The sequence below is a fragment of the Parageobacillus sp. NEAU-HV-2 genome, assembly GCF_059115485.1.
Genome location: NZ_JBXUJJ010000001.1, coordinates 397989 through 513331 on the forward strand (window position 1 = coordinate 397989; position 115343 = coordinate 513331).

123 protein-coding genes, 1 pseudogene and 1 other annotated feature (2 of these 125 cut by a window edge) are annotated in these 115343 nt (G+C 45.6%); of the genes and pseudogenes, 107 read left to right on the forward strand and 17 right to left on the reverse strand.

Annotation, left to right across the window (positions count from 1 at the left end; all coding sequences use genetic code 11):
• The 6 genes and pseudogenes from fadH to cbpB form a co-directional block, all read left to right on the forward strand.
• Positions 1-339, forward strand: partial view of a 2,4-dienoyl-CoA reductase gene (fadH, locus tag AC1WMD_RS02180; RefSeq protein WP_043903953.1) — the end only. The gene continues 426 nt to the left of window position 1, outside the view; the window shows 339 of its 765 coding nt (coding positions 427-765); its start codon lies off the left edge, out of view; the stop codon is at positions 337-339.
• Between the two features lie 330 nt (positions 340-669).
• Positions 670-2239, forward strand: a pseudogene (locus AC1WMD_RS02185) (SSO2105 N-terminal domain-containing protein).
• 267 nt (positions 2240-2506) lie between these two features.
• Positions 2507-3724 (forward strand): EAL domain-containing protein, encoded by a 1218-nt coding sequence (locus AC1WMD_RS02190; RefSeq protein WP_043903955.1) that lies wholly within the window; start codon positions 2507-2509, stop codon positions 3722-3724.
• Between the two features lie 54 nt (positions 3725-3778).
• Positions 3779-4021 (forward strand): hypothetical protein, encoded by a 243-nt coding sequence (locus tag AC1WMD_RS02195; protein WP_043903956.1) that lies wholly within the window; start codon positions 3779-3781, stop codon positions 4019-4021.
• A 194-nt stretch (positions 4022-4215) separates the two neighbouring features.
• A complete protein-coding gene (abbA, locus tag AC1WMD_RS02200; RefSeq protein ID WP_494255875.1) occupies positions 4216-4410 on the forward strand; it encodes an antirepressor AbbA in 195 nt (64 codons plus the stop codon).
• 115 nt (positions 4411-4525) lie between these two features.
• Positions 4526-4981, forward strand: coding sequence for a cyclic-di-AMP-binding protein CbpB (cbpB, locus tag AC1WMD_RS02205; RefSeq protein ID WP_043903958.1), 456 nt, complete (start codon positions 4526-4528; stop codon positions 4979-4981).
• On the opposite strand, the gene AC1WMD_RS02210 is transcribed toward cbpB, so the two are convergent.
• The gene (locus AC1WMD_RS02210) at positions 4959-5699 is read right to left on the reverse strand and encodes a sulfite exporter TauE/SafE family protein (protein ID WP_494255876.1); all 741 of its coding nucleotides are present in this window, start codon (positions 5697-5699) and stop codon (positions 4959-4961) included. The two genes, cbpB and AC1WMD_RS02210, sit on opposite strands and share 23 nt — an antisense overlap.
• Before the next feature lie 117 nt (positions 5700-5816).
• On the opposite strand from AC1WMD_RS02210, the gene ccpC reads away from it, so the two are divergent.
• From ccpC to AC1WMD_RS02240, 6 genes are all read left to right on the forward strand, one after another.
• Positions 5817-6689, forward strand: coding sequence for a transcriptional regulator CcpC (gene ccpC / locus AC1WMD_RS02215; RefSeq protein ID WP_494255877.1), 873 nt, complete (start codon positions 5817-5819; stop codon positions 6687-6689).
• Positions 6690-6762: 73 nt separating this feature from the next.
• Entirely contained in the window at positions 6763-7473 is a 711-nt protein-coding gene (gene dapD, locus AC1WMD_RS02220; protein WP_494255878.1) for a 2,3,4,5-tetrahydropyridine-2,6-dicarboxylate N-acetyltransferase, read from the forward strand.
• 67 nt (positions 7474-7540) lie between these two features.
• A complete protein-coding gene (locus AC1WMD_RS02225) occupies positions 7541-8674 on the forward strand; it encodes an N-acetyldiaminopimelate deacetylase (protein ID WP_494255879.1) in 1134 nt (377 codons plus the stop codon).
• Between the two features lie 55 nt (positions 8675-8729).
• Positions 8730-8972, forward strand: a complete 243-nt coding sequence (locus tag AC1WMD_RS02230) for a YkuS family protein (protein WP_043903963.1) — start codon at positions 8730-8732, stop codon at positions 8970-8972.
• A gap of 302 nt (positions 8973-9274) precedes the next feature.
• A complete protein-coding gene (locus tag AC1WMD_RS02235; RefSeq protein ID WP_043903964.1) occupies positions 9275-9823 on the forward strand; it encodes a peroxiredoxin in 549 nt (182 codons plus the stop codon).
• Positions 9824-9885: 62 nt separating this feature from the next.
• Complete coding sequence (locus AC1WMD_RS02240) at positions 9886-10347, forward strand: TlpA family protein disulfide reductase (RefSeq protein WP_043903965.1); 462 nt, start codon at positions 9886-9888, stop codon at positions 10345-10347.
• Positions 10348-10448: 101 nt separating this feature from the next.
• Here AC1WMD_RS02240 and rnjA read toward each other — a convergent pair whose 3' ends face one another.
• The 3 genes from rnjA to AC1WMD_RS02255 all read right to left on the reverse strand — a co-directional run bounded on the left by rnjA (position 10449) and on the right by AC1WMD_RS02255 (position 12627).
• Positions 10449-12113, reverse strand: coding sequence for a ribonuclease J1 (gene rnjA, locus AC1WMD_RS02245; RefSeq protein WP_043903966.1), 1665 nt, complete (start codon positions 12111-12113; stop codon positions 10449-10451).
• Positions 12114-12115: 2 nt separating this feature from the next.
• Positions 12116-12325 (reverse strand): DNA-directed RNA polymerase subunit epsilon, encoded by a 210-nt coding sequence (gene rpoY / locus AC1WMD_RS02250; protein WP_043903967.1) that lies wholly within the window; start codon positions 12323-12325, stop codon positions 12116-12118.
• A 167-nt stretch (positions 12326-12492) separates the two neighbouring features.
• A complete protein-coding gene (locus AC1WMD_RS02255; RefSeq protein WP_260676115.1) occupies positions 12493-12627 on the reverse strand; it encodes a hypothetical protein in 135 nt (44 codons plus the stop codon).
• 188 nt (positions 12628-12815) lie between these two features.
• On the opposite strand from AC1WMD_RS02255, the gene AC1WMD_RS02260 reads away from it, so the two are divergent.
• Positions 12816-13592 (forward strand): Cof-type HAD-IIB family hydrolase, encoded by a 777-nt coding sequence (locus AC1WMD_RS02260; protein ID WP_043903968.1) that lies wholly within the window; start codon positions 12816-12818, stop codon positions 13590-13592.
• Between the two features lie 43 nt (positions 13593-13635).
• Here AC1WMD_RS02260 and def (AC1WMD_RS02265) read toward each other — a convergent pair whose 3' ends face one another.
• Complete coding sequence (def, locus tag AC1WMD_RS02265) at positions 13636-14190, reverse strand: peptide deformylase (RefSeq protein ID WP_043906497.1); 555 nt, start codon at positions 14188-14190, stop codon at positions 13636-13638.
• Between the two features lie 117 nt (positions 14191-14307).
• Here def (AC1WMD_RS02265) and AC1WMD_RS02270 point away from each other — a divergent pair, with 117 nt between their 5' ends.
• The 6 genes from AC1WMD_RS02270 (at position 14308) to AC1WMD_RS02295 (ending at position 20621) form a co-directional block, all read left to right on the forward strand.
• Positions 14308-14937 (forward strand): YkyA family protein, encoded by a 630-nt coding sequence (locus tag AC1WMD_RS02270; RefSeq protein ID WP_494255968.1) that lies wholly within the window; start codon positions 14308-14310, stop codon positions 14935-14937.
• Positions 14938-15351: 414 nt separating this feature from the next.
• Entirely contained in the window at positions 15352-16461 is a 1110-nt protein-coding gene (gene pdhA / locus AC1WMD_RS02275) for a pyruvate dehydrogenase (acetyl-transferring) E1 component subunit alpha (RefSeq protein ID WP_043903969.1), read from the forward strand.
• A 3-nt stretch (positions 16462-16464) separates the two neighbouring features.
• Complete coding sequence (gene pdhB, locus AC1WMD_RS02280) at positions 16465-17442, forward strand: pyruvate dehydrogenase complex E1 component subunit beta (protein WP_043903970.1); 978 nt, start codon at positions 16465-16467, stop codon at positions 17440-17442.
• Between the two features lie 77 nt (positions 17443-17519).
• Positions 17520-18827 carry a dihydrolipoamide acetyltransferase family protein gene (locus tag AC1WMD_RS02285; protein ID WP_043903971.1) on the forward strand — a complete coding sequence of 436 codons (1308 nt, stop codon included), beginning with the start codon at positions 17520-17522 and terminating at the stop codon, positions 18825-18827.
• Positions 18828-18831: 4 nt separating this feature from the next.
• Positions 18832-20244, forward strand: a complete 1413-nt coding sequence (gene lpdA, locus AC1WMD_RS02290) for a dihydrolipoyl dehydrogenase (RefSeq protein WP_043903972.1) — start codon at positions 18832-18834, stop codon at positions 20242-20244.
• A gap of 134 nt (positions 20245-20378) precedes the next feature.
• A complete protein-coding gene (locus AC1WMD_RS02295) occupies positions 20379-20621 on the forward strand; it encodes a hypothetical protein (RefSeq protein WP_043903973.1) in 243 nt (80 codons plus the stop codon).
• Positions 20622-20644: 23 nt separating this feature from the next.
• Here the strand turns inward: AC1WMD_RS02295 and AC1WMD_RS02300 are convergent, their stop codons facing one another.
• Positions 20645-21067, reverse strand: a complete 423-nt coding sequence (locus tag AC1WMD_RS02300) for a DUF1885 family protein (RefSeq protein ID WP_043903974.1) — start codon at positions 21065-21067, stop codon at positions 20645-20647.
• Positions 21068-21195: 128 nt separating this feature from the next.
• Between AC1WMD_RS02300 and AC1WMD_RS02305 the strand changes: the two genes are divergently transcribed.
• Positions 21196-21498, forward strand: a complete 303-nt coding sequence (locus AC1WMD_RS02305) for a DUF3055 domain-containing protein (protein WP_043903975.1) — start codon at positions 21196-21198, stop codon at positions 21496-21498.
• Positions 21499-21634: 136 nt separating this feature from the next.
• Positions 21635-21760, forward strand: a complete 126-nt coding sequence (locus AC1WMD_RS02310; protein WP_043903976.1) for a GapA-binding peptide SR1P — start codon at positions 21635-21637, stop codon at positions 21758-21760.
• A 117-nt stretch (positions 21761-21877) separates the two neighbouring features.
• Here AC1WMD_RS02310 and AC1WMD_RS02315 read toward each other — a convergent pair whose 3' ends face one another.
• Positions 21878-23350 (reverse strand): aminotransferase class I/II-fold pyridoxal phosphate-dependent enzyme, encoded by a 1473-nt coding sequence (locus AC1WMD_RS02315; protein ID WP_043903977.1) that lies wholly within the window; start codon positions 23348-23350, stop codon positions 21878-21880.
• Positions 23351-23528: 178 nt separating this feature from the next.
• Between AC1WMD_RS02315 and AC1WMD_RS02320 the strand changes: the two genes are divergently transcribed.
• From AC1WMD_RS02320 to AC1WMD_RS02335, 4 genes are all read left to right on the forward strand, one after another.
• The gene (locus tag AC1WMD_RS02320; RefSeq protein WP_043903978.1) at positions 23529-24488 is read left to right on the forward strand and encodes an NAD(P)H-dependent flavin oxidoreductase; all 960 of its coding nucleotides are present in this window, start codon (positions 23529-23531) and stop codon (positions 24486-24488) included.
• Between the two features lie 17 nt (positions 24489-24505).
• Positions 24506-24778, forward strand: coding sequence for a UPF0223 family protein (locus tag AC1WMD_RS02325; protein ID WP_043903979.1), 273 nt, complete (start codon positions 24506-24508; stop codon positions 24776-24778).
• Positions 24779-24940: 162 nt separating this feature from the next.
• Complete coding sequence (locus tag AC1WMD_RS02330) at positions 24941-25129, forward strand: YkzI domain-containing protein (RefSeq protein WP_017434648.1); 189 nt, start codon at positions 24941-24943, stop codon at positions 25127-25129.
• A gap of 121 nt (positions 25130-25250) precedes the next feature.
• Positions 25251-26051, forward strand: coding sequence for an inositol monophosphatase family protein (locus tag AC1WMD_RS02335; RefSeq protein WP_043903980.1), 801 nt, complete (start codon positions 25251-25253; stop codon positions 26049-26051).
• Positions 26052-26082: 31 nt separating this feature from the next.
• On the opposite strand, the gene AC1WMD_RS02340 is transcribed toward AC1WMD_RS02335, so the two are convergent.
• Positions 26083-26268 carry a DUF5325 family protein gene (locus AC1WMD_RS02340; RefSeq protein ID WP_043903981.1) on the reverse strand — a complete coding sequence of 62 codons (186 nt, stop codon included), beginning with the start codon at positions 26266-26268 and terminating at the stop codon, positions 26083-26085.
• A gap of 129 nt (positions 26269-26397) precedes the next feature.
• On the opposite strand from AC1WMD_RS02340, the gene typA reads away from it, so the two are divergent.
• Genes typA through AC1WMD_RS02355 form a run of 3 tightly spaced genes read left to right on the forward strand, consistent with a single transcriptional unit; the run spans position 26398 to position 28879 of the window.
• On the forward strand, positions 26398-28242 hold the full coding sequence (gene typA / locus AC1WMD_RS02345; protein WP_494255880.1) for a translational GTPase TypA: 1845 nt from the start codon (positions 26398-26400) through the stop codon (positions 28240-28242).
• A 13-nt stretch (positions 28243-28255) separates the two neighbouring features.
• Entirely contained in the window at positions 28256-28573 is a 318-nt protein-coding gene (locus AC1WMD_RS02350; protein WP_043903983.1) for a YlaH-like family protein, read from the forward strand.
• Between the two features lie 12 nt (positions 28574-28585).
• On the forward strand, positions 28586-28879 hold the full coding sequence (locus AC1WMD_RS02355; protein ID WP_043903984.1) for a hypothetical protein: 294 nt from the start codon (positions 28586-28588) through the stop codon (positions 28877-28879).
• 87 nt (positions 28880-28966) lie between these two features.
• Here the strand turns inward: AC1WMD_RS02355 and AC1WMD_RS02360 are convergent, their stop codons facing one another.
• Complete coding sequence (locus tag AC1WMD_RS02360; protein ID WP_043903985.1) at positions 28967-29167, reverse strand: YlaI family protein; 201 nt, start codon at positions 29165-29167, stop codon at positions 28967-28969.
• A gap of 175 nt (positions 29168-29342) precedes the next feature.
• Positions 29343-29942 carry a YhcN/YlaJ family sporulation lipoprotein gene (locus tag AC1WMD_RS02365; protein WP_043903986.1) on the reverse strand — a complete coding sequence of 200 codons (600 nt, stop codon included), beginning with the start codon at positions 29940-29942 and terminating at the stop codon, positions 29343-29345.
• A gap of 135 nt (positions 29943-30077) precedes the next feature.
• On the opposite strand from AC1WMD_RS02365, the gene AC1WMD_RS02370 reads away from it, so the two are divergent.
• Positions 30078-31409, forward strand: a complete 1332-nt coding sequence (locus AC1WMD_RS02370) for a PhoH family protein (RefSeq protein WP_052351418.1) — start codon at positions 30078-30080, stop codon at positions 31407-31409.
• A 36-nt stretch (positions 31410-31445) separates the two neighbouring features.
• Here the strand turns inward: AC1WMD_RS02370 and AC1WMD_RS02375 are convergent, their stop codons facing one another.
• Complete coding sequence (locus AC1WMD_RS02375; RefSeq protein ID WP_043903988.1) at positions 31446-31955, reverse strand: hypothetical protein; 510 nt, start codon at positions 31953-31955, stop codon at positions 31446-31448.
• Positions 31956-32184: 229 nt separating this feature from the next.
• Here AC1WMD_RS02375 and AC1WMD_RS02380 point away from each other — a divergent pair, with 229 nt between their 5' ends.
• From AC1WMD_RS02380 to pyc, 3 genes are all read left to right on the forward strand, one after another.
• Complete coding sequence (locus AC1WMD_RS02380) at positions 32185-32478, forward strand: Fpa/YlaN family protein (protein ID WP_409994235.1); 294 nt, start codon at positions 32185-32187, stop codon at positions 32476-32478.
• 126 nt (positions 32479-32604) lie between these two features.
• Positions 32605-33813, forward strand: a complete 1209-nt coding sequence (locus tag AC1WMD_RS02385; RefSeq protein WP_043903990.1) for an FtsW/RodA/SpoVE family cell cycle protein — start codon at positions 32605-32607, stop codon at positions 33811-33813.
• Between the two features lie 64 nt (positions 33814-33877).
• Positions 33878-37321 (forward strand): pyruvate carboxylase, encoded by a 3444-nt coding sequence (pyc, locus tag AC1WMD_RS02390; RefSeq protein ID WP_494255881.1) that lies wholly within the window; start codon positions 33878-33880, stop codon positions 37319-37321.
• A 32-nt stretch (positions 37322-37353) separates the two neighbouring features.
• On the opposite strand, the gene AC1WMD_RS02395 is transcribed toward pyc, so the two are convergent.
• Complete coding sequence (locus AC1WMD_RS02395) at positions 37354-38313, reverse strand: COX15/CtaA family protein (RefSeq protein WP_494255882.1); 960 nt, start codon at positions 38311-38313, stop codon at positions 37354-37356.
• 461 nt (positions 38314-38774) lie between these two features.
• Between AC1WMD_RS02395 and cyoE the strand changes: the two genes are divergently transcribed.
• The 8 genes from cyoE to AC1WMD_RS02435 all read left to right on the forward strand — a co-directional run bounded on the left by cyoE (position 38775) and on the right by AC1WMD_RS02435 (position 45761).
• Positions 38775-39704, forward strand: coding sequence for a heme o synthase (gene cyoE / locus AC1WMD_RS02400; protein WP_494255883.1), 930 nt, complete (start codon positions 38775-38777; stop codon positions 39702-39704).
• A gap of 92 nt (positions 39705-39796) precedes the next feature.
• Positions 39797-40867, forward strand: coding sequence for a cytochrome c oxidase subunit II (gene coxB, locus AC1WMD_RS02405; protein ID WP_043903993.1), 1071 nt, complete (start codon positions 39797-39799; stop codon positions 40865-40867).
• 35 nt (positions 40868-40902) lie between these two features.
• Complete coding sequence (gene ctaD, locus AC1WMD_RS02410; RefSeq protein ID WP_043903994.1) at positions 40903-42762, forward strand: cytochrome c oxidase subunit I; 1860 nt, start codon at positions 40903-40905, stop codon at positions 42760-42762.
• Complete coding sequence (locus AC1WMD_RS02415) at positions 42762-43382, forward strand: cytochrome (ubi)quinol oxidase subunit III (protein WP_494255884.1); 621 nt, start codon at positions 42762-42764, stop codon at positions 43380-43382. Before ctaD ends, AC1WMD_RS02415 begins: the two co-directional genes overlap by 1 nt.
• 4 nt (positions 43383-43386) lie before the next feature.
• Positions 43387-43719: a cytochrome c oxidase subunit IVB gene (ctaF, locus tag AC1WMD_RS02420; RefSeq protein WP_043903996.1), complete on the forward strand. Its 333-nt coding sequence runs from the start codon at positions 43387-43389 to the stop codon at positions 43717-43719.
• 167 nt (positions 43720-43886) lie between these two features.
• On the forward strand, positions 43887-44789 hold the full coding sequence (gene ctaG, locus AC1WMD_RS02425; protein ID WP_043903997.1) for a cytochrome c oxidase assembly factor CtaG: 903 nt from the start codon (positions 43887-43889) through the stop codon (positions 44787-44789).
• An 89-nt stretch (positions 44790-44878) separates the two neighbouring features.
• A complete protein-coding gene (locus AC1WMD_RS02430; protein ID WP_494255885.1) occupies positions 44879-45346 on the forward strand; it encodes a DUF420 domain-containing protein in 468 nt (155 codons plus the stop codon).
• 118 nt (positions 45347-45464) lie between these two features.
• On the forward strand, positions 45465-45761 hold the full coding sequence (locus AC1WMD_RS02435) for an Asp23/Gls24 family envelope stress response protein (RefSeq protein WP_043903999.1): 297 nt from the start codon (positions 45465-45467) through the stop codon (positions 45759-45761).
• 87 nt (positions 45762-45848) lie between these two features.
• Here AC1WMD_RS02435 and AC1WMD_RS02440 read toward each other — a convergent pair whose 3' ends face one another.
• Positions 45849-46208, reverse strand: a complete 360-nt coding sequence (locus AC1WMD_RS02440) for a YugN family protein (RefSeq protein WP_043904000.1) — start codon at positions 46206-46208, stop codon at positions 45849-45851.
• A gap of 259 nt (positions 46209-46467) precedes the next feature.
• Between AC1WMD_RS02440 and safA the strand changes: the two genes are divergently transcribed.
• The 8 genes from safA (at position 46468) to AC1WMD_RS02480 (ending at position 50668) form a co-directional block, all read left to right on the forward strand.
• On the forward strand, positions 46468-47037 hold the full coding sequence (gene safA / locus AC1WMD_RS02445; RefSeq protein WP_409994236.1) for a SafA/ExsA family spore coat assembly protein: 570 nt from the start codon (positions 46468-46470) through the stop codon (positions 47035-47037).
• A gap of 24 nt (positions 47038-47061) precedes the next feature.
• The gene (locus tag AC1WMD_RS02450; RefSeq protein ID WP_043904002.1) at positions 47062-47487 is read left to right on the forward strand and encodes a CBS domain-containing protein; all 426 of its coding nucleotides are present in this window, start codon (positions 47062-47064) and stop codon (positions 47485-47487) included.
• A 129-nt stretch (positions 47488-47616) separates the two neighbouring features.
• Positions 47617-48624: a CAP domain-containing protein gene (locus AC1WMD_RS02455; RefSeq protein WP_494255886.1), complete on the forward strand. Its 1008-nt coding sequence runs from the start codon at positions 47617-47619 to the stop codon at positions 48622-48624.
• A 104-nt stretch (positions 48625-48728) separates the two neighbouring features.
• Entirely contained in the window at positions 48729-49118 is a 390-nt protein-coding gene (locus tag AC1WMD_RS02460) for a YlbD family protein (RefSeq protein ID WP_043904004.1), read from the forward strand.
• A 12-nt stretch (positions 49119-49130) separates the two neighbouring features.
• Positions 49131-49364 carry a YlbE-like family protein gene (locus AC1WMD_RS02465; protein WP_043904005.1) on the forward strand — a complete coding sequence of 78 codons (234 nt, stop codon included), beginning with the start codon at positions 49131-49133 and terminating at the stop codon, positions 49362-49364.
• A gap of 42 nt (positions 49365-49406) precedes the next feature.
• A complete protein-coding gene (locus AC1WMD_RS02470) occupies positions 49407-49796 on the forward strand; it encodes a hypothetical protein (RefSeq protein ID WP_043904006.1) in 390 nt (129 codons plus the stop codon).
• Positions 49797-49912: 116 nt separating this feature from the next.
• Positions 49913-50359: a YlbF/YmcA family competence regulator gene (locus AC1WMD_RS02475; RefSeq protein WP_043904007.1), complete on the forward strand. Its 447-nt coding sequence runs from the start codon at positions 49913-49915 to the stop codon at positions 50357-50359.
• A 21-nt stretch (positions 50360-50380) separates the two neighbouring features.
• On the forward strand, positions 50381-50668 hold the full coding sequence (locus AC1WMD_RS02480; protein ID WP_043904008.1) for a YlbG family protein: 288 nt from the start codon (positions 50381-50383) through the stop codon (positions 50666-50668).
• 35 nt (positions 50669-50703) lie between these two features.
• Here AC1WMD_RS02480 and AC1WMD_RS02485 read toward each other — a convergent pair whose 3' ends face one another.
• On the reverse strand, positions 50704-51093 hold the full coding sequence (locus tag AC1WMD_RS02485) for a DUF7147 family protein (protein WP_043904009.1): 390 nt from the start codon (positions 51091-51093) through the stop codon (positions 50704-50706).
• A 167-nt stretch (positions 51094-51260) separates the two neighbouring features.
• Between AC1WMD_RS02485 and AC1WMD_RS02490 the strand changes: the two genes are divergently transcribed.
• From AC1WMD_RS02490 to coaD, 3 genes are read left to right on the forward strand one after another with little or no spacing between them, the layout of a single operon-like run.
• Positions 51261-51431: a hypothetical protein gene (locus AC1WMD_RS02490; RefSeq protein ID WP_186003914.1), complete on the forward strand. Its 171-nt coding sequence runs from the start codon at positions 51261-51263 to the stop codon at positions 51429-51431.
• A 60-nt stretch (positions 51432-51491) separates the two neighbouring features.
• A complete protein-coding gene (rsmD, locus tag AC1WMD_RS02495; protein ID WP_043904011.1) occupies positions 51492-52061 on the forward strand; it encodes a 16S rRNA (guanine(966)-N(2))-methyltransferase RsmD in 570 nt (189 codons plus the stop codon).
• A 4-nt stretch (positions 52062-52065) separates the two neighbouring features.
• The gene (coaD, locus tag AC1WMD_RS02500; protein WP_043904012.1) at positions 52066-52572 is read left to right on the forward strand and encodes a pantetheine-phosphate adenylyltransferase; all 507 of its coding nucleotides are present in this window, start codon (positions 52066-52068) and stop codon (positions 52570-52572) included.
• Positions 52573-52680: 108 nt separating this feature from the next.
• Here coaD and spoVV read toward each other — a convergent pair whose 3' ends face one another.
• Positions 52681-53898 (reverse strand): dipicolinic acid transporter SpoVV, encoded by a 1218-nt coding sequence (gene spoVV / locus AC1WMD_RS02505; RefSeq protein WP_043906499.1) that lies wholly within the window; start codon positions 53896-53898, stop codon positions 52681-52683.
• Between the two features lie 152 nt (positions 53899-54050).
• Here spoVV and AC1WMD_RS02510 point away from each other — a divergent pair, with 152 nt between their 5' ends.
• Together AC1WMD_RS02510 and AC1WMD_RS02515 are read left to right on the forward strand one after the other, a co-directional pair.
• Positions 54051-54836, forward strand: a complete 786-nt coding sequence (locus tag AC1WMD_RS02510) for a patatin-like phospholipase family protein (RefSeq protein ID WP_043904013.1) — start codon at positions 54051-54053, stop codon at positions 54834-54836.
• Entirely contained in the window at positions 54836-55849 is a 1014-nt protein-coding gene (locus AC1WMD_RS02515; RefSeq protein ID WP_494255887.1) for a SepM family pheromone-processing serine protease, read from the forward strand. The genes AC1WMD_RS02510 and AC1WMD_RS02515 overlap by 1 nt, the downstream gene beginning before the upstream one ends.
• Positions 55850-55871: 22 nt before the next feature.
• Here the strand turns inward: AC1WMD_RS02515 and AC1WMD_RS02520 are convergent, their stop codons facing one another.
• A complete protein-coding gene (locus AC1WMD_RS02520) occupies positions 55872-57077 on the reverse strand; it encodes a nucleotidyltransferase (protein WP_494255888.1) in 1206 nt (401 codons plus the stop codon).
• A gap of 140 nt (positions 57078-57217) precedes the next feature.
• Between AC1WMD_RS02520 and AC1WMD_RS02525 the strand changes: the two genes are divergently transcribed.
• The 46 genes from AC1WMD_RS02525 (at position 57218) to pyrE (ending at position 104733) form a co-directional block, all read left to right on the forward strand.
• Entirely contained in the window at positions 57218-57763 is a 546-nt protein-coding gene (locus AC1WMD_RS02525) for a YceD family protein (RefSeq protein ID WP_494255889.1), read from the forward strand.
• Between the two features lie 67 nt (positions 57764-57830).
• Entirely contained in the window at positions 57831-58004 is a 174-nt protein-coding gene (gene rpmF, locus AC1WMD_RS02530) for a 50S ribosomal protein L32 (protein WP_003251950.1), read from the forward strand.
• Between the two features lie 116 nt (positions 58005-58120).
• Positions 58121-58882 carry an enoyl-CoA hydratase/isomerase family protein gene (locus AC1WMD_RS02535; protein ID WP_494255890.1) on the forward strand — a complete coding sequence of 254 codons (762 nt, stop codon included), beginning with the start codon at positions 58121-58123 and terminating at the stop codon, positions 58880-58882.
• A 69-nt stretch (positions 58883-58951) separates the two neighbouring features.
• Positions 58952-59548 (forward strand): RsfA family transcriptional regulator, encoded by a 597-nt coding sequence (locus AC1WMD_RS02540; RefSeq protein ID WP_043904018.1) that lies wholly within the window; start codon positions 58952-58954, stop codon positions 59546-59548.
• A gap of 101 nt (positions 59549-59649) precedes the next feature.
• Positions 59650-60540 (forward strand): 2-dehydropantoate 2-reductase, encoded by an 891-nt coding sequence (locus AC1WMD_RS02545; RefSeq protein ID WP_043904019.1) that lies wholly within the window; start codon positions 59650-59652, stop codon positions 60538-60540.
• 1 nt (position 60541) lies between these two features.
• Complete coding sequence (locus AC1WMD_RS02550; protein ID WP_043904020.1) at positions 60542-60928, forward strand: DUF3397 domain-containing protein; 387 nt, start codon at positions 60542-60544, stop codon at positions 60926-60928.
• Between the two features lie 98 nt (positions 60929-61026).
• The gene (bshC, locus tag AC1WMD_RS02555) at positions 61027-62655 is read left to right on the forward strand and encodes a bacillithiol biosynthesis cysteine-adding enzyme BshC (RefSeq protein WP_043904021.1); all 1629 of its coding nucleotides are present in this window, start codon (positions 61027-61029) and stop codon (positions 62653-62655) included.
• 321 nt (positions 62656-62976) lie between these two features.
• Entirely contained in the window at positions 62977-63909 is a 933-nt protein-coding gene (gene rsmH / locus AC1WMD_RS02560) for a 16S rRNA (cytosine(1402)-N(4))-methyltransferase RsmH (RefSeq protein WP_043904022.1), read from the forward strand.
• 74 nt (positions 63910-63983) lie between these two features.
• Positions 63984-64337 (forward strand): cell division protein FtsL, encoded by a 354-nt coding sequence (gene ftsL, locus AC1WMD_RS02565; RefSeq protein ID WP_043904023.1) that lies wholly within the window; start codon positions 63984-63986, stop codon positions 64335-64337.
• 6 nt (positions 64338-64343) lie between these two features.
• The gene (locus AC1WMD_RS02570) at positions 64344-66554 is read left to right on the forward strand and encodes a penicillin-binding protein (RefSeq protein WP_494255891.1); all 2211 of its coding nucleotides are present in this window, start codon (positions 64344-64346) and stop codon (positions 66552-66554) included.
• 71 nt (positions 66555-66625) lie between these two features.
• Complete coding sequence (locus AC1WMD_RS02575) at positions 66626-68569, forward strand: stage V sporulation protein D (RefSeq protein WP_043904025.1); 1944 nt, start codon at positions 66626-66628, stop codon at positions 68567-68569.
• A gap of 104 nt (positions 68570-68673) precedes the next feature.
• Positions 68674-70146, forward strand: coding sequence for a UDP-N-acetylmuramoyl-L-alanyl-D-glutamate--2,6-diaminopimelate ligase (locus AC1WMD_RS02580; protein ID WP_043904026.1), 1473 nt, complete (start codon positions 68674-68676; stop codon positions 70144-70146).
• A complete protein-coding gene (locus AC1WMD_RS02585) occupies positions 70140-70595 on the forward strand; it encodes an HAD family hydrolase (protein ID WP_043904027.1) in 456 nt (151 codons plus the stop codon). The genes AC1WMD_RS02580 and AC1WMD_RS02585 overlap by 7 nt, the downstream gene beginning before the upstream one ends.
• The gene (gene mraY / locus AC1WMD_RS02590) at positions 70589-71563 is read left to right on the forward strand and encodes a phospho-N-acetylmuramoyl-pentapeptide-transferase (RefSeq protein ID WP_043904028.1); all 975 of its coding nucleotides are present in this window, start codon (positions 70589-70591) and stop codon (positions 71561-71563) included. Before AC1WMD_RS02585 ends, mraY begins: the two co-directional genes overlap by 7 nt.
• Positions 71564-72919, forward strand: coding sequence for a UDP-N-acetylmuramoyl-L-alanine--D-glutamate ligase (gene murD, locus AC1WMD_RS02595; protein ID WP_043904029.1), 1356 nt, complete (start codon positions 71564-71566; stop codon positions 72917-72919). It abuts the gene before it with no gap.
• Between the two features lie 52 nt (positions 72920-72971).
• Positions 72972-74072: a stage V sporulation protein E gene (gene spoVE, locus AC1WMD_RS02600; RefSeq protein WP_043904030.1), complete on the forward strand. Its 1101-nt coding sequence runs from the start codon at positions 72972-72974 to the stop codon at positions 74070-74072.
• 167 nt (positions 74073-74239) lie between these two features.
• A complete protein-coding gene (gene murB, locus AC1WMD_RS02605; RefSeq protein ID WP_494255892.1) occupies positions 74240-75151 on the forward strand; it encodes a UDP-N-acetylmuramate dehydrogenase in 912 nt (303 codons plus the stop codon).
• A gap of 139 nt (positions 75152-75290) precedes the next feature.
• A complete protein-coding gene (locus AC1WMD_RS02610) occupies positions 75291-76076 on the forward strand; it encodes a cell division protein FtsQ/DivIB (RefSeq protein WP_494255893.1) in 786 nt (261 codons plus the stop codon).
• Positions 76057-76764, forward strand: a complete 708-nt coding sequence (locus AC1WMD_RS02615) for a DUF881 domain-containing protein (RefSeq protein ID WP_043904033.1) — start codon at positions 76057-76059, stop codon at positions 76762-76764. Before AC1WMD_RS02610 ends, AC1WMD_RS02615 begins: the two co-directional genes overlap by 20 nt.
• Positions 76765-76795: 31 nt before the next feature.
• On the forward strand, positions 76796-77515 hold the full coding sequence (locus tag AC1WMD_RS02620) for a DUF881 domain-containing protein (RefSeq protein ID WP_494255894.1): 720 nt from the start codon (positions 76796-76798) through the stop codon (positions 77513-77515).
• A gap of 1 nt (position 77516) precedes the next feature.
• Positions 77517-77879, forward strand: a complete 363-nt coding sequence (locus AC1WMD_RS02625; RefSeq protein WP_043904035.1) for a small basic family protein — start codon at positions 77517-77519, stop codon at positions 77877-77879.
• Between the two features lie 267 nt (positions 77880-78146).
• Positions 78147-79418: a cell division protein FtsA gene (ftsA, locus tag AC1WMD_RS02630; protein WP_043904036.1), complete on the forward strand. Its 1272-nt coding sequence runs from the start codon at positions 78147-78149 to the stop codon at positions 79416-79418.
• Between the two features lie 26 nt (positions 79419-79444).
• The gene (ftsZ, locus tag AC1WMD_RS02635; protein WP_494255895.1) at positions 79445-80578 is read left to right on the forward strand and encodes a cell division protein FtsZ; all 1134 of its coding nucleotides are present in this window, start codon (positions 79445-79447) and stop codon (positions 80576-80578) included.
• Between the two features lie 731 nt (positions 80579-81309).
• Entirely contained in the window at positions 81310-82236 is a 927-nt protein-coding gene (gene spoIIGA, locus AC1WMD_RS02640) for a sigma-E processing peptidase SpoIIGA (protein WP_043904038.1), read from the forward strand.
• Positions 82237-82287: 51 nt separating this feature from the next.
• Positions 82288-83007 carry an RNA polymerase sporulation sigma factor SigE gene (sigE, locus tag AC1WMD_RS02645; protein WP_043904039.1) on the forward strand — a complete coding sequence of 240 codons (720 nt, stop codon included), beginning with the start codon at positions 82288-82290 and terminating at the stop codon, positions 83005-83007.
• Between the two features lie 118 nt (positions 83008-83125).
• A complete protein-coding gene (gene sigG / locus AC1WMD_RS02650; RefSeq protein ID WP_043904040.1) occupies positions 83126-83905 on the forward strand; it encodes an RNA polymerase sporulation sigma factor SigG in 780 nt (259 codons plus the stop codon).
• A gap of 90 nt (positions 83906-83995) precedes the next feature.
• Complete coding sequence (locus AC1WMD_RS02655) at positions 83996-84238, forward strand: YlmC/YmxH family sporulation protein (RefSeq protein ID WP_043904041.1); 243 nt, start codon at positions 83996-83998, stop codon at positions 84236-84238.
• A 104-nt stretch (positions 84239-84342) separates the two neighbouring features.
• Positions 84343-85167, forward strand: coding sequence for a peptidoglycan editing factor PgeF (gene pgeF, locus AC1WMD_RS02660; RefSeq protein WP_043904042.1), 825 nt, complete (start codon positions 84343-84345; stop codon positions 85165-85167).
• Positions 85167-85844 carry a YggS family pyridoxal phosphate-dependent enzyme gene (locus tag AC1WMD_RS02665; protein WP_043904043.1) on the forward strand — a complete coding sequence of 226 codons (678 nt, stop codon included), beginning with the start codon at positions 85167-85169 and terminating at the stop codon, positions 85842-85844. Before pgeF ends, AC1WMD_RS02665 begins: the two co-directional genes overlap by 1 nt.
• A gap of 12 nt (positions 85845-85856) precedes the next feature.
• Positions 85857-86294, forward strand: a complete 438-nt coding sequence (locus AC1WMD_RS02670) for a cell division protein SepF (RefSeq protein WP_043904044.1) — start codon at positions 85857-85859, stop codon at positions 86292-86294.
• A 6-nt stretch (positions 86295-86300) separates the two neighbouring features.
• Positions 86301-86570, forward strand: a complete 270-nt coding sequence (locus AC1WMD_RS02675; protein WP_043904045.1) for a YggT family protein — start codon at positions 86301-86303, stop codon at positions 86568-86570.
• A gap of 49 nt (positions 86571-86619) precedes the next feature.
• Positions 86620-87393 (forward strand): YlmH family RNA-binding protein, encoded by a 774-nt coding sequence (locus tag AC1WMD_RS02680; protein WP_043904046.1) that lies wholly within the window; start codon positions 86620-86622, stop codon positions 87391-87393.
• 76 nt (positions 87394-87469) lie between these two features.
• Complete coding sequence (locus AC1WMD_RS02685; RefSeq protein WP_186003915.1) at positions 87470-87982, forward strand: DivIVA domain-containing protein; 513 nt, start codon at positions 87470-87472, stop codon at positions 87980-87982.
• Between the two features lie 296 nt (positions 87983-88278).
• Positions 88279-88497: a binding site (T-box leader), on the forward strand.
• A 143-nt stretch (positions 88498-88640) separates the two neighbouring features.
• Complete coding sequence (gene ileS, locus AC1WMD_RS02690) at positions 88641-91412, forward strand: isoleucine--tRNA ligase (protein WP_043904048.1); 2772 nt, start codon at positions 88641-88643, stop codon at positions 91410-91412.
• A gap of 119 nt (positions 91413-91531) precedes the next feature.
• A complete protein-coding gene (gene lspA, locus AC1WMD_RS02695; RefSeq protein WP_186003916.1) occupies positions 91532-91999 on the forward strand; it encodes a signal peptidase II in 468 nt (155 codons plus the stop codon).
• Positions 92000-92914, forward strand: a complete 915-nt coding sequence (locus tag AC1WMD_RS02700) for an RluA family pseudouridine synthase (RefSeq protein ID WP_043904049.1) — start codon at positions 92000-92002, stop codon at positions 92912-92914.
• A 182-nt stretch (positions 92915-93096) separates the two neighbouring features.
• Positions 93097-93636, forward strand: coding sequence for a bifunctional pyr operon transcriptional regulator/uracil phosphoribosyltransferase PyrR (pyrR, locus tag AC1WMD_RS02705; protein ID WP_043904050.1), 540 nt, complete (start codon positions 93097-93099; stop codon positions 93634-93636).
• A gap of 135 nt (positions 93637-93771) precedes the next feature.
• Positions 93772-95079 carry a solute carrier family 23 protein gene (locus AC1WMD_RS02710; protein WP_043904051.1) on the forward strand — a complete coding sequence of 436 codons (1308 nt, stop codon included), beginning with the start codon at positions 93772-93774 and terminating at the stop codon, positions 95077-95079.
• A gap of 177 nt (positions 95080-95256) precedes the next feature.
• Entirely contained in the window at positions 95257-96183 is a 927-nt protein-coding gene (locus tag AC1WMD_RS02715; protein WP_043904052.1) for an aspartate carbamoyltransferase catalytic subunit, read from the forward strand.
• The gene (gene pyrC / locus AC1WMD_RS02720) at positions 96146-97429 is read left to right on the forward strand and encodes a dihydroorotase (protein WP_043904053.1); all 1284 of its coding nucleotides are present in this window, start codon (positions 96146-96148) and stop codon (positions 97427-97429) included. The genes AC1WMD_RS02715 and pyrC overlap by 38 nt, the downstream gene beginning before the upstream one ends.
• On the forward strand, positions 97430-98524 hold the full coding sequence (locus AC1WMD_RS02725) for a carbamoyl phosphate synthase small subunit (RefSeq protein ID WP_043904054.1): 1095 nt from the start codon (positions 97430-97432) through the stop codon (positions 98522-98524).
• A complete protein-coding gene (gene carB / locus AC1WMD_RS02730) occupies positions 98517-101714 on the forward strand; it encodes a carbamoyl-phosphate synthase large subunit (protein WP_043904055.1) in 3198 nt (1065 codons plus the stop codon). The genes AC1WMD_RS02725 and carB overlap by 8 nt, the downstream gene beginning before the upstream one ends.
• Positions 101711-102484 carry a dihydroorotate dehydrogenase electron transfer subunit gene (locus AC1WMD_RS02735; protein WP_494255896.1) on the forward strand — a complete coding sequence of 258 codons (774 nt, stop codon included), beginning with the start codon at positions 101711-101713 and terminating at the stop codon, positions 102482-102484. Before carB ends, AC1WMD_RS02735 begins: the two co-directional genes overlap by 4 nt.
• Entirely contained in the window at positions 102481-103422 is a 942-nt protein-coding gene (locus AC1WMD_RS02740) for a dihydroorotate dehydrogenase (RefSeq protein WP_043904057.1), read from the forward strand. Before AC1WMD_RS02735 ends, AC1WMD_RS02740 begins: the two co-directional genes overlap by 4 nt.
• Entirely contained in the window at positions 103394-104113 is a 720-nt protein-coding gene (pyrF, locus tag AC1WMD_RS02745) for an orotidine-5'-phosphate decarboxylase (RefSeq protein ID WP_494255897.1), read from the forward strand. Before AC1WMD_RS02740 ends, pyrF begins: the two co-directional genes overlap by 29 nt.
• Entirely contained in the window at positions 104110-104733 is a 624-nt protein-coding gene (pyrE, locus tag AC1WMD_RS02750; RefSeq protein WP_494255898.1) for an orotate phosphoribosyltransferase, read from the forward strand. The genes pyrF and pyrE overlap by 4 nt, the downstream gene beginning before the upstream one ends.
• Positions 104734-105024: 291 nt before the next feature.
• On the opposite strand, the gene AC1WMD_RS02755 is transcribed toward pyrE, so the two are convergent.
• A complete protein-coding gene (locus AC1WMD_RS02755) occupies positions 105025-106737 on the reverse strand; it encodes an Rqc2 family fibronectin-binding protein (protein ID WP_043904060.1) in 1713 nt (570 codons plus the stop codon).
• A gap of 112 nt (positions 106738-106849) precedes the next feature.
• Here AC1WMD_RS02755 and AC1WMD_RS02760 point away from each other — a divergent pair, with 112 nt between their 5' ends.
• From AC1WMD_RS02760 to def (AC1WMD_RS02795), 8 genes are all read left to right on the forward strand, one after another.
• Positions 106850-109522, forward strand: coding sequence for a cation-translocating P-type ATPase (locus AC1WMD_RS02760; protein ID WP_043904061.1), 2673 nt, complete (start codon positions 106850-106852; stop codon positions 109520-109522).
• Positions 109523-109610: 88 nt separating this feature from the next.
• Positions 109611-110486, forward strand: a complete 876-nt coding sequence (locus AC1WMD_RS02765; RefSeq protein ID WP_043904062.1) for a YicC/YloC family endoribonuclease — start codon at positions 109611-109613, stop codon at positions 110484-110486.
• A gap of 56 nt (positions 110487-110542) precedes the next feature.
• Positions 110543-110806, forward strand: coding sequence for an extracellular matrix/biofilm regulator RemA (remA, locus tag AC1WMD_RS02770; protein WP_015863391.1), 264 nt, complete (start codon positions 110543-110545; stop codon positions 110804-110806).
• A 14-nt stretch (positions 110807-110820) separates the two neighbouring features.
• A complete protein-coding gene (gene gmk / locus AC1WMD_RS02775; RefSeq protein ID WP_043904063.1) occupies positions 110821-111435 on the forward strand; it encodes a guanylate kinase in 615 nt (204 codons plus the stop codon).
• Between the two features lie 3 nt (positions 111436-111438).
• Positions 111439-111639 (forward strand): DNA-directed RNA polymerase subunit omega, encoded by a 201-nt coding sequence (gene rpoZ, locus AC1WMD_RS02780; RefSeq protein ID WP_043904064.1) that lies wholly within the window; start codon positions 111439-111441, stop codon positions 111637-111639.
• Between the two features lie 57 nt (positions 111640-111696).
• Positions 111697-112902, forward strand: a complete 1206-nt coding sequence (coaBC, locus tag AC1WMD_RS02785; protein WP_043904065.1) for a bifunctional phosphopantothenoylcysteine decarboxylase/phosphopantothenate--cysteine ligase CoaBC — start codon at positions 111697-111699, stop codon at positions 112900-112902.
• Positions 112899-115313, forward strand: coding sequence for a primosomal protein N' (gene priA / locus AC1WMD_RS02790; protein WP_494255899.1), 2415 nt, complete (start codon positions 112899-112901; stop codon positions 115311-115313). The genes coaBC and priA overlap by 4 nt, the downstream gene beginning before the upstream one ends.
• A gap of 15 nt (positions 115314-115328) precedes the next feature.
• Positions 115329-115343, forward strand: partial view of a peptide deformylase gene (gene def, locus AC1WMD_RS02795; RefSeq protein WP_494255900.1) — the start only. It continues 459 nt past the right edge of the window; the window shows 15 of its 474 coding nt (coding positions 1-15); it begins with the start codon at positions 115329-115331; its stop codon lies beyond the right edge, outside the window.

A 115343-nucleotide genomic window follows, 5' to 3' on the forward strand; every position in this document is an offset into this window, starting at 1 on the left:
GCTTGGCACGCCGGCGCAGGGGTGATTCATTCCGCGAGTGCGAAAGCGGGAGTATTGGCGATGACAAGAACGCTTGCTGTCGAATGGGGGAAAAAATACGGATTCCGCGTCAATGCCATTGCCCCTGGACCGATTGAGCGGACGGGAGGAGCAGAGAAGCTGTGGGAATCAGAGGAAGCGGAAAGGTTGACGATTGAAAGCGTTCCGTTAGGACGCCTTGGCACACCGGAAGAAGTCGCTGCTCTTGCCGCTTTTCTGCTCTCAGATGATGCAGCTTATATCAATGGGGAATGCATTACCATCGATGGAGGACAATGGCTCAATCGGCGCCCGTTTTAAATGATAAGCGGTTTCCTAAGGTCAGGAAGCCGCTTTTTGTTTTGGCAACATGTACGGATGTTTATTTCACGCAAACATTTTTTAGATAGGATAGTCTTCACGATGCAGTTATCGGAGGTATAAGCAGTTTGTTAAACATCTATAAAAATGTATAAAATCATGTAAATATCTCCTGTTATTGGACGTAAAGAGGCGGATGTTCTCCATCTTTTCCATCGTCTCCTGTCTGATGATAAAAAATCATCTCCCCCTTCCTCATGGAAAAAGGAAAGGAAGAAAAGTTAGCGAATATATGTTCTTGAGAATCCAAACAAGGGGGAAGGCAAGGGGATGAAAACGGTTCGGGGGATGAAAATCGTTTCTCATGATGAATCGCAACTTCGTTCATTAGATAAGTTGATGCGCGTCTTTGGTTCCGCGAAGCGATATGCGCTTAATCGTTTGCTGGAGGGAAGGAACGCAAAAGACATCATCCAGCACCTTCCGCACCAATTTCAGCTCAACAAACGGTTTGCCGAAGATGCGGTCTTGCTTGTTCAATCACTGATTTCTTCTCAACGTGAGTTACTACCGATGAGGCTGGAGGATGTGCAGGCGAAAATCGAAAAAACCGAAAAGAAAATCGATGACTACCAACCATGGAAGAAAAACACCAAAAAAAGTCGATCTTCCAACATGTCTAGATGGATTGCACCAACGGTTAGAAAAGCTCAAAGCGAAAGAAGCCGAGCTAAAGCACCATCTCGACCAAAGGACAATTCCACGTGTGATTTTTGGTGGAAAACAAAACTTTTATAAGCGCTTGAAAGGAAACATCACGAACGAAGAATGGAAAGATTTACGCTCGAATCAGTTGTATGCCAGAGGAGATAAAAGCAAAAAAGGAAATTTGAATATTCGCCTCACCTATGACGACAAGACGTACCAATGTTATGTAGAAATCGCCAATCCACTTGGGCAACAAGAAGGAAAACACGCTCCCCGCTTGAGGCTGCCTGTGTCTGTACCTGAAAAATATGAAGAGGAAATCATTGATCACATCATGGGAGAACCAGTCGGAGTGAATGAAAAGGGCAAGCCGATCATCGAATATCAACCATATACCGTCGAAATCAAACGCAAAAACGGGGAATATTATGTCCATCTCATCTATGAGGAAGAAGTGTATGGCAGAGAACTTACCGATGATGAACCGATTCAAGCGGAACGAATCGCTGGAATTGACATCAATATGGACCGCATTGCCGTAAGCATCATTTCGAAACAGGGAAACTTCATCCAATCGAAAGTGTTTTACTGTCATGAACTCGAATATGTGAAAGCGAATAAACGAAACAACATCGTGGGAGAAACCGTACGAGACGTGTATGACTGGCTGCTTCAAGAGAATGTGGGGGCAGTGGTCATCGAAAACATCCAACTAAGACAGCGGCACGATACGGACAAACGATTCAACCGCTTGACACACCATTTCAAAAAGAAAAAACTGACGGAAACGATTCTTCGTCAGGGGATGCGGCTTGGGTTTCGCATCAAAAAAGTGAACCCTGCCTATACCAGCGTCATCGGACGTTTCAAGTATATGAAAAAGTATGGGTTATCCGTCCATGAAAGCGCCGCTTTGGTGATTGGCAGACGGGGATTAGGGTATCAGGAACAATTGCCAAAAGAACTCATTCACCTCATAAAAACGAAAGTGAAACGCCATTTGATTGCGGTGTTAGGGTCGATGGAAGAATCCTACAAGCAATCGAAAAGCGGCAAGAAACAACGCCAATATATCGCGATGATGTTACGTAAAATCGAGAATTTCAAACAAGAGCATGAATGGTCATTATGGAACATATTGCACCAATTCTGCTGGCTGAACCAGTATCAAATTCAACTGAAGGAGGTGTAGCCTGGTTACTAAAATCGTTGTCGTGTACTGACCGATGGAAGGAATGGTGCGCGACAGGTGCCGTCGCTGACAGCGATCCACGGGTTGTCTTTCACAGCAGGTGAATGACAAGGGAAATTCCCTTCCTGATGGAACTCGGTGAGAATCCGAGCGGCAAGCAGTTTGGCTGGTTCCATCGCGATGAGTCGATTTTTATAGATTTTAGTAACCAGGTGGACGTATGATATAATGAAGACAAAGAGGGTGTATGCAAAAGAGGTGAGCAAGGTGGACGCGTTAGATGTAATGGCGAATTTGCAGCAAGTTTTTCCATACTATCAGGCTATTTTTAGCGCCGATGAACATTGTGTCATTGGCTATGAAGTATTAGGAAGATATCAGTCTGAAACAGGGGTTGTCAGTTTAGGTCCGTTTTTCCACGATGAGACAATACCGGAAGAATTCCGTTTAGAAGTAGATGAAGTGGTAACCAAAAAAGCGCTTGATTATTTTCTCTCCCTCGATGATTACACACCGCTTATTTTTTTAAATCGTGATGCGAATTTATTGATGCTTGACCGTGCCGATTCGTTTTTGCAGCTGCTTCTTCAATATGAAACAAGAGGATTGTCGTTAGAACGCATTGTGCTCGAAATTAATGAGCAGTATTTTAAAGGAGATTTAGATCAGTTAAGCCATTTATTGACCTATATCCGTACGTATGGAATAAAAATTGCGGTAGACAATATTGGGGAGCATAGCAGCAACTTAGAAAGAATCGGCGTGCTGTCGCCAGATATTTTGAAAATTGATTTGCGTCAATTGCGGAAGACTTCCGTTCATCAAGCGTATCAAGACGTTCTATATTCTATTTCGCTGCTAGCCCGCAAAATCGGCGCCACGCTTTTATACGAAGATATCGAAACATCTTTTCAATTGCAATACGCGTGGCGAAACGGCGGACGCTATTACCAAGGGTACTATTTGGCGGAACCTTCTCCGGAATTGGTGCCGCGCGATATGCTAAAGGAACGTCTGCGTCAGGAATGCCATCATTTTATTCAGCAGGAAAAGAAAAAGCTAGAAACGCTTTATCATATTTCCGAACAGTTTCAGCAGCGGCTGACAGCGCTTTTGGCCAAATATAAGAAAGTCACGGATTTTAATGAACTGATTTCTCTGTTGGCGAATGAGCTGAATGATGTTTGTTTCCGCATTTATGTTTGCGACGAGGATGGCTTCCAGCAGTCTGCCAATATGTTTAAACGCGGTGACCGCTGGGAGCTTGAGCCGCAATATTATATGAAAAATTGGAGCTGGCGTCCGTATTTTTTAGAAAATATTATTCGCATGCGCTCCCGCAAACGGGGAATTTTATCCGATTTATACGCCGACATCGAAACCGGGGAAACGATCCGCACGTATTCGTACCCGATTGACGACCGGCACTACTTGTTTATTGATTTATCGTATAATTATTTATTCGAACACGACGCCCATTATTAAAGAAGGGTATAAAATTTTCTCCTCGTGGCAAAGTAAGCATGAGGTGAAAAAACAATGGCACAACTGATGTTTGTATTGTCTATCCTTGTCGTTCTTATTGCCGTTATCGGATTTGTCTACACGTACCGTCTCGGCCGCCAGCAAAAATGGCAGGAAGAGCTCGATGGCCCGATCCCAAAGGGCGTGCAGCAGCATATCTTTTTGCGTAATCCTGTTTTCTTAGCGTATTTGCTTCCTATTTTACTGGCGGTGATTGTCATTTCTTATTTGGCGATACGCTATGGATATGGCAAATAAGCAATGGAGCAGTCCTATTAAGGAGTGCTCTTTTTTTGTTTTATCGTCATATAAACGGCTATGTGTGGGTGAATAGAACAAAATGTGCTTGGACGGCGGGCAATAAAAGCTTTTACGGGCAAGGAAGGATTTTTTTTTCATAAATTTTTTCCGTTTGTGCTGAATATATATAGTTTGCAAAGGGGGAATGAAAAATGGGGAAGCTGGTGCTTGAAACATTATCGCATGAAGAGCAGCGCTTGCTTTTGGATCTTTTGTTTACCCAACAATATGCATTAGAGCTTGTTCGCTGTGAGATTGCTGACATTGAAAATGGGGATAAGCAGGTAGATGCAAGGCGTTATCAACAGCTTTTGCATTTGTATGACCGTCTTCTTCAGGAAACATAGTATTTTACATAGGACTATCGCTTGCTAGTAAGCGATAGTATTTTTTTATGGGAAGCAATAAAATATGATAAACTGAAGAGGGGAAAACGCTAAAAGAGAAAGGCGGAAGACAGGAATGACAGTTTTGGAAAACAAAGAATTTGCCAAGATGACGGTGGCGCAGTTTCTTATTCCTTCAGATAAAGTAGCGCACGTCCAACTGGGGAATTATTTGGATCACGCGTTATTAGTATTAACAAGAACCGGTTACTCCGCTATTCCTGTATTAGACACTTCCTATAAACTTCACGGATTAATTAGCATGACGATGATTATGGATGCGATTTTAGGATTGGAACGCATTGAGTTTGAGCGGCTGGAAACGATGAAAGTCGAAGAAGTGATGAATAAAGATATTCCGCGCCTTTTATTGGATGATGATATCGTTAAAGGAATTGGACTGATTGTCAATCACCCGTTTGTCTGTGTAGAAAATAAAGACGGCTATTTTGAAGGAATTTTTACACGACGAGAAATACTTAAACGATTGAATAAACAGCTGCGAAAGCTTAATTATCATAAACCATATTAAAAATAAGCTGAACGATGAGCAGAAAGGTAATGGTGTGCAATAAAAAGCGCAGCTGTTTTTGCTTTAGTTTTTTCGCTACTCGTACCGATAATTGTGCGCCGATGAATGATCCAATCGCTAAGAAAGGAGCGATATGCCAGTTGACATGCCCGTTGTATAAGTAGGATGTCAGTGCTCCGAAGCAGCTAATAAAAGTTTGAAATCTTGTAAACGCGATGGCGGATAAGTAATCCATGCCGGTGCGCAAATAAGCATACATGAGCATTGTTGCTTGGCCTGGCCCAAACATTCCGTCATAGACGCTAATGCCGTAAAGAATAGGATATAAGGTTTTCGGGAGAGTAGGAGCCGATGCTGCTTGCTCAGGCCGTTTTTTGAAAAGTTGCAAACATAATGCGAACATTAACAAAATAACGGCAATGATGGTCATTGTTCGTTCAGACAGCAGCGAGGCGATGGCTCCTCCTGTTGCTCCCCCACCGAGACTAATAGGGATGATCAGCAACAACTGTTTCCAACGAATGCTTTGCTGGTGAAATAGGACGAAGAAGCTGGAAAACGAGCTGATTGTATTGGAAAACTTAGCGGCGGAAATGGCCTGATGGATAGGAACACCAATCATAAGCAAAACGGGCATGCCAATGAGGCCACCGCCGCCAGCTAATGTACCAACGAATGAAGTAGCAAACCCAACGAGGACAAACAGTACCCAGTCCATGCAAGGCAACCCCTTTCCCTAAACATTCTACAGCTATTGTATTCATTTTATAGCAATAAGAAAATATTGAAATAATGTACGTGAATGATAAGAAAAACTTATTAAAAGGGTGATAGCTTGAATATTTCAGAATATGAAATACTTACCGTTTTGGCGGAAGAATTAAATATGAGAAAAGCGGCAGCCCGACTCTATGTTACTCAGTCCGCATTGTCCCAACGACTACAGACGATCGAAGCGAGCTGGAATGTGAAAATCTTTGTCCGGACTCAGAGAGGTTTACTGTTAACACCGGAGGGAGAAAAAATTGTCCAGCTTGCGAAAGAAATAGTGCAGAAAACGAACAAAGTAAAAGAAGAGATCGAACAACTGGCCGGACAAATAAGTGGAACATTAACACTAGCCGTTGTTTCCATTGTTGCGCAGCATTGGCTTCCCGCAGTTTTAAAAACGTTTATGATGTTATACCCAAATGTAAATGTGGCGTTGACAACGGGATGGACAAGCGAAGTCTTAAGCGGTATGTATGAAAACCGGTTTCAACTCGGAATTGTTCGCGGAAAACCAAATTGGAGCGGGATTGCGACACGTTTATTTACGGATCAGTTATATTTAGTAGATCAAGAAATTCAATCTTTGGAGCAGTTGCGCCATACCGACCGGCCGTTTATTCAATTTAAAAGCGATTCGACGTATTCGCTGCACATTCAACAATGGTGGCATGAGCAATTTCAAGCACTGCCGCCGCGAACGGTCATCGTCGACCAAATCGAAACATGCAAACAGCTTGCTTATCACGGAGTTGGCTATGCCATTTTACCGGAAATTGCTTTAGATGACCGAGAGCAACATCTTGTTCATATGATTCCACTAAAAGATAAGCATGGCGAACGAATGACGAGAGACACATGGCTTATCAGCACGGAAGCAGCATGGCAACTTCCGCAGGTACAAGCCTTCCAGAAGGTGTTGCAAAATTTTGTTCCATGAATTTATGCTTGTCACGATTATCTCTGTTTTGCTAAAGTAAAAAAGAATAGAGATGTAAAGGAGGATATCGCCCATGAAGATGATGGATGCAAATGAAATCATTTCGTTTATTCAAAACAGCAAAAAATCAACGCCTGTTAAAGTATACATAAAAGGAAACCTGGAAGGAATCGATTTTGGCGCAAGCGCGAAAACGTTTATTACAGGGAATGCCGGCGTTGTTTTCGGTGAATGGCAAGAAATTGAAGCAGCGTTGGAAGCCAATAAAGACAAGATCGAAGATTATGTCATTGAAAATGACCGCCGCAATTCGGCGATTCCGCTTCTTGACTTAAAGGGAGTCAAAGCGCGCATTGAGCCTGGCGCGATCATTCGCGATCAAGTCGAAATTGGCGATAATGCAGTTATTATGATGGGGGCGGTCATTAACATCGGCGCCGTTGTCGGCGAAGGAACGATGATTGATATGAACGCGGTGCTCGGCGGCCGTGCGACGGTCGGAAAGAACTGCCATATTGGCGCCGGTGCCGTTTTAGCAGGAGTCATTGAGCCGCCTTCCGCTAAGCCGGTTGTTGTTGAGGACAACGTCCTTATTGGTGCAAACGCCGTTATTTTAGAAGGCGTCACGGTCGGCAAAGGCGCGGTCGTGGCCGCTGGCGCTGTCGTCGTTGAAGATGTGCCGCCATATACGGTGGTGGCTGGGGTGCCGGCGCGCGTGATTAAGCAAATTGATGAAAAAACACGGGCAAAAACGGAAATTAAACAAGAACTTCGTCAGTTATAAACATAGCCAATACGAAAGCTGTCCCAATCTTTGGGTCAGCTCTTTTTGCAAATGGAGGGAGATTATTATGTCATCCATTAGTCCTTTTGTCGCGATTCGCCGCGATCTGCATAAAATTCCGGAGCTAGGTTTTCAAGAATTTAAGACGCAGCAATATTTATTACAATACATTCATACGTTGCCACAGAAACGATTGGAAATCAAAACGTGGAAAACGGGAATTTTTGTGAAAGTAAAGGGAACAGCGCCGCGAAAAATGATTGGCTACCGCACCGATATCGACGGCCTGCCGATTAAAGAGGAAACGGGGTTGCCATACAGCTCGGAGCACGAAGGAAATATGCATGCGTGCGGACATGATATGCATATGAGCATTGCGCTCGGGGTGCTCACCTATTTCGCAAACCATCCGATCGAAGATGACCTATTATTTATTTTCCAGCCGGCAGAGGAAGGGCCGGGCGGGGCAAAACCGATGCTCGAAAGCGACATCATGCAAACATGGAAACCGGACATGATTATCGCGCTGCATATTGCCCCGGAATATCCGGTCGGCACGATTGCGACGAAGGAAGGATTGCTGTTTGCCAATACATCGGAGCTATTTATTGATTTAAAAGGGAAAGGCGGACATGCCGCGTTTCCGCACTTAGCGAACGATATGGTCGTGGCCGCCTGCGCGCTTGTCATGCAGCTTCAATCTATCGTCTCCCGGAATGTCGATCCGCTTGATAGTGCAGTGATTACGATAGGCAAAATTTCCGGCGGGACGGTGCAAAATGTGATTGCCGAGCGCGCCCGTTTAGAAGGAACGATCCGCACCTTGTCGACCGATGCGATGAAAAAAGTGAAAGAACGGATCGAAGCGATAGTAAACGGCATCCAACTGGCGTATCAATGCGAGACGGAAATTGACTATGGTGCGATGTACCATCAAGTGTATAACGATCCGCAGTTAACGAGGGAATTTATCCAGTTTGCCGAAAGTGATCCAAAGATGCAGGTAGTCCGCTGCAAAGAAGCAATGACGGGTGAAGATTTTGGCTATATGCTTGCGGAAATCCCGGGGTTTATGTTTTGGCTCGGTGTCGATTCGCCTTATGGGCTGCATCATGCGAAACTGGCGCCAAATGAAGCAGCAATCGATCGGGCCATTGCTTTTTTAACATCGTATATTTCGTGGAAAGGAAACAACGGTTAATGGTATAGTTCCACCTCCATTAAGGCACATTATGTATATGAGGAGGTGGAGTGTGATGGCGAAAATTGGGGTAGAGCATTCGCTAACGGATGTGCAGGAAGCGTTAAAAGCGAGAGGATATGAAATCGTTCCGCTTCGCGGGGAAAATGATGCGAAGGGCTGCGACTGCTGCGTCATTACAGGCCAAGATGCCAATGTAATGGGAATTCAAAACGCGATGACTGCTGGTCCTGTTATCGAAGCAAGCGGCCTGACAGCAGAAGAAATTTGTCAAAAAGTTGAAGAAAAATTACGTTAACCGTTGACGGGCTGTCCGCATCAACAGCCCGTTTTTTATGAATTGTCAATGCACACGCTCCAACGAGCAAATAATTTTGTTTTATCGGCCCAGGATACTATACTAAAAGTAAAGCGAAGATATGAGCATTACAAAAGTGGAATCCATATACAAAGCATGGAACATAAGGTAATAAAAAATAACTTTCTTTTTAAATTAATTATCATTTAATATTGACTAAAATTATCAATATCATTATAATATTATTTGTCAGAGTAGTATTAACGAAAGCATCATCAAATAAAGAAAATGGAGGGATACATATGGCAGAACGCATGGTAGGAAAACAAGCACCTCGTTTCGAACTGCAAGCAGTATTGCCAAACGGCGACTTCGGACGTGTCAGCCTTGAAGAAAACATGAAAAATGGCAAATGGACTGTGCTTTTCTTCTATCCATTGGATTTCACGTTCGTATGCCCGACAGAAATCACTGCAATTTCTGACCGCTACGATGAATTTGAAGATTTAGATGCCGTTGTGATCGGCGTTTCGACAGACTCTGTATATTCGCATAAAGCATGGATGAAAGTGCCTCGCGAAGAAAACGGCATCGGCGAAATTAAATATCCGTTAGCAGCTGATCCTACTCATCAAGTTTCCCGCGATTATGGTGTTCTTATTGAAGAAGAAGGCGTTGCGCTTCGCGGCCTATTTATCATCGATCCAGAAGGCGAATTAAAATACGCTGTCGTTCATCATAATAACATCGGCCGCGATGTCGATGAAGTATTGCGCGTGCTTCAAGCGCTACAAACCGGAGGTCTTTGCCCAGCAAACTGGAAACCAGGCCAAGCAACATTGACAGTGTAATAACGAAAAAGAAGAAAGGTCTAACATGACGTTAGACCTTTCTTTGCAATGGAGGGATGAATATGAAACTGCGTGAACCAATGCCGCAATTAACAGGTGCTACCGCAACGCTCAATGGTGAAGTAACAAGAGAACAATTGGTTGGAGAAAAACCAACATTAATTCACTTTTGGTCGGTAAGCTGCCATCTTTGCAAAGAAGCGATGCCGCAAGTAAACGAGTTCCGTGACCGCTATAAGGATAAGCTGAACGTCGTTTCTGTTCATATGCCGCGTTCAGAAAAAGACCTAGATATCGAATTGGTCAAAAAAGTTGCCGAAGAACACGGCATTACGCAGCCGATTTTAGTGGATAACGAACATAAAATCACAGACGCCTTTGAAAATCAATACGTGCCTGCTTACTACGTGTTTGATGCGGAAGGCAAATTACGTCATTTCCAAGCAGGCGGAAGCGGCATGAAAATGCTGGAAAAACGAGTAAACCGCGTCTTGGAAGAAACGGAAAAGGCGCAGCAACAATAACGAAAGGTGAGGGGAACGAAGAAGCGATGGTTTCGTTCCTCTTTTATTTTAAAAAGTAGCAAGCAAATAAAACAGCTGTTCCTAAGGAACAGCTGTTTTATTTATACTTCCATAATAATCGGTAAAATCATCGGTCTCCGTTTTGTTTTTTCATACAGGAACGGAGCAAGGGTTTCTGTAATTTCGTTTTTAATTTCCGACCATTGATTCGTTTTGCGCTCAAGCACTTTTTCAAGATGTTTTGTAATGAGGGCCTGCGCTTCATTAATTAAATCGCTCGATTCGCGCATATACACGAACCCGCGCGAAATAATGTCCGGTCCGGCTGCGATTTTAAACTCTTTCATGTTAATGCTGACAACGACGATGACAAGGCCTTCTTCCGATAGAATGCGGCGGTCGCGCAAGACGATATTCCCGATATCGCCGACTCCGCTGCCGTCAATGTAGACGGAGCCGGATGGAATTTTACCGACGATGCGTGCGTCATTTTCGCTTAGCCCAAGCACTTCACCGTTATCCATAATGAAACAGTGTTCTTCCGGCACTCCACAATCGACTGCAAGCTTGGCATGCATTTTTTGCATGCGGTATTCACCGTGAATCGGCATAAAATATTTCGGCTTCATTAAACGGATCATTAACTTTTGCTCTTCTTGCCCGCCGTGTCCAGAGGTATGAATATCGTTCAGCGGCCCGTGGATGACTTCGGCCCCGGCGCGGTACAGCATGTTAATCGTTCGATTGACACTTACCGTATTGCCCGGAATTGGCGAAGACGAGAAAACAACCGTATCGCCAGGCATAATTTGGATTTGCCGATGGGTGCCATTGGCGATGCGCGACAGCGCCGCCATTGGTTCCCCTTGGCTGCCAGTACATAAAATCGTTACCCGATTAGCAGGAAGACGGTTGATCTCATTGGCATCGACAAATGTGTCTTTTGGACATTTAATGTATCCAAGCTCTTGTCCAATTTCAATCGCAGCTTCCATGCTTCTTCCGAACACGGCAATTTTTCGATTATTCATTACGGCTGCTTCCGTTACTTGCTGCAGCCGATGAATGTTAGAGGCAAAGGTCGCAAAAATAATGCGTCCTTGCACTTTCCGGAAAATATCGTGAATGCTTTCTCCGACGCGGCGTTCTGACATCGTGAAATGCGGAATTTCACTGTTCGTGCTGTCAGAAAGCAAGCAAAGAACCCCTTCTTTTCCTATTTCGGCCATTTTTGTTAAGTTTGCCGGTTCACCGACCGGGGTAAAGTCAAACTTAAAGTCTCCCGTATGAACGATTTGGCCGACCGGAGTTTTGACGACAATCCCGTAGCTGTCAGGAATGCTGTGCGTCGTCCGGAAAAATGTCACTGCTGTTTTTCGAAAGCGAATGACATCATCTTCGCGAATTTCAATGAGTTTCGCTTGTCTGAGAAGCCCGTGTTCTTCAAGTTTGTTGCGGATTAACCCGAGTGCTAATTTTCCGCCGTAAATTGGAATATTCACTTGCTTAAGCAAGTATGGAATTCCGCCGATATGGTCTTCATGCCCGTGAGTAATAAACAGTCCTTTTACTTTTTCTGCGTTTTTTACTAAATACGTGTAATCGGGAATGACATAGTCGATTCCGAGTAGTTCATCTTCAGGAAATTTAATTCCTGCGTCAATGACAATAATTTCATCTTGAAATTGTACGCCATATGTATTTTTCCCGATTTCTCCTAATCCGCCGAGGGCAAATACGCCGACTTGTTGATCATTTAATTTCATATTCAAATCTCCAATACTTTAAAATCAGGGTTTTTCTTTTCATATTCTAGGTGTGCTCCCTCTAACGGTTGAATATATTCAATATTTATCGTGCGTCCTTGCAGTTTTTGGCGTACTTCCCGTTCCGACTCCGCTTCAATATAGAGCGTTTTTGTTTTTTCTCTCACAGGCACTTCATCAGGATTTTCCTGGTAAAACACTTTAAAAATCATTGCAAAATCTCTCCTTATTGAACGATTATTCCTTTAACTTTTTTATTATATATAAAGTAAGGATGGTTTTCATGTTTTTTCGCTATTATATACGATAAAGAAAATGGGAAAAAGAAAGGATAGGGGAAAAACATGACATGTACCATCTTTGACGAATTTTTATGTTTTCATTCGCTTTTTAGAAAGAAGCCCTTCTTAGGGGAAGGGCTGTTATCGTAAACGGTTAGGCGATCGATTTTTTCCGGAGCAAATCTTTCCATTGTTGAAGCAGCTTTTTTTTCAGCTTTTTCAACATTTTTCATCACTCCTTACTTCCTATTGTACTCATTTCTTGGTGAAAGTAAATGTCCTTCTACAATATATTATATGTGAAGAAAGGCTTGTTTTTCATGGATAAAAGTGGAACGAGGCTTTTGCCTGCGGTTTGACATTTTCGGCTTTTTTCAGTACGGTAAAGAATGAAGAAATTAAGCGTTAAGGGGAAGAGACTGTGAAGCGAAAAATCGTATTTTTTGACATTGATGGAACGCTGCTTGATGACGAAAAACAGCTCCCGCCGTCGACGATAAAGGCGGTTCAAGAATTGAAAAAGGCGAATGTGTACGTGGCGATTGCCACAGGTAGGGCGCCATTTATGTTTGCCAACTTGCGAAAACAGTTAGGAATTGATTCTTTCGTCAGTTTCAACGGACAATATGTAGTATTTGAAGGAAACGTTATTTATAAGCATCCGCTTGAGCGGCAAAAATTGCATGAACTAAAAGAAGAGGCGCATCAAAACGGCCATCCGCTCATTTTTATGAATGCGAATGAGATGAGAGCGAGCATGGAAAATCATCCATATATTCATGTCAGTATGGGGAGCCTGAAATTCCCTCACCCTCCGTTTGACCCGCTTTATTATGAAAATGAAGACATTTATCAAGCGCTTTTATTTTGCAAGGCAGAAGAAGAACAAACTTATATAAAAACATATCCGGAATTTCGCTTTGTCCGCTGGCATAATGTCTCTACCGACGTATTGCCGACAGGAGGATCGAAAGCGGAGGGAATTCGGAAAATGATTGAGAAACTCGGCATTGCCAAAGAGGATGTGTACGCGTTCGGCGACGGATTGAATGATATCGAAATGTTAAAATTCGTCGGAACTGGCGTTGCGATGGGCAACGCGCGGGAGGAAGTAAAAAAAGCGGCCGATTTCATTACGAAACCGGTTGGGGAAGAAGGAATATTATACGGGTTAAAGCAGCTCGAATTAATTCCGTAAAAAGGGCATATATCCAGATGAAGGGATATAGCCCTTTTTACGTTTAACGTTCGATGGGAATGGCATTATCCGGTACTTTAAAAGGATTTTGTGGATCGATATAGTCATAAAACATAATGCCGTTTAAATGATCGATCTCATGTTGAAAGACGATGGCAGGCAATCCTTTTAAGCGTAATGTTACTTCTTCGCCATCAATCGTCGTTCCGGTCACAGTAATGCGGGCATAGCGCGGCACATATCCCGGAACGTCGCGGTCGACCGATAGACACCCTTCTCCGCTCGTTAAGTAACATTGTTGAACAGAATGGCTGACGATTTTTGGATTAAATAACGCATAGCTATATAATGTGCCTTTCTCGTCGGTGACATGGACGGCAATCATTCGCTTCGATACATTGATTTGCGGCGCGGCTAGCCCAATTCCGGGACGCAATCCATATTTTTCGGCAAGCTCCGGGTTTTGGCTCATTTTTACATAATCAAGAAGGCTTTGTAAAATTCGTTTATCTTCTTCCGATGGAGGAAGAGAAACAGGTTCGGCTACTTTCCGCAGCGTCGGGTGTCCTTCTTTAATAATATCTTTCATCGTAATCATCATGTCCTCACTCCCTGTATGACGTTGATGTCTGAATTAAGTCTAACAAAAATATATTTTGGACGTAAACTAAAATGAAACAGATGCATGGGAAAGGAAGAGAAAACGTTGCAAAAGGTGATGCAAAGGTGGATTGGATGTATTGTCGTTTTACTGCTGCTTGCCAGCTGCAGTCATCTTATTGACAAGCAAGAGGTTCTTTCGGCCTTTCAGAAAATGACTGCCTATGAAAAGGACGCAATAGAAGAGCAGAAAAAACTAACGGAATTTGAACAAAAACAAAACGCAATATATGCCCACATGATGTCGTACGGTTTTAAACATTTTACAAAAGTGGCGCAGTTAGCAAAGGAAGCATTAATGAACATAGAGGAGCGAGAGAAATATGTTGCCAGGGAATATAAGGCAATGCACTCGGCAAAACGACAGTTAAACATGGCCAAAAGAAAAACGAGCGGGCTTCACGATGAACAGGTAAAACAGCAGATCAACCAATTCATTGAAGTTGCGGAACAACGCTATGAAACGTATGACAAGCTGTATGCCGAGTATAAAGAGATGCTGGCATTGGAAAAAGAGCTTTATATTTTATTGCAAAATAAAGATGTAACCGCTGAACGGTTTCAGCGGCAAATCGACCGAATTAATGAACGGTATCAAAACATAATGGATATAAACGAACAATTTAATGTCTATACAAAAGAGTATAATAGGGAAAAGAAGCAGTTATTTCATATGTGGAAATAACATATTTGGCGAGACGGGGGCTATATACCCCCCTTTTTTATATTTTGCAAAAATATAAAACAGAATTAATACAGGCTTCTGTGTTGTACTATAACAGATTATAGAAAGATATCTTTCAATTCCAATTAAAAAGCAGTCAAATCATAAAAAGTCATGATAAATCAAAGTGATTGACGATTGGTAAAATAAAGTGTAAACTTAAAAATGCGGGCAAAATTGTACTAATTACACTAATGAAAATTATTAATACAGGTATTTTTCAGCAGTGTTCGCCCTTTACGCCGTGGAACAAAAGCATCTGCTTTTATTTTTTATTTGTCCATGATTTTGGGTAAATTAATGCTATATGAAACAACGTTGTCGTTGCAATGAATTTTTAATTTTTTAAATTTACGAAAGGTAGAGGTGAACAGAATGGGTGTAAAAGCATCCCAATTCAACTTTACGGAGCAGCTTGAAAAGATTGCTGAACAATTTCCGACATTTCAAATTTTAAACGAAGAAGGGGAAGTAGTAAACGAGGCGGCAATGCCCGATTTAAGCGACGACCAGCTTAAAGAATTAATGCGCCGCATGGTGTACACCCGCATTCTTGACCAGCGTTCGATTTCGTTAAACCGCCAAGGTCGTTTAGGTTTCTATGCGCCAACAGCAGGACAAGAAGCGAGCCAAATTGCGAGCCATTTTGCGTTAGAAAAAGAAGATTTTATTTTGCCTGGATACCGTGATGTTCCGCAAATTATTTGGCACGGTCTTCCGCTTTATCAAGCGTTTTTGTTCTCACGCGGCCACTTCCACGGCAACCAAATTCCAGAAGGAGTAAACGTACTGCCGCCGCAAATTATTATCGGTGCGCAATATATTCAAGCAGCAGGCGTAGCCCTAGGACTGAAAAAACGCGGCAAAAAAGCGGTAGCGATTACATATACAGGTGACGGCGGTACATCGCAAGGGGATTTCTATGAAGGGATCAACTTTGCGGGGGCATTTAAAGCACCAGCGATTTTCGTCGTGCAAAACAACCGCTTTGCTATTTCCACTCCAGTAGAAAAACAAACAATAGCAAAAACACTTGCGCAAAAAGCGGTGGCAGCAGGAATTCCTGGCATTCAAGTCGACGGCATGGACCCATTAGCCGTATATGCGGCTGTACGTGCTGCTCGCGAGCGCGCGATCAATGGGGAAGGCCCGACACTCATTGAAACTTTATGCTTCCGTTATGGACCGCATACGATGTCAGGAGACGACCCAACCCGCTATCGTACAAAAGAATTGGAAAGCGAATGGGAGAAAAAAGATCCGCTTGTCCGCTTCCGCAAGTTTTTGGAAAACAAAGGTTTATGGAGCGAGGAAGAAGAAAACAAGGTAATTGAACAAGCGAAAGAAGAAATTAAAGAAGCAATTAAAAAAGCGGATGAAACGCCAAAACAAAAAGTAACGGATTTAATTAGCATTATGTACGAAGAACTGCCATTCAATCTAAAAGAGCAGTATGAAATTTATAAAGAGAAGGAGTCGAAGTAAGCCATGGCGCAAATGACAATGATTCAAGCGATCACGGATGCGTTGCGCATCGAATTAAAAAACGATCCGAACGTGTTAATATTTGGGGAAGACGTTGGGGTCAACGGCGGCGTATTCCGGGCGACGGAAGGATTGCAGGCAGAGTTTGGCGAAGACCGGGTATTTGACACTCCTCTTGCTGAATCGGGAATCGGCGGGCTTGCGATCGGACTAGCTCTGCAAGGATTCCGCCCGGTTCCGGAAATTCAATTCTTCGGATTTGTTTATGAGGCAATGGACGCGATTTGCGGACAAATGGCGCGCATCCGCTATCGTTCCGGCGGTCGCTACAACATGCCGATTACCATTCGTTCTCCGTTTGGCGGCGGCGTCCATACACCGGAACTGCACTCTGATAGTTTGGAAGGATTAGTCGCGCAACAGCCTGGATTAAAAGTAGTGATTCCATCTACTCCATACGATGCGAAAGGATTGCTGATTTCTGCCATCCGCGACAATGACCCGGTTATTTTCTTGGAACACTTAAAATTGTATCGTTCGTTCCGTCAGGAAGTGCCAGAAGGAGAATACACGATTCCAATCGGCAAAGCGGACATTAAACGCGAAGGAAAAGATATTACGATCATTGCTTATGGTGCAATGGTGCATGAGTCGTTAAAAGCGGCGGCAGAATTAGAAAAAGAAGGCATTTCTGCCGAAGTGGTCGACTTGCGCACCGTTCAGCCGTTAGATATTGAAACGATTATCGGTTCTGTCGAAAAAACCGGACGGGCGATCGTAGTGCAAGAAGCGCAACGACAAGCGGGAATCGCAGCCAATGTGGTGGCAGAAATTAATGAACGGGCGATTTTAAGCCTCGAGGCTCCTGTGTTGCGTGTGGCGGCGCCGGATACGGTCTATCCGTTCTCGCAAGCAGAATCGGTATGGCTGCCTAATTTCAAAGATGTGATTGAAACGGCGAAAAAAGTCATTAACTTCTAAGAGTAACAATTAGGAAGAAGCAATGCGCTTCTTCCTTCCCTCATACTTTTCGGAAAACAATAGGAGGTCGACAAACAGTGGCATTTGAATTTAAGCTGCCGGATATCGGCGAAGGCATTCATGAAGGAGAAATCGTCAAATGGTTTGTCAAACCTGGCGATGAAGTCAATGAAGACGATGTTTTATGCGAAGTGCAAAACGATAAAGCGGTCGTGGAAATTCCATCCCCGGTAAAAGGGAAAGTATTGGAGATTTTAGTAGAAGAAGGAACAGTGGCAACCGTTGGTCAAACATTAATTACGTTTGATGCGCCTGGGTATGAAAATATGACATTTAAAGGTCAAGAACAAGATGAGCCGAAACAGCAGGAAAAACCTCAAGAAATGTCGAAAGAAGAAAAGAGCGAAGCGGCAGCTCCACAAGCAGAACCTTCTAAACAGCCGGAAGTCGATCCGAACCGCCGCGTCATCGCAATGCCTTCTGTGCGTAAATATGCGCGTGAAAAAGGTGTCGATATTCGCCTTGTGCAAGGAACCGGAAAAAATGGCCGCGTGTTAAAAAGCGATATTGACGCATTCCTAGCCGGCGGTGCAGAAACGGCGCAAAAACAAGAAACACCAGCGGCAAAAGAAGAAAAAGCAGCGGCTGCAGCAGCCCAACAACCGGTTGTGCTAGAAGGCGAGTTCCCAGAAACTCGCGAGAAAATGAGCGGCATCCGCCGTGCGATTGCCAAAGCGATGGTCAATTCGAAACATACGGCGCCACATGTCACTTTAATGGACGAGGTGGATGTGACAAAACTGGTCGCACACCGCAAAAAATTCAAAGAAGCTGCAGCGGAAAAAGGTATCAAGCTCACTTTCTTGCCATATGTGGTGAAAGCATTGACATCGGCGCTGCGTGAGTTCCCGGTTTTAAATACATCTATTGACGACGAAACGGAAGAAATCATTCATAAACATTACTACAACATCGGCATTGCTGCCGATACGGACCGCGGATTGCTCGTTCCGGTCATCAAACATGCGGACCGCAAACCAATTTTTGCTCTTGCAAAAGAAATTAATGAACTTGCGACAAAAGCACGTGAAGGAAAACTAGCACCAAACGAAATGAAAGGTGCTTCCTGCACGATCACCAATATCGGTTCGGCCGGCGGTCAATGGTTTACTCCAGTTATTAACCATCCGGAAGTGGCTATCCTTGGCATCGGACGCATTGCCGAAAAACCGATTGTCCGTGACGGCGAAATCGTGGTTGCTCCGGTATTGGCGCTGTCGTTAAGCTTTGACCATCGCATGATTGATGGTGCCACAGCGCAAAAAGCGTTGAATCACATTAAACGTCTATTAAATGATCCTGAATTATTATTAATGGAGGCGTAAAACAATGGTAGTTGGCGATTTTGCAATTGAAACAGAAACGCTCGTTGTCGGTGCAGGTCCTGGCGGTTATGTGGCTGCGATTCGTGCAGCCCAGCTAGGCCAAAAAGTAACAATTGTCGAAAAAGGTAACCTTGGTGGAGTATGCTTAAACGTTGGATGCATCCCGTCTAAAGCACTTATTTCTGCAAGCCATCGCTATGAAGAAGCGAAACATTCCGAAGAGATCGGAATTAAAGCGGAAAATGTGACCGTCGATTTTTCGAAGGTGCAACAATGGAAAGCGAGTGTCGTGAAAAAATTAACAAGCGGCGTCGAAGGCTTGCTGAAAGGAAATAAAGTAGAAATTGTACAAGGCGAAGCGTATTTTGTCGACGCCAATACGGTGCGTGTCGTTAATGGGGACAAAGCGCAAACATATACATTTAAAAACGCTATTATTGCGACGGGTTCCCGCCCGATCGAGCTTCCAAGCTTTAAGTTTTCGAATCGTGTGCTTGATTCCACAGGTGCGCTCAACCTGCAGGAAATTCCAAAATCGCTTGTCGTCATCGGCGGCGGGTATATCGGCGTAGAATTAGGCACAGCGTATGCGAACTTTGGAACAAAAGTAACCATCGTCGAAGGAGCAGATGAAATTTTATCCGGTTTTGAAAAACAAATGACAGCCATTGTGAAACGCCGCTTAAAGAAAAAAGGCGTCGAAATCTTCACCAATGCGCTTGCTAAAGGTGTAGAAGAGCGGGAAGACGGCGTAACGGTTACCTTTGAAGTAAAAGGGGAAACGAAAACGATTGACGCAGACTATGTGCTCGTAACAGTGGGACGCCGTCCGAATACCGACGAGCTCGGTTTAGAACAAATCGGTATCAAAATGACGGATCGCGGCTTAATTGAAGTGGATAAACAATGTCGGACAAGCGTTCCGAATATTTTCGCCATCGGCGACATCGTTCCGGGACCGGCGCTTGCCCATAAGGCGTCCTATGAAGGAAAAATCGCTGCCGAAGCGATCGCTGGAAAACCGTCTGAAGTGGATTACATCGCAATTCCAGCCGTTGTGTTCTCTGATCCGGAATGCGCTTCTGTCGGCTATTTTGAACAGCAAGCAAAAGACGAAGGAATTGATGTCGTGACGGCAAAATTCCCGTTTGCTGCAAACGGCCGCGCGCTTTCTTTGAACGATACAGACGGATTTGTGAAGCTCGTCGCCCGGAAAGAAGACGGTGTCATCATTGGTGCGCAAATTATCGGTCCGAACGCTTCCGATATGATCGCCGAACTCGGGCTTGCCATCGAAGCGGGAATGACGGCGGAAGATATCGCATTGACGATTCACGCTCACCCAACGTTAGGCGAAATTGCAATGGAAGCAGCAGAAGCTGTTCTTGGCACTCCAATTCATATTATCACTAAATAAGTGGACAAATGGGTTTCAGACAAATGTCTGAAACCCATTTTGTTCTATAAAATGACCTTTCTTGTCCACTGATCAATAATATTTTCCCTTGCTTGTTCATATCGTTATGGTAGAGAAAATGTGGGGGATGACTAATGAAAGAATATGTGGCATTTTTACTGCAAATGATGATTTGGAGCAGCTTTTCACTCATTGAATGGCTGTCAGGGCGGGATCGGCCATTTTTTAAAGGGATGATGCTTTGCGTGTTTTTATATATTGCCTTTTTGTTAGCGCGAAAACTGGGCTTGCGCACCCGAAAAGCGTTTTGGACAACAACATTGACGGCCGTTGTGTACTTTACTTGTCAGCATTTTGTTTGGGAGACGTTTCGGTAAGGAAAAAAACGATAACGGAACCACTATCGCTTGCAGAAGTACATCACTTTTCCATTAAACAGATGAAGCTCTCCTTCTAGTTTTTTGGCGAGAAACTTGCAAAACTCATTCGCTTTCCCTTTATCGCCGTATGTCGCCTCATTAGGTAGTGTAATTTGAATAAATGATTGTTCACTTTCTCCGTTTGTTTCCGCATGCGTCCCAACGCCGACGATGATCGCTCGATACCGGTGGCCGTCCCCTTTTAAGTAAAACCATTTTCCCTTTCCTTCGTCCGTTTCCACCAGCTGATAAGGAAAGGCGGCTTGTTCGTACCTCCAACCAAGCTGCTCCCCCGTTTTGCTTAAAATATCCCGGTAATACTGAAACAATTGTTTCACTTCTTCTAATGTAATCGTTTTCTGTTTCGATGCAGGAACGAGCTTTATGTAAGCATGCGTCGCCATATACGAATCACCTCTATCATTAACGTCCCATATTTTTATTGTAGCATGTTTACGTAAGGGAGAGCTATTGATTTTAACATATTTTAGAATTATAATAATATTCAATACATTTATAAGGGAGGGAGCTTATGAATTTATTTGAAAAGCTATATGATGAATATGAAAAGGTGAAAGTTCGATTTGTTGGTTTTATAGCGAAGGATACTCGCTACGATTTTGGAATTGTGTATACGAATATGTTCTTTGGAAAACCTCTTGTTATTTGCATGCAAACAGGCCGCTCTATCCTCCTCGATCCAAAAGACGTAGAAAATCATAAATATTTGCAACAAATTTTCCGCATCGATACGGAAGAGCAAGCTGCTGATTTAGCGGAGTTCTTCTCTGTTGTCCTTCCATTCACATCCGTTCATCCCGAATATGAATATTAAAAAGCGAGTATTTTTACTCGCTTTTTTTGATGAGTAAAGAATAAATGTGACATACAAATTGGGGGTTGACAACATAAATGTGATATATTATTATTGAATTAGCTAATGAATATATCATCATAAAGGAGTTTTTGGGATGGGCACAATCGTATGTCAAACATGTGATGCGACGATTGCACACTTTGAAGACGAAAAAGTGACAACGCTTTACGGAAAATGCTGCAAATGCGATCGTGACGGGGATGCAGAAGAGAAAGAATAAAGAAGTGGTCAAACGATGGGGGAAGGTTTGCATATAGCGCGCATGTGAAAGGGGCACATGCGCGCCTTTTATTTTATGAAAAAGAAAAAACGCAAGCCAGTATTGGCTTGCGTTTTTCTAACGGATTGGCTTATGTTCTTTAATCACCCGCAATGTTTGCAGCGTGTCGTCTTCCGGCCCTTGCACCGGCAGACCGACTTCTAAATTCTTTTTGATATAGTTTAAATTTTCTTGGGTAATAATTTCTCCAGGAATAAAAATCGGAATTCCTGGCGGATAAACCATGATAAATTCAGCAATAATCCGGCCTGCCGATTCTTCAAATGGCACGACTTCCGTTTCCGCGTAAAACGCGTCGCGCGGAGTTAAGGCAAGAGTAGGGATGTCCGGCAATAATACTTTCGGCTTTACTCCTTCCGCCGCCTGGTGGCGGAATTGTTCAGATAAATGGCGAAGGGCATTCACAAGCGCGTTTGCTTCCCGCTCCGTATCTCCAGGCGTAATAATGCATAAAATGTTGTACAAATCGGATAACTCTACTTCAATGTTGTACATTTCCCGCAGCCATTTCTCGACGTCGTATCCTGTTAAACCTAGTTCTTTGACAGAGATGGTAAGCTTGGTTGGATCGTAATGATATGTTGCTTCCGTTCCTAAAATTTCTTTTCCTACACAATAAAGATAAGGGATTTCGTTTATTTGTCGCCGGGTCTTTTCTGCAAGCTGAATAGCTTTTTCAATATGTTCCCGTCCTTGTGTAGCAAGCCATTTGCGTGCAACATCTAAAGAGGCTAGCAACAAATAAGAAGTAGATGTTGTCGTTAGCATGCTTAAAATAGCTTGTACGTGTTTTGCGGATACGAGTCCTTCACGTACGTTTAAAATAGAACTTTGCGTCAAAGAACCGCCTAATTTATGAACGCTTGTTGCTGCCATATCCGCCCCAGCTTGCATAGCGGAAAGCGGAAGATCTTCATGAAAATGAATATGGACACCATGTGCTTCATCAACGAGAACAGGAACGTGATAGGAATGAGCGATTTCAACAATTTTCTTTAAATCCCCGGCGATGCCGAAATAGGTTGGGTTAATCACGAGTACTCCTTTGGCGTCCGGGTGTTGCTTGAGCGCTTTTTCGACTGCTTCTGGTGTGATGCCGTGGGAAATGCCAAGCTCTTTATCAATTTCCGGATGAATGAAAATCGGTGTTGCACCAGAAAAGACAATAGCAGACATGACCGATTTATGCACGTTGCGCGGAACGATGATTTTGTCGCCGGGACTAGCAACGGACATCACCATGGCCATAATGGCACCGCTTGTCCCTTGGACAGAAAAAAATGTATAATCGGCCCCGAATGCTTCTGCTGCTAGCTCTTGAGCGTGCTTGATAATGCCTTTTGGGTGATGAAGATCATCGAGAGGACCGATATTAATCAAATCCATAGCTAACGCATTTTCTCCAATAAAATCACGAAACTCAGGATCCATCCCTGCCCCTTTTTTATGGCCAGGAATATGGAATTGGATAGGATTTTTTCTGATATGTTCTAATAATCCTGTGAACAATGGTGTTTCAAACTGCGACAATGTTTTTTCACACCTCTTTTTGCATAAAAATAAAACAAGTGCATTATAGCATTTATTTTTTTATTTGCAAAGCATGAATTGCTTGTAAAATTTTCTATCACATAAATTAAGGATATAAAGAGGAAAATAGCCATATCAACGAGAAACATAGTATACTTAATAAGAAGGAGGGAAAAGCATGATTTGGAAAACGAGAGTAACAGAGTTGCTTGGCATTACATATCCGATTATTCAAGGAGGGCTTGCCTATTTAGCGTATGCCGATTTGGCGGCCGCGGTCTCTAACGCCGGAGGCTTAGGACAAATTACGGCAATGTCGCTAGAAAGCCCGGAACGATTGCGTGAGGAAATTCGCAAAGTAAAAGACAAAACCGATCGTCCATTTGGCGTCAATTTTGCGATCGGACAGCACGGCCGTCCGTTTCAGCATATGCTCGAAGCCGCATTGGAAGAAGGTGTGCCTGTAGTTTCCGTCACGGGAGGAAATCCGGCCCCGTTTTTTGAACAACTAAAAGGGACAAACGTGAAAAAACTCGTATTGGTTGCCGCTGTTCGCCAAGCGGTTAAAGCAGAAGAGCTTGGCGCCGATGCAGTGATGGTGGTCGGCCAAGAAGGGGGCGGCCATTTAGGAAAATATGATACAGGGACGTTTGTTCTGATTCCGAAAGTAGTCGATTCGGTGTCGATTCCGGTGATTGCTTCAGGCGGCATCGGCGACGGGCGCGGCTTGATGGCGGCGTTGGCGCTTGGGGCGGAAGGTATTGAAATGGGAACAAGATTTATTGCGACAAAGGAATGCGTCCATGCTCATCCGATCTATAAAGAAATGCTGGTGAAAGGATCGGAGAATGATACGGTCGTCATTAAACGGACGTTAGGAGCGCCAGGCCGTGCGATTGCCAATGAGTGGACGCAAAAAATATTAGAAATCGAGGACAAGGGCGGCACCTACGAGCAGCTGAAAGAATATATCAGCGGCGAAGCGAACCGACGCTTTATTTACGATGGAAAAATAAACGAAGGGTTTGCCTGGGCCGGGCAAGTGATGGGATTAATTAAAGACATCCCAACGGTAGCAGAATTGTTTGCGCGCATGATTAGTGAAGCGGAGCAAATCCGGCGCAGATGGGCAAACTAGCGTTGGAGGTGTAGGCGATGAATTATTCCTACCCGTTTTCCTATGACTGGTCAACGCAAGAAATTATTGATGTCATCAAATTTTTTGAAGCGATTGAAACCGTCTATGAAAAAGGAATGGAACGGGAAAAACTAATGCACACATACCGCCGTTTTAAAGAAATTGTCCCAAGCAAAAGCGAAGAAAAAAAATTATGCGATGAATTTGAACAGGCAAGCGGCTATTCATCCTATCAAGTAATGAAAAAAGCGAAAGCAGCAAAAAACGGCGATTGGATTCACATGGCATGAATGAGCCGCATAGATGGCACAGCGCGAAAAGTAGGTGAATACACAAATTTGTTGCATACCCCCTTTTTTTCACATAATATATATAAAACAAAATAACTATCAGAAAATTTTGTATTTATCCAAAGGCTTTTCGGGATCATAGCGAAAGGGGTGCTTATGCACATGAAAAAAACAATGAATTCGGTGAAGCGTACGGACGGAGAGAAGCGCATGGCGGTATTGCGGCTAGAATTAGATTATGAGTTAGCGACGCTGTATGAAGCGATGATGGAAAACGATGAAGAAAAGAAAAAAGAATGCAAACGAAGATTGGAAAAACTGCGTCAAGAATTAATGCGCCTTCAAGTATGACAGCACATTTAAGGCGAACCACCTTCAGCGGTTCGTTTTTTTCTTGAAACGTGCCGGCGCCTCTTTCGCTAATGAAACATTTTTTATGCGTACATACTTCGCGGAAAGCAGGAGGTAGAATATGCAAAAAACAAAAACATGGGAAGAAATCGATCGTTATGCCCGACAATGGATAAAGGAAGCAGGAGCAAGAATCCGTGCTACATTTGCACAAAAGCTGACGGTGGAAACAAAATCGCACCGCAACGATCTCGTCACCAATGTCGATCGCGAAACAGAGCGCTTTTTTATTGAAAACATAAAAAAAACATTCCCCCACCATCACGTGCTAGGGGAAGAGGGGTTTGGCGATAACATCACCACCCTCGAAGGCATTGTCTGGATTATTGATCCGATCGATGGAACGATGAATTTTGTTCATCAGCAGCGAAACTTTGCGATTTCTATCGGCGTGTTTGAAAATGGAGTCGGAATGTTAGGATATGTGTACGATGTCGTGCAGGATGAACTGTATGCCGCGCGCAAAGGCGAAGGAGCGTTTTTGAACGATAAGCCGCTTCCCCCTTTAGAACCGGTATCTGTTTCCGAAGCGATCATCTCGTTAAATGCTACATGGGTAACAGAAAATAAACGAATCGATCCGAGCGTATTGGCTCCGCTCGTCAAAGATGTGAGAGGAACGCGTTCATACGGATCCGCGGCGCTCGAAATGGCATATGTCGCCGCAGGCTTCTTGGACGCCTATATTACGATGCGCCTGTCGCCGTGGGATTTCGCCGGTGGGCTTGTGCTTGTACAGGAAGTCGGCGGCATTGTGACAAATTTGTATGGTGAGCCGCTTCGTCTCCTGGAAAGAAACTCCGTATTTGTGTCAAAGCCGGGATTGCATGAAGAAATTTTACAAAAATACATTCATCATTAGAACGGGACAAACTAGGAAGTTGTCCCATTTTCTATAGCATTCCTTTTTCGCGCATTCGTTTTTTGCGGGCAAATCCGATGCCGACAATAACCAATAAAACGATGACGGATAAAATAACGCCGATAATGCTTTGTTCCGCGATAAAAATGCCGATGGCCATAATGGCGATGACCGCGAATATCGCCAATAAAAGCGGAATCGGTTGAATCTGTTTCATTTGTTTATTATTCTCCTTTCCTGTTGAGCGGTAAAATTTTGCGTTTTTCTTTAGTGTACAGGAAAATATGCCGCTTTTCTATCTTTATGATATAATAAACGAGCAGTTTACACATAGGAGTGACACACCTTGACAAAAAGAAGAGAAGATCTCCGCAATATTGCAATTATCGCACACGTAGACCATGGCAAAACAACGTTAGTGGATCAATTGCTGCGGCAGTCGGGAACGTTCCGTGAAAACGAACATGTAGAAGAACGTGCTTTGGACCGGAACGATTTGGAAAGAGAACGTGGGATTACCATTTTAGCCAAAAATACTGCCGTTCAGTATAAAGGGACGCGCATTAATATTTTAGATACGCCTGGCCATGCTGATTTCGGCGGGGAAGTAGAACGGATCATGCGGCTTGTCGATGGCGTTTTATTGGTTGTAGACGCCTATGAAGGCTGCATGCCGCAGACGCGCTTTGTGCTGAAAAAGGCGCTTGAGCAGCAGCTGACGCCTATTGTTGTCGTCAATAAAATTGACCGTGAGTTCGCGCGACCGGAGGAAGTCGTCGACGAAGTGATTGACTTATTTATTGAATTAGGAGCATCGGAAGATCAGCTCGAGTTTCCGGTTGTCTATACTTCGGCGCTGCACGGAACGGCGAGCTTGGATCCTCACGAGCAAGAGAAAGATATGAGCGTATTATTTGAAACGATTATCGATCATATTCCAGCGCCGTTGGATAATCGGGAGGAACCGCTACAATTTCAAGTGGCGCTGCTTGATTACAACGAGTACGTTGGGCGTATCGGTATCGGCCGTATCTTTCGCGGCACAATGAAAGTCGGACAGCAAGTGGCGCTAATGAAATTGGATGGTTCAGTGAAAACGTTCCGCGTCACCAAATTGTTTGGGTTTATCGGCTTAAAACGGATAGAAATTACCGAGGCAGAAGCAGGAGATATTGTCGCGGTGGCGGGAATGGAAGATATTAACGTCGGGGAAACGGTATGCCCGTTTGATCATCAAGAAGCATTGCCACCGCTTCGCATTGATGAACCGACTTTGAAAATGACGTTTTTAGTGAACAATAGCCCATTTGCCGGACGCGAAGGCAAATATGTTACGGCAAGAAAGCTAGAGGAACGCCTGCGTACCCAGCTCGAGACGGATGTCAGCCTGCGCGTGGAAAATACGGATTCTCCTGATGCGTGGATCGTTTCCGGGCGCGGCGAGCTTCATTTATCGATTTTGATTGAAAACATGCGTCGCGAGGGATATGAGTTGCAAGTGTCCAAGCCGGAAGTGATTATGAAAGAAATCGATGGCGTGCTTTGCGAGCCGGTGGAACGGGTCATCATTGATATTCCAGAAGAATATACCGGGGCAATTATGGAATCAATCGGGGCCCGCAAAGGCGAGCTGGTGGATATGGTCCATAATGAAAATGGACAAGTGCGCCTCGTCTTTATGGTGCCTTCGCGCGGATTGATTGGTTATCGAACGGAGTTTATGTCATTGACACGCGGATATGGAATTTTAAACCATTCGTTTGACCATTATGCACCGGCACAAAGTGGACAAGTAGGGGGTCGCCGCCAAGGAGTGCTCATTTCTATGGAAACCGGTAAAGCAACGGCGTATGGCATTATGCAGCTAGAAGACCGTGGAACGATTTTTGTCGAGCCGGGGACGGAGGTATATGAAGGAATGATTGTCGGTGAGCACAATCGCGAAAACGATTTGGTCGTCAATATTTGCCGGGAAAAACATATGACGAACATCCGCTCGTCGACAAAAGAGCAAACGGTCACCATGAAAAAGCCGCGTTTAATGACGCTTGAAGAAGCGCTTGAATACTTAAATGACGATGAGTATTGCGAAGTAACACCAAAGTCGATTCGCCTGCGCAAAAAAATACTAAATAAAAGCGAGCGCGAAAAGCTGGAGAAGAAAAAGAAAGCAGCACAGCAGGCGAAATAAGGGAGGGGATTTGGTGAATGTTTTAGAACGCCTCACATTTTTTGCGTCGTTATATAAAGTGGACGCAAATCCGGAGAAAGGGATGTGGCTGCTTTACATTACGATTTTCCTCTTGGCTGCCGTTGTGTACCGTCTCGGTTTTGCCAAGAAGCTTCCTTTGCTGAAAAACGTCATCATCTATGCGCTGTTGGCGTTAGGCTGCACGATTTTAACCTTTTTTGCCGTATTTTTGCCGATTGCGGAAGGATTGGTAATCGCCGCTCTCGTATTAATTATTTATAAAGTCCGCCTATACCAATCCAAAAAACACGAGATGAAAGAAGAAAAGTAAGGCGGTGAAACGGTGAAATCGTTGCAAGATGCCCTCTATAATTGGCTGACGATCTATGTGGTGGCCCAGGCGCGTCCAGACGATATGGCAGCGCAAGAGACAGCTTTCTTTTTTTACGAAATACTAAGGAACGATTTTCAAATTACTGGTCTAGAAGTAAACAAAGATGAAGCCGGGGAAATGTATATCGTTCACTACGAGCGGAACGGAGAAAAACAAGCGGCGCGGTTTCCAGTGGAGCTAATTGATGTGATGCTGAAGCAAATAGAAAACAATCCAGAAAAATATCGCAACTATCTTTCCTAAAAAGCCGGGTTTCCCCGGCTTTTTTAGTGTAAAACTCAAGATGATGCCGCCAGCAAGTCCTGAAAAAAGGCCGGCTAGATTGATCATTTACCATTCATCATCGGACAATGTGGAACGATATATACGAAATTTTCCAGTTGCTAGCCGTGCTTTCGTTTTTTCGGCGATGCGATCGTAACACTCCTTGCACATATAGGTGTGAATAGGGCGGTTGCGCAGCCGTTTTGCCAGCAGCGATTCATCAGCAATCGTATCAATTCGGTCGCAAAGAACGCATTTCACTCTCATTGTCCACCTCGTTGGTTCATGCAAATTTGTATCAGAAAATAAGGAAACTCCCACTTCAACCAATGGATTAGCAGATAGTGAGTTGACTTCATTATTATATCATGAATCCAAACATAGATGATACATATGCGGCAACGCGATGCCAAATAAAACGAGCCTAGCAAAGCTAGGCTCGTTATTTATTTAAGTATTCATTCGATTGTTTTTCTTGACGGTGATGGAGCTGTTGCTCTTCTTTCTTGTTTAGTTGCGAATCATTTTCATCGGTTGGCTCAGGTGGTGTCGTTTCCAATAAGTCGCTAGGCACTTCCGGCATGACCCGTCCGACGATGTCGGCAATTTCGTTCATAAATGCCTGAACAGGACGGCCGTTATCCACTTGGCTTGCGATGTTTTTCAAGCGGGCATACAGGTCAGGGTCAGCAATGATAATGGCGTTAGCTCCATAAGGATCTTTTTGCAGCGCTTCGGCAACGGAATATTTAATCGTTCCCACCCGCGAAGCATCCATATTTGCATCGATATCAATGCCAACAATGGCGTATTTTCCGACCACAAGCACGGTTGCATCGTTTACGTTTGGTACGCGGTCGGCTAAATTAGCGAGGCGGTGGGCAATGTTTTGGCCTGTCTTGTTCGTTATTTTTTCATTTGTCGAGTTTTTGACACGGACAAGCGAGCGTTCCGTGTCCTTGGCACGCTCATCATTTCCTATATTACATCCGCCCAATAGGCAAATGCATAAGGCAACCAACAAACACCGGATCCAGTTCATCATTTGCACACCTCTATCTCATTTTTTTACTTTATTTTGCAAACATTCTTCTATCTTTATGCATTTTTTCATATCTTATATAACAACCATTCCCGTCCAGGAAAGTAAAAAATGAAAAATGGGGAGAGTGGTAATTTGGGAAAAAAAATATATGTATTAGATACAAATGTGCTGCTGCAAGATCCATATTCCATCTTTTCATTTGAAGATAATGAGGTGGTCATTCCGGCGGTCGTGCTCGAGGAAGTCGATTCGAAAAAAAGGTACATGGATGAAGTTGGCAGAAACGCCCGGCAAGTATCGAAGCTGATCGACCGTCTGCGCGAAAACGGAAAGCTGCATGAAAAAATTCCGCTCGAAAACGGCGGAGTGCTGCGCATTGAATTAAATCATCGTTCTTTTCAGCAACTGCAGGAAATTTTTGTAGAAAAAACAAATGACAACCGCATTTTAGCGGTAGCAAAAAACTTATCTCTCGAGGAACAAGCAAAAGAAAATGGCCGTTCTGTTATTTTAGTCAGCAAGGATGCGCTTGTGCGCGTGAAGGCAGATGCAATTGGATTGCAGGCAGAAGATTTTTTAAGCGACCGTGTTGTCGATGTCGACCATATTTATACTGGTTTTCTCGAGTTATACATAGGGACAGAGCACCTGCAGCGGTTTTATGAAAAAGGAGAACTCGTTTTAGCCGACATTGCCAATCATCCTTTTTACCCAAACCAATTTATCATTATGAAAGATGCATTTGGCGGTTCCGCCTCTGCCATAGGCATTGTCGATCACAGCGGCAAAAAAGTGAAAAAGCTTGTGTTTCACTATGAACATATATGGGGGATTCGTCCGCGCAACGTGCAGCAAACGATGGCGTTTGAACTGCTTATGCGCGATGACATCCAGCTTGTCACCTTGATTGGCAAAGCGGGAACGGGAAAAACGCTGCTTGCTCTTGCGGCGGGATTGATGCAGACGGAAGATTTACGCACGTATAAAAAGCTGCTTGTCGCTAGGCCAATCGTCCCCATGGGAAAAGATATCGGCTTTTTGCCGGGGGAAAAAGAAGAAAAGCTGCGTCCATGGATGCAGCCGATTTTCGATAATTTAGAATACTTATTTAACACAAAAAAACCAGGGGAATTAGATGCGATTTTGGCGGGAATGGGTTCGATTGAAGTAGAAGCGCTCACCTATATACGCGGTCGCAGTCTGCCGGAGCAGTTTATTATTATTGATGAGGCACAAAATTTAACGAAACACGAAATAAAAACGATTTTAACGCGTGTCGGCGAGAAAAGTAAAATTGTTTTGATGGGCGATCCGGAGCAAATTGATCACCCATATTTGGATGAATACAACAATGGTCTCACGTACGTCGTGGAGAAATTTAAAGACCAGAAAATCGCCGGGCACGTCCGTCTGATCAAAGGAGAGCGCTCGGCATTGGCGCAGCTTGCTGCGGATATATTGTAAAAAAGTTGGATGTCCCGCATCGCGGGACATCCAGCCTTAACGGACAACAAAGCGGCGGACATGGGTAATTGGCGCTTCGCGGTTGGAACCGTCGCCAAAATAAAAATGTACGGGCCCGTCTTCTCGCAGCGGTTTTCCCTCTTTGGAAAAGCCGAGAATCGCTTCATAAGCTTGTTCAAGCGAAATCGTTATTTCGCCATGCTCGGTTACGATTGTCAGCTCTTTTGCATCCGGTAGCGGCTCCGCATTGCGCAAAAAGGGAGCGAGCGGCATTGCAAACGTCCCTGTAATGATTTTTTCCTTCAAAAAGCGTTTTTCTGTGTTTAACGTTGGCGGAAAAACGGCACCTTCCTGGATTTCTCGGTCCCAAAAAGCAGATAACTTTTTGATTTCCTCTTCTTCTTCCTGTTGTTCATGTTGCTGCCCATGGGAAGGGTTTAAAAAGTATGTGTCTAAATCTATTTTACGGTCATCAAAAATCCATACTCCCGGATCCAACGTAATGGTAAACTTTACATTTCCTGTTATAAGAATAATATCGTTCATTTTCGATCCTCTCCTCTACATCAGCTGCTGTTTTTTAGTATAATGGTAAATGGATAGTTTGTCATGTGCAAGGTATGTTCATATTTTTTCCTATCTATGAGGAGAAGGTTTACGATTGACGCTCAAGGCAGTTCATTCGCTTCGATAATCACAATTGACAAGTGTTTCAACTTGCAAAATTGCCCGTTTCACGTTAAGATTTAAAGAAGGATTAGGGGAGAACGGAGGGATCGATGTGGCAGACGAGGCCATTAACTATCGTGAAAAAGCGTACGCGCTCCTGCAAGCGGATGCCGATAAAATTGTAAAGTTAATTCAAGTGCAAATGGATAATTTGACAATGCCGCAATGTCCACTCTATGAAGAAGTGCTGGATACGCAAATGTTCGGTTTATCACGGGAAATTGATTTTGCCGTTCGCCTCGGTCTGGTGGACGAGAAGGAAGGCAAAGCGCTGCTTGACCGGCTCGAACGCGAGCTTTCCGCATTGCATGAGGCGGTAACAAAAAAGCGCGTACGATAAAAATAAATCATTAACTCAAACGGTTGGCAAACACAATCGTTTGAGTTTTTCTGTTTTTAAGAAGGAAAACAACGGGCAATTACGAATGATTTTAATGTACATACTAGCAAATAAGGAAGAGGAATGATGGATAAGGAACTCATTAAAAAGGTGCTAAAATGTTACGACTATCCGCTGATTATCGCAGTTGTGATGCTGTCGCTGTTCGGTTTGATCATGGTCTATAGTTCGAGCATGATCGCTGCGGTCATTCGCTTTGAAGTGCCGAGCGACTATTTTTACGAGCGGCAAAAGCTATGGCTTGTTATAGCATTTATCGGATTTTTCATCACACTGCTTGTTCCTTATAAAGTATGGGCGAAGGAAAAATTAGTGAAATGGATCTTTTTTGTCTCCCCGCTCCTGTTAATCGCGGTGGCGTTTCTTGGACATACGGCGAACAACGCGACAAGCTGGTTTCGGGTCGGCATGTTAAGCATACAGCCAGCCGAACTGGTGAAGCTCGGGCTGATCGTTTACTTAGCGTCAGCATTTGCCAATAAACAAAAAAGATTATCCCAGCCTGTAAAAAGCAATTTATTTCCGATTTACTATACGTTGTTTATCTGTTTTTTAATTGCGATTCAGCCCGATTTTGGCACAGCGCTGATTGTATTGGCGATCGCTTCATGTTTAATTTTGTCATCAGGGCTGCGGCTTCGTTTGTTGTTTAAGCAGCTGCTGTTCTTTACGCTTATATTCATTGTCATGTCCCCAATTATTATCCCAGTCCTTGGTGATAAAATTTTTTCTAAGGAGCGGATGTCACGGATTTATAGTTTTTTAGATCCGTTTAAATATGCCAATGACGAGGGGTTCCAACTCGTTAATTCGTATTTGGCAATTGGATTAGGAGGAATAAAAGGATTAGGACTAGGAAAAAGCATTCAAAAATACGGATATTTGCCTGAGTCGCATACCGATTTCATTATGTCGATTATCTCGGAAGAATTAGGTCTTTTTGGTGTAGTGTTTACCTTGGGGATTTTAGCATTTATCGTATTGCGGGGATTATGGATTGCACGAAAATGCAACGATGCGTTCGGCAGTCTGCTTGCGATTGGTATTTCGGTGATGATCGGGATTCAAACGTTTATTAATGTTGGCGGTGTAGTCGGAGTCATTCCGATTACCGGGGTTCCGCTGCCGCTCGTTAGTTATGGCGGTTCTTCGCTGATTTTGTTTATGACTTCGCTTGGAATGCTTGTCAATATCTCGATGTTTACGAAATACGAAGATTATAAAAGAAAGGCAAAGACAGTGCAAAAATTGCAAAAAAAAGGTCTGACTTTTTAGAGAACATATTTACAAAAAGCGAAAACCGTTATAGTTTTATTAGAAAGGAGGAGAGGAGAAACATATGAAAATGCGTCGAATTAACAAAGTACTTGTCGCCAATCGTGGAGAAATTGCGATTCGTGTCTTCCGTGCCTGCACGGAGCTTGGCATTCGTACCGTGGCGATTTACTCGAAGGAAGACACTGGTTCTTATCATCGTTATAAAGCGGATGAAGCGTATTTAGTCGGCGAAGGGAAAAAACCGATTGAAGCCTATCTAGATATCGAGGGCATTATTGAAATTGCTAAAGCCCACGATGTCGATGCAATTCATCCAGGCTACGGATTTCTTTCGGAAAATATTCAATTCGCCAAACGATGCCGAGAAGAAGGGATTATTTTTATCGGCCCGAATGAAGAGCATTTAGATATGTTCGGCGATAAAGTAAAAGCCCGCCATCAGGCGGAATTAGCTGGGATTCCGGTCATTCCGGGAAGCGACGGGCCGGTGCATAGTTTGGAAGAGGTCGTGCGCTTTGCGGAAACGTATGGCTATCCGATCATTATTAAAGCGGCCTTAGGCGGCGGCGGCCGCGGCATGCGCATCGTCCGGTCGAAATCGGAAGTAAAAGAAGCGTTCGAGCGCGCCAAATCGGAAGCGAAAGCGGCGTTTGGCAGCGATGATGTATACGTGGAAAAATTGATTGAAAAACCGAAACATATTGAAGTGCAAATTTTAGGAGATTACGAAGGAAATATCGTCCACCTTTATGAACGGGACTGCTCCGTGCAGCGCCGTCATCAAAAAGTGGTAGAAGTGGCGCCGAGCGTCTCGCTATCGGATGAATTGCGGCAAAGAATATGTGAAGCTGCGGTCAAGCTTATGAAAAATGTAGGCTACGTGAACGCGGGAACGGTAGAGTTTCTCGTATCCGGCAACGATTTTTATTTCATCGAAGTCAATCCGCGCATTCAAGTGGAACATACGATTACGGAAATGATCACCGGAATCGATATCGTCCAATCGCAAATTTTGATTGCCGCAGGATATTCGCTTCATAGCAAAGAGGTTGGCATTCCAAAGCAAGAAGATATTCGCATTAACGGATATGCGATTCAGTCGCGCGTAACGACGGAAGATCCGCTTAACAATTTTATGCCGGATACCGGAAAAATTATGGCATACCGTTCTGGCGGCGGCTTTGGCGTACGCTTAGACGCGGGCAACGGTTTCCAAGGAGCAGTGATTACGCCGTATTACGATTCTTTGCTTGTGAAATTATCCACATGGGCGCTCACGTTTGAGCAAGCAGCAAGAAAAATGTTGCGAAACTTGCGGGAGTTCCGAATCCGTGGAATTAAAACAAATATTCCATTTTTAGAAAATGTCGTGCAGCATCCAAAATTTTTATCGGGAGAATATGATACGTCGTTTATTGATACGACGCCGGAACTGTTCGTCTTCCCACGCCGGAAAGACCGCGGCACGAAGATGTTGACGTATATCGGAACCGTTACGGTAAACGGCTTTCCTGGAATCGGGAAAAAGAAAAAACCGGTATTTGATAAACCGCGCATCCCGAAAGTCAGTTATGCTGAACCGGTTTCGGGCGGGACGAAGAAAATTTTAGAGGAAAAGGGGCCAGAAGGGCTCGTACAATGGATAAAAGAGCAGGACCGCGTATTGCTGACGGATACGACATTCCGCGACGCCCATCAATCGTTGCTGGCGACGCGCGTGCGTACGGTCGATTTGGCTCGCATCGCCGAACCGACGGCGCACCTGTTGCCAAATTTGTTCTCACTTGAAATGTGGGGCGGGGCGACGTTTGACGTTGCGTACCGCTTCTTAAAAGAAGATCCGTGGGACCGCTTGTTAAAATTGCGGGAACGAATTCCAAATATTTTATTCCAAATGCTGCTGCGCTCTGCCAACGCTGTCGGTTACAAAAACTATCCAGATAATGTCATTCGCGAATTTGTCGAAAAATCAGCACAAGCGGGCATTGACGTATTCCGCATTTTTGACAGCTTAAACTGGGTAAAAGGAATGACGGTGGCCATTGACGCCGTTCGGCAAACCGGCAAAATTGCCGAAGCGGCCGTTTGCTATACAGGAGATATTTTAGATCCGGGCCGTCCGAAGTATAATCTCGATTACTATAAAACGATCGCCAAAGAGTTGGAGCAAGCGGGAGCGCATATTTTGGCAATTAAAGATATGGCTGGCTTATTGAAGCCGGAGGCGGCTTATGTGCTTATTTCCGCGTTGAAAGAAACGGTGGATATTCCAATTCATCTTCATACGCATGATACGAGCGGCAACGGTATTTATATGTATGCCAAAGCGATTGAAGCGGGCGTCGATATTGTCGATGTCGCCGTCAGCTCGATGGCGGGCTTGACGTCGCAACCGAGCGCCAATACGCTTTATTACGCATTAGAAGGCACAGAGCGCGCGCCACAGATTAATATCCAGGGACTAGAACAGCTTTCCCGTTATTGGGAAGATGTGCGGAAGTTTTATCAAGAATTTGAAAGCGGCATGAATTCTCCACATACGGAAGTGTATATGCATGAAATGCCGGGCGGACAATACAGTAACCTGCAGCAGCAGGCTAAAGCGGTTGGGCTTGGTGACCGCTGGGATGAAGTGAAAGAAATGTACCGCCGTGTCAATGACTTGTTCGGCGATATCGTTAAAGTAACGCCATCATCTAAAGTCGTCGGCGATATGGCGCTTTATATGGTGCAAAATAATTTGACGGAACAAGATATTTTCGAGCGCGGCGAAACGCTTGACTTCCCGGATTCGGTTGTGGAGTTCTTTGAAGGATATTTAGGACAGCCGCACGGCGGATTCCCGAAAGAATTGCAGCGCATTATTTTAAAAGGGCGCGAGCCGATTACCGTTCGGCCTGGGGAATTGCTAGAGCCAGTAGATTTTGACCATTTAAGAGAAGAATTATACCATACTCTTGACCGCGAAGTGACCGATTTTGATGTGCTGGCCTATGCCCTTTACCCGAAAGTATTTTTAGAATATGCGGAAACAGTTAAAAAATATGGCGATATTTCGGTGTTGGACACACCGACTTTCCTATATGGAATGCGCCTTGGCGAAGAAATCGAAGTAGAAATCGAAAAAGGGAAAACGCTCATTGTCAAGCTCGTTTCGATCGGGCAGCCGCAGGCGGACGGAACGCGGGTCGTCTACTTTGAATTAAACGGACAGCCGCGCGAAGTGATTATCCGCGATGAAAGCATTAAATCGGCAGTCGTCGAACGCATTAAAGCAGACCGTGCCAATCCGAATCATATTGCGGCGACGATGCCGGGAACGGTCGTGAAAGTGCTCGTTGAAAAAGGCGAAAAAGTGAACAAAGGCGACCATTTAATGATTACGGAAGCGATGAAGATGGAAACGACGGTGCAGGCGCCATTCTCGGGCATTGTCAAAGACATTTATGTAAAAAATGGTGATGCTATTCAAGCGGGAGATTTATTAATTGAATTGACGAAATAAAATAAAAGCGCTTGGGTTTGCCCCAAGCGCTTTTATTTTAGCAATATCGATGGACCGTATTGTTTTTGCTGGGGTGTTTCCCCCACTTTTAGCTTATGATGTTTGCTTCGTAAAGCAAGCATCATTAAATAGCTAAGCACTCCGAACAAGCAGGAAATGAAAAAGGCGTGTGCCAAAGCAATATACAAATTTAACTGCGTAAATACGATGAGCGCTCCCGTTGTCATTTGTGCTAAAGCAAGGACGAGGGAAACCATCCAGCCATAATAAATGACACGTTGGTGTCTATAATGTTTTACCGCACGGATGGTTGCAATCGCAATCCAGATAATAATAAGCGCTGCAGCAAGGCGGTGTCCCATTTGCACCCATTCATGAAGCTGCACAGGAATGATGCGTGTTTTGGAGCAAAGCGGCCAGCTTGGACATGCTAAATTTGCCTTCATGTGGCGGACCAATGCGCCGGTATAAACAACGATATAAGAATAAGTGGTGACGCCGTAAATATGAAATTTCATTGTTCGATCCAATACGAGCGACTCGGCATCAAATTTTTTGTCGATTTCAAAAATAAGCAGCGTTAGCAAAAAAACGGCTGCGAACGAAATGAGGGAGATGCCGAAATGCAGCGCAAGGACGAAATCAGATTGCCCCCAGACGACGGCGGCGGCGCCGATTAATCCTTGCAACACGAGAAAGACAAAGGAAACGATCGCTAAAAACTTTGTTTCGCGAATATGCCCGATCGCCCGCCATACCCAGACAGATAGGACAAGCACCATTATTCCAGCTAAACCAGATACGAGCCGATGGCTTAATTCGATAACGAGTTCAGGGGTAATTTGCGAAGGGATTAACTGGCCATGGCAAAGCGGCCATGATCGTCCGCACCCCATGCCGGATTCGGTTTTTGTTACGAGTGCTCCGCCGATGAGGACAAATAGCATTGCCAATGTCGTAGTCGATGCAAACCACTTTAAAGAACGCTGCAAAATCTTCACCTTCTTGTATTGTGAAATCATTATCTTGTCAATAATTTTAGAAGTATACATTTATCTTACAATAAAAACGGCAATTTAGCTAAATACAATTTTACATGATGATGCGCAGAAAAACAAAATGTCGTTTACATATTGAATATGTTGAATAAGTTTGTTAGAAATATTAATGGGATAAGTGGTAAAAGTGTTTTCTGCAGATAGAGTGAATCGTGCGGTTTTTGTAATTCGAAAATTTGACACAAATTATTCAAAAAAAGTTCACATTATGTCATGAAAATGTGATTTAATATAAAGAGAAAATAGGATTTTTCGTTCTAATGAAAGAAATACTTTCCTGCGAAGATAATTTGCCAATGCGTTATGATATGATAGAAATGAAGAAAAAATTTTTTCATATGGCGCCGTTCATTGAGCGTATGAAAGCTGGCGGTACGATGAGGAGGAACAGGAGAATGGCAAATTTAAAAACAATGTCTGAACATGCTGACCACGCGGAAGATCGTTCGCGTGTAAATATAGGGATTATTTGGAAAGAACTTTCCTCCGTCATTAAAATAGGAATCGTCAACTCGAATTTAATCACCACTTTTACCGGACTATGGTTGGCGCTCTATTTTACGGGGGAAGGTTTTTTGGAAAATCTTCATATTGTATTTTTTGCGTTGTTTGGTGCTGCACTCGTTATAGCAGGTTCGTGCAGCATTAATAACTTTATTGACCGCGATATCGACCGGTTTATGGAACGGACAAAAGCGCGGCCGACCGTAACGGGAACGATGGAACCAAAGCGGGTGCTTTGGCTTGGGATCGCTCTAGTAACGGTAGGAACGATTAGCCTGCTAATGACGACGGTTACCGCTGCTGTCGTCGGGCTAATCGGAATGGTTACTTACGTATTTTTGTACACGATGTGGTCAAAGCGAAATTATACGCTTAACACCGTTATCGGCAGCATCTCCGGTGCCGTGCCGCCGGTCATTGGATGGACAGCGGTAGATCCAAGCTTCCATGTTGTTCCGATCATTTTATTTTTAATTATGTTTCTATGGCAGCCGCCGCACTTTTTGGCACTAGCAATGAAACGGTGCGAAGAGTACCGCGCCGCAGGCATCCCGATGCTTCCGGTTGTGCACGGCTTTGCGATCACAAAGCGGCAGATCGTTGTATGGGTTGCATGCTTATTGCCACTGCCATTTTATCTGTTCTCATTAGGCGTGCCGTTTTTAACTATTGCTACGTTATTAAACGTGGGGTGGCTTGCATTAGGGCTTTATGGGTTTAAAATGAAAGATGATTTGAAGTGGGCAAAGTGGATGTTTATTTATTCGCTTAATCATTTGACGATTTTATTTGTGGCGATGGTCATCGCTACCCTTTGGTAAACAAAAGAGGTTTAAAATTCTTTCCATTATGAGAAAGAATTCATATAAATTATTTTTATTTCATCAAGTAGAAAGAGGGGTTTGATTAGGCTATGAAAAAATGGCTACGTAACTGGCGCTTATTTTCTCTTTTTAGTGTAATGGCGCTTCTGTTAGCCGGCTGTGGAAAGCCGTTTTTATCGACGCTTCAGCCGGCAGGTGAAGCAGCAGACATGGAATATTCACTCATGCTGCTTAGCACGGCCATTATGGTGCTCGTTGTTGTTGTGGTAACGATTATCTTTGTATACGTTGTCCTTCGTTTCCGGCAACGTAAAGGCGAGGAAAACAAAATTCCAAAACAGGTGGAAGGAAACCATAAGCTCGAAATTATTTGGACTGTTATTCCGATTATTCTCTTGCTTATTTTGGCAGTTCCAACGGTTTATGCAACCTTTAAACTTGCGGACGTCAAACCGATGAACAAAGAAAAACGCGATAAACATACCGTTGTTGTTAACGTCCGCGCTAATCTTTATTGGTGGGAATTTGAATATCCAGACTATGGAGTTATTACAAGCCAAGATTTAGTGGTTCCAACAAATGAGCGAGTGTATTTCAATTTAAAATCTTCTGATGTCAAACACTCGTTCTGGATTCCTGCGGTCGGTGGAAAAATGGATACAAACATAGAAACGAAAAACCAATTTTGGCTTGAATTTGACCAAAAAGCGGCCGACAAAGCAGGAGGCATTTTCTACGGAAAATGTGCGGAGCTTTGCGGTCCGTCCCATGCATTAATGGACTTTAAAGTTAGAGCGCTTCCACGCAATGAGTTTGACGCTTGGATCAAAAAGATGCAAAATGCGAAAAAGCCGGTTGTCACAGATCCGGTTGCCAAACAAGGGGAAGCAATTTTCAATAAAAGCTGTATTGGCTGCCATGCAGTTACACCGTTGGACAAACGCCCAGAGCAGGCACGTACGGCGCCAAACTTGGCAAACTTCGGCGATCGCACGCGCATTGCCGGTGTTTTAGCACATAATGAGGAAAACCTAAAGAAATGGCTAAAAGATCCTGAAAGTGTGAAGCCTGGAAATAAAATGGCAGGCACATATGGCAACTTAACGGATGAGCAAATTAATGCTTTAACAAAATACTTAATGAGTCTAAAGGTTGAATAACAAGCAGTTTTTCTATAAAAAGGAGGTTTAAATCCGTGAGTACAGTAGCTCGCAAAAAGAGCATAATATGGGACTACCTTACAACGGTCGACCATAAAAAAATCGCTCATCTTTATTTAATTGCTGGTGGCATTTTCTTCTTAATGGGTGGCGTTGAAGCGCTGCTCATCCGTATCCAGCTTATAAAGCCGAATAATGATTTCATCGTCGGCGGACTGTATAACCAAGTTTTGACGATGCACGGTACAACAATGATTTTCTTGGCAGCGATGCCGTTATTATTCGCATTGATGAATGCGGCTGTACCAATTCAAATCGGCGCGCGTGACGTTGCGTTTCCGTTCTTAAACGCATTAGGTTTTTGGTTGTTCTTTTTCGGGGGGCTTTTCCTAAACTGTTCATGGCTTTTAGGCGGAGCTCCTGATGCGGGTTGGACGTCTTATGCTTCGCTGTCATTGGAATCACCAGGATACGGAATTGACTTTTACTTATTAGGTTTGCAAGTTTCCGGTTTCGGTACATTAATTAGTGGTATTAACTTCCTAGTAACAATCATTAATATGCGCGCTCCAGGCATGACGTTCATGCGTATGCCAATGCTTACTTGGGCAACATTCGTTGCTTCTGCGTTAATCTTATTTGCGTTCCCGCCATTAACGATTGGTTATCTTTTATTGATATTGGACCGCTTATTTGGCGGTAACTTCTTCAATGCGGCGTTAGGCGGCAATACCATTATTTATGAACACTTATTCTGGATTTTCGGGCACCCAGAAGTATATATCTTAGTATTGCCGGCATTCGGTATTTTCTCTGAAATTATCGCGACTTTCTCTAAAAAACGTTTATTCGGATACTCTTCCATGGTATTTGCGATTGTATTAATCGGCTTTTTAGGATTCATGGTGTGGGCGCACCACATGTTTACAGTTGGTATGGGACCAGTTGCGAACGCAATTTTTGCAGTTGCGACAATGGCCATTGCTGTTCCAACAGGTATTAAAATCTTTAACTGGTTATTCACGATGTGGGGCGGAAGCATCCGCTTTACAACACCAATGTTATATGCTGTTGCGTTTATTCCGTCTTTCGTTATCGGTGGAGTAACTGGGGTTATGCAAGCGGCAGCACCGGCTGACTATCAATATCATGACAGCTACTTCATCGTTGCTCACTTCCACTATGTCATTGTTGGCGGAGTAGTATTCGGTATCTTAGCTGGCACACATTATTGGTGGCCAAAAATGTTTGGGCGAATGTTAAATGAAACGCTTGGCAAAATTACATTCTGGCTATTCTTTATCGGCTTCCATTTAACGTTCTTTATTCAACATTTCCTTGGATTAATGGGAATGCCGCGCCGCGTATTTACCTACTTGCCAGGTCAAGGTTTGGAAACTGGAAACTTAATTAGTTCAATTGGTGCATTTTTCATGGCAGCAGGTGTTATCGTTCTTTTAATCAACATTGTGGTTACGGCGATCAATGGTAAAAAAGCGGAAGCAGATGCTTGGGGAGTCGGACGTACGCTTGAATGGGCGGTTTCCTCGCCAGCACCTGAATACAACTTTGCGCAAACTCCGCTTGTTCGCGGTGTAGATGCTTACTGGCTAGAGAAAATGGAAGGGAAAAAAGGCTTGACTCCGGCAGAACCGCTTGGCGACATCCATATGCCGAACCCTTCATTCCTGCCGTTTGTCATTTCGCTTGGGCTGTTTATCGCTTCATTTGGTATCATGTATCATAACGATCGCGCTTGGGGCTTACCGGTAGCAATTTTTGGATTGTTGATTACTTTTGGTGCTATGTTCTTACGTTCTGTCATTGACGACCATGGTTTCCACATTCATAAAGATGAGATTATCGAAGCAGAGAAAAAGGGGGTTAAGGCATAATGCACGCAGAGGAAAAATTAACGGCGGAAACATTCCCGGCAGCGCCTGAAAGAGCCACCCTCGAAGGGAAAAATAAATTTTTAGGATTTTGGTTTTTCTTAGGGGGAGAGACTGTTCTTTTCGCCTCCCTCTTTGGCACTTTCATAGCGCTTAGAGACAAGACGGCTCAGGGACCGACATCACATGAATTGTTTGAATTGCCGCTCGTGTTTGTTGCGACAATGCTCTTATTGACAAGTAGCTTAACGAGCGTTTACGCTATATATCACATGAAAAACTTTGATTTTAAGAAAATGCAGCTTTGGTTTGGCGTTACTGTATTGTTAGGTCTAGGCTTTCTGGGATTGGAAATTTATGAGTTCAATCATTATGTGCATGAAGGCTTAAAATATTCAACAAGCGCATTTTCATCTGCTTTTTATACGCTAGTCGGTCTGCACGGAAGCCACGTTGCCTTTGGTTTATCGTGGATTTTAACCCTTATGATCCGCAACGCAAAGCGTGGTTTGAACCTTTACAATGCGCCAAAGTTTTATGTGGCGAGCCTTTACTGGCATTTTATTGACGTCGTATGGGTATTCATTTTTACCGTCGTATACCTAATGGGAATGGTGGGGTGAATATATGGTGAATCAAACAAATTCCGGAAACGAGCGCGTTGATTTAGAATATCGTCGCAGAAAAAATGCGGAGGAAATGAAGCATCAAGTCATTTCCTTTGTATTAATGATTTTGCTAACATTAATTGCGTTTGCTGCGGTCGGTTATGACAAATTTTCGCATTGGTTTTCCGTCCCATTTATTTTTCTTCTTGCTGTGGTGCAAGTGATGTTCCAATTGTATTATTTTATGCACATGAGCCATAAAGGACATGAAATGCCATCGTTGTTCCTGTATGCTGGCGTATTTGTTGCTTTCTTGACGATTTGGGCGCTTGCGACCATTGTTTGGTGGTAACCAAAAAAGGAAATCAGCTTTCGCTGATTTCCTTTTTTCATAAGTGTTGATTCACTGATCATACCGACACACGTCTGTCTTTTTTTGTCTGATTGACAGCGCTTCACAATAGACAAATGATAGGGGTGTAGTATAATGAAAAGAGAACGAACTGAGGTGAGATGAAAATGGCATCATTAAGCATGTTTGGTTTTGTTGCGTTATGGAGTCCCTATTTCCTTGCATTTCTGACGTTGATTACATGTCTTTATTTTATGATTGTCGGGCCGTGGAGAACCCGCTTTACAAAGGAAGGACCGCCGACACGCAAGCAGAAAGCATATTTTGTCGCGGGGATCGTGTTGCTTTATATTTGTGTAGGTTCGCCGATTGATTTGCTCGGGCATTTGATATTTAGCGCTCATATGATACAAATGGCGATATTAAGTTTTATGGTTCCACAATTGCTTATTTTAGGAATACCAAATTGGCTGTTTGAGCGTGTTTTCCAAATTCGCCCATTAAAGGCAGCAGTAACGTTTTTGACAAAGCCGCTTATTGCGATAGTTTTATTTAATGGCTTGTTCTCGTTTTATCACGTCCCATTTATTTTTGACTTAGCGAACAGCCATGCGCTTTATCATTCGGTAATTACCACGATGATTTTTATCGCTGCATGGATGATGTGGTGGCCTCTCCTTAATAAAATGCCGGGCTGGCAGTCTCTTAGTGGTCTCAAGAAGATAGGCTATATTTTTGCGGACGGCGTTTTATTGACTCCGGCGTGTGCCTTAATTATTTTCGCCAGTAAGCCGCTATATGCGACTTATTACGATCCGCAAATGTGGATGAAGTCGCTTGCTCTTTGCGTTCCCACCGGGACATTAGCTTCCCTTAATTTAACAGGACCAGAGATGTTCTTTGCGTTTCCACTTCTTGAAGACCAGCAGCTTGGCGGAGTGCTAATGAAAATCATTCAAGAAATTGTTTATGGTACAGTGCTCTTTTTCGTCTTTAAGGAATGGTACCGAAAAGAGCAGGAAAAGGAAAAGTTGGAAACTGCCGTATTGCCACAACCTTCTGAATCATAATGTTTTTATCGAAACGTTTTAACAGTAAATGTTGGATAATCAGTACTCAATGAATACAGTTAATAAGATGGCACGGAGAGGGAGAGGATATGGAATATTCATTGCCGATTTTACCAACTATTAGTACGAGCTGTATTGTCATTAGTGCAGCATTAGTAGCGTATGGATGGTATTTAATACGGAGGAGAAACATTGATGCCCATAAAAAGGTAATGTTAACTGCAGCGGTGTTCGCTTTATTGTTTTTTCTTATTTACTTATCGCGAACGATTTTTATTGGGAACACGAGTTTTGGCGGTCCTGACAGTGTGAAAGTGTATTATACGATCTTTCTTGTGTTTCATATTGTTTTGGCGACCGCTGGCGCTGTTTTTGGCATTGTCACCATTTGGACCGGCCTAAAAGATATCCGTGTCCGTCATAAGCGGCTCGGGCCGATTACAAGCGTTGTATGGTTTTTTACAGCCGCAACCGGTGTCATTGTTTATTTGCTTCTTTACGTATTTTATAAGGGCGGGGAAACGACGTCGATGATTAAAGCGATTTTAGGTTTTTAAACCCGGCAGCTATTTTGTCGGGTTTTTTCTTCATAGTGGCAGCTTGGGAAAAAACGGCATATATTTATAAAACATCCTATGATTGTTGTGAGGCAAGGAAGTAGGAGGGGACATAGGGATGAAAACGGTTGCCACCCGCCTCCGCAAGTGGAGTGCCGCACAAGCTACACTGCACACGATTGTGATGATGTGTCTGCAAGGTCGAAATGAAATCGTTGCTGATGATTGTGAAGTTCATGTCGTTGTTACCGATGATGGCCGCTGCACGGTTACAGTATCGTTAGTCATGAAGCAGGAAGCATCGCTTCTTTTATTGTGCCAGCAAATACAAAAGCATATCGCAGAGGAAATTGCGTTCATGACTCCTTTTACGGTGGATGCAGTGCATATAGTAGTGGAGAGACTGGCTATATAAAAAACGCATGAGGGAAAAACACTCATGCGTTTTTTATATTGACATAGGCTAATTTCGCGGCAATGGTTTTTTCTAAAAACTAACCGCTTAGTTTTGGATTTTGCCAAGCTCTTCTTTTACTTGCGCTAAAATCGTTTGGCATTGATTGACAAGGGAAGAAGGGAAATTTTCGTCCTCCCCGTATTCGACGCCGTGCGGATAATAATGTTTTCCTAAAATAGGCGCAAGCAATTTGATCAAGGCGTAGCGGGAATCGACGTCTCCCTCGACTGCATATCCTTGTACGCGCAGATAAAAAGTATCTCCCTTGATTTGGAATTTGCGGTCGTATGTAACTCTTTCATAGTCCCATTGGCCGGCTCTGACGAACCCAAACCGTTCCATTATGTCATCTAAGCGGGAAAGCTCGATGGTTTGATTTTCAATTCCAGTATTTTCAAATTTCATCTTTATTCCTCCTAACAACACAATATGCTAGTACGCGGAAAAGAAAATATTCCTTCATTTATAATAGTATGAAAGTGGTTCGATTTTCAATGAATTGTTTGCTATTTTGCGTCATTTTGCCATTTGAAATAAATTTTTTTGTTTTCTATTTGTTATTTTTTTTTAATTTGGTGAGACTAAAAGCGGAAAGGGGGCAGCATAAGCAATGAAAAAATTCATGCTTGTTTTATTATTGATTGCAGGAATATGGGGAGCTGGCATGCCAAATATCGCCCATGGCCAAGGAACAACTACGTATATTGTTCAACCGGGCGATACGCTGTGGAAAATTTCTGTCCGCTATCAAGTCGGATTGTCGGAAATTATCGAGGCCAATCCGCAATTTCCTAATCCTAACTTAATTTATCCAGGACAAAAAGTATACGTCCCTATTTTAGACAATGTAAAACGAATCGAAAATGAAGTTGTCCGTCTTACAAATGAACAGCGGGCAAAATATGGTCTCCCGCCGCTGAAAATTGATTGGCAGCTCGCGCGGGTAGCACGTTACAAATCGGCTGACATGCGCGATAAAAACTATTTCCAACATAATTCGCCAACATATGGATCTCCATTTACAATGATGAGAAATTTTGGAATACAATACCGGACAGCCGGCGAAAACATTGCAGCTGGCCAGCGAACTCCGCAAGAAGTAGTCAACGCATGGATGAATAGCCCGGGGCATCGTGCCAATATTTTAAACAAAAACTTTACTCATATTGGAGTAGGGTATGCCAAGGGCGGTTCTTATGGCCATTATTGGACGCAAATGTTTATTGGAAAATAGCCAAATATGAAGGAGAGAAGGATCATGCAAACAGTGCGCGATGTCATGTCAACAAACGTCGAATATTGCACGCCTGTTGATAATGTCTACGAAGTAGCCATAAAAATGCGTGATTTAAACGTTGGAGCGATTCCGGTCGTTGATCATGGACGATTGATTGGAATGATTACAGACCGCGATCTAGTCGTGCGCGGAATCGCTGAAAAACGCCCAGGTTCTACTCAAGTAACGGAAATCATGAGTGACCAATTAGTTACGGTAACCCCGGATACTTCCGTACAGGAAGCAGCGGAGCAAATGGCACGGCATCAAATCCGCCGCCTTCCTGTTGTGGAAAACGGCCGGCTCGTAGGAATCGTTTCCCTTGGCGACCTTGCCACAAACCGTTATTCCGACGAAAGTGCCGGTCGGGCATTAACCGAAATTTCCGAACGTGATTTTCTTCATTAAAATGAAATTAGTTTGTATATGCGAATTCCCCTGTGAAAGAGGGGAATTCGTTTTTTCACGTTTTTTTGCAACGGAAAAAAGGCTATAATGGCAAATAGGATAACTTTTTCGGAAAGCGAGAGTTGCCATGTGAAGTGGTTTTTCCTTGTTTTGTTATTATTGATCGGATTTTATTATTTTGCCCCGATTACCCCTCCACTTAGCCCACCGCAAGAAGAAGAATTGAACAAACATATTGTAAAAGAGCCGAAAGTCGAAAGCGGTATTGTTTCGATGATTGGAAAAACAGAAAAAGATATAAAAAAGAAATTCGGTACGCCAGCTCGAATTGACGCTTCTGCCTATGACTACGAATGGTGGATTTATAATCGGAAGGCGAGCGAATACTTGCAAATCGGGATTATGGACGGAAAGGTTGTTACGGCATTTATATGCGGAGAACATGTAAATGCAAAACCGTTTTACATTGGACAACCACTTCAAGAAGTATTTAAGATGATGCCTGTTTTGTCCAATGTGGAAATAAAATTAAGCACGGGAACGTACCGCTTCGAGTTATCGGAACAAGATTATGCCTCTCGGCCGATTGTCAAAATCGGCGATGTTTATGCTCAATTATATGTGGATCGTTTTACGGGAAAGGTTTCAAGCATTCGTTTAATGACAGGGGAAATATTTGTAAAAATGCGGCCGTATGAGCTTGTCTACCGCGGCAGCTTGCCCACTCCCGCTCCTTTATCCGCAAAAAAGCAGCGGGAAGTCGAATTGGCGAATGCAAGACAAATTTTTGATATTACGAACGTCATTCGCCAGCGCCACCGCCTAAATCCGGTCCGCTGGCATGAGAAAGCGGCAATCGTCGCCTACATGCATAGCAAAGATATGCAAGATCACGGTTTTTTCTCTCATGAATCGCCAAAACACGGGGGGCTGCAAGATCGACTATTGACGGCAAACATAAAATTTCAAATGGCTGGGGAAAATATTGCCGCGCATCAAGTGGACGGCATTGAAGCAGTAGAAGGGTGGCTGAACAGCAAAAGTCATCGCGAAACACTATTGAACGAGCAATTTACTGATCTTGGTGTTGGCGTTTCCAGTGATTATTATACGCAAGACTTTTTAAAACCATGGTAACAAAATAAATACCATCGTGGCAGAAAAATGGGCGCACGTCAACTCAATATATACGATAGTATATGGTAGGTAGGCAGGAGTGGATAAGGAGGAGTAGATAATCAATGGAAAAACCTCTGCATCCTTCAGTAGAAAAGTTTAAGCAGTTTGTAAAAAAACACCCGAAAATCATTCAGGAAGTACGCAGCGGAAAAAAGACGTGGAAAGAATTTTACGAAGACTGGTATTTATTTGGCGAGGACGATGAAATATGGGAACCGTATAAACAAGAGCCATCATCGGCGAAGCCAACGGAGAAAGGAAGCAACAAATGGCTTGAAAAAATTTCTAATATATTACAAAATCTTGACTCGGATGAAGTGCAAAAGCATTTAGCGAGCGTGCAGCAAGCGATTGCTGCCATCCAAAATATTATTACTCAATTTCAAGGGTCGGAAATGCAGCATATGCGGACGGCGAAAGATCAACATCCATTTTCATTTCGCAAAGATTAAGAGGGGGCGCCGATGAGAAAAGAAGTAATGCAATATATTCGCACGAAAAAAATGCTGCAATCGTTTATTCGCGAACAGCCGCGGTGGTATCGCCTTCTCTCCCGCTACCCGCACAAGCTGCCGTCGTTTGAACTGGAAGCGATGCATTACTATGAGCAGACCATTCCGCACAAAGTAGAGAAAATTGCTCATTCTTTGCAGATGGCTTCATTGATGCTCCATATGTTTCAAACGCTGCGTGACTAATTTTTTTTGGCAAAAAGGCAAAGACTATTTTTCAAAGGAGTGATGTCTTTGCCAAAACGAATAATGATGTTATGTTTGTTTTTCGTTGTTTTGTTAGGCGCGTGCGGAAATGATAAGCCGGCGCCGCAAACAAACATCCGCAACGTCGTGCACGCGATGACAAGCGACAGCAAATCGTTCCAGGTTAAACATCATGTAAAAGGGAAAGACGTATTGATTGAGTGTGTTGCCGCCAATTTTCCGTTCCAAAAAGGGAAAAATGGCGGGCATATTAACGTCTATTTAAACGACCAAAAAATCAATGAGGTATATACTGCAGCATTTATGTTGCGCGGATTGCCGACGGGAAAACATGTCGTCCGGCTTGAGCTTGTTTATAATGATGGAAAAATCACCGGAATGTTGCATGAATTTACCGTAACGATCCCGTAAGAAGAGGTCTGACAGAGAAGTCAGACTTTTTTTATGTTAACCGTTCGATCAACCGGTCTCCTCACTTCTCATTTTCCCCCTTCCCATGGTATCATTACAATGGAGGTGTCAATTACGTGATTATTGCAACTCTCGAGCGCATCGAGATTTTAGATAAAGCAGAAGCATTAGCGAAAATGATTGTACAATCGGAAGTGGTGGAAGAATACCGCCGCTGTTTGCAACGGCTGAAGCAAGACCGCGCTGCTCAAAATATTATCGTTCGTTTTGCGAAAGCGAAGGAGCGTTACGAAGAGGTGCAGCGCTTTGGAAAATATCATCCTGATTATCATCAAGTGATGAAAGAAGTACGTGAAGCAAAGCGTCAACTCGATTTTCACGAGACGATTGCCGCTTTTAAAAAAGCGGAAAATGCGGTTCAGGAGTTGTTGGACGAGATTAGTGTCTTAATTGGCAAGGCGGTATCCGAGCAAATAAAAGTCCCAACGGGAAATCCGTACTTTTTGTCTGCAAGTTGTTCCGGCGGCTGCGGAGCGGGAGGAAGCTGCGGTTGCCGCACATAGCATAAAAAGGGGAATGGTGATATGTTTCCAAAACGACAAGGGATTATCGTTTGGCTTCATTCATTAAAGCATAGTAGACATTTGCGGAAATTCGGCAACATTCATTATATTTCGAAGCGGTTAAAATATGTCGTTTTATATTGCGATATGGAGCAAGTAGATGAAATGATAAAAAAGCTTGCTTCCTTGCCGTTTGTTAAACGGGTTGAACCATCTTACCGCCCGTTTTTAAAGTTGGAGTTTGAATCGAAAACGGAAAAAGAAAAGGAAAAAGACTCCTCTTATCCGTTAGGATATTCGACCGACTAAAAGAGGCTGACTCAAGTCAGCCTCTCTTCTTTTCCCTATTGAAGGGGAGGGATAAAGCGGTTCATTCGCATAATGCCGATTAAATGCTGGTAATATAGATCCAATTCTGCGAAAAAGGTGGAAGGTTTTACTTCCAAATGAATAATCTCCGTTCCTAGCTCCTTTGCCAGCTGGGCAAAGAGCTCATAGCGCTTGTTCGGTTTTACAGATGGATTAGGAATCCCTTCGCGGCAGATGTAAAGCGGCTGAAAATCACCCGGATCGGTCGGATGCAGGACGACGACGCAGGACGTTACCGGTTTTCCGTTTTTCACTGTATGAAAAGCAAAAAGCCCGGATAAACGATGGCGATTGGCACGGGCAAGCTCTATTAATTCATATATATCCGAATAGCCTTCACCTAGCTCGATAAAACGCTGAATCATGGATATCCCCCTTATGATATGGTCCATACATAACTTTAATCTTTGTTTAGCAAAATTTCAAATAAAATTTTGCGTTCGTTTCCAAAACAAAAAAAAAAGCCCTGCAGCACTTTGTCTGCAGGGGTCCTTTACATTTGCTTTCCCCCGCGCATCGGAAGGGCAAGCAAATGAAAGGAAAAGAAAAGGGAGAGGAGAAACCGGAGGAAGAACTTATGGGGAAACGTAAGTCTTCTCCGTGGTTGGCAACAACATCCGCGTGGATGTTGTCATTACTCATTATGGACAGTTTGCCGATTTCTATACATGCCACTATGAAAAATTCGCCTGTTTTACTATAATAAAGTTTATGATACGATTAACGTTGAAAAAGCACCAAAGTCAAAACGTGGTGAAAAGCGATGAGAGTCATTTCAGGAAAATGTAAAGGTAGACACCTGCAAGCGGTTCCAGGAATGTCGACAAGACCAACGACGGATAAAGTGAAAGAAGCGATATTTAATATGGTCGGTCCGTATTTTTCCGGCGGCGTTGGCCTTGACTTATTCGGCGGCAGCGGCGGTCTAGGAATTGAAGCATTAAGCCGCGGGCTCGACCTCGTTATTTTTGTCGATTATGACGCCAAAGCGGTGCAAACGATCAAAAAAAACGTAGCGGCATGCGGACTGCAAGATCAAGCCGAAATATATCGCAATGATGCCGAGCGGGCGTTAAGGGCGATTGTCAAACGCGGGCTTTGTTTTGATGTGATTTTTCTTGATCCGCCATACAAAGAGCAAAAGTTGCCGACGCTTCTTTCCTTTATTGATACGCATCATCTTTTGGAAAAAGGCGGTGTTGTCGTTGCCGAACATGCAGCGGAAATACACCTTCCTGAACGGGTAGGGGGCCTGTGCAAATGGAAACAGGAAACGTATGGGATTACCGCGGTTTCGATTTACCGGTATATGGATGAGGAGAAAGGGGAATAGGAAAATGGCGAGCATTGCAGTTTGCCCAGGAAGCTTTGACCCAGTTACATATGGCCATTTAGATATTATTAAAAGGGGCGCAAAAGTATTTGATCAAGTGTATGTGGCGGTATTGAACAACTCTTCCAAGAAACCGCTGTTTTCTGTAGAAGAGCGGATGGAGCTATTGCGGGAGGTCACGCGTCCGTTCCCTAATGTATATGTAGAGTCGTTCCACGGCCTGCTTGTCGACTATGCGCGCAGCAAAAACGCTAATGCCATTTTGCGTGGATTGCGGGCTGTTTCTGACTTTGAATATGAAATGCAAATCACGTCGATGAATCGCGTCCTTGACGAAAACATCGAAACGTTTTTTATGATGACAAACAGCCAGTACGCTTTTTTAAGTTCGAGCATTGTGAAAGAAGTGGCAAAATATAATGGCGACATTTCCGATTTAGTGCCGCCTGTCGTCGAGGAAGCGCTGAAAAGAAAATTCGCTGCTATCGCTTCTAACGAGGATGGCAATTAAACTGTATGAACTGCTGACTTAAAAGGAAGCTCTCTTTTTAAGTCAGTCATTTTATCATAACCGAGCGTGAAATCCCCCACCTCAACCAAAGGGAAGCGGGGGAGAAGGTCAACTGCTATGTTTTGGCATTGCTTTGGAAGTAAGCCAAATATAGAGGCACAAAAAGGAAATAGTGACGATTGGTCCGAACTGTTGCATTAGCTGCCAGTAATGGTTCATCCAGTCCGGAGTGTAGGCGGCAAAAAACGTCGGAATGACGCTTGCGTTTTTGTCGACTGAACGGGTGTAGAGTGGTTCCCACAATACATATGTAAAACAAGCGGCAAAGCATCCGTGCATGATTCGTGCAATAAAAAACGGTTTGAAGCGAATGTTCGCTTCGGCGAGAATGCTTGCGACTTGCGCCTGTACGGAAAATCCGCCAAAGGCAAGAATAAAGCTTGTTACAATTGCTTTTTGCAGCAACTCGGCTTCATCGGTTTGGCTGACCATTTGACTGCCGAGCGTAATTTCGAATAGGCCAGAAATCATTGGAATGCTAAGTTCTTTCGGCAGTTGAAACAAGTGAAGGACGTACTGAAAAATAAGAGCGATATGTTCCGTAATATGCATCATGTAAAGCAGTTTATTAACAACAGAAAAAAGAATAATAAATCCGCCGATCATTAATAATGTTTGGACGGAGGATCGTACAGCGTCTCCTAATAATTTTCCAAGCGGTTGTTCGTTTTTCAGGCGCGTTTCATGAAGGACACGGAAAGCGTAAGGAAGGGAAAACGCGTGACGCGGCCGTTTTGGTTTTCCTTTTTCTTCTGTTTTTCCGTGAAACCTCATGATCATGCCTACACAGATGTTTCCAATATAGTGGGAAGCGGCTAAAATAAGACCGAGATTCGGATTATTGAAAAATCCGACTGACACCGCACCGAAAATAAATAGTGGATTGGACGAATTGGTGAATGAAGCGAGCCGCTCTGCTTCGATCGCAGAAATTTGTTTTTCTTGATAGAGACGAGCAGTTAATTTTGCTCCCGATGGATATCCTGATGCCATTCCCATCGCCCAGGCGAAGCCGCCGACGCCGGGAACGCGAAAAAGCGGACGCATGAGCGGCTCTAGTAAAACGCCAAGCAAACTCACTACGCCGAAGCTGATTAATAATTCGGAAATAATAAAAAAGGGTAATAATGATGGAAATACAACTTCCCACCACATATTTAAACCACGGATCGACGCTTCTAATGATTGCTGCGGATAAAAAATTAAGGAAAAGGCGAATAAAGTGGCGGCTGAAGCGAGAAAGACGGTTTTTCCTTTTTGTTTTATGTTTGTTCTGCCTCCGGTCGAAGACACTTTCTCTCCCCCTTTTGAATGTCTTATTGCGATGTACAACCTCATATAATCTAATATACGAGTGTAGGGGGAGGTTTTAGACCATAAGCTGGGAACAAGAACGCCATACGGAAGGGGGAGGCAGAGTGTTTCCGAAAATTGGATTAGCGTTAGGTTCGGGAGGAGCAAGAGGTTTTGCCCATCTTGGCGTGCTAAAAGTATTGGAAGAGGAAGGCATTCCAATTTCTTATATAGCAGGAAGCAGCATCGGGGCGCTTGTCGCTGCCCTGTATGCCAGCGGCCTCGGCCTTGATCGTTTATATAAGCTCGCAAAGTCGTTTCGCCGCAATGATTTTATCGACTTGACGATTCCGAAAATGGGATTAATTTCTGGAAAACGAATTACTGAGTTTATCCGGCTTCTCACGAAGGGAAAACAAATACAGGAACTAGAGATTCCGATAGCAATTGTCGCCACCGACTTGCAGACAGGGAAAAAGGTAGTGTTTCGTCAAGGTGATGTCGCCCGTGCGGTACGGGCCAGCATTTCCATTCCCGGTATTTTTGTTCCTGCAGAGATCGATGGGCGACTGCTTGTAGATGGAGGGGTAGTCGACCGTGTCCCTGTTTCCGTTGTTCGTGAAATGGGAGCGGATATGGTCATTGCCATTGATGTGTCACCATTGAATAGAAACGGAGAAATTACTTCCATATTTGATGTCATTTTACAAAGTCTTGATATTTTGCAGGACGAAATCGTCTCTCATCGGCGGCTTTCCTCGGATGTGATGATTCGTCCGCGCCTAGAGCAATATAGTTCACGCGCGTTTACCGATGTGGAAGAGATTATCGCGGCCGGAGAACAGGAAGCAAGAAAAGATTTAGCAAAAATTCGCCGAGCAATTGAAAAGTGGAAGGAGCATTCGCACTAATGAAGAAACGAACGTATGTGGTGGCGTTTTTCTTTGGCGTCATCATAGCATTGCTAGCTATTTTTATTAAGCTTCCCTACTATGTAACGATGCCTGGAAGCGCACAAGATTTAAAACCGCTCGTTCATGTGGAGCGCGGCGATGAGGACGAGGGGACGTTTATGTTAACGACCGTGAGAATGGGAAGAGCAAATGCCATCTCCTATCTTCTTGCCCATGTTCGTTCGTTTTATGAACTTTATCCGCTTGAGGAAATTAAACAAGAAGGGGAAACGGATGAAGAATACACGATGCGCCAGCTTCAGCTAATGGAGCAGTCAAAGGAAGCGGCAATCGCTGTTGCCTATAAAAAAGCCGGCAAGCCCGTTTCCTATAAAGCAAAAGGGATATATGTGATGAGCGTGCTGCCGCATATGCCGGCGGACGGATATTTAAAAGTTGGCGACCGCATTGTGGCTATCGACGGAAAAAAGATGAATACATCGGAACAGATGGTGGAATATATCCGTACGAAGAAAAAAGGTGACAAAGTCCATATTTCGTTTGTCCGCGATAAAAAACAAAAAGAAACAACGATTGCATTAATGCCATTCCCACATGAACCAACACAAATCGGCATCGGGGTTTCGCTTGCAACCGATTATGACATCGTTACAAATCCGCCTGTCCGCGTTGACTCTGAGCAAATTGGCGGACCATCGGCCGGATTAATGTTTTCGCTAGAAATTTATAACCAATTAGTGGAGGAAGATATTACGAAAGGACATAAAATTGCCGGCACTGGCACGATTAATATGAAAGGGGAAGTTGGTCCAATTGGCGGCATCTCGCAAAAAGTTGTCGCCGCCGACCGCGAAGGAGCGGAAATTTTCTTTGCCCCTAATGAGCATGGCGCGGCCGATTCAAACTATCGCGAAGCAGTGAAAACAGCGAAAAAAATTGGGACAACGATGAAAATTGTCCCGGTTGATACGTTTGATGATGCCATCCGCTATTTAAAACAGATGCAATAGTTTCGTCGTTTGCTGGTGGTCGTTACAGCTGAATCGGAGCGGTTGCGTACTCTTCTTTTAGTGCCTGTGTGCGAAGCGGTTCGGAGAATATAGCGGCATAAGCAGAGGCCGCTTTTTTTTCTTGCTGGTAAATCGGGTCATGCTGTAATTTTGCCACTTTCGTGACGAGCGGCAACAATAAATGTTTTTTCACATGCTGCAAGTAACGGCGTCCGTTTTCCGTCATGCCAAGCAAGCGAATGTATGTCGGCGCTTCCGCTTGATTTTGCTGCTCTTTTGTAAAGTTTGTTAAAATATGGGTGCATGTTCGCTGTAACCGCGTCCATGTATATCGCTTTGTTTTCACCTTATCGATCAACGCGGAAAACGTCGAGGCGGTGGCGATCGTTTGCTTAAGGCGGTATTCAATTCCTTCCTCGACGCCAGCGATTTCGCGCAGTTCCGCTTCTTCTGTCGTCATGATGCGGTATTTTAAAAACGGGAAATACACTTCCCAATCATGTAGGGTGCCATATGTCTCTGTATATTGCTTTAATATTTGTTTCGTCGTAGCTGGTATATACGAAGCGATCGTTTCGAGCCCGCCAGACGATCCTTGCAGCGCCTTTCGCAGGCTGGTCGCGCTGGCGATGGACGGATGCGAAAAGGCTTCATCATGGTAGTTGGAGGCGATGCGGCGAATCGTCCGCGGTACGATTGGAAGGTTGTTTTGTAAAATCGATTTCACATAAGCGAAGCCGAGCATATTGTTTGGTTTTGCTAAATCAAGCGAAGCAAGGTCGAATCGTTTCCAGGCTTCTGCGTTAGCCTTTGGGTAGCTCAATCCTTTTTGTAGCGCTTCCTGTACATAACGGTCATGCTCCTCTTTTTGTTTTAAAAATGTTTTGACTACGTCAAGAAATGCCGTTATATCTCCATTTTCGCTTCCAAAACAAATTTCCGCGCAATGTAACGCATTAAGGAGCATCACCGCGCCGTTAGCAAACCGCTCCGCCGCTTGCACGGCAAACGCATATGGCAGTTCGATCACGATATCGACTCCAGCTGCGAGCGCCATTTTCGTGCGCGCCCATTTCGATACGAGCGCCGGCTCCCCGCGCTGCAGAAAATTTCCGCTCATGACGGCAATGACGCAATCGGCCCCAGTTTGTTTTTTCGTTTCTTGCAGGTGGTACCAATGTCCGTTATGGAACGGATTATACTCGACAATAACTCCAACCGCTTTCATTTGCCTTCTCCCTAATAATATTTTACTAAGCAAGGTGATAAATTTTACGGAAACTGACAACAATTATACTGTAAAGAAAAAATATTGACAAATAAAGAAACGAAACGTATAATTTTCTTTGTTGCCTTGAGGTGATTTTTATGAAATGGACTGTTCATCAACTTCAGCAGTTTCAACATAGGGAAATGGTGATTGACGAATATGTCGATGTTTCCGATTTAAAGCAAATCGATGCATTGATCCGTGATATTTCGCCCGTGCATGTACAAGGAAAGGCCGATATTGGCTCGACAAAATTTACTTTTCATTTATCGGTGTCGGGGACGATGGTGCTACCTTGTTCACGGACGTTAGTCGACGTTTCGTATCCATTTTCCATTGAAACGACGGAAACGTTTTTTACGAATGATTATGATATCGTATCGACAGATGAAGATACACATTTAGTAAAAAATGAAACAGTAGATTTGCTGCCGATTATTAAAGAACTTATTCTTTTAGAAATTCCGCTGCAAGTGTTTGCGGAAGAAGAGACGGCGCAAGACGGGGCTCCTCAGTCCGGAGAAGGCTGGGAAGTTATTCAGGAAGACTGCTGGGAGGAAATGGAAGCGGAGCGAACAAAACAGAAAATCGACCCTCGTCTGGCCGGCTTAGCGAAGTTTTTTGATAAGGACAAACAGGAATAAGCAAAGCACCCGGGTTGAATCCGGATTTATGCTGATACTTCGACATGCTGATAAGGAGGTGGGAAGCATGGCAGTACCTTTTAGAAGAACATCGAAAACAAGAAAAAGATTGCGCCGCACTCACTTTAAATTGCAAGTGCCAGGCATGGTAGAATGCCCAAATTGCGGTGAAATGAAATTAGCGCACCGCGTCTGCAAATCTTGCGGAACTTACAAAGGAAGAGAAGTTGTCAACAAATAATCTTTCATTAGCAACAAGCACAAGAAAAAACTTGTGCTTGTTGTTTTTTTATACAGACAAGCAGGAAAATGCGCTTTCAACGCCTAATTGATTTTTTAAGAAAGGGGAAAAAGAATATGACAGTAGCGACCATAGAGCATGACCAAGACGGAGTTGTTTGGTTTACGATTTGCCGTCCGGAAAAACGCAATGCTATTAACTTTGAGGTAATGGACAAATTAGAAGAAACGATAAAGCTGGTGGAAGATGATAAGCAGGCAAAAATGCTCGTCATCACCGGAACAGGCGAGAAAGCGTTTTGTTCCGGCGGTGATTTAAGCCAATTTCAGCATTTACAGGCCGAAGGTGCAAAACAGATGTTAAAAAGAATGGGACAACTTTTATATTCCTTGCTTACGCTGTCTAAACCAACGGTTGCCTTGATCAATGGCGCTGTGATGGGCGGCGGCTGTGAGTTGGCGTCCGCCTGCGACTTTCGCTATGCGAAATCGGGAAGCAAAATCGGCTTTATTCAAGGAAAATTGGGAATAACGACTGGTTGGGGCGGAGCGACGATGCTTTTTGAAAAGCTCCCTTATACGCGAGCGCTGAATATACTGCTGCGTGCCGAAAGAATTCAAGCAGAAACAATGCAAGCATATGGCTGGATTGATGCGGTGCTGCCTGGCAACGATCTGCGGGAAGAATGTCGACAACTGCTCGCCCCGTACGTATCGCAATCGGTTGCTGTCTTGCGCGCCTATAAGCTGGCGGCGATAGAAAAATGGAAAAGTGATGAATTTCGCATAAGGTTTTTTGCCGAAATTAGCCAGTGCGCCGAATTGTGGGGCTCGGAAGAACATGAAAAAGCAGTGCGTGCTTTTTTGCAGAAATCATAATTTTCCCCTTCTATCTTTTCTATTAGCCGCATACATATAGTGACAAAGCGGCTGTTAGGGGGGAAGAAGATGACAAGTGTACGTCAGGATGCATGGACGCAAGAAGAAGATTTGCTGTTAGCGGAAGTGGTCTTGCGCTATATTCGTGAAGGCGGCACGCAGCTTCAAGCTTTTGAAGAAGTAGGACGGCGTTTGTCGCGCACGGCGGCTGCGTGCGGTTTTCGCTGGAATTCCTATGTGCGCAAACAGTATAAAGAGGAAATTGAGCTGGCAAAAAGGCAGCGGAAGGAGCGCAAAAAAGAAGCAGCGGTATCCAATGAAGATAAGGGACAAAAGCAGGCGGAAGCAATACTAGAGAAAAACTTAACATGGTCTGATGTAATCGCCTTTTTGCAAACACACGGGCAGAATGCGCGCAACTCGCAACGAATAGCGGATGAAAACCGGGCCTTAAAGAAAGATATGGAGCAATTGCAGCAAATGATCACGAAATTACAAGCGGAGAAAGAAGCGCTGCAAAAAGAACTATCAGCCATTCAAGCAGAGTATAAAACATTGCTTGCCATTATGGAGCGGGCGCGAAAAATGATCGCGCTGGAAGAAGAGCAGAGTCAAAAAGAAAAAGACGAACAAGAGCAAAACCTCGTTCTGGAAAACGCAGAATAGCCATAAAAGCTGACGTTCTCGTCAGCTTTTTTTCTTAACGTCTGAACCGCTTGTTTGCTAAAATAGGACTAACATGAATTAATTGGAAGGCAGGGGATGTTGTGAAAATTGGCATTGTCGGCGGCGGAGCGATCGGTTTGCTAGTCGCCGCATATTTAGGCAAAGAACATGAAGTCACTGTGTACACAAGGCGCTCGCTGCAAGCAAAACGATTAAAGAATGAGGGATTGCGGCTTGAAAAAAAAGGAGAAACCACGTGCATTTCCGTACAGGCGGCGCCATTGGCTGAAGCAGCCATTGATGATGATATTGTGTTTATCACGGTGAAGCAATATGATCTGGCTGCCGTCCTTGACAGGAAAGATCGGTTTCGCTGCGTTCAAGCCGTTGTTTTTTTGCAAAATGGAATGGGACATGTCGAAAAGTTAGCTGCTTTTAGCGAAAAAAATGTTATTGTCGGTGTAGTGGAGCATGGCGCGATAAAGCGGGACGATCGTACTGTTGAGCATACAGGGATTGGCAAAATTGTGCTAGCAAGCTTCTATGGCACATTGCAAGACGTTATGCCTCTAGCAGCAAGATGCATTCCTGATTTTCCGTTTGAAATTACCGACGATTGGGAGCAAATGCTAGTAAAGAAATTGATCGTCAATGCTGTCATTAATCCGTTGACAGCACTTTTACGCGTTCCAAACGGAAAGCTGCTGCAAGTAGCGCCATATTACGAAATGATGAAGCTATTGTTTTCCGAATTGCAACAAGTATTGCCGATCAAAGATGGAGAGGCGGCATGGAAGCATATTGTGAGCATTTGTCAAAAAACTGCAGAAAACTATTCATCGATGTACATGGATGTTACGCAACAGCGCAAAACGGAAGTGGACGCTATTTTAGGCTATGTTTTAAAAAAAGGGGCCAAACTTGGTCTGTCACTGCCGCTTGTGCAATTTTTATTTTATGCGATCAAGGGGATGGAAGAAGGGGGAGAATAATATGGATGAGCTGTTGGCTCGACTGCTTGCGACATTTGTCACAATGCCGCTATTAGCCTTTTTTTTCGTCTATTTCTTTGCGCGCAAGTTATGGAAAAGAAAACGGAAATCGTTTTATGCCGCAGTAAACGTGTCCACGCTATTTTTTATTGTCGCCGTTCACTTTTTGCTTATGATTCTTTCGGGCAAGTCGTATTTATGGTATATTGTACTTTTTTTACTACTAATGCATATGTTGATTGCGATCGGGTATTGGCGGAAAAAAGCGGACTTTCATTTTACCGTGGTTTTCCGCCTGTTTTGGCGGGCAAGCTTCCTATTGTTTTCCACGCTTTACGCCGGCCTTCTCGTTTATGGAATGGTCGTGAGAGTGTCTAGCAACTTATGAAAAACATACGGCAATCATGAGCAACTGTTTTTTCATTTGCGAACAAGAAATGCTATACTCATGAAAGAGATATATACATAAGAAAGGGAGTTTTTTACATGGAAGTTCGCGAGATTCCTTTAAGGGCTACTACATCGTTGGCTACCGATTACATAAACGGCGCTTTTCCAACAGAAAAAGGTTTTTCATATTCACTTAAAGCCGAGGATGTGTTTCGAAGGAGGCTTTCTGATATAAAAGATAGGGCTTATTTACGCCGCGAACTCGTTGAATATTTGCGCTCCTATCATAAACGGTTTCAGGCAAGTTCCAAAACGATGGAAAATATCGATAAACTACTCGATCCAGAAAGCGTAGTGGTTGTCGGGGGGCAGCAAGCGGGACTGTTGACCGGGCCGCTTTATACCATTTACAAAATTATCACGATCATCGGGCTTGCGAAAGAACAAGAGAGACAGTTAGGCGTTCCGGTCGTCCCGATTTTTTGGATTGCCGGCGAAGATCATGATATCGCCGAAGTCAATCATGTGTACGTTGTTGAAGATGGAAAAATGAAAAAAGCTGTTTATCCTTATCTTCTGCAGGAAAAACGAATGGTAGCGGACGTGCCGCTAGACCGTCAAGTTGCTTATGATTGGGTCAGTAGTGTCGTCAAAACATATGGGGAAACAGAAACGACGAATAAGCTGCTCGATTTTCTATTCCGATGTCTAGAGGAATCGCAAACGTTTGTCGACTTTTTCGCTTCGCTTGTTTTGCGGCTGTTCGCTTCGGAAGGCTTGGTGGTGTTGAACGCGGCCGATGCCGAACTGCGTGCGTTAGAAAGCGGCTTTTTTACGGCTTTGATCGAGCGCCATCGTGAGATAACGGCTGCGGTATTGCAAAAGCAAGACGAACTTCGGCGGCTCGGCTATAAACAACTGCTTGATATTCATCCGCATTCCACGAATTTATTTTATTATGACGGACGGGAACGCTGGCTGCTCGAATATGACTCACAGAAAGAAATGTTTCGCAGCAAAAAAGGAGACATAATGTTGGCGAAAGGAGAATTAATGCAATTAGCCAAAACAAAGCCTGCTTGTTTAAGCAATAATGTCGTGACCCGCCCGCTTATGCAAGAGTTTTTGCTGCCGACGCTGGCGTTTGTGGCTGGTCCTGGGGAAATCGCTTATTGGGCCGAGCTCAAAGAAGCGTTTTCCGTCTTTGGATTGCAAATGCCGCCAGTCATTCCGCGCGTCCAGATGACGATCGTCGAGCGCTCCATCCAAACGGATTTAGCCGACATCGGCATCGATATTATGGATGTGCTTGAAGGGCGGATCGAAGCGGCAAAACAACAATGGCTGGCAAAAAAGGCCCGCTATTCGCTCGAAGACATATTCGCCAAAGCGAAGGTGGAAATGGAGGAGATCCATCGCCCGCTTCGAGAAATCGGCATGGAAATTGATCGTGGATTAGCAGGAGTGTTGACGAAAAATGCCGCCCTCGTCCAGGCACAAATCGATTTTCTTCAGCAAACGTTGCAGCGGGCGTTAATGCGCAAATATGAGGTGGAGCTGCAAAAATTTTTGCGCGTAGAAATGTCATTAAGACCGAACGGAGCGCCACAGGAGCGGATTTGGAATATTTTTTATTACATTAACAAATACGGATTTGATTTTGTAGAAAAACTTTTACAATTGAACGGTCATTGGAACGGAATGCATAAAATTGTATATATATAAGGCTTTTTCAAAGAAAAAGTCGAAAAGAAAAATCCTGTTTGTTGCAGGATTTTTTTTTATTAAAATGAATAGTTAAACAATACAAAGAGAGTGGAAATAAAAGTAAAAAACATTTGTTCGTAATTTTTTGGTGTTGTGCCGAAATACGACAAAAACAAACAGAAGAAGACGCGGTTTTACAAAAAAAGCTAAAATTTTGTTGTGTTTTGCGGTATAATAAATAGGTGATAGCCCTGTTAGAAACGAATGAGGCAAGCTAGGCTGCGATGATGCGAATTTTTCCATAAAGATGCAGTGGTAAGCGATAAAGGTGGTGGACATGTGTTTGAGCATACAACCGTATTATTAAAAGAAGCAGTAGATGGGCTTCATATTAAACCAGATGGAACTTATGTCGACTGCACGCTTGGTGGCGGCGGACATAGCGAATATTTGCTTTCGCAATTGTCGGAGAAAGGCCGGTTATTTGCTTTCGATCAAGATGATATGGCCATCGAGCATGCGAAGAAGCGATTAGCACGTTACGAAAAACAAGTAACGTTTATTCATAGAAACTTTCGCTTTCTGCAAGAAGAACTGGCGGCGCGCGGGGTCGAAGAAGTAGACGGGATTTTATTTGATTTAGGAGTGTCCTCGCCGCAGCTCGATATGCCGGAACGTGGCTTTAGCTATCACTATGATGCGCCATTGGATATGCGGATGAACCGTGAGCAATCGTTAACGGCGTATGACATTGTTAACCAATGGCCGTATGAGAAGCTCGTCCATATCTTTTTTCATTACGGCGAGGAAAAGTTTTCAAAACAAGTGGCGCGAAAAATAGAAGAAGTGCGCAAAGAAAAACGAATTGAAACGACGGGGGAGTTAGTTGACATCATTAAAGCGGCGATTCCGGCGCCAGCGAGACGGAGCGGGGGGCATCCTGCAAAACGAATTTTTCAGGCAATCCGCATTGCCGTCAACGATGAGCTGCAAGCATTTAAAGATGCGATTAGACAGGCGATTGATTTATTAAAATGTGGTGGAAGAATTAGTGTGATTACGTTTCACTCGCTAGAAGACCGTATTTGTAAAGTGGCTTTTAAAGAAGCAAGCCAAGGTCCGCAGCTTCCTCCCGGACTTCCGCTTATTCCCGATCAGCACCGCCCCGTACTAAAAATCATTACGAAAAAGCCGATCGTTCCTTCTGAAGAAGAAGTGGAACAAAACCATCGCGCGCGTTCCGCGAAGTTGCGTATTGCCGAGAAACTATAAGGATAGTCTTATTCGCTATAAAGAAATGGAAGATGCATAAAACCATATCATTCATGAACAGGAGGGAAAAGGAAATGAATAATACTGCAGTAAAAGTTCGCGAGCAGCAACATCCGTCGCCGCGCCCCCATACAAGGAAGCAACGAAAGCTGCGCATTCGCTTTACATTAGGGGAAAAGCTTTTATTTGTTTCGTTTTGCGTGTTCGTCATGTATGCGGCCATACATATGGTGTCCAATCAAGTGAAGATTTATCAAACGAACAAAGAGATTCAAAGACTGGAAGAAACGATTCAAGAACAGAAAAAACAAAACAATGATTTATATGTGGAAGTGCAACAGTTAAGCACGTATGAACGCATTTTGCAAAAGGCGAAAGAGCTTGGTCTCTCGTTAAACGAAAACAATGTAAAAGTCGTACAGGAATGATGGCCGATGGATATGAAAAAGCATAAAAATACACATAAAGGAGCAGCTATATTATTTTTCCTATTCAGTCTGCTCTTTTTTGTGTTATTTGCCCGCTTTATTCAACTGCAAGTAACAGGAGTCGCCGACGGCCAAGTGCTGGCGGTGAAGGCGGAAGAAAAATATAAACAGCAACGGACGCTCGAAGCAACACGCGGAACCATTTTTGACCGCAACGGAGAGGTGCTGGCTCAGGATGTGCCGTCATATACTGTTGTCGCTGTCCTTGATCCGAAGATGACGACCGATCTTGATCATCCAAGACATGTTGTTAATCCGCACAGAACCGCCAAAAAGCTGGCCCCGTTGTTAAACATGGATGTCGACGAAGTGGAGCGGATTTTAACGAAAGATGCAAAGCAAGTAGAATTTGGCTCCCATGGGCGAAATATTAGTTTCGAGCTGAAACAAAAAATCGAGGCGCTCCATCTTCCGGGAATCGGATTCATTCGCGATACAAAACGATTTTATCCAAATGGGAATTTTGCTTCGTATGTCATTGGCTATGCGCAAAAAAATGAGAACAACGAAACAGTCGGAAAAATGGGCCTGGAGAAAAAGCTAGATAAGTATTTGCATGAAAAGGACGGCTACGTTTCCTTTGCCGGAGATATAAACGGGTTCCGTCTGCCAAATACGAAGGAAACGATCGTTCGGCCCGATAACGGCGCCAATGTGTATTTAACGATTGACGAAAAAATTCAGACGTTTTTGGAAGATGCGATAAATGAGGTCGAAAAACAATATAAGCCGAAAAAAATCATTGCAATTGTCGCCGATCCGAAAACAGGAAAAATTTTGGCGATGGCGACAAGACCGAGTTTTGACCCGAATGAACGCAATATCACCAACTATTTTAACGATGCGATTTCCTACCCGTATGAGCCGGGATCGACGATGAAAATTTTTACGCTTGCTGCCGCGATTAATGAAGGAGTGTACAACGGTAATGAGCTATACCGCTCTGGGTTCTATAAAGTAGGGCCGAATATTATTCGCGACCATAATAAAGCAGGCTGGGGAACGATTACATTTAACGAGGGCGTCCAGCGCTCTTCTAACGTTGCTTTTTCGATTTTAGTCAAAGAAAAGCTTGGAGAAGACCGCTTTTTGCAATATTTGCATCGTTTTCATTTTGACCAAAAAACCGGCATTGATCTTCCGGGCGAAGCGGTAGGACAAATTCATTATCGCTATCCGATCGAACGGATTACGACCGGGTTCGGACAAGGGACGTCGGTAACGCCAATTCAGCAAATTCAGGCGGCTACCGCGATCGCTAACGGCGGAAAAATGATGAAGCCGTATGTGGTCGATCGTATCGTCGACCCAGATACAGGAAAAGTTATCATGAAACACGAGCCTGAGGTGGTCGGCCAACCGATTACGGAAGATACGGCGCATAAAGTTTTGGATATATTGGAAACAGTCGTTACTTCCGAACATGGAACGGGGCGTCCATATCAAATTGAAGGCTACCGGGTGGCCGGAAAAACGGGAACGGCGCAAATTCCATCACTGAATGGGGGCTATTTAACAGGCTGGGAAAATTATATTTTTTCCTTTTTAGGAATGGCGCCGAAAGAAAATCCGCGCCTCCTTATGTATGTAGCCGTCCAGCAGCCGAAATTGTCGTATACGGAAACAGGTGCTGCTCCGGTTTCCCATATTTTTACGAGCGTGATGAAAAGCAGTCTGCAATATTTGCATATTCAGCCTTCGGCGGACAGAAAGGCTGCGAAAGAGCCAGCAACAGGGGTTGAAATTGGCTCCTATGCCGGCTTTTCGACCGAAGAGGTCGTGAAGGAATTGAAAGAAAAAGGGCTCGTTCCGGTCGTCATCGGAAAAGGACAACAAATTGAAAAGCATGTACCGCGAGCGGGAGATCGTATCATTGCCGGGGAACGGGTGATGTTAAAAACGGAAGGTGAGGCAGTGATGCCGAATATCCGCGGCTGGTCGCTGCGTGATGTCATGAAGGCAGCGGAACTTCTTGGTCTTCGCACTAGCACGAAGGGAAATGGGTATGTGGTGAGCCAAAATATTCGCCCAGGAGCAATCGTTAAAAAAGGCGACTACTTAATTGTCGAACTGGCAGAGCCGCGCAAATGGGATAAAGAGGTAATACAAAAACAAAAAGAAGCAGCGGAGAAAAAAAGCGACGGTCCACACGAGTGATTTCGGACGTTCTATAATGGGGAGTACAAGCATATAGTGGAACGAACCCATCATAAAGGAGGTTCTGCTATATGCGCGTTTCCCATGTTACCGTGCGCAAACGGCTGATGATTGTTTTTCTCGTTGGAGTGCTCATTTTTGCGATTATCGATATTCGTCTTGGATATGTGCAGTTTATATTAGGAGATATGCTGACCGATCGGGCGAAAGATTCATGGAGCCGGAACATTCCGTTCGAACCGAAGCGCGGAGAAATTTTGGACCGCAATGGTGTTCCGCTTGCCACGAATATGAGCGCTCCAACGGTATACGTCATTCCGCGGCAAATTGAAAATCCGGCCGATACGGCGGAAAAATTAGCGAAAGTGTTAAATGCGCCTGTAGAAAAAATATATAAGCGTATTACGAAAAAAACGTCGATCGAACGCATTCCGGAAGGGAGAAAAATCTCGAACGAAAAAGCAAAGGAAATTCGCGCCCTCGGCTTGAAAGGAGTATATATTGCCGAGGATACGAAACGATATTATCCATTTGGCAGTTATTTATCCCATGTGTTAGGATTTACCGGCATTGATAATCAAGGATTGATGGGTCTGGAGCTTTATTATGATAAAGAACTGAGCGGCCAGCGCGGGTCGGTGCAATTTTATTCCGATGCGAAAGGAAAAAGAATGCCAAATATGGCAGACGAATATACCCCGCCAGCGGACGGGTTGAATTTAATGCTGACGATTGACTCACGCATTCAAACGATTGTCGAGCGGGAACTTGATATCGCCGAAGCGAAGTACAATCCGGACGGCATTATTGCGATTGCCATGAACCCAAATACGGGGGAAATTTTGGCGATGGCGAGCCGGCCAACATTTGATCCGGCAAACTATCGCAACGTTCCGCCGGAAATTTATAACCGCAACTTGCCGATTTGGAGTACATATGAACCTGGTTCGACATTTAAAATTATTACGCTTGCCGCTGCGTTAGAAGAAAAAAAAGTAAATTTATTAAGGGACCATTTCTATGATCCAGGGTATGCGAAAGTAGCCGGTGCGACGCTGCGCTGCTGGAAAAAAGGAGGGCATGGCGACCAAACATTTTTGGAGGTAGTACAAAACTCGTGCAACCCGGGTTTTGTTGAGCTGGGAGAACGGCTTGGAAAAGAAAAATTGTTTGATTACATTAAACGGTTTGGTTTTGGCGAAAAAACGGGGATTGACCTGCAAGGAGAAGGAACCGGCATTTTGTTTGATTTGAAACAGGTAGGACCTGTGGAACTGGCGACGACGGCATTCGGCCAAGGGGTATCGGTGACGCCGATTCAGCAAGTAGCGGCCGTTTCCGCAGCCGTCAATGGCGGAATTTTGTATACTCCATATATTGCTAAACAATGGGTTGACCCGGAAACTGGAAAAGTTATCAGCCGTAATATGCCAAAAGCGAAGCGCCGGGTTATTTCCGAGGAAACGTCCAAGCAAGTCCGCTATGCGTTAGAAAGCGTGGTTGCTCAAGGAACGGGAAAAGGCGCCTATGTTGAAGGATATCGCGTTGGCGGAAAAACAGGAACGGCGCAAAAAGCAAAAGGTGGTCGTTATTTAAAAGACAACCATATCGTTTCCTTTATCGGCTTTGCACCGGCAGACGACCCGCAGCTTGTCGTTTATGTTGCCGTGGACAACCCGAAAGGAACGGTCCAGTTTGGGGGCGTTGTTTCCGCACCGATTGTTGGAAAAATCATGGAAGATAGCTTACGCGTACTTGGCGTAAAACCGCGGAAAGAGCAGATGGAAAAAGAGCGGGCATGGAATGATCCGAAAATGATTGAAGTCCCGAATTTAATCGGTTTAACAAAAAAAGACTTGCAAGAGCAGCTTTTTGACTTAAAATTAGATGTTAGTGGAGAAGGCGACGTTGTCGTCGAACAGGCTCCGGAGCCGGGAACAAAAGTAAAAGAAGGAGCAACGATCCGCATTTATTTGGCGAAAAAGAGCCCAACTTCCGAAGAAAAAGCACCATAAAGGAAACGATAGATTTCAAGGGGCGGCTGATGTAAATCATCCTCGATTCTGTCTCGCCCCTTTTTCCGTTGCTCGTTTATTATAAAGCGAAAGGATGAACAATAGTGAGGTTGCAGACATTGCTCTCGTATTTGCACGACTTTACAGCATATGTCGGTGAGAATCCGAACATTACTTCGATTGAAATGGATTCGCGGCAAGTAAAAAAAGGTGCATTGTTTATTTGCATCAAGGGGTTTACCGTCGACGGCCACGACTTTGCCAGACAGGCGGTTGAAAACGGGGCGGCAGCGATCATTGCCGAACGGCCGCTTGACGTCGATGTGCCTGTTGTGGTTGTACGGGACAGCCGGCGGGCCATGGCGGTGCTCGCCGACGCTTTTTACGGCCAGCCGACGCATAAACTGCATTTAATCGGCGTTACGGGCACAAACGGAAAAACGACAACGACTCATATAATAGAGCACATCGCCAGAAAAACGCAGAAAAAAACGGGATTAATCGGGACGGTAAACGTGAAAATTGGCGACAAAGCGTATCCGACGCAAAATACAACACCAGAATCGCTATTGTTGCAACGTATGTTTAAGCAAATGGTCGATGAAGGTGTTGAGATAGCGGTGATGGAAGTATCTTCCCATGCTCTTCATATGGGACGGGTGCACGGCTGTGATTATGATGTGGCCGTATTTACGAATTTGACACAAGACCATCTTGACTACCATGGAACGATGGAAGAATATCGCAATGCAAAAGGATTGCTGTTTGCTCAGCTTGGCAACCGCTATGACCATAAACGGCCGAAGTTTGCTGTATTAAATAATGATGACCCTGCTTCGCAATATTATAAGCATATGACGGCTGCAACCGTCATTACATATGGCGTGGAAAAAGACAGCGATATTATGGCGAAGCAGATTGAGATGGCACCAAACGGGATGGCGTTTGACCTTGTCACGCCATATGGTACGGTGCGGGTGCAGACAAAGTTAATTGGCTTGTTTAATGTATATAATTTGCTGGCCTCTGTAGCTGCCTGCCTTGTATCAGGATTTTCTCTTCCGGAAATTGTTGAGGCGATCGCCGACATGACGGGGGTAGCCGGACGGTTTGAAACAGTCGATGAAGGGCAAAACTTTATAGTAATCGTCGATTATGCACATACACCAGATAGCCTTGAAAATGTGCTCAAAACGATTCGGCAATTTGCCAAGAAGAAAGTGTATGTCGTTGTCGGCTGCGGCGGCGACCGCGATCGCACAAAACGGCCGCTGATGGCGCAAACAGCGATCAAGTACGCGGATGTAGCAATTTTTACTTCCGACAATCCGCGCTCCGAGTCGCCGGAGCAAATTTTGCGCGATATGGAAGCAGGCGTTGCCGATGGGCATTATGTCACGATTGTCGACCGCAAAGAAGCGATTCGCTATGCGGTTGAGCAGGCGCAGGAGGGAGATATTATTTTAATCGCTGGCAAAGGGCACGAAACGTATCAAATTATTGGCGACCGCATTATGGAATTTGATGACCGTGCCGTTGCCCGCGAAGCGATTAAGGAGCGGAGAGGAATATGTTAACGTACGGGATGGTAAAGCGGCTGTGCAAACAAGCCCGCGGTATTGTCGACGATACGATTTCATTTCGCCATGTTTTTGTCGACCCTTACCAACACGCGCCAAAAGGGCTGTTTGTTCCGCTCGGGCGCGGGGCAGAAACATTAAAAATTGCTATTGAGCATGGCGCGATTGCGGCATTTTGGCAGGAAGAGGAAGAATTGCCGCGCTACATTCCGAACCAGTTTCCGCTCTTTTTTGTTGCCTCGCCGCTTCAGGCGTTAGAAAAACTGCTAGATTCATATCGGCAATGGGAAAGCGATACGGGTGAAAAAACGATATTTCACTTAACGATTTCTGCGCATAATGGACGAAATGATTCATATGATATAGCGGTACTTGATGCGTTAAAACGTCTGCAGCAGAAATGGACGGATGACCGAGGACAAGAAGGATGTGACCAATCATGCTAGAACAAGTCATTGTTTTTGCTATTGTTCTTTCCTTTATCATTACAGTGATATTATCGCCCATTTTTATTCCATTTTTACGGCGGTTAAAATTTGGGCAAAGCATCCGGGAAGAGGGGCCGAAATCCCATCAAAAAAAATCGGGCACCCCAACGATGGGAGGCATTATGATTTTGCTTTCCATCATTGTCACCACTCTATGGATGACGAAAAAATTCGCCGCTCTTTCCGTAGAAACGTATTTGCTCTTGTTTGTTACGATCGGTTATGGAGTGCTTGGTTTTTTAGATGATATGATTAAAGTAGTGATGAAACGAAACCTTGGTTTGACAAGCAAACAAAAGTTAATCGGACAGCTGGTGATCGCGCTTGTCTTTTTCTTTGTATATGAGCATAGCGGCTTTTCTACCGCCTTACATATTCCGGGAACCGATCTCTCCATTAACCTCGGCTGGGGATATGTGCTGTTGCTTATTTTCATGCTTGTCGGCGGCTCCAATGCTGTTAATTTAACGGATGGGTTGGATGGATTGTTGGCTGGTACAGCGGCAATCGCTTTTGGTGCCTATGCCGTTCTTGCCTGGGACCAAGGTCAGTACGATGTTGCGATTTTTTGCGTTTCCGTTGTCGGAGCGGTGCTAGGCTTTTTAGTGTTTAACGCCCATCCGGCGAAAGTGTTCATGGGAGATACGGGATCGCTTGCGTTAGGCGGGGCTATCGCTGCCGTCGCTATTTTAACGAAGCTGGAAATTTTGCTTGTCATTATTGGCGGCGTTTTTGTCATTGAAACGTTATCGGTGATCATTCAAGTCATCTCCTTTAAAACAACGGGAAAACGCGTATTCCGCATGAGTCCGTTGCATCATCATTATGAACTGATTGGCTGGTCAGAGTGGCGTGTCGTCGTCACGTTCTGGGCGGTCGGCTTACTATTTGCAATGCTAGGAATATATATCGAGGTGTGGATCTAATTGAAACAGACAGCTATCTATCAACAACGTCGGGTGTTAGTCATCGGTTTAGCGAAAAGTGGATTTGCGGCGGCAAAGCTTCTTTATGAGCTAGGTGCCATTGTCACCGTCAATGACCAAAAACCATTTGCGGAAAGTCAAGAAGCGCAGCAGTTGGAACAATTGGGAATCCGGGTTATTTGCGGCGGCCATCCGCTTGAACTGTTGGATGAGCCGTTTGATTTCGTTGTGAAAAATCCGGGGATTCCATATACAAATCCGATGGTAAAAAAAGCGGTAGAAAAAGGACTGCCGGTAGTGACGGAAGTAGAGTTAGCTTACCGTATTTCCGAAGCGCCTTTCATTGGCATTACCGGCTCCAATGGGAAAACAACAACAACAACATTAATTTATGAAATGCTGCAGGCAGGGGGAAAACAGCCGCTGCTTGCCGGAAATATCGGACTGGTCGCCTGCGAAGTGGCGAAGGCGGCAAAGGCGGATCAATGGCTCGTCACAGAGCTTTCTTCGTTTCAGCTCGCGGGAATTCGTGAGTTCCGCCCGCACATTTCCGTCTTATTAAACATTTTTGATGCCCACTTGGACTATCACGGCACCAAGGAGGCTTATGCACAAGCAAAAGCCAATATTTTTAAAAACCAGACAAAAGAAGATTATGCGGTTGTCAACGCGGATGACGAGCTGGTGATGCGGCTTGCCGAAAACATTCAAGCGCAAACCGTTCTTTTTTCCGCGACAAAAGTGCTCGGACAGGGCGCTTATATAAAAGACAATGTGGTTTATTGGAATGATGAAAAAGTTATTGCTGTTTCCGATATTGTCCTTCCCGGGAAACATAATTTAGAAAATATATTAGCGGCGGTTTCCGCAGCAAAATTAGCAGGCGTAGACAACGAAGCGATTCAGCAAGTGTTGACGACGTTCACCGGAGTAAAGCACCGGCTGCAATATGTGGCCACTGTGGGCGGAAGACGGTTTTTCAATGACTCGAAAGCAACGAATATTTTGGCGACACAAAAGGCGCTTTCCTCTTTCGACAATGATGACGTTATTTTGTTAGCAGGGGGACTAGACCGCGGCAATGAATTTGATGCTCTCCTCCCTTATTTGCGTAATGTCAAAGCGGTCATCTTGTTTGGGCAAACGGCGCCAAAAATCGCGCGCATCGCTAAACAAGCGGGAATAGAAACGATTGAATATGTCGATAATGTGGAAAAAGCCGTGCCGGTTGCCTATCAATTATCGAAACCGGGCGATGTCATTTTGCTATCACCGGCGTGTGCAAGCTGGGATCAATATAAAACTTTTGAACAGAGAGGGGACATTTTTATCAACGCCGTGCATAAGTTGAAATAGAAGGGAAAGGACAGCCTTTCCCCCTAGTTTAAAAAAGCAGAGGTGTTGGGCATTGCCGCGGAAAAAGTCTACGCCTGATTTTTTGTTAATCATCCTTACGTTTTCCTTATTAGCCATCGGGCTGATAATGGTGTACAGCGCCAGCGCTGTTTGGGCGGAATACAAGTTTCATGACTCGTTTTTCTTTGCCAAACGGCAGCTTTTATTTGCTGGTGTCGGCATCGCTGCTATGTTCTTTATTATGAATATCGATTATTGGACATGGCGCGATTGGTCGAAAGCATTGCTGATTATCTGTTTTGTGTTGCTCGTTCTTGTATTAATTCCGGGAATCGGCATGATCCGTAACGGGTCGCGTAGCTGGATCGGCGTCGGGGCGTTTTCCATTCAGCCATCCGAATTTATGAAGCTTGCCATGATTGCTTTTTTGGCCAAATATTTATCGGAAAATCAAAAAAACATTACTTCGTTTAAACGAGGACTGCTGCCTGCGCTAGCATTGGTATTTGCGGCGTTTGGCATGATCATGCTTCAGCCGGATTTAGGAACGGGCACCGTCATGGTCGGAACGTGTATCGCGATGATTTTTGTCGCCGGCGCGCGAATCAGCCATTTTATCGGGCTGGGGGTGCTCGGCCTGGCAGGCTTTGCTGCCCTTATTTTGTCGGCGCCATACCGCATTAAGCGAATTACGTCGTTTTTAAATCCGTGGGAAGATCCGCTTGGCAGCGGGTTTCAAATCATTCAATCGCTCTATGCGATCGGTCCCGGCGGCTTATTCGGCTTAGGATTAGGACAAAGCCGGCAAAAGTTTTTTTATTTGCCGGAGCCGCAAACGGACTTTATTTTTGCGATTTTAGCGGAAGAGCTTGGCTTTATCGGCGGATCGCTTGTATTATTGTTGTTTAGCCTGTTGCTTTGGCGTGGGGTCCGCATCGCGCTTGGAGCGCCGGATTTATACGGAAGTTTTTTGGCGATCGGCATTATTTCCATGGTGGCGATTCAAGTAATGATTAATATTGGCGTCGTTACAGGCTTAATGCCGGTAACGGGGATTACGCTGCCGTTTTTAAGCTACGGCGGTTCATCGCTGACTCTAATGTTAATGGCGATTGGCGTGTTATTAAACATTAGCAAACACGCAAGGTATTGACAAAACGAATACTATATATTTACGGGTGCGTGTAAGAAGGAGAAAAAGGGTATCTCTCTAAATGCAGGGAGGCACCCTCTCATTTTGTTTATATGCCGAAACGGTGGCTTCTACCATATATCGCGCATACGTATATACATAGGCGGTCAGGAAAGGAGATGGCAGTGATGAAGGCGATGGTAAAAGAGCTGTTAAACGCGAATATTGGAAAAGTAAAGGAGATGGAACCGTTAGCGAACCATACGACGATGAAAGTCGGCGGTCCGGCCGATGTATTTATTGAGCCGGACAGCGTGGAAAGCTTGAAAAAAGCGATGACGATTATCCAAAAGTACGAAGTGCCATGGCGCGCGATCGGCCGCGGTTCGAATTTGCTCGTTTCTGATGCAGGAGTCGAAGGAGTAGTCATTAAAATAAGCGAAGGATTTGATGAGCTGCATGTCGACGGGGAAACGGTGACGGTCGGCGGCGGGTATTCATTAGTGCGCCTCGCTACGCTCATGAGTAAACAAGGATTATCCGGTTTGGAATTTGCTGGTGGCATTCCCGGTTCTGTCGGAGGGGCCGTTTATATGAACGCGGGGGCGCACGGTTCGGATATGTCGCAAATTATGAAGAGAGCGCTTATTTTATTTTCAGATGGAACAATCGAATGGCTAACGAACGAGGAAATGGAATTTGCCTATCGCACTTCTGTGCTGCAGACAAAAAGACGCGGAATTTGCCTCGCTGCCGATCTTCAGCTTGCATCCGGAAACCGCGAAGAAATTATGGCAAAGATGCGGAAAAACAAGGATTACCGCCGTCAAACACAGCCGTGGGATAAGCCGTGTGCCGGCAGCATTTTCCGCAACCCGTTGCCGCAGTATGCCGGAAAACTGATTGAGGAAGCCGGCTTAAAAGGATATACAATCGGCGGCGCGCAAATTTCCGAGCAGCATGCCAACTTTATTGTCAATACAGGGACAGCAACGGCCAAAGATGTGCTTGACTTAATTCAGTTTGTGAAAACGACCATTTACGAACGATACGGGATTCATTTGCAAACGGAAGTAGAGATTATAGGGCGAAAATTGTAAAAATCTAGCTCTCTATTTTATAAAATATTATGATATAATGAAAGCGAGTTTTACTTTTATGTGAAAAAACGGCATCCGTGCATGCCGTTTGTTTTTATAACCATGCTTTCAAGCTTATGTCGGAAAGCGGTGAATCATCTTGGAAAAAGGGAAAGTGGTTGTTCTTGAGGAGCGAGTACCGAAGCTAAAAGAGCGGCGGCGGCAAAAAGCGAATCGCCGTTTAATCACGTATATTTCTTTCTTTTTCCTCTTCATCTTATGTGTGCTTTATTTCCAGTCTCCATTAAGCAATGTTCGGCATATTGAAGTAGAGGGAAACTATCATCTCCCGGCGGAGCAAATCATTACCTTAAGCGGCATAACGAAGCGGACAAGCTTCTTTAAAGTAAAAGAGGACCAAATAAAACAAAATATTGAGAAACACCCGGAAGTGAAGAACGCATCAGTGGAAAAACATTTTCCCAATACGATCATTATTCGCGTGAACGAACGGCGAAGGATCGCTTATATTTATGACAAACAAACATTTTTTCCGCTTTTAGAAAATGGGTACATATTAAAAAAACGCGCATCGAAAATCGCGCCAAGTGATGCGCCAATTTTAGTAAACTGGAAAAAAGGAGAAGATATACAAGAAATGACAGGGCAATTGGCGCAACTTTCCCCATCGGTATTAAACGCCATTTCGGAAATTCATTATACGCCAAATGAAGATCATCGTGATCATGTTACCGTTTATATGAACGACGGTCATGAAGTGAGCGCGAGCATCCACAATTTTGCCGAGAAAATGTCGTTATACCCGTCTATCGTGCAGCAATTGGACCCGAATATAAAAGGGGTCATCCATCTAGAAGTAAGCAATTACTTTACCCCTTATGAACCGCCGAAAAAGGAGGATGACAATGAAGAAACAAAAAAATAATCGTGTCATCCTTTCTTTCATCTGTTTTATATTTGGGATGATGCTTGCGTTTTCGTATCAGTATACAAAAAAAGAAGCGGCGAAGCGAAACGTCACGGACCGGCAGTGGCAAAAAGAATATGAGTACCGTAAGCAGCTGATTCAAATCCAAAAGGAAAACCGGAAGCTAAAAAACGAGTTAGTGGAAAAACAAAACGAAGTTACCAAAATAGAAAATGAGTTGGCCAATCAACAAAAAACGCATACGAATTTGGCCAAACAGGCGGAAAAGTTGCGCATGTATGTCGGAGAGTCGAAAGTAAAAGGAAAGGGAATTGAAGTTACGCTAGCGGACGCATCCTATATTCCATCGGAGCAAAGTGCGACCGATTACATCGTTCATGAACAGCATGTTTTTAAAGTGATTCACGAGCTTCTTATTTCCGGAGCAGAAGCTATCGCCATTAACGGACAGCGGATTTCCCACCGTTCGTATATTGTTTGCAACGGCCCTGTCATTGAAGTAGACGGTACGCAGCATGCGGCGCCTTTTATTATTTCGGCGATCGGCAATCCAGACGTCCTTGTTTCCGCTTTGAATATTGCCGGCGGAGTAACAGACCAGCTCGTACAAGATAACATTACGGTGAAGATTGACAGGAAAGAGGAAATTGTACTTGATCCTATTTTTCCAGTACGTCGTCCATAAATTGCCTGTATAGAAAGAATGGTGAAGATGATTGGAGCGTAAGAAAACGATCTATTTCACTTGTATTACGACGATTTTTGGATTGATGCTTGCTTCTGGGCTGCAGACAACATCGCATCCGAAAGTTCGCGATACGCGCGATATTTGGGAATTGCGCGCCGATTTAAAAAAAGAACAACAGCTGCAACAGCAGCTTCTGTTTGAAATGGAAGGCTATGAGCAAAAATTACGGGACTATAAGCAAAAGCAACGCTCAAATCGAGAAGCGGTTTTGCACGAAACGGTAAGGGAATTGGAACAAGAAGCCGGCTTGACGGAAGCGAAAGGCCCAGGCGTGGTGCTGACGATTGAGCCATTTTATCCCAACGATTATGTCGGTCCGATTACGGAAACGGTGTCGCCCGAGCTGCTGCAGCGGCTGATGAATGAGCTGAATAAGTACGGTGCAAAAGAAATCGCCATTGCCGACGAGCGGATTACCAACACCACGGCGGTTCGCGATGTGAACGGCGTGACGCAAGTCGGGGACCGCAAAATTTCTTCACTTCCTATTGAAGTAAAGGTGATCGCCGATGATGCCGACATGTTGTACAACCGTCTAACCGTATCGACCATCCGTGACGATTTCATTGTGGAAAATTTGCAGCTTACGATCTCGAAGCCGTTGGCATCGATCGTCATTCCGCCGTCTGATGAAAAATGGAATGCAAAATATATGGAAATGGTAAAAGCCGAAAAGGAGGAGAAATAGCATGTGGCTTCCGCTCATCGGCTTATTGGTTGGTTTCATTGTGGGATCTCTAGCGGATTTGCGCGTTCCGGACGAATATTCTAATTATTTATCCATTGCAATTTTGGCTGCATTTGATACATTAATTGGTGGGCTTCGCGCCCATTTACAACAAACATATGACGAAATAGTATTTATAACAGGGTTCTTTTTTAACATTTTTTTAGCCACAACTTTAACTTTTCTTGGTGTTCATCTTGGTGTAGACTTGTATTTAGCAGCCGTATTTGCGTTTGGAGTGCGTCTTTTTCAAAATATCGCCGTCATCCGTCGTCTCTTGCTTACGGAATGGATGGAAAGGCGACAAAACCGTGAAAAAAGTTAATTAAGAAAAAAGGGAAAGTTTCTTGATATGTTGAATTATATGGAGTAAAAAATCATGCCATTGCCTTTTCATCACTGCCAACGATTCATAATCGAACTCTGTTATAGATTGAAAGATTCATAGCTATCGGGGTGTATAAATTTCAGCTTAAAAGGAGGTGTCACTGCTTACTAAAATACGTAATCGACCGCGGAAACAGGAATGAAAGACGATATAACGGGTGGTAGAGGCGGTACATATACGATTTTAGTAGGCAGGTACCAAAAGATGAGCAGCAATGAGATCGTCGTTAGCCTTGATATTGGTACATCGAGCGTGAAAGTCATCATTGGAGAAATGCTGAACGATTCCATTAACATTATTGGAGTAGGGAATGTAAAATCGGAAGGGCTCAAAAAAGGGTCTATTGTTGATATAGATAAAACGGTGCAATCGATCAAACGTGCGGTGGAGCAAGCGGAGCGGATGGTTGGTTTAACGATTCGCCGCGTGATCGTCGGTGTGACAGGCAATCATGTTCAACTGCAAGACTGCCATGGCATTGTCGCTGTTTCCAGCGAAAACCGTGAAATTAGCGATGAGGATGTTGCGCGTGTGATCGATGCTGCGCAAGTCGTATCGATTCCTCCAGATCGGGAAATTATCGGCGTTATTCCGCGGCAGTTTATCGTGGACGGATTGGATGGAATTAACGATCCACGCGGCATGCTCGGCGTCCGTCTTGAAATGGAAGGAACGATTATCACCGGTTCGAAAACGATTTTACATAACTTACTCCGCTGTGTGGAACGTGCTGGTTTGGAAATAAGCGATATTTGCCTACAATCGCTTGCAGCTGGCACCCTCGCCTTATCTGATGATGAAAAAAATTTGGGAGTCGCATTAGTGGATATCGGCGGTGGTTCCACGACGATCGCTGTTTTTGAACAAGGCTTTTTGCAGGCCACTTCTGCTTTGCCTGTAGGGGGCGAGCATATTACAAAAGATTTAGCGATCGGACTGCGTACGACGACGGAAGATGCAGAAAAAATTAAACTAAAGCATGGACATGCTTTTTATGATCATGCTTCGGAAGAGGAAGTATTCACCGTGCCGATTATCGGGACCGATCAATATCAGCAGTTTACCCAATTGGAAGTCGCTGATATCATTGAGGCGAGATTGGAAGAAATTTTTCAAATGGTCCAGCACGAAATTCGCAAGCTCGGATTTCGCGACCTGCCTGGCGGCTACGTGCTTACAGGCGGTGTCGCCAATATGCCGGGAATATTGGAATTGGCGCATGTCGTGTTAGGAAGCAGCGTGCGCATTGCGATGCCTGATTATATAGGGGTGCGCGACCCACAATATACGACAGGAGTCGGATTAATTAAGTTTGCTTATCGGCAGGCGATGCTACAAGGAAAATCGGTTCCGGTTGCCGCCACTGTGGCGGAGCCGGTAGAGCGACATCCGCAAAAGCAGCAGCCGAAGCCGAAAAAGAAGGAAGACAACTTTGGAAAAAAAATGAAGAAGTTTTTCGGATCTTTCTTTGAATAGAGATTGAAATTTGGGAGGATTTAGCCATGCTGGAGTTTGACACTACAATTGATCAATTCGCAACGATTAAGGTGATTGGAGTCGGCGGCGGCGGCAACAACGCCGTCAACCGGATGATTGAACATGGTGTACAAGGTGTCGAGTTTATTGCTGTCAATACAGACGCGCAAGCGTTAAATTTATCAAAAGCACCGACAAAGCTGCAAATTGGGGCAAAATTAACGCGCGGCTTAGGTGCCGGTGCCAATCCAGAAGTTGGAAAAAAAGCGGCGGAAGAAAGCAAGGAACAAATTGAAGAGGCGCTAAAAGGCGCGGATATGGTGTTTGTGACAGCCGGAATGGGCGGAGGAACAGGCACTGGAGCTGCCCCAGTCATTGCCCAAATCGCTCGTGAATTAGGCGCCCTGACCGTCGGAGTGGTCACTCGTCCGTTCACATTTGAAGGACGGAAGCGGGCGACACAGGCGGCAAGCGGAATTGCAGCAATGAAGGAAGCCGTCGATACGTTAATCGTTATTCCAAACGACCGTCTCTTAGAAATTGTTGATAAAAACACGCCGATGTTAGAGGCATTCCGCGAAGCCGATAACGTTCTACGCCAAGGGGTGCAGGGCATCTCTGATTTAATCGCCGTGCCAGGCCTAATTAACTTGGACTTTGCCGATGTAAAAACGATTATGTCCAATAAAGGCTCGGCGCTGATGGGCATCGGGATTGCCAGCGGCGAAAATCGGGCGGCGGAAGCGGCGAAAAAAGCGATTTCGAGTCCGCTGTTAGAAACGTCAATTGATGGCGCCCAAGGGGTATTGATGAATATCACCGGCGGGACGAATTTAAGTCTTTATGAGGTGCAAGAAGCTGCTGATATTGTTGCATCGGCCGCCGATCAAGAGGTAAATATGATTTTCGGTTCGGTCATTAATGAAAACTTAAAAGATGAAATTATCGTAACGGTCATTGCGACCGGATTTAATGAAAATGTCGCTTCGCAGCCGCGCCCATCGCGGGTTGGAATCGGCACTATTCCGAAAGTGACCCCTGCCCCGAAACGGGAGAAACGCGAAGAAGTGACGCAAGATTATGCGGCATTGCGCTCGGCGCAAGTCGAAGATCCGCTGGATATTCCTGCGTTTCTGCGCAATCGCAATCGCCGCCGTTAAACGAAAGAGCACGAATCTTTTATGGTTCGTGCTCTTTTTCTTTTTCCATAGCTAATCTCCAATCAATTGTTTTTTCATTAAAATAATCTTTTCTCCAGCGCGTATCGCGGAGCCAGGATGGCGACATTTCGCCGTTGCCCGCAGGACGCGGGCAGCCTTTAGGCGAAATGGGGGCGCCTTCCGCTTTTCTTCCTTGTCTAGCTTCAGCGCCTAGCCTTCTTCTGCCAAATAACCTTCGCCTTCGGGATGACAGGCACCCCTGCAGGCGAAGAACATTTGGCTTCGAAGGCTAATCTCGGCGCTTCCGCTTTTCTTTATTGTCTAGCTCCGGCGGCTAGCTCCCTTGTGCGAAATAACCTTCGCCCTTGAAGTGCAAGCACTTCAGCGGGCGAAGAACATTTCGCTTCGGGAGCTATTCACGCCGCCTCCGCTTTTCTTATTTGTCTAGCTCCGGGCGCCATCGGCTCGCGACGCTTCGATCCGCTGGGCGGCAACACATTGAGTTAACTTCTCTGAGTAACCCACGCAAGACCAAACTTTGTTTGGTCTGAGCCTCCTCGCGGGTCCTCCAGCGCGTGTCGCCGATGAGCAGGCGCCCTTCGCTTTTCTTGTTTCTTTGACAAAAATTTCTGTTTTTCATCATCATAAATTGACAGACTTTCCAATAAGATGTACTATATACTATTTTCAGAAACAGCTTGTTTTGGTGAAAGAAGAAGGAGGCTATTTGATTGGCCGTTTATTTAGATGTCATTTGGCTGCTAAATTTGTGCTTTGACAGTCTGCTGCTTTGGCTGACGGCAATTATGCTAAAGCGGGATGTCGTGTGGTGGCGGGTGCTTGTCGGGGCGTTTATTGGCTCCTTGCTCGTTGTCATGATGTTTACCCCGTTTTCCGTGTATGTTCAGCACCCTGTTATAAAGGTGTTATGTTCCTTTTTGATCGTTTTCGCTGCTTTTGGATTTAAACGCATAAGGTATTTTCTAGAAAATTTATTCACCTTTTACTTTGCCACTTTTACCGTCGGCGGCGGTATGGTTGCGGTGCATTATTTTTTACAGCGGGAAATTGATATTCACCGCGGCATGCTGACAACGTATTCACTCGGTGTCGGAGATCCGGTTAGCTGGATGTTTGTTTTAGTCGGATTTCCGATACTATGGTTTTTTTCCCGCGCCCGCATCGCTGGAATTCGCGAAAAGAAGCTGCGCTTTGAACATATTGTGGACGTTGTTATTGTGTTTGACGGCAGGCCGCTTTCATTAAAAGGATTGATTGACAGTGGCAATCAACTATATGATCCTATATCGAAAATACCAGTTATGATCGTGGAAAAGGAGAAAGTCAAGGAAGTGCTGCCAGAGGAATTAGTGCAGCAGCTTCGGCTGGAAACATCGATGGATTGGTACCATCATCCTGTATTTGAAAAATGGGTGCATCGGCTGCGCATCATCCCGTACCGGGTTGTCGGAAGTGAACAGCAATTTTTAATCGCCGTGAAACCGGACCGCATTATGATTTTCTACGAAAGGCAATGGCTTGAAGTCGAAAAAGGGCTCATCGGATTAAACGAAACAAAATTGTCCGCAGATGGGGAATACGAGTGCATTATCCATCCGAAAATGGTGCAAACGGGAAGGAAGCTTACTGCTTCATAATTCGTTACTATAATCATACTCACTTTTTATTAATTTAGAAGGGGGATTTTCATGAAAACGTGGAAACTTCGCATCATGTATTTTTTCTATAAGCTATTGACGAAGTTAGGAATTAAAACGGATGAAATATATTATATCGGCGGTAGTGAGGCGCTGCCCCCGCCATTGACAAAAGAAGAGGAAGAAATGTTGATCGAAAAGCTTTCTGCTGGGGACGAAACGGCAAGATCGCTCCTTATTGAGCGCAATTTACGGCTTGTTGTCTATATTGCGCGTAAGTTTGAAAACACAGGAATTAATATTGAAGATTTAATTAGCATCGGAACGATCGGACTGATTAAAGCGGTAAATACGTTTAATCCCGAGAAAAAAATTAAACTGGCCACCTATGCGTCCCGCTGCATTGAAAACGAGATATTAATGTATTTGCGGCGCAATAATAAAGTCCGTTCTGAAGTATCGTTTGATGAACCGCTAAACATCGATTGGGATGGCAATGAATTACTATTGTCGGATGTGCTCGGCACGGAAGACGATGTAATTACAAAAGATTTGGAAGCAGATGTCGACCGGCGACTTTTATTTAATGCACTGCGCCAGCTTAGCGAGCGCGAAAAGCAAATTATGGAACTTCGCTTTGGGCTTTCAGGCGGAGAAGAAAAAACGCAAAAAGACGTTGCCGATTTGCTTGGCATATCGCAATCTTACATATCACGGTTAGAAAAACGGATTATTAAGCGGCTTCGCAAAGAATTCAATAAGATGATGTAAAACGGCGGCGATCGTTTGATCGTCGCCTTTTTACGCATTGGACAGATGTGCATATTTTTCCTTCCACAGGGGATACTGAAAACTGACGACTTAGCATCTCCTGATGGGAGGGAACAACTTGACAAGAAACAAAGTTGAGATTTGTGGCGTAGACACATCCAAGCTTCCAGTACTAAAAAACGAAGAAATGCGTGAACTATTCAAACGGATGCATGAAGGGGATTTGGAGGCAAGGGAAAAATTAGTGAATGGTAATTTACGGCTTGTGTTAAGCGTTATTCAACGATTTAATAACCGCGGAGAGTTTGTTGATGATTTATTCCAAGTCGGTTGCATTGGACTTATGAAATCGATTGATAACTTTGATTTAAGTCAAAATGTAAAATTTTCAACATATGCAGTGCCGATGATTATCGGCGAGATTCGCAGATATTTGCGCGATAACAACCCGATCCGCGTATCCCGCTCGCTTCGTGATATCGCCTATAAAGCGCTGCAAGTGCGTGAAAGGCTGATGAGTGAAACGGCGAAAGAACCAACGACAGAAGAAATTGCCAAAGAACTTGGTGTTTCTCATGAAGAAGTGGTGTTTGCGCTCGATGCGATTCAAGAACCTGTTTCCTTATTTGAGCCGATTTATAATGATGGCGGCGACCCGATTTACGTAATGGACCAATTAAGCGATGAACGCAACCGCGACAGCCAATGGATTGAAGAAATTGCGCTAAAAGAAGGGCTGCGGCGTCTTAACGAAAGGGAAAAAATGATCATTCGCAAACGCTTTTTCCAAGGAAAAACGCAAATGGAAGTCGCTGAAGAAATCGGAATTTCCCAAGCACAAGTGTCGCGGTTGGAAAAAGCGGCGATTCGGCAAATGAATAAAAACATTCAAGTATAAGAGCTGCTCGTTCAGCTCTTTTCTTTTTTACATAAGCCGTTATATACATTCATATAGTTATGAATAAGACGAGAAAGCGGGGGATTTACAATGATGAGAATTTCCGAATTTCAATCGAAAGACATTGTCAATGTGGCAAACGGCAAAAAATTGGGAAATATTGGCGATATCGATATCGATTTAGAGACAGGAAAAATCCGCTCGTTAATCATTTTAGGGGCAGGAAAAGTGCTCGGTTTATTCGGGCGCGAAGAAGCGGTTGTCATCCCGTGGCAAAATATCGTCAAAGTTGGTGCGGACGTTATTTTAGTTCGCTTGCAGGATAGCGAATAGAGATGGATTAAATGATAAATAATGGTTATCACGTTTAAGCAAACTATGATAAAATAGGAAAAAAAGTGATAAAAATCAACAAAAAAAGCATGAGGTTGACGAAAATGTCTGACATTTTTCAACAAGCAGGCAAGGAGCTGCTGTTACTGCAGCCATCGTATCCGTTCACCGAAGTAACGGCTGGCTTTACGACAAAACACGGTGGGATGAGCAGCGGCGCGTTTGCGACATTTAATTTAGGGCTGCATGTCGGCGACGACTGTGCTGTCGTTGTCCACAACCGCCAGCGTTTGGCCGATTTGCTGCAATTTCCGCTTGAGCGATGGATCTGTTGCGAGCAAATACACGACGCCCGCATCGAAAAGGTCACAGCTGGCCAAAGTGGAAGAGGAGCGACAGATTATTCATCCGCCATAGCGGGTGCGGATGGTTTATATACAGATGAAGCAGGGGTGCTGCTTGCTTTATGTTTTGCTGACTGCGTACCGCTTTATTTTATGGCGCCAAAACATGGCATGATCGGGCTTGCCCATGCCGGATGGAAAGGAACGGTAAAAAATATTGCCGGAAAAATGGTCCGGCTTTGGCAGGAGCGGGAACACATTCCGCTTGCTGATATCTATGTGGCGGTCGGTCCTTCGATTGGCGCCTGCTGCTATGTAGTCGATGACCGCGTAATCGTACATGTTGATCGCGTTTTACAAGAAGAACAGCCGCTTGTGTATCGGCAAGTAAGCCCTGGACAATATGCGCTTGATTTAAAAGCATTGAATCAGATGTTGCTAATGAAAGAAGGCATCCGTAAAGACCATATTTATGTTTCTTCATACTGCACAAGCTGTGCCGATCATTTGTTTTTCTCCCATCGCCGCGATCATGGCAAAACGGGAAGAATGATGGCGTTTATCGGCAGGAAGGAGGAAAAATAATGACGGTCCGCGACAATTTAGCCAAAATTCGTGAAAACATTGAAGCAGCATGCCAGCGTGTCGGACGCGACCCTGCCGACATTAGTATCGTTGCCGTGACGAAATATGTAAGTGTAGAGCGGGCGCGCGAGGCGCTTGAAGCCGGCATTACCGATTTAGGAGAAAATCGCGACGATGGACTGCTGCAAAAATATAGCGTGTTGGGCGATAAAGCGACATGGCATTTTATCGGCACCTTGCAGTCGCGAAAAGTAAAAAATATCATTGATAAAGTCGACTATATTCATTCGTTGGATCGCCTGTCGCTCGCGAAAGAAATTGAAAAGCGGGCGACAAAGCCGGTGAAATGCTTTGTGCAAGTAAATGTTTCCGGCGAAGCGACGAAACATGGACTAGCTGTAGACGAAGTCATTCCTTTTATTGAGCAGCTACGCGATTTTTCCCATATTCAAGTGGTTGGCTTAATGACGATGGCGCCGTATACCGATGACGAAGCGGTATTGCGGTCGTGTTTCCGCCAATTAAAATTATTGCAAGAAAATGTACAAGCATTACAGATTGCCAATGCGCCATGCACGGAATTGTCGATGGGAATGTCTAATGATTATGTGATTGCCATCGAGGAAGGGGCGACCTTCATTCGACTTGGTACATCGCTAGTCGGCAAACAATTTTAGGAGGTGGAACCGATGGGATTAATAAAAAAATTCAAAGATTATTTTTTAGAGGAAGATTATGAGGAGTATGAAGAAGAATATGAAGAAGAATATGGAGAGGAGGAAGAAGTGCAGCCGCTCACAAAGGGAAATGCCAAAGCGAATATCGTAAGCTTGCAAAGCGTGCAAAAGTCATCGAAAGTCGTGTTAATTGAACCGCGGGCATACGCGGAGGCGCAGGAAATCGCCGATCATTTAAAAAACCGGCGCGCGGTGATTGTCAATTTGCAACGGATTCAGCACGAGCAGGCGAAACGAATCGTCGACTTTTTAAGCGGCACCGTATATGCGATCGGCGGCGACATTCAGCAAGTCGGCACGAAAATTTTTTTATGCACGCCAGATAACGTCGATGTCAGTGGCTCGATTTCGATTGATAGCGAGGACGATAGAACAATAAAGAGGTGGTAGCCGTCTATGGATAGCTTGCTTTGGTTTTTGACGACATTGGTTCAAATTTATTCGTATGCGCTGATTATTTATATTTTGATGTCGTGGTTTCCTAACGCCCGCGACACGAAATTTGGACAGATGTTGGCCGTGATTTGCGAGCCATATTTAGAGCCGTTTCGCCGCATTATCCCACCGATTGGGATGATTGATGTTTCGCCAATCGTCGCTTTTTTAGTGCTGGAATTTGCGACAAGGGGGTTGCATGCCTTGTTTGATATGTTAAATTTAGTGTAAGGAATCCATGAAGCGGGTTCCTTTCTTCATGAAAGTTAGGAGTGAACAAATGGAAATATATCAGCATTTTCGCAAAGAGGAGCATCATTTTATTGACCAGGTGTTGGAGTGGCAAGAAACGGTCAAACGGCAGTACGCCCCTAAGCTTACCGACTTTTTGGATCCGCGCGAGCAGCAGATTGTCCAAAGCGTCATTGGCCGCGATGATGAAGTCCGCGTTTCCTTTTTTGGCGGCGCCCCGTTTGTGGAGCGGAAGCGGGCGTTTTTGTACCCGCCGTATTTTCAGCCGCAAGAAGCGGATTATGAAATTGCCTTATTTGAAGTCCATTATGCGAGCAAATTTGTCACCTTAGAGCATCGGCAAGTGTTAGGGGCGCTGATGTCGCTTGGTTTAAGGCGCGGAAAATTTGGCGATATTTTGCGCAAAGAGGAACAAATACAATTTCTTGCGGCAAACGAGGTGGCGGAGTATGTCCGCCTCCATTTGCATGCAATCGGCAAAGCGACTGTTTCGTTAGAACAAAAGCCGCTTTCAGACATCATGATGCTAGAAGAAACGTGGCAAGATGCGCTGATTACCGTTTCGTCATTGCGGTTGGACGCGATCTTGTCCCAAGCTTTTCACACCTCGCGGCAGAAAATGCAATCCGTTATTGAAAACGGGCTTGTCAAAGTCAATTGGAAAGTAGTCGAGCAGGCGCATTTTGAATGTGGGCAAGGCGATGTTCTTTCGGCGCGCGGATTTGGTCGCTGTAAAATCATGGACATTGAGGGGAAGACAAAAAAAGAGAAGTGGCTTGTTCGCATCGGCCTGCAAAAATAATCGAATGATGGCAGGAATTTATAGAAAAATGTCGAATGATTTAAGGAAAGGAACTATGCAAACGGAGGTGGCCATTGTGCCTTTAACGCCATTAGATATTCATAATAAAGAATTCAGCCGTGGGTTTCGTGGCTATAATGAAGATGAAGTCAATGAGTTTCTCGATCAAGTGATTAAAGATTATGAAATGGTGATTCGTGAAAAAAAGCAATTGGAAGAAAAGGTAGCGGAATTGACGGAAAAGCTCAATCACTTCACAAATATTGAGGAAGCATTGAACAAATCGATTCTCGTCGCCCAAGAAACGGCGGAAGAAATAAAGCGCAACGCGCAAAGAGAAGCGAAGCTCATCATCAAAGAGGCGGAGAAAAACGCGGAGCGCATCATTAGCGAGGCGCTGGCAAAGTCGCGGAAAATAGTGATGGAAATTGAAGATTTAAAGCGGCAGTCGAAAGTGCTTCGCACCCGTTTCCGCATGCTGGTCGAAGCGCAGCTCGAAATGATTAACAGCAGCGACTGGGACGATTTAATGGAATATGAAATCCCGGAAGTAGATGTGGAAAAAAAGGAAGAGCTGCCGCAATCTTGACGGCCGCCGATTTTTTCGCATATAATATCGATTACAATATATAAATGCAGCCGGATGTTATTTCTTTTTGAAACTATATTGCCAGTTAAAATAGTAGACCATCTTCGCTTTTCTGCCGAAGTCGGCAAGCGATAGCTTGGCCGACTGGGCATGCGGTACGCATGCCCAGCCCGAACGAAGAACGCTTATCGGACAAATCTGTTTGTCCGATGTCGTTCTCGTTTGGGATCACGGCAGAAAAGCGATTGATTGACTGGTTTTTATTAGTTAGTCAACAAATCTGACAACTTATATCAGTGCTGACGATGAAAGGGACAGTAGCTCTTTCACCGCTTATAACAGCGAGCTAGGGATGGTGGAAGCCTAGCATAAGCGAAAGAGTGAAGATCACCCTGGAGTTCCATGCCGAACGGAAAAGTAGGCCATGGCGTGTCATTCACGTTACGAATGCAAAGTGGGCTATGTGATAACATAGTCAATAAGGGTGGTACCGCGAGACCGTTCTCGTCCCTTCTGGGAGAGGGCGGTTTTTTATTTTGCGTTCCGATAGCGGCGCACATTTACCGCCATAGCGAGGCGGAGAGCCGTGAAAAAACATCATATGATAATGCCTTCTCCACATGGATGATAGATCATACGAATGCAAGGAGGAATGAATATGGATTACAAAGAAACGTTGTTAATGCCACAGACGGACTTTCCAATGCGCGGCAATTTGCCAAAGCGCGAGCCGGAAATGCAAAAGAAATGGGAGGAAATGGACATTTACCGCAAAGTGCAGGAGCGGACAAAAGGCCGCCCGCTGTTTGTGCTTCATGATGGGCCGCCGTATGCCAATGGTGATATTCATATGGGGCATGCCTTAAATAAAATCTTAAAAGATATTATCGTCCGCTATAAATCAATGAGCGGCTATTGCGCTCCATATGTTCCGGGCTGGGATACGCACGGGCTGCCGATTGAAACGGCGCTTGCGAAAAAAGGCGTCGACCGCAAGTCGATGAGCGTTGCCGAGTTTCGCAAGCTTTGCGAGCAATACGCGTACGAGCAAATCGACAACCAGCGCGAGCAATTTAAGCGCCTTGGCGTGCGCGGCGACTGGGAAAATCCGTATATTACGCTGAAACCAGAATATGAAGCACAGCAAATTAAAGTGTTTGGCGAAATGGCGAAAAAAGGGCTGATTTATAAGGGCTTGAAGCCGGTTTATTGGTCTCCGTCAAGCGAATCGGCATTGGCGGAAGCAGAAATTGAGTATAAAGACAAACGTTCGCCATCGATTTATGTAGCGTTTCCGGTCAAAGACGGAAAAGGTGTATTGGACGGAGACGAAAAAATCGTTATCTGGACAACAACACCGTGGACGATTCCAGCAAACTTAGCGATTGCTGTCCATCCAGACCTTGATTATCAAGTGGTGGAAACAAACGGTCAAAAATACGTTGTTGCTGCCGCATTACTAGAAGCAGTTGTCAAAGAAGTCGGCTGGGACGAAGTAACGGTTGTGAAAACGATCAAAGGAAAAGATTTAGAGTACGTCGTGGCCAAACATCCGTTTTATGACCGAGATTCTTTAGTCATCTGCGGGGAACATGTAACGACAGACGCCGGTACGGGCTGCGTGCATACCGCGCCTGGTCATGGGGAAGACGACTTTATTATCGGGCAGAAATACGGTCTCGGCGTGCTTTGTCCGGTTGATGAGCGCGGCTATATGACGAGCGAAGCGCCAGGCTTTGAAGGAATGTTTTACGATGAGGCAAACAAAGCGATTACACAAAAATTAGAAGAAGTCGGCGCGCTGTTAAAGCTTGGATTTATCACGCACTCGTATCCGCACGACTGGCGTACAAAACAGCCGACGATTTTCCGGGCGACAACACAATGGTTTGCATCGATTGATAAAATCCGCGGCGAATTGCTCCAGGCTATTAAAGAAACAAAATGGATTCCGGAATGGGGCGAAATCCGCATCCATAATATGATCCGCGACCGCGGCGACTGGTGCATTTCCCGCCAGCGCGCATGGGGCGTGCCGATTCCGGTCTTTTACGGGGAAAACGGCGAGCCGATCATTACTGATGAAACGATCGAACACGTATCGAATTTATTCCGCCAATACGGTTCGAACGTGTGGTTTGAACGTGAAGCAAAAGATTTGCTGCCGGAAGGCTTTACCCATCCGTCTAGCCCGAACGGCATCTTTACGAAAGAAACAGACATTATGGACGTATGGTTTGACTCCGGTTCTTCGCATCAGGCGGTTCTTGTCGAACGCGACGATTTGCAGCGCCCGGCCGATTTATACTTAGAAGGTTCGGACCAATATCGCGGCTGGTTTAACTCATCGCTGTCCACGGCGGTTGCTGTTACTGGAAAAGCGCCGTATAAAGCGGTGTTAAGCCATGGTTTTGTTCTGGACGGCGAAGGGCGGAAAATGAGCAAGTCGCTTGGCAACGTGGTCGTGCCGGCGAAAGTAATGGAACAGCTTGGCGCCGATATTTTGCGGCTTTGGGTCGCTTCCGTCGATTATCAAGCTGATGTTCGCATTTCTGACAGCATTTTAAAACAAGTTTCCGAAGTGTATCGCAAAATTCGCAACACATTCCGTTTTATGCTCGGCAACTTATTTGACTTTAACCCGGAGGCCGATGCTGTTTCGGTGAACGAATTGCGTGAAGTCGACCGCTATATGCTCGCTAAATTAAACCGGTTGATCGAAAAAGTAAAACATGCATATGAAACGTATGATTTTGCGGCAATTTACCATGAAGTGAACCATTTCTGCACCGTTGATTTAAGCGCGTTTTATTTAGATTTTGCTAAAGATATTTTATACATTGAAGCGGCCAATGACCGCGCCCGCCGCTCGATTCAAACGGTATTGTACGAAACGGTCGTCGCGTTGACGAAACTAGTTGCGCCAATTTTGCCGCATACGGCTGATGAAGTATGGGAGCATATTCCAAACCGGAAAGAAAAAGCGGAAAGCGTTCAGCTTGTCGATATGCCGGAACCGGTGGCGCTCGATGGCGAAGACGAGTTGATCGCCAAATGGGATGCGTTTATGAACTTGCGCGATGATGTGCTTAAAGCGCTCGAAGTGGCGCGCAATGAAAAAGTGATCGGTAAATCATTAACGGCAAGCGTCGTCGTGTATCCGAAAAAAGAAGCGCGTCAGCTTTTACAATCGATTGAAGAAGATTTAAAACAGCTGTTTATCGTATCTGAATTTGCGATTGCGGAAGATTATGAAAACGCACCGGAAGATGCGCAAAAATTGGCCAATGTCGCCGTCATCGTCAAACCAGCAGAAGGAGAAACATGCGAGCGCTGCTGGGTGGTGACACCGGAAGTAGGAAAAGATGCAGATCTTCCGACGTTATGTCCGCGCTGCGCCCATATTGTGAAAGAACATTATTCCGCCTAAAGCTGGCGGAGCTGCCTAAACTGCGGCAGCTCCGCTGTTTTTATCGTGTCATCCAATTGTCTATCATTGCCTGATTATGCTACAATGCATTAGGTATGATATACGTAAGTGGGGGTAATATGGTGATATACTATATGATTGCGCTGGTGGTCATCGCCATCGACCAATGGACAAAATGGCTTGTAGTAAAGTATATGCGGCTTGGGGAAAGCATCCCTATTATTCCAGACGTGTTTTACATTACGTCCCATCGCAACCGCGGTGCAGCGTGGGGCATTTTGCAAGGACAGTTTTGGCTGTTTTATTTGATTACCGTTATTGTTGTCATCGGGCTCATTGTGTATATCCAGCGCCTGCCGCGCGGAGAAAGGCTGTTTGGCGTTGCCCTTGGCTTGATGCTTGGCGGGGCGATCGGCAATTTTATTGACCGTCTTTTCCGCAAAGAAGTGGTCGATTTTATCCATGCGTATATTGGTACATACAGCTTTCCTGTATTTAATGTTGCCGATTCATCGTTGACGATTGGCGTTGTTCTTCTTTTTATCAAAACGTTTTTCTTCGCGACATCAGAAAGGGAGAATCAGTAAATGGAAGTCATTCAGTTTCACATTGATGAAGAATACGACAACGAACGCATTGACAAGGTCATTGCCGTATTAAATGAAGAATGGTCGCGTTCGAAAGTGCAGCAGTGGATCAAAAACGGGCTCGTCACCGTCAACGATCGGTCTGTGAAAGCGAATTACAAATGCGAAGCAGGGGATGTGGTCGTTATCCGTCTGCCGGAGCCCGAGCCGCTCCATGTCGAGCCGGAAAATATCCCGCTTGATATTTATTATGAGGATGCGGATGTGCTTGTGGTGAATAAACCGCGCGGCATGGTCGTCCATCCGGCTCCCGGGCATATGCGCGGCACGCTCGTCAATGCATTGCTTGCCCATTGCACTGATCTGTCCGGCATTAACGGCGTGCTGCGTCCAGGCATTGTCCATCGCATTGATAAAGATACGTCCGGTTTGTTGATGGTGGCGAAAAATGACGTTGCGCATCAATCGCTTGTTGACCAGCTCGTGAAAAAAACGGTGACGCGAAAATATAAGGCGATTGTCCATGGTGTCATTCCGCACGACTATGGCACGATTGACGCGCCGATCGGCCGCGATAAACGGGACCGTAAAAAAATGGCGGTCACCGAAGAAAACGGAAAAGAAGCGGTCACTCATTTCCGTGTGCTCGAGCGCTTCCGACACTATACGTTCGTCGAATGCCAGTTGGAAACAGGCAGAACGCACCAAATTCGCGTGCATATGAAATATATCGGCTATCCGCTCGCCGGCGATCCGCAATACGGGCCAAAAAAGACGCTGCCGATCGACGGGCAGGCGCTGCATGCCGGCGTGCTCGGATTTACGCATCCGCGCACCGGTGAATATTTGGAATTTGAGGCGCCGCTTCCGCCTGAATTCGAAGCAATTTTACAATGGCTGCGAAAAAATGATTGACAACGCCAGCGCGAACACATACAATGAAATCAAGTGAATATGAACCTTTAAATTCAGTCCTGTGAGGCTGAGAAGGGATCGGATGAAGAAAAAATAAAGACCATGGTATGCCTTTTTGTGCGTGTACGAACGGTTCCTCTCGCTTCTCAGGCGGGAGGATTTTTTTGTGGAGGTGAAGCGACATGCAAAAGGCTGTCGTGATGGATGAACAGGCCATCCGCCGCGCGCTGACGCGCATTGCTCATGAGATTATCGAACGGAACAAAGGAATTGACGATTGTGTGCTGATCGGCATTAAGACGCGCGGCATTTACTTAGCGAAACGGCTGGCAGAACGGATTGAACAAATTGAAGGCAGCACCATTCCAGTCGGCGAATTGGATATTACCTTGTATCGCGATGATTTAACGGTCAAAACAGCGGATCATGAACCGTTGGTGAAAGGAACGAATGTACCGTTTGAGGTGACCGATAAAAAAGTTATCTTAGTCGATGATGTATTGTTTACAGGACGAACGGTGCGCGCGGCGATGGATGCGGTAATGGACCTTGGACGCCCGGCGCGAATTCAGCTTGCGGTATTGGTGGACCGCGGCCATCGTGAACTGCCGATTCGCGCTGATTTCGTCGGCAAAAACGTGCCGACTTCGAGTTCAGAGTTGATTGTCGTCGAGCTAACGGAAGTCGATGAGTTGGACCAAGTGAGCATTCATGAAAAATAAATGTCATCCCTTTTAAGTGCAGTCCCGCGAGGCTGCAAAAGGGACAGAATAGGCGAAGACTATCTCTGTACCCTCTTTGCACCCTCAAGGGCAAAGAGGTTTTTTTATGCAAAGCGAGAAAGGAGTTTATGAATAATGAACAAACCGGTATTGGATATTCAAGATCGGCCAACGGCCATACAATGGCTAACGCTTAGTTTGCAGCATTTATTCGCGATGTTCGGTGCGACGATTTTAGTGCCTTATCTAGTCGGATTAAGCCCGTCAATCGCCCTTATTACGAGCGGGCTTGGGACGCTTGCTTTCCTGATGATCACGAAATGGCAAGTCCCTGCGTATCTCGGTTCTTCCTTCGCCTTTATCGCACCGATTATCGCGGCGAAAACGGCAGGCGGAGCGGGAGCGGCAATGATCGGCAGCTTTCTAGCCGGATTGGTGTACGGCATCGTTGCGCTCATCATTAAAAAAGCAGGCTACCGCTGGATTATGAAGCTGTTGCCGCCGATTGTCGTCGGCCCGGTGATTATCGTGATCGGCCTCGGGCTGGCCAACACGGCAGTAGGCATGGCAATGAACAATCCCGACGGAAAATACAGTTTCACTTACTTTTCGGTCGCGCTTGTCACGCTGGCGGCAACGATCGTCTGCTCCGTGTTTTTGCGCGGCATGCTCAGCCTAGTTCCGGTATTAGTCGGAATTATCGTCGGCTATATATATGCCCTTATCGTCGGAGTGGTCGACTTTGCGAAAGTCGCGCAAGCAAAATGGTTTGAAATGCCGGATTTCCTCCTGCCATTTGTCGATTATCCAGTTCACATTACGTGGGATATTGTCATGCTGATGGTGCCGGTGGCGGTCGTGACACTATCGGAACATATCGGACATCAGCTTGTCTTAAGTAAAGTCGTCGGGCGCGATCTCATTCAAAAACCGGGATTGCATCGCTCGATTTTAGGAGACGGAACGGCGACAATGATTTCTGCGCTGCTTGGCGGTCCGCCGAAAACGACGTATGGCGAAAACATCGGAGTGCTGGCGATCACGCGCGTATACAGCGTCTACGTGCTTGCCGGAGCGGCGGTGATTGCGATCATCTTCGGCTTTGTCGGTAAAGTCACCGCACTGATCAGCTCGATCCCGACCCCAGTCATGGGCGGCGTATCGATCCTGCTTTTTGGCATCATCGCATCGTCAGGATTGCGCATGCTTGTCGATAGCCGCATCGATTTCGGGGACAAACGCAACTTAGTCATCTCTTCTGTTATCTTAGTCATTGGCATCGGCGGCGCCGTCTTAAAAATAACCGATGGGTTTCAAATCCAAGGAATGGCGCTGTCGGCGATTTGCGGTGTCATCTTAAATCTGATTTTGCCAGGACGCCCGGAAGTACAAGAAAACATGTTTGAAGTAGAAACGGAAGAAAACAATGACCATGTCGCATAATGACACCTTTTAACTAAGTCCAGAGAGACTTAAAAGGGTGTTACGACGAGAAGGAAAAAGGTAGGCCGTTGTCTGGAAAGACGATGGTTGCTTTCTGACACCTTTTTGCGAACTGTGTAACACCCTGTCTCTCGGCAGGGTGTTTTTTATGAGAAATCAAGCAAAGGAGAGAAAACGATGACGCATTTGTTTACATTATCCGAACTGTCCGTCACGGAAATTACCCGATTATTAGACGATGCGGAGCAATTTAGAAAAGGCCATTTTTGGCGCCCGCCTGAGCCGATGTTTATCGCCAACTTGTTTTTTGAACCAAGCACACGGACAAAATGCAGCTTTGAAATGGCGGAGCGGAAACTAGGGCTTCACGTCATCCCGTTTGATGCGGATATGTCGAGCGTGCAAAAAGGGGAAACGCTGTACGACACGGTTCGCACGCTCGAATCGATCGGAGTAAACGCTGTTGTCATTCGCCATTGGGAAGACGCGTATTTTGAGTCTCTCCGTCATTCGATTCGCATCCCAATCATTAACGCCGGGGATGGCTGCGGGCATCATCCGACACAATCGCTTTTGGATCTGCTCACGATTCGCCAGGAGTTCGGCACCTTTTCCGGATTGACTGTTGCGATCATTGGCGATATTCGCCACAGCCGCGTCGCCCGCTCGAACGCGGAAGTGCTGACAAGATTAGGAGCAACAGTGCTGTTTTCAAGTCCGGAAGCATGGAAAGATGAGGCAAATCCATACGGAACGTACGTCGATATCGATACGGCGGTGGAAGCGGCGGATGTTGTCATGCTGCTGCGCATCCAGCATGAGCGTCACGCGGAAAAAATGGGGCTGACGAAAGAACAGTATCATGAACGTTATGGATTGACGGTGAAACGGGCGAGACGGATGAAACCAACAAGCATTATTTTACATCCGGCACCGGTCAACCGCGATGTTGAAATCGCCAGCGAACTTGTGGAATCAGAACGATCCCGCATTTTTAAGCAAATGGAAAACGGTGTTTATGTACGGATGGCGGTGCTGAAACGAGCAATGGAAGGGAGCATGAAAAATGGGCATTATATTGAAAAATGGCATGTCGTTCAATAACGATGGCGTGCTTGAACAGACGGAACTGAAAATCGAAAATGGTGTCATTGCGGCGATAGGCCGTGAGATACAGGGCGAAAGAACGGATGAAGTCATCGATGTGCAAGGCAAGTTGATTTCCGCCGGATTGATCGATTTGCACGTTCATTTGCGCGAACCAGGCGGCGAAGCGAAAGAAACGATTGCCACCGGAACGCTGGCAGCAGCGAAAGGCGGTTTTACGACAGTGGCGGCGATGCCAAATACGCGCCCGGTGCCGGATACGAAAGAGCAGATGGAATGGCTTTGCAAGCGGATTCGCGAAACGGCTTATGTCAATGTGCTTCCATATGCTGCCATTACGGTCGGCCAGCAAGGAACAGAGCTGACGGACTTTGCGGCATTAAAGCAAGCAGGGGCGTTTGCTTTTACCGACGACGGCGTCGGCGTGCAATCGGCCGGCATGATGTATGAAGCGATGAAGCGCGCCGCTGCACTGGATATGGCGATTGTCGCCCATTGCGAAGATAACACGTTAACGAATCGCGGGGCTGTTCACGATGGTGAATTCGCGCGCCGCTACAAATTTAACGGCATTCCGTCTGTGTGCGAGTCGGTACATATCGCGCGCGATGTGCTGCTGGCGGAAGCAACAGGCTGTCATTACCATGTGTGCCACATTAGCACGAAAGAATCGGTTCGCATCGTCCGCGATGCGAAGCGGGCAGGCATTCGCGTCACCGCGGAAGTGACGCCGCACCATCTTCTTTTGTGTGATGAAGATATTCCGGGTCCTGACACGAATTATAAGATGAATCCACCGCTGCGCAGCAAAGAAGACCGTGCGGCGCTAATCGAGGGATTGCTGGACGGCACGATCGATTTTATCGCCACCGACCATGCCCCGCATACGGAAGCGGAAAAACAAAAAGGCATGAACGCCGCCCCATTTGGCATCGTCGGCTTGGAAACCGCGTTTCCGCTCCTTTACACTCATTTGGTCTTAACGAATATGTTGACGCTTAAGCAGCTGATTGATTTGCTGACGGTGAAGCCGGCAGAGTGCTTCGGACTGCCGCTTGGAAAACTGGCGGTCGGCGAGCGGGCGGATATTACGATTATAGATTTAGAGACGGAAGAAATGATTAATCCGCAGACGTTTGTATCCAAAGGAAAAAATACTCCATTTACCGGTTGGAAATGCAAAGGTTGGCCGGTGATGACGTTTGTCGGCGGAAAACTAGTTTGGCAGAAAGGAAGAGTGTAAATGAAACGGCAGCTTGTATTAGAAGACGGTTCATTCTTTATCGGAGAGGCGTTCGGCAGTACGGAAAAAATAGTTGGCGAAGTGGTGTTTAATACGGGAATGACCGGGTATCAAGAAATTTTAACCGACCCTTCTTATTGCGGACAAATCGTGACAATGACATATCCGCTCATCGGCAACTATGGCATTAACCGTGACGATTTTGAATCGATTGAACCGCACATTCACGGGCTGATCGTCAAAGAAGTATGTGATGTGCCATCGAACTGGCGCAACGAGATGACGCTTGACGAATATTTAAAAGAAAAAAAGATTCCTGGTTTAGCAGGGATTGATACGCGTAAATTGACGCGCATCATCCGCCAATACGGGACGCTGAAAGGTATGATTTGCGACTTGGATGTCAGCGTGCAAGAGGTTGTCGAATACTTGAAAACAACGGCACTGCCGCGCGACCAGGTCAAACGCGTCTCAACAAAAAGTCCGTATCCAAGTCCGGGGCGGGGCTACCGCGTCGTTTTGGTCGACTTCGGCATGAAGCACGGCATTTTGCGCGAGCTGAATAAACGGAATTGCGACGTCATCGTCTTGCCATACAATGCAACAGCGGAAGAAGTTCTTCGTTTGCATCCAGATGGGGTGATGCTCTCAAACGGCCCTGGCGACCCGAAAGATGTACCGGAAGCGATTGACATGATTCAGGGTATTCTCGGCAAAGTGCCGCTCTTTGGCATCTGTCTCGGCCATCAACTGTTCGCCCTCGCTTGCGGAGCCGATACGGAAAAAATGAAGTTCGGCCATCGCGGTTCGAACCATCCAGTGAAGCATTTGGCGACGGGAAAAGTGGCGATTACTTCGCAAAATCACGGCTATACCGTTAAAAAAGAATCGTTGCACAATACAAGATTAGAAGTAACACACATCGCTTTAAACGACGGCACGGTAGAAGGATTGCGCCATCTTGATTATCCGGCGTTTACGGTGCAATATCATCCGGAAGCATCACCTGGTCCTGAGGACGCCAACTCGTTATTTGATGAGTTTATCGCGATGATTCGCGAGTTTAAAAAGAAAGGGGAAATCGTCCATGCCTAAACGCCAAGATATTAAAACGATTTTAGTGATCGGTTCCGGCCCGATTGTCATCGGCCAGGCAGCGGAGTTTGATTATGCGGGCACACAGGCGTGCTTAGCGCTAAAGGAAGAAGGGTATAAAGTCATTTTAGTAAACTCCAATCCAGCAACGATTATGACCGATACCGAAATTGCGGACAAAGTATATATGGAGCCGCTCACGTTTGAATTTCTTGCGCGCATCATTCGCAAAGAACGTCCGGACGCGATTTTGCCGACGCTTGGCGGGCAAACGGGACTAAACTTGGCGGTGGAACTGGCAAAAGCCGGAGTGCTGGAAGAATGCGGTGTTGAAATTTTAGGAACAAAATTAGAGGCAATCGAAAAAGCAGAAGACCGCGAGCAATTCCGCGCCCTGATGAACGAACTCGGCGAACCCGTTCCGGAAAGCGAAATTATTCATAGCTTGGAAGAAGCATACGCTTTCGTCGAAAAGGTCGGCTATCCGGTCATCGTCCGCCCGGCATTTACGCTCGGCGGCACCGGCGGCGGCATTTGCACGAATGAGGAAGAATTGATTGATATCGTTTCTACTGGGTTAAAACTAAGTCCTGTTCATCAATGTTTGTTGGAAAAAAGCATCGCCGGCTATAAAGAGATTGAGTATGAAGTGATGCGCGACGCCAACGATAACGCGATCGTCGTCTGTAACATGGAAAATATCGATCCGGTCGGCATTCATACCGGCGATTCGATCGTCGTCGCCCCAAGCCAGACGCTAAGCGACCGTGAATATCAATTGCTGCGCAACGCGTCGCTCCGCATTATTCGCGCCCTTGGCATCGAAGGCGGCTGCAACGTGCAGCTGGCGCTCGATCCGCATAGCTTCCATTATTATGTCATTGAAGTCAACCCGCGCGTCAGCCGTTCATCGGCGTTAGCGTCAAAAGCGACCGGCTACCCGATCGCCAAGCTGGCCGCGAAAATTGCCGTCGGCTTAACGTTAGATGAAATCATTAATCCGGTGACAGGAAAAACGTACGCCTGCTTTGAACCAGCGCTTGATTATGTCGTGACAAAAATTCCGCGCTTTCCGTTCGATAAGTTTGAATCGGCGAATCGCCGTCTTGGCACGCAAATGAAAGCGACAGGCGAAGTGATGGCGATCGGACGGACGTTCGAGGAATCGCTGTTAAAAGCGGTGCGTTCTTTAGAGACGGGCGTTTACCACCTTGAACTCAAGGATGTGGAAAACATATCGGATGAATTAATCGAAAAACGGATTCGCAAAGCGGGAGATGAGCGTCTCTTCTATATTGCCGAAGCGCTGCGCCGCGGCTTTACTGTCGAGCAAATTTATGAATGGAGCCAAATTGACCGCTTTTTCTTAACCAAAATCGAAAACATCGTCCGTTTTGAAACCGTCATCCGTGATTATAAGGGAGATATCGAAGTGCTGCGGAAAGCGAAACAAATGGGCTTCTCCGATGTAGCGATCGCCAAGCTTTGGAATAAAAGCGAGCGCGACATCTATGAGATGCGCAAACAAGCAGGAATCATTCCTGTATATAAAATGGTGGACACGTGCGCGGCGGAATTTGAATCAGAAACGCCGTATTACTACAGCACGTACGAAGACGAAAACGAATCGGTCGTTACTGCCCGCGAAAGCGTCGTGGTGCTTGGTTCCGGACCGATTCGCATCGGACAAGGCATTGAATTCGATTATGCGACCGTTCATTCCGTCTGGGCGATTAAAGAAGCAGGCTACGAAGCGATTATTATCAACAACAATCCGGAAACGGTGTCGACTGACTTCAGCATATCGGACAAGTTGTATTTCGAGCCGTTAACAATCGAGGATGTGATGCATGTCATTGACCTAGAAAAGCCAGTTGGAGTCATCGTTCAGTTCGGCGGCCAAACGGCGATCAACCTAGCGGCGGAATTAGCGGCGCGCGGCGTCCGCATTTTAGGAACGTCGCTAGAGGATTTAGACCGCGCCGAAGACCGTGACAAATTTGAACAAACGTTATCGGAGCTAGGTATCCCGCAGCCGCAAGGAAAAACGGCCTTTTCCGTCGAGGAAGCGGTGCGGATTGCCGAGGAAATCGGCTATCCGGTGCTCGTCCGTCCATCGTACGTGCTCGGCGGCCGCGCAATGGAAATCGTCTATCAAGAGGAGGAACTATTGCACTACATGGAGCACGCCGTCAAAGTCAATCCGCAGCATCCAGTGCTCATCGACCGCTATTTAATCGGAAAAGAAATCGAAGTGGACGCGATTTCTGACGGAGAAACGGTGTTTATCCCGGGCATTATGGAACATATCGAACGGGCCGGCGTTCACTCGGGCGACTCGATCGCTGTTTATCCACCGCAAACGTTAACGAAGGACATCAAGCAAAAAATCGTTGATTACACGATTAAACTGGCAAGAGGCTTGCGCATTGTCGGGCTGTTAAACATTCAGTTTGTCATGTACCAAAATGAAGTATACGTGCTCGAAGTCAATCCGCGTTCAAGCCGCACGGTGCCGTTTTTAAGCAAAATTACCGGCGTGCCGATGGCCAACATCGCCACGAAAGTCATTTTAGGCGCGAAGCTCGCGGGACTTGGCTATGAAACGGGCTTGAAACAAGAAAGCGAAGGCGTATACGTGAAAGCGCCGGTCTTCTCATTCGCGAAACTGCGCAACGTCGATATTTCGCTCGGCCCGGAAATGAAATCAACCGGCGAAGTGATCGGCAAAGACGCGACCTTTGAAAAGGCGCTCTATAAAGGACTCGTCGCCTCAGGCATTCATATTCGCCCGTACGGAGCGGTGTTGTTGACGGTCGCTGATAAAGATAAAGAAGACGCGATTGAACTTGCAAGACGTTTCTATCAAATTGGCTATCAACTGCTTGCGACAAACGGCACGGCGGAAGCGTTAAAAGCGGCGGGCATTCCGGTAACTGTCGTCAATAAAATCCATTCCGCATCGCCAAACATTTTAGATGTCATTCGTCAAGGAAAAGCGCAAGTTGTCATTAACACGCTGACGAAAGGAAAACAGCCGGAAAGCGACGGCTTCCGCATCCGCCGCGAAGCGGTCGAAAACGGCATTCCATGTTTAACCTCGCTCGATACGGCGCGGGCGATGCTGCAAGTGATCGAATCGATGACGTTTTCGACGACGGCGATGACGCAAGGGCTGGTGCGCGCATGATGAAGCGGGAACCAATGACGATCGTTCGCCACAAACCGATTGCGAAAAACATTTATGAACTAACGTTAAGCGGCCGTTTAGTTGAAGAAATGAATGCACCAGGGCAATTTGTCCATGTGAAAGTGACTCCGCAAACGGATCCGCTTTTGCGCCGTCCGCTTAGCCTTTGCCGCATCGATCAAGACGCGAGGGAATGTACACTTATTTACCGGAAAGAAGGAATTGGCACGACATTGCTTTCGGAAAAACGGCCAGGGGAAACGGTCGATGTGCTCGGCCCGCTCGGAAACGGATTTCCGCTTGACGCTGTTGCGAAAGGACAGCGTGCGCTTCTTGTCGGCGGGGGCATCGGTGTCCCGCCGCTTTATGAACTAGCAAAGTGGCTTGTGAAAAAAGAAGTGACGGTGACAAGCGTGCTCGGCTTTCAAACGAAAGAGGTCGTCTTTTATGAACGGGAGTTTGCCGAGTTCGGGGAAACGTATATCGCTACTGTCGATGGCTCTTACGGAACGAAAGGATTTGTCACCGATGTCATCAATGAACGGGCGATTTCGTTTGACGTCTTGTACGCGTGCGGCCCGAAACCGATGTTAAAAGCGCTGGAACAAGCGTTTCCGCACAAAGAAGTATATCTTTCGCTGGAAGAGCGGATGGGCTGCGGCATCGGCGCCTGTTTTGCCTGCGTCTGTCACGTCCCTGGCAGCGAAACAGCGTATAAGAAAGTATGCAGTGACGGTCCTGTGTTTAAAGCCGGGGAGGTGATATTATGAACCGCTTAGCGGTCGAATTGCCGGGACTTTCATTGAAAAATCCGATTATGCCGGCGTCAGGCTGCTTCGGTTTTGGTCGTGAATACGCGCGCTTTTACGATTTAAGCGTGCTTGGCGCAATAATGATTAAAGCGACGACGAGGGAGCCGCGCTTTGGCAACCCGACGCCAAGAGTCGCGGAGACGCCAAGCGGGATGCTGAATGCGATCGGCTTGCAAAATCCTGGCTTAGAAAAAGTAATGGAAGAAGAGCTGCCATGGCTTGCCCAATTTGACGTACCGATTATTGCCAACATTGCCGGCTCGACGATGGAGGAATATGTCGAAGTTGCCAAACATATTTCCAAAGCGCCAAATGTTCATGCGCTTGAACTGAACATTTCATGTCCAAACGTCAAAAAAGGCGGGATTGCGTTTGGTACTGTTCCTGAGATTGCCGCGGAATTGACGAAACTCGTGAAAGAAGTTTCCGAAGTACCTGTCTATGTCAAGCTCTCGCCAAATGTGACGAACATTGTCGAAATGGCGAAAGCGATTGAAGCGGCGGGCGCAGACGGACTAACGATGATTAATACGCTTCTTGGCATGCGCATCGATGTGAAAACCGCCAAGCCGATTTTAGCGAACCGAACCGGAGGTTTATCGGGACCGGCGATTAAGCCGATTGCGATCCGCATGATTTATGAAGTCAGCCAAGCCGTTTCGATTCCGATTATCGGCATGGGCGGCATTCAAACAGCCGAAGATGTGATTGAGTTTTTCTACGCCGGCGCCAGCGCCGTCGCAATTGGAACGGCGAATTTTATCGACCCGTTCGTCTGCCCGAACATTATTGCTGAACTGCCGGCACTTTTGGATGAGCTTGGCATCGGCCATATTTCCGAATGCACGGGAAGGAGCTGGAAAAAAGGTGGACCATCCGTTTATTGTGGCGCTTGATTTTCCGACATTAGAGGAGGCAAAAACATTTTTACAATCGTTTCCGCATGAATCGTTATTCGTCAAAGTCGGCATGGAATTATACTATCAAGAAGGTCCCGCAATCATCCATTACTTAAAAGATCAAGGACACCGCATTTTCCTTGATTTAAAGCTGCATGACATTCCGAATACGGTCAAGCGCGCCATGCAGGGATTAGCCCGTTTAGGAGTCGATTTAGTCAACGTCCATGCCGCCGGCGGAACGGTAATGATGGAAGCGGCGCTCGAGGGGCTAGAAGCGGGAACGCCAAGCGGATCGCGCCGCCCATATTGCATCGCCGTTACGCAGCTGACAAGCACAAACGAGTCCATGCTGCATAACGAGCTTTGGATTGACCGGACAATGGAAGAAACAGTTCTTCATTACGCACGGCTTGCGAAACAAAGCGGGCTTGATGGTGTCGTCTGCTCGGCAAAAGAAGTGCCGCTTATTCGCGAGCATTGCGGAGAAGCCTTTTTGACCGTTACCCCAGGGATTCGTTTTGCCGATGACGAGAAAAATGACCAAGTCCGCGTCGTGACGCCATATGAAGCAAAAAAACTTGGCGCAAGCTTTATCGTTATTGGCCGAAGCATTACCCGCGCAGAAAATCCAGTTGCGGCTTACGAGCGTTTGCAACGGGAATGGAAGGGAGAAGAGAAGGAATGAAAAAAGAAATCGCTGCACATTTGCTTGAAATCGGTGCGGTATCGTTAGAGCCAAACGAACCGTTCACCTGGTCGTCTGGGTTGAAATCGCCGATTTACTGTGACAACCGGCTGACACTTGCGTATCCAAACGTACGAAGCGCGATAGCCGACGGGCTCGCTGCACTCATTCGCACCCATTTTTCAGATGCCGAAGTGATCGCCGGAACGGCCACAGCCGGCATTCCACATGCCGCATGGGTCAGTGAACGGCTAAACCTGCCGATGTGCTACGTACGCAGCCAAGCGAAAGGCCACGGAAAAGGAAAGCAGATTGAAGGAAAAGTGGAAAAAGGGCAAAAGGTCGTTGTCGTTGAGGATTTAATTTCTACAGGCGGAAGTTCTTTGAATGCTGTTCGCGCATTGCGGGAAGAGGGCTGTCAAGTGCTTGGTGTTGTCGCCATTTTTACGTATGGATTGGAAAAGGGAAAACAAGCATTTGCGGAAAATAACGTGGAAGTGCATACACTGACGGATTACGGCACACTCATCGAAACCGCAGTCGAACTAGGTGTCGTGACAGAACAAGACCTCGCCACCTTACGCCAATGGCGGGAAAATCCGGAAGAGTGGGGAAAATAAAATGAATGCGAGTAAGAGAGCGCACAGCGGAATGCGCTCTTTTTTCATGATCCCGCTCTGCTCTTTTGCTCAAGGTGAACAGGTAACATATTGGATGTAAATCCGCTGAAGGGCGTGATTACGGTTGATGCGTTAAATGAGGAAGGATTATATGAACTCAAAGCAGGGACGGTCGTTGTCCAATCGGCTTGTTTTCCGAGGCTGGAATAAAATTTGGAAGAAGTATTTCGATAAATTGAAGTTCATAAAAAGTGCCCTCCCGCACTTTATAGCAGGAGAGCACTTGTGTTACTATTGCTTTTTCATTCGAATCACCAAATCCTCATCCGGCGTAACGTAAATCGTCTGCTGGTTTTCGTAAATAACAAAGCCTGGCTTGGCGCCGCTCGGTTTTTTCACATAGCGGATGCGCGTGTAGTCGACGGGAACGGAGCTCGATTGGCGAGCTTTGCTGAAGTAGGCGGCGAGGTTGGCAGCTTCGATGATCGTTTGCTCGGATGGATTTTTGCTGCGAATGACGACGTGCGAGCCAGGGATGTCTTTCGTGTGCAGCCAAATCTCGTCTTTATGCGCTAGTTTTGTCGTTAAATAATCGTTTTGCTTGTTGTTTTTTCCAACGAGAATTTCCGTGCCGTCGCTTGCGACATAGCGATCCAGCTCAATCTTGCGCTGTTTTTGCTTTTTCGTTTGTTTGGTGGCGCGCGCCCGTAAATATCCTTGTTCGATTAATTCCTCGCGGATTTCCTCGACATCTTTTGACGCGGCGGTTTCGAGCTGTTGGAGAAGCGTATCGAAATAGGCGATTTCTTCGTTCGTGCGCTCGATTTGTTCTTGGACGATGTTTAGCGAGTTTTTTGCTTTTTGGTATTTTTGAAAATAGCTTTGTGCGTTTTCCGATGGCGATTTTTGCGGATCAAGCGGAATCGTCACCGTCGCGCCGTTTTCGTCGTAATAGTTGATCACTTCGATTTCTTTCATCCCCCGCTCGATGGCGTACAGGTTAGCGGTCAACAGTTCCCCGTAAAGCCGATATTGTTCCGCTTGTTTTGCTTCCTCTAATGTTTGCTTAAGTTTGACTAGCTTTTTCTCGTTTTTCGCTTTTTCGTTGGCAATAAACCGTTCAAGGTCGTGTGCCTGCTGCTTCACGCGGTCGCGTTCAGCCTTGCCAAAGTAGAAACGGTCCAATAGTTCGCTTGGCGTGGCAAACGCTTTTGCTTCGGCCTGCAAGTGGGTAAGCGGAAGCACGTAAAACCATTCTTTTTCGCCATTCGTGTACATCGCCGGCGCAAAGCGATGCGCGCGCACTTCATCCATTAACGCGATAAAGCTTTTTGGCAGTGTCGCCCGATTCGCAAGCCCTGCGCGAAATACCGCTTCTTTCGCAAACAGCGGCGAGATCCCGGAAAATGTAGTGACGAGCTGTTCCGCTAGTTTGCCGGCATGAAAATCGATTTTTTTCACGATCGTTTCTTCGGTCGCTTCAAGCGGATTGATTTTTCCATGCGACGGCGGCGCGATATATTCGTGGCCGGGAAGCACGGTACGATAGCGGTTGACGGCAGGAGAGAGATGTTTAATGCTGTCGATAATCGTGTTTGTTTCTTTGTCAACCAAGATGATGTTGCTGTGCCGCCCCATGATTTCCACCATTAATTGTTTTGTATGAATATCGCCAATTTCGTTTCGTCCTTTTGTTTCGATGATGATAATCCGGTCAAAATCCACTTGGCGGATCGCTTCAATGATGCTTCCTTCCAAATGTTTGCGCAACAGCATGCAAAACATCGGCGGTTCAGCCGGATTGTCATACGTTTCATTTGTCAAATGAACGCGCGCATAGCTCGGATGCGCCGACAGCAGCAATTTATAATTTCGCCCGTACGCGCGGATTTGCAGGACCAATTCATTGGCAGACGGCTGATGGATTTTCGTGATGCGTCCTCCCGCGAGCGTTTGCTGTAATTCTGTTACGACCGCATAGGTAAACACTCCGTCGAATGACATAAAAAACACCTTTCTGTTTGTTTTGTTGCTTCATCAATAACATATCATATCATTTTTTCGGACATGTCTGAATAAGCTTTCATAGAAAAGCAAAGAGGGAGGAGAAACGAACATGCAGTGGCATACGCTCGCGACGAATGAGGTGGCGAAGGAAACAAACACCAATCTCACGACAGGCTTAACGGCGGAAGAAGCGAAAAAGCGTCTGAAGCGGTTCGGATATAACGAATTAAAAGAAGCAAAAAAACAGTCGGCGCTTTTGGTGTTTTTGAATCAGTTTAAAGATTTTATGGTGCTTGTGTTGCTGGTCGCTACCGTTATTTCGGGGCTCTTAGGCGAATATGTCGATGCGGTTGCCATCATTGTCATTGTCATCATGAATGGGATTTTAGGATTTTTCCAAGAACGGCGCGCCGAAAAATCGCTCGAAGCACTCAAGCAATTATCGGCGCCGCAGGCCACAGTGTTGCGTGACGGGGAATGGGTGAAAATTCCGTCGCAGGAACTGGTAGTCGGCGATATTATCAAGTTTGCAAGCGGAGACCGAATCGGTGCCGATGTCCGCTTAATCGAGGCGAAAGGATTGGAAATTGAAGAATCGGCGCTAACGGGTGAGTCGGTGCCGACGGCAAAATCAGCCACACCGCTTATGAATGAAAATGCGGCGATCGGTGATTTGCACAATATGGCGTTTATGGGCACGCTGGTGACAAGGGGAAGCGGCGTTGGCATTGTGATTGCGACGGGAATGAAAACGGCGATGGGGCAAATTGCGAACCTTCTTCAAGATACGGAAACAGTGATGACCCCGCTGCAGCGCCGGCTTGAGCAGCTAGGGAAAATTTTAATTGTCGTTGCCCTCTTGCTTACCGTTCTCGTTGTTGTAGTCGGCGTCATTCAAGGACACGGTTTGTATGAAATGTTTTTAGCCGGTGTTTCGCTAGCGGTCGCGGCGATCCCGGAAGGACTGCCGGCGATTGTCACGATTGCGCTCGCGCTTGGCGTGCAGCGGATGATCAAGAAAAACGCGATCGTTCGCAAGCTTCCGGCGGTGGAAACGTTAGGATGCGCCTCGGTGATTTGCTCGGATAAGACGGGAACGATGACGGAAAATATGATGACCGTTACGCATGTATGGGCAAACGGCAAAACGTGGACGATAAGCGGCGCCGGCTTGGAGACATCGGGGCAGTTTTATGAAAACGGGCGCCCAATCGACATCAAGAAAGAGAAGGTCTTGCAACAGCTGCTGATGTTTGGAATGCTTTGCAATGGCTCACAGCTGAAAGAAAAAGGGGGACGGCGCTACATCGACGGCGACCCGACCGAAGGCGCTTTGCTTGTCGCCGCGATGAAAGCCGGATTGGCGAAGGAACGCATCGAAAACGAATTTATCGTGGAGCAAGAATTTCCGTTTGATTCCGAGCGGAAAATGATGACGGTTATCGTGAGGGATCAAAGCGGACGCCGATTTATTATTACCAAGGGGGCGCCGGATGTATTACTGCATATTTCTACCCAACTATATTGGAACGGCCGCGAGCAAACGATGACAATGGCATGGAGAAAAACGATACAAGACGTGATTCAAATGATGGCGAGCCAGGCGCTCCGCACGATTGCGGTCGCTTATCGCCCGCTGCACGCGCACGAACGCATAACATCGGAAAAGGAAGCGGAAAAAAATCTTGTGTTTCTTGGCATTCAAGGAATGATCGACCCACCGCGGCCAGAAGTAAAAAAAGCGGTGCAGCAATGCAAGGAAGCGGGCATTAAAACGGTGATGATTACCGGCGATCACGTATTGACAGCAAAAGCGATCGCCAAGCAGCTTGGGGTGCTGCCGCCGAATGGAAGAGTGATGGACGGCCCAACGCTCGCACGCCTCTCGGTGGATGAACTTGAGGAAGTCGTCGATGATATTTACGTATTTGCCCGCGTTTCGCCGGAGCATAAATTAAAAATTGTGAAAGCACTCCAACGCAGAGGACATATTGTCGCCATGACGGGCGATGGTGTAAACGACGCACCGGCGATTAAAGCGGCCGACATCGGCGTGGCGATGGGGCGGTCAGGAACGGATGTGGCGAAAGAAGCGGCTTCGCTTGTGTTGCTAGATGATAACTTTGCGACGATACAAGCGGCGATTCAAGAAGGAAGAAATATTTACGAAAACATTCGCAAATTTATCCGCTATTTGCTCGCATCCAACGTCGGGGAAATTTTAGTGATGCTGTTTGCCATGCTGATGGCGCTGCCGCTTCCGCTTGTGCCGATTCAAATTTTATGGGTAAACCTTGTGACTGATGGCTTGCCGGCGATGGCGCTTGGGCTTGACCGCGCGGAGGAAAATGTGATGAAACGCCCGCCGCGCCATCCGAAAGAAGGTGTGTTTGCCCGCGGACTTGGCTGGAAAATTGTCAGCCGCGGCTTTATCATCGGGATGGTGACGCTGGCGGCATTTATAACGGCGTATGAACGAAGCGGAAACGACCTTGTTTATGCGCAGACGGTGGCGTTTGCGACGTTAGTGATGGCGCAGCTCATTCATGTGTTTGACTGCCGCTGCGAGCGTTCCATTTTTGACCGCAATCCGTTCGAAAATATATATCTTGTCGGTGCCGTTATTATATCGGTGTTGTTGTTGCTTGTCGTCATTTACTACCAGCCGCTGCAAGGAATTTTCCATACGATGCCGATCGCTCTGTTTGATTGGCTGCTCATCATTGGTTTAGCAGCACTTCCAACATTTTTGTTTTCCGGCTCGTTTTTGGCGAGAAAATAAAAAAGAGATATGGTATAATATCCAAGGTGGTAGAGGATCACTCTATGACCTTTTCTTTTTGGCATTTCACATAAATGGATGTGATGACATGGTTTATAGCATGACAGGTTTTGGACGCAGCATGAAAAAAAATGAACAGCTTGCCATTACAGTGGAAATGAAGTCGGTAAACCACCGTTTTTGTGAAATTTCCATCCGCATCCCTAGACAATGGATGGCTTTTGAGGATAAAATAAAAAAAGTCATTTTGCCGTACGTCAGACGAGGAAAAGTAGAAGTTTTTGTCAATATCGAAGGCGATGGTTTAGTCAAGCGGAAATTACATATTGATTGGGAATTAATGAAGGATTATTATCATAGCTTGCAAAGGGCGAATGAAGAGTTTGCTCTGCACGACCGTGTGACGCTTGCCCACTTATTTCAGCTCGAAGGCGTGACGGAAATTATGGAAGAAGAGAGCGTCAATGAAGACATGGAGCAGCTTTTGCTTGCCGCAGTGAAAGAGGCTGCTGAGCAACTTGCGCTCATGCGTAAGCAGGAAGGTGAGGCGCTCCTTATTGATATCAAGGAGCGGCTTTCTCAAATTGAAAAAGGGGTCCAGGCGATTGAGAAATGGGCGCCCGATGTGGTTGAACATTATCGCGAGCGGCTATTGAAACGGATCCATGAGCTTGTTCCACTTCCTGCCGATGAGTCCCGCATTTTAACAGAGGTGGCGATTTTTGCAGAAAAAGCGGATATTAATGAGGAGCTGAAGCGGATTCGCAGCCACCTTCAGCAAGTTGCCGCGACGTTGCAAACAGACGAACCAATCGGTCGGAAGCTTGACTTTTTAGTACAAGAGTTAAACCGTGAAGTAAATACGATCGGCGCAAAGGCGAATGACAGCCGCATCGCCGCGCAAGTCGTAGAGATGAAAAGCGCGCTTGAAAGAATAAAAGAGCAAGTGCAAAATATCGAGTAGCCGTTTAGAATGGTTTCATTGCGGCAACAATAGCATTTATGGAAGGTGGACGTTTCGTGGGGATTAAATTTATTAATATCGGTTATGGAAATATGGTATCCGCCGCTCGGATTATTACGATCGTCAGCCCCGATTCGGCACCGATTAAACGTATTATTCAAGATGCAAGAGAAAGCGGAAAGCTGGTCGATGCCACTCATGGAAGGAGAACGCGTGCTGTCATTATTATGGACAGCGATCATGTCATACTATCTTCGGTGCAGCCGGAAACGGTAGCCAATCGTTTATATGGAAGCGACGATTTATCGGAGGAAGGGTAGGGTTTTATACATTTATGAGCGAAAGAGGATTGTTGATTGTCTTATCAGGACCGTCTGGTGTCGGCAAAGGAACGGTGCGAAAAGCGCTGTTTTCCCAGCCGGATATTAATTTGCATTATTCCATCTCTGTCACGACGCGGAAACCGCGCGAAGGGGAAGTCGACGGCGTCGACTATTTCTTTAAAACGCGTGAAGAGTTTGAGCAAATGATTCGCGAAAACAAGCTGCTTGAGTGGGCGGAGTACGTCGGCAATTATTACGGAACGCCGATTGATTACGTGGAAAAAACGCTTGCAGAAGGAAAAGATGTATTTCTGGAAATTGAAGTGCAAGGCGCGATGCAAGTGCGCAAGGTGTTTCCGGAAGGTTTGTTTATTTTTCTCGCACCGCCGAGCTTAAGCGAACTGGAAAAGCGGATTATTTCGCGCGGCACCGAGTCGGAAGAGCTTGTCCGCAACCGCTTAGAGGCGGCAAAAGAAGAGCTTGAGATGATGGATGCGTATGACTATGTCGTCGAAAACGATAAAGTCGAACTCGCCTGCGAGCGAATTAAGGCGATTGTGATCGCCGAGCATTGCCGGCGGGAGCGCGTGGCCAAACGCTACAAAAAAATGTTGGGGGTGGAATGAAAGATGTTATATCCTTCCATCGACTTATTAATGCAAAAAGTGGATTCAAAATATAAACTGGTGACCGTTGTCGCGAAACGGGCTCGCCAGCTTCAAGACAAAGCCGAATTAACGATTAAAAATCCGGTGTCGAAAAAATTTGTTGGGCAAGCGTTGGAGGAAATTGCGGCCGATCATATCGAATTAGTAGAAGAAGAAAAATAACAACCTAGCTGTTAGGTTGTTATTTTTTTACAAAAGCATAATCGAGGTGTTTCATACATGGTACATGGAAAAAACATTTTATTATGTGTAACCGGTGGGATTGCCGCTTACAAAGCGGCCGCGTTGACGAGCCAATTAACCCAGCGCGGCGCCAATGTAAAAGTGATGATGAGCGAAGGCGCCTGCCAGTTTATCACTCCGCTCACATTTCAGGCGCTATCACGCAACGAAGTTTATGTTGATACATTTGCGGAAAAAAATCCGGCGGTGATTGCCCATATTGATTTAGCTGATTGGGCTGATCTTGTCCTCGTTGCCCCGGCGACGGCCAACACGATTGGAAAATTGGCCAACGGTATTGCCGACAACATGATTACGACAACGCTTTTAGCGACAAAGGCGCCGGTATGGATCGCGCCGGCCATGAATGTCCACATGTACGAACATCCGGCGGTGCAAGCGAATATCGAAACGCTATACCGTTTCGGCTATCGCTTCATTGAACCGTCAGAAGGATATTTAGCGTGCGGATATGTTGGAAAAGGGAGGCTCGAGGAACCGGAAAAAATCATTGAAAATATCGAGAACTACTTTTCCTCTGCCAATCCGTTTTTAAAAGGAAAAAAAGTGCTTGTGACAGCCGGCCCGACAAGAGAAAAGCTCGATCCTGTCCGCTTTTTTTCCAATCGTTCGACGGGAAAAATGGGCTATGCGGTTGCGGAAGCAGCGGCGCGGTTTGGCGCGGAAGTGACGCTTATTTCCGGACCGACGGAATTGGAGGCTCCGGCGAATGTCAAAACCGTTCGCGTCGAATCAGCGCAAGAGATGTATGAAGCGGTGATGGAACGCTTTCCGCAGGCGGATATCGTTATCAAATCGGCGGCGGTGGCTGACTATCGGCCGAAGCACGTGTTTGATAAAAAAATAAAAAAACAGCCGGGCGACTATGTGATTGAAATGGAAAGAACGATCGACATTTTGAAAACGCTCGGTGAACAAAAAACGTCGCAAATTTTAGTCGGCTTTGCCGCGGAAACGGATCATGTCGAGGAATATGCCCGGCAAAAATTAGAAAGCAAGCGGCTCGATATGGTCGTGGCCAATAACGTTTCAGAAGAAGGAGCGGGGTTTGCCAGCGACACCAATATTGTCACCATTTTTAAACGCGACGGCTCCGTTCGTTCCTTGCCGCTGATGTCCAAAAAACAAGTGGCAGAAGAGATTTTAAAAGAAATTCATCAATATATCGAGGCGATTCGATGAAAATAGCGTCTGTTATCGTTGATGTTCCTTCGAGACAAACAGATCGTCCGTTTGATTATATGATCCCGGAACAATGGGAAGATATTCTCAAGCCGGGCATGCGCGTCACCGTTCCGTTCGGTCCACGGCGCTTACAAGGGTTTGTGGTGGAGGTTAAATCGCACTCGGAAGTAGAGAGGCTGAAGCCGATTGAGGCCGTTTTGGATGTGACGCCGGTATTAAACGAAGAGCTGCTTAAGCTCGGAAAATATTTAACAGAAACGACGCTTTGCTTTGCCATTTCCGCTTATCAGGCGATGCTGCCGGCAGCGATGAAGGCGAAATACGAGAAGGAAATCCACCTCGTTCGGGAAGAATACAGGCCGTTTTTGCCGCCAGAAATACAGGCGCTGTTTGCCGGCCGTTCCGCCGTCACATGGAAGGAAGTCGAGCAGGTTAAATTATGGCGGACGGTGCAAAAAGCGGTTCAGCAAGGATATTTGGAAGTGGTGTACCAAGTCAAAGAGAAAGCGGGAAAAAAAGTAGTCAAACATATTCAATTAGCCGTGCCGCCGCACCAAATAAGACAAGCCATTGAGGCGATGCCTGCAAGGGCGGCGAAACAAAAGCAAGTGTTAACGTTCCTTCTTTCTAAAAACGAGGCGGTTCCGATGCAAGAGCTGATCGAACAGACATCCGCTTCGTATGCTTCGGTGAAATCGTTAGTCGAAAAGGGGCTCGTTGTCGAAAAAGAAATCGAAGTATACCGCGACCCGTATGAACATCGCACCTTTGCGAAAACGAAGCCGCTGCCGCTTACCGCCGAGCAAGAAAAGGCGCTTTCTGCGATCGCAAAATGCGTGCGCGCCAACGAGCATAGCGTATTTTTGCTGTATGGCGTGACGGGGAGCGGGAAAACGGAAGTATATATGCAGGCGATGGAAGAAGTATTGCGCCAAGGAAAAGAAGCGATCGTTCTCGTTCCGGAAATTTCGCTGACACCGCAAATGGTCGAACGGTTTAAAGGCCGTTTTGGCTCGCAAGTTGCGGTGCTTCACAGCGGGCTGTCTGTCGGCGAAAAATATGATGAGTGGCGGAAAATTCATCGCAAAGAGGTGCAGCTCGTCGTCGGCGCCCGCTCAGCGATTTTTGCTCCGTTTGAAAACTTGGGCATGATTATTATTGATGAAGAACATGAAGCGAGTTACAAACAGGAAGAAAATCCGCGCTATCATGCCCGCGATGTCGCGATTTACCGCGCCCGCCTGCACGGCTGTCCGGTCGTGCTCGGCAGCGCTACTCCTTCGCTTGAAACGTTTGCGCGCGCTAAAAAAGGGGTATACGAACTATTGACGTTGCCGAAACGAATCAGCAACAACGGAATGCCGGACGTTCATATCGTCGACATGCGCGAAGAGTTGCGGAGCGGCAATCGCTCCATGTTTTCGCGAATGTTGTTCGAAAAGCTAAAGGAACGCCTCCATAAAGGGGAGCAGTCTGTTTTATTTTTAAACCGGCGCGGCTATTCGACGTTTGTCATGTGCCGAGACTGCGGCCATGTCATTCGCTGTCCGCATTGTGACATTTCGCTGACATACCATCGTGCTGGACAGCGGCTGAAATGCCATTATTGCGGGCATGAAGAGCCGCTTATGTACCGCTGCCCATCATGCGGCAGCGAGCATATCCGTTTTTTCGGAACGGGAACACAAAAAGTGGAAGAAGAATTAACGAAATTGCTTCCCGAGGCGCGTGTCATTCGCATGGATGTCGATACGACAAGCCGAAAAGGTGCCCATGAACAGTTGCTTTCGAAATTCGGCGAAGGAAAAGCCGATATTTTGCTCGGCACGCAAATGATCGCCAAAGGGCTTGACTTTCCAAACGTGACGCTTGTCGGCGTACTGGCGGCGGATACGATGCTCCATCTTCCCGATTTCCGCGCTTCGGAAAAAACGTTCCAGCTTCTGACGCAAGTAAGCGGACGTGCCGGACGCCATGAACTTCCCGGGGAAGTGGTGATTCAATCGTATACGCCAGAGCATTATAGCATTGCCCTTGCTGCCAACCACGATTATGACACTTTTTATCAGCGGGAAATGATGCTCCGCAAGATGTACGGTTATCCGCCGTTTTACTATTTGACGCTAATCACCGTATCGCATCAGGAAATTACGAAAGCCGCGGCGGTTACGGAAAAAATTGCCGCATACTTGCGGGCGCAGCTGTCGAAGGAAGCGATTATTCTCGGTCCCGTCGCCTCCCCGATTGCCCGCCTTCATGATAGATATCGCTACCAATGCATGATAAAATACAAGCGAGAGGCGAACATGACGAGCGTGTTAAAAACGATCATTGATCGTTATCAGCATGATGTTGCGCAAGGCGATTTATCGATCACGATCGATACAAATCCATATATGATGATGTAAATGGAGGAAATATCATTGGCTATTTTACCG

Coding starts and splice junctions, on each gene's coding strand:
- cbpB (WP_043903958.1), top strand. CDS start 4,526: ATGACAGTTTTGGAAAACAAAGAATTTGCCAAGATGACGGTGGCGCAG.
- AC1WMD_RS02330 (WP_017434648.1), top strand. CDS start 24,941: ATGAAAAAAACAATGAATTCGGTGAAGCGTACGGACGGAGAGAAGCGC.
- AC1WMD_RS02365 (WP_043903986.1), bottom strand. CDS start 29,942: ATGAACTGGATCCGGTGTTTGTTGGTTGCCTTATGCATTTGCCTATTG.
- AC1WMD_RS02710 (WP_043904051.1), top strand. CDS start 93,772: ATGAACAAACCGGTATTGGATATTCAAGATCGGCCAACGGCCATACAA.
- AC1WMD_RS02515 (WP_494255887.1), top strand. CDS start 54,836: ATGAAGAAACGAACGTATGTGGTGGCGTTTTTCTTTGGCGTCATCATA.
- AC1WMD_RS02570 (WP_494255891.1), top strand. CDS start 64,344: ATGGATATGAAAAAGCATAAAAATACACATAAAGGAGCAGCTATATTA.
- rnjA (WP_043903966.1), bottom strand. CDS start 12,113: ATGAAATTAAATGATCAACAAGTCGGCGTATTTGCCCTCGGCGGATTA.
- AC1WMD_RS02525 (WP_494255889.1), top strand. CDS start 57,218: ATGAAATGGACTGTTCATCAACTTCAGCAGTTTCAACATAGGGAAATG.
- pyrE (WP_494255898.1), top strand. CDS start 104,110: ATGAAAAAAGAAATCGCTGCACATTTGCTTGAAATCGGTGCGGTATCG.
- AC1WMD_RS02675 (WP_043904045.1), top strand. CDS start 86,301: ATGGATAGCTTGCTTTGGTTTTTGACGACATTGGTTCAAATTTATTCG.
- AC1WMD_RS02670 (WP_043904044.1), top strand. CDS start 85,857: ATGGGATTAATAAAAAAATTCAAAGATTATTTTTTAGAGGAAGATTAT.
- pyc (WP_494255881.1), top strand. CDS start 33,878: ATGAAAATGCGTCGAATTAACAAAGTACTTGTCGCCAATCGTGGAGAA.
- pyrC (WP_043904053.1), top strand. CDS start 96,146: ATGGGCATTATATTGAAAAATGGCATGTCGTTCAATAACGATGGCGTG.
- def (WP_043906497.1), bottom strand. CDS start 14,190: ATGATTACGATGAAAGATATTATTAAAGAAGGACACCCGACGCTGCGG.
- AC1WMD_RS02435 (WP_043903999.1), top strand. CDS start 45,465: ATGAAAACGGTTGCCACCCGCCTCCGCAAGTGGAGTGCCGCACAAGCT.
- AC1WMD_RS02490 (WP_186003914.1), top strand. CDS start 51,261: ATGAAAGGAAAAGAAAAGGGAGAGGAGAAACCGGAGGAAGAACTTATG.
- AC1WMD_RS02335 (WP_043903980.1), top strand. CDS start 25,251: ATGCAAAAAACAAAAACATGGGAAGAAATCGATCGTTATGCCCGACAA.
- AC1WMD_RS02340 (WP_043903981.1), bottom strand. CDS start 26,268: ATGAAACAGATTCAACCGATTCCGCTTTTATTGGCGATATTCGCGGTC.
- carB (WP_043904055.1), top strand. CDS start 98,517: ATGCCTAAACGCCAAGATATTAAAACGATTTTAGTGATCGGTTCCGGC.
- AC1WMD_RS02375 (WP_043903988.1), bottom strand. CDS start 31,955: ATGAACGATATTATTCTTATAACAGGAAATGTAAAGTTTACCATTACG.
- AC1WMD_RS02655 (WP_043904041.1), top strand. CDS start 83,996: ATGATGAGAATTTCCGAATTTCAATCGAAAGACATTGTCAATGTGGCA.
- coaD (WP_043904012.1), top strand. CDS start 52,066: ATGGCGAGCATTGCAGTTTGCCCAGGAAGCTTTGACCCAGTTACATAT.
- priA (WP_494255899.1), top strand. CDS start 112,899: ATGAAAATAGCGTCTGTTATCGTTGATGTTCCTTCGAGACAAACAGAT.
- ctaF (WP_043903996.1), top strand. CDS start 43,387: ATGGTGAATCAAACAAATTCCGGAAACGAGCGCGTTGATTTAGAATAT.
- lspA (WP_186003916.1), top strand. CDS start 91,532: ATGGTGATATACTATATGATTGCGCTGGTGGTCATCGCCATCGACCAA.
- ctaG (WP_043903997.1), top strand. CDS start 43,887: ATGGCATCATTAAGCATGTTTGGTTTTGTTGCGTTATGGAGTCCCTAT.
- pyrR (WP_043904050.1), top strand. CDS start 93,097: ATGCAAAAGGCTGTCGTGATGGATGAACAGGCCATCCGCCGCGCGCTG.
- pgeF (WP_043904042.1), top strand. CDS start 84,343: ATGTCTGACATTTTTCAACAAGCAGGCAAGGAGCTGCTGTTACTGCAG.
- AC1WMD_RS02430 (WP_494255885.1), top strand. CDS start 44,879: ATGGAATATTCATTGCCGATTTTACCAACTATTAGTACGAGCTGTATT.
- AC1WMD_RS02680 (WP_043904046.1), top strand. CDS start 86,620: ATGGAAATATATCAGCATTTTCGCAAAGAGGAGCATCATTTTATTGAC.
- safA (WP_409994236.1), top strand. CDS start 46,468: ATGCCAAATATCGCCCATGGCCAAGGAACAACTACGTATATTGTTCAA.
- AC1WMD_RS02305 (WP_043903975.1), top strand. CDS start 21,196: ATGAATTTATTTGAAAAGCTATATGATGAATATGAAAAGGTGAAAGTT.
- AC1WMD_RS02320 (WP_043903978.1), top strand. CDS start 23,529: ATGATTTGGAAAACGAGAGTAACAGAGTTGCTTGGCATTACATATCCG.
- AC1WMD_RS02755 (WP_043904060.1), bottom strand. CDS start 106,737: ATGTCATTCGACGGAGTGTTTACCTATGCGGTCGTAACAGAATTACAG.
- AC1WMD_RS02725 (WP_043904054.1), top strand. CDS start 97,430: ATGAAACGGCAGCTTGTATTAGAAGACGGTTCATTCTTTATCGGAGAG.
- AC1WMD_RS02520 (WP_494255888.1), bottom strand. CDS start 57,077: ATGAAAGCGGTTGGAGTTATTGTCGAGTATAATCCGTTCCATAACGGA.
- rsmD (WP_043904011.1), top strand. CDS start 51,492: ATGAGAGTCATTTCAGGAAAATGTAAAGGTAGACACCTGCAAGCGGTT.
- murB (WP_494255892.1), top strand. CDS start 74,240: ATGAAGGCGATGGTAAAAGAGCTGTTAAACGCGAATATTGGAAAAGTA.
- AC1WMD_RS02550 (WP_043904020.1), top strand. CDS start 60,542: ATGGATGAGCTGTTGGCTCGACTGCTTGCGACATTTGTCACAATGCCG.
- ftsZ (WP_494255895.1), top strand. CDS start 79,445: ATGCTGGAGTTTGACACTACAATTGATCAATTCGCAACGATTAAGGTG.
- rpoZ (WP_043904064.1), top strand. CDS start 111,439: ATGTTATATCCTTCCATCGACTTATTAATGCAAAAAGTGGATTCAAAA.
- AC1WMD_RS02255 (WP_260676115.1), bottom strand. CDS start 12,627: ATGAAAAATGTTGAAAAAGCTGAAAAAAAAGCTGCTTCAACAATGGAA.
- coxB (WP_043903993.1), top strand. CDS start 39,797: ATGAAAAAATGGCTACGTAACTGGCGCTTATTTTCTCTTTTTAGTGTA.
- AC1WMD_RS02765 (WP_043904062.1), top strand. CDS start 109,611: ATGGTTTATAGCATGACAGGTTTTGGACGCAGCATGAAAAAAAATGAA.
- lpdA (WP_043903972.1), top strand. CDS start 18,832: ATGGTAGTTGGCGATTTTGCAATTGAAACAGAAACGCTCGTTGTCGGT.
- AC1WMD_RS02715 (WP_043904052.1), top strand. CDS start 95,257: ATGACGCATTTGTTTACATTATCCGAACTGTCCGTCACGGAAATTACC.
- AC1WMD_RS02295 (WP_043903973.1), top strand. CDS start 20,379: ATGAAAGAATATGTGGCATTTTTACTGCAAATGATGATTTGGAGCAGC.
- AC1WMD_RS02480 (WP_043904008.1), top strand. CDS start 50,381: ATGTTTCCAAAACGACAAGGGATTATCGTTTGGCTTCATTCATTAAAG.
- AC1WMD_RS02460 (WP_043904004.1), top strand. CDS start 48,729: ATGGAAAAACCTCTGCATCCTTCAGTAGAAAAGTTTAAGCAGTTTGTA.
- ileS (WP_043904048.1), top strand. CDS start 88,641: ATGGATTACAAAGAAACGTTGTTAATGCCACAGACGGACTTTCCAATG.
- AC1WMD_RS02615 (WP_043904033.1), top strand. CDS start 76,057: ATGAAGAAACAAAAAAATAATCGTGTCATCCTTTCTTTCATCTGTTTT.
- rpmF (WP_003251950.1), top strand. CDS start 57,831: ATGGCAGTACCTTTTAGAAGAACATCGAAAACAAGAAAAAGATTGCGC.
- abbA (WP_494255875.1), top strand. CDS start 4,216: ATGGGGAAGCTGGTGCTTGAAACATTATCGCATGAAGAGCAGCGCTTG.
- AC1WMD_RS02415 (WP_494255884.1), top strand. CDS start 42,762: ATGCACGCAGAGGAAAAATTAACGGCGGAAACATTCCCGGCAGCGCCT.
- coaBC (WP_043904065.1), top strand. CDS start 111,697: ATGGTACATGGAAAAAACATTTTATTATGTGTAACCGGTGGGATTGCC.
- rpoY (WP_043903967.1), bottom strand. CDS start 12,325: ATGATTTTTAAAGTGTTTTACCAGGAAAATCCTGATGAAGTGCCTGTG.
- gmk (WP_043904063.1), top strand. CDS start 110,821: ATGAGCGAAAGAGGATTGTTGATTGTCTTATCAGGACCGTCTGGTGTC.
- AC1WMD_RS02735 (WP_494255896.1), top strand. CDS start 101,711: ATGATGAAGCGGGAACCAATGACGATCGTTCGCCACAAACCGATTGCG.
- AC1WMD_RS02465 (WP_043904005.1), top strand. CDS start 49,131: ATGAGAAAAGAAGTAATGCAATATATTCGCACGAAAAAAATGCTGCAA.
- bshC (WP_043904021.1), top strand. CDS start 61,027: ATGGAAGTTCGCGAGATTCCTTTAAGGGCTACTACATCGTTGGCTACC.
- AC1WMD_RS02535 (WP_494255890.1), top strand. CDS start 58,121: ATGACAGTAGCGACCATAGAGCATGACCAAGACGGAGTTGTTTGGTTT.
- AC1WMD_RS02300 (WP_043903974.1), bottom strand. CDS start 21,067: ATGGCGACGCATGCTTACATAAAGCTCGTTCCTGCATCGAAACAGAAA.
- AC1WMD_RS02230 (WP_043903963.1), top strand. CDS start 8,730: ATGGCGAAAATTGGGGTAGAGCATTCGCTAACGGATGTGCAGGAAGCG.
- AC1WMD_RS02450 (WP_043904002.1), top strand. CDS start 47,062: ATGCAAACAGTGCGCGATGTCATGTCAACAAACGTCGAATATTGCACG.
- pdhB (WP_043903970.1), top strand. CDS start 16,465: ATGGCGCAAATGACAATGATTCAAGCGATCACGGATGCGTTGCGCATC.
- AC1WMD_RS02385 (WP_043903990.1), top strand. CDS start 32,605: ATGGATAAGGAACTCATTAAAAAGGTGCTAAAATGTTACGACTATCCG.
- AC1WMD_RS02325 (WP_043903979.1), top strand. CDS start 24,506: ATGAATTATTCCTACCCGTTTTCCTATGACTGGTCAACGCAAGAAATT.
- ftsL (WP_043904023.1), top strand. CDS start 63,984: ATGAATAATACTGCAGTAAAAGTTCGCGAGCAGCAACATCCGTCGCCG.
- AC1WMD_RS02575 (WP_043904025.1), top strand. CDS start 66,626: ATGCGCGTTTCCCATGTTACCGTGCGCAAACGGCTGATGATTGTTTTT.
- AC1WMD_RS02440 (WP_043904000.1), bottom strand. CDS start 46,208: ATGAAATTTGAAAATACTGGAATTGAAAATCAAACCATCGAGCTTTCC.
- cyoE (WP_494255883.1), top strand. CDS start 38,775: ATGGCAAATTTAAAAACAATGTCTGAACATGCTGACCACGCGGAAGAT.
- dapD (WP_494255878.1), top strand. CDS start 6,763: ATGAAGATGATGGATGCAAATGAAATCATTTCGTTTATTCAAAACAGC.
- AC1WMD_RS02665 (WP_043904043.1), top strand. CDS start 85,167: ATGACGGTCCGCGACAATTTAGCCAAAATTCGTGAAAACATTGAAGCA.
- AC1WMD_RS02240 (WP_043903965.1), top strand. CDS start 9,886: ATGAAACTGCGTGAACCAATGCCGCAATTAACAGGTGCTACCGCAACG.
- AC1WMD_RS02625 (WP_043904035.1), top strand. CDS start 77,517: ATGTGGCTTCCGCTCATCGGCTTATTGGTTGGTTTCATTGTGGGATCT.
- AC1WMD_RS02195 (WP_043903956.1), top strand. CDS start 3,779: ATGGCACAACTGATGTTTGTATTGTCTATCCTTGTCGTTCTTATTGCC.
- AC1WMD_RS02740 (WP_043904057.1), top strand. CDS start 102,481: ATGAACCGCTTAGCGGTCGAATTGCCGGGACTTTCATTGAAAAATCCG.
- AC1WMD_RS02540 (WP_043904018.1), top strand. CDS start 58,952: ATGACAAGTGTACGTCAGGATGCATGGACGCAAGAAGAAGATTTGCTG.
- pdhA (WP_043903969.1), top strand. CDS start 15,352: ATGGGTGTAAAAGCATCCCAATTCAACTTTACGGAGCAGCTTGAAAAG.
- mraY (WP_043904028.1), top strand. CDS start 70,589: ATGCTAGAACAAGTCATTGTTTTTGCTATTGTTCTTTCCTTTATCATT.
- AC1WMD_RS02210 (WP_494255876.1), bottom strand. CDS start 5,699: ATGGACTGGGTACTGTTTGTCCTCGTTGGGTTTGCTACTTCATTCGTT.
- ftsA (WP_043904036.1), top strand. CDS start 78,147: ATGAGCAGCAATGAGATCGTCGTTAGCCTTGATATTGGTACATCGAGC.
- AC1WMD_RS02310 (WP_043903976.1), top strand. CDS start 21,635: ATGGGCACAATCGTATGTCAAACATGTGATGCGACGATTGCACACTTT.
- AC1WMD_RS02470 (WP_043904006.1), top strand. CDS start 49,407: ATGTCTTTGCCAAAACGAATAATGATGTTATGTTTGTTTTTCGTTGTT.
- AC1WMD_RS02225 (WP_494255879.1), top strand. CDS start 7,541: ATGTCATCCATTAGTCCTTTTGTCGCGATTCGCCGCGATCTGCATAAA.
- AC1WMD_RS02585 (WP_043904027.1), top strand. CDS start 70,140: ATGTTAACGTACGGGATGGTAAAGCGGCTGTGCAAACAAGCCCGCGGT.
- AC1WMD_RS02760 (WP_043904061.1), top strand. CDS start 106,850: ATGCAGTGGCATACGCTCGCGACGAATGAGGTGGCGAAGGAAACAAAC.
- AC1WMD_RS02235 (WP_043903964.1), top strand. CDS start 9,275: ATGGCAGAACGCATGGTAGGAAAACAAGCACCTCGTTTCGAACTGCAA.
- AC1WMD_RS02485 (WP_043904009.1), bottom strand. CDS start 51,093: ATGATTCAGCGTTTTATCGAGCTAGGTGAAGGCTATTCGGATATATAT.
- sigE (WP_043904039.1), top strand. CDS start 82,288: ATGAAAACGTGGAAACTTCGCATCATGTATTTTTTCTATAAGCTATTG.
- AC1WMD_RS02700 (WP_043904049.1), top strand. CDS start 92,000: ATGGAAGTCATTCAGTTTCACATTGATGAAGAATACGACAACGAACGC.
- AC1WMD_RS02360 (WP_043903985.1), bottom strand. CDS start 29,167: ATGAGAGTGAAATGCGTTCTTTGCGACCGAATTGATACGATTGCTGAT.